Here is a 115,343-nt window from a genome sequence, read left to right as displayed (position 1 = left end):
TAAAGAAGGCAAACGCGTTGCGGCGGATTGTCCTGATGCGACAGAGAAAGTGCTGGATGTCTGGCCGCTGCCGCTGGAGCCCTGGCTGCCTGCTGCCGAAAAACGGGCTGCTCGTCTCCCCGCCCGTTCAGCGGTTTGCCCTCCGCTGGATAACCATAATGCGGCGCCGCTGATGTTGTCAGGCGTCAGAGAAGGGGCGGTAATTAAACGTCTTCCAGGTGAGAAAAATATTACCCTCAACGTTTCAACCAGCGGCGGAGAGGGGCAACGATGGTGGTTTTTGAATGGCGAACCGCTGGACGGGCATCAGAAGAATTATTCACTACAATTATATTTACCGGGTAAATATCAATTAATTGTATTGGATGAAACAGGACAAACGGCGACGGTGAATTTTGAATTAGATCGCTAAGTGTTACTCCTCAAGAGTTAGCTTGATAATTATCAATATTCGTTCCTGAAAAAAAACGAGAATGCGTTTTTATTTGAAGGAACGAGCAATGAAAAAAAATAAACATCAGGGAGAAGGGCTTATTCCCGCCATATCCCGGCGTCAGTTTATTCAGGCAGGGTCGGCGCTCGCCGCCCTGCCGTTTGTCGTCAAAACCGGCAAAGTACAGGCACAGGGCGCGGCGGTTTCAGACGCTACGCCTGAAGAAAAAGTGGTGCAAACCTGTAGTACGTTTGACTGCGGCGGCAAGTGTGATATTCGTGCTCACGTCAGTGATGGCGTTGTGACCCGAATTTCAACGCGTCCGGATAACGCGCTGGATCCGCAGATGCCAGTGATGCGCGCCTGCGTTCGTGGTCGGGCTTATCGGAAATTTGTTTATCACCCCGATCGACTGAAATATCCAATGAAACGTGTAGGTAAACGTGGTGAAGGAAAATTCGAGCGTATTACCTGGGATGAAGCCACCACCCTTATTGCGAATCAATTAAAAACTATTACGCAAAAATACGGTGCTGCGTCACGATATGTTCATGTGGGCACCGCGGTGTCCGGCGGGACCTTTTCCGGCGATAAAATGGTTCGTCGTCTGCTCAACTTAACCGGCGGCTATCTCGAAAGCTATCACTCGGTCAGTATGGGTAACACGGCGGCGGCAACGCCGTATACCTATGGCACCGCCGCCAGCGGCAGCTCTCTGGACACGCTGCTGGACACCAAACTGGTCATTCTCTGGGGGCATAACCCGACGGAAACCATCTTCGGGCACAGCAACCACTTCTACCAGAAGATGAAGCAAAACGGCACGCGCTTCATTGTTGTCGACCCACGTTATTCCGATACGGTTTCCTCCCTTGCCGATCAGTGGATCCCATTGCTTCCCACAACAGACAACGCCCTGATGGACGCGATGATGTATGTGATCGTCACGGAGAATCTGCACGATCGCGACTTTATTCAGCGCTACACCCTGGGCTTTGACGAAGACGCCATGCCAGAGGGCGTTCCGGCCAATGAATCCCTGATGGCTTACCTGAGCGGTGCAAAGGATGGCGTGGCGAAAACGCCCGAGTGGGCAGAGAAAATCACCCACGTGCCTGCACAAACTATTCGTCAGCTGGCGCGCGACTACGCAACCACCAAACCCGCCGCGCTGATCCAGGGCTGGGGTCCGCAGCGTCACAACTGCGGCGAGCGCACCGCGCGCGGCTCGACGATACTGGCCACGCTAACGGGTAACGTCGGGGTGAAAGGCGGCTGGGCAGCAGGCTATGGCGGCTGCGCAAACCGCAAATTTGCGGCCGGGCCAGAGATGCCGGACAACCCGGTCAAAGCCAAAATTTCGGTCATGAACTGGGTGCAGGCCGCGGATGATGCTTCTAAGGTAACCGCGGAAGATGGCCTGAAGGATGCTGAGAAGCTGGACAGCAATATCCGCATCCTGTTCTCGCTGGCGGGCAATTATCTGGCTAACCAGAACCCGGATCTTCATCAGGCAACCCGTGTCCTGGAAGACGAGTCGAAAATCGAGTTTATCGTCGCAAGCGATCTGTTTATGACGCCGAGCGCCAGATACGCCGACCTGCTTTTGCCGGAAACCAGCTTTATGGAACGCTGGAATATCGGCGAAACCTGGGGCACGGCAAGCTATCTGATCCTGTCCGAAAAGCTGATTGAACCTGAATTTGAACGCCGTTCAGACTACGACTGGCTGCGGGAAGTCGCTGCTAAGCTTGGCGTCGAGCCAGCGTTCAGCGAGGGTCGTGACGAAAAAGCGTGGATTGAGCACATCTGGGAGCAGACGCGGCTGTCCATGCCGGATGAAAACCTGCCGGACTTCGCGACGCTACAGAAGACGCGTCAGCATCTTTTCAAAAGCGCGCCGTACGTTGCCTTTGAAGACAACATTCGCGATCCGCAGAATCATCCGTTCCCGACGCCGTCCGGTAAAATTGAGATCTTCTCAAAGCGTCTGTACGACATGCATCACCCGGAAATTCCGGCGCTGTCGCACTACGTGCCTGCCCATGAAGGGCCGGAAGACGAGCTGGCGAAAACCTTCCCGCTCCAGCTGATCACCTGGAAAGGGAAGAACCGCGCTAACTCCACCCAGTACGCCAACCCGTGGTTAATTGAGGCGCAGCAGCAAAAGCTGTGGATCAACCCGCAGGATGCGCAAAAGCGCGGCATTGCGCAGGGGGATAACGTGCGTATTCATAACGCGCGCGGCATTTGCGAGATCCCGGCGGAGGTCACGCCGCGCATCATTCCAGGCGTGGTGGCCATGCAGGCAGGCGCCTGGTGGCAGCCGGACGCGCAGGGTATCGATAAAGGCGGCTGCGCTAATGTGCTCAGTTCCGCCCGTATTACCGCGCTTGCGAAAGGGAATTCCCATCAAACCATGCTGGTGGAGGTAGCTAAAGCATGAGTCAGTTTAAACATTACGCACCGGTGAGCGACAAACAGCTGGGTTTTTATATCGACTCTTCTCGCTGCTCGGGCTGCAAGGCATGCCAGGTGGCGTGCAAAGATAAAAACAACCTTGAGGTCGGACGTCGTTTCCGTCGCGTTTATGAAGTTAATGGCGGGGGTTTTATCCCGACCGGGCAGGGCGGCGTCAGCAACAACGTTTTTGCCTACACGCTCTCCATTTCCTGTAACCACTGCGCAGACCCTGTCTGCACCAAGAACTGTCCGACCACCGCGATGCATAAGCGTCCGGGGGACGGCATTGTGCGCGTTGATACTGATAAGTGCGTCGGCTGCGGCTACTGCGCATGGTCTTGCCCTTACGGCGCGCCACAGCTCAACGAGCAGACCGGGCAGATGTCCAAATGTGATTTCTGCGTGGATCTCCAGGCGAAGGGAGAACAGCCCGTCTGTGTGGCAACCTGTCCACTCGAAGCGATTAAATTCGGGCCGATTGATGAACTGCGGGCGAAGTATGGTGCGGTCTGTGATGTGAAAGGTTTGCCTGATTCCTCCATCACCAAACCAAACCTGGTGATCAAAGCGCATCAGGGCGCAGAGAAAGAGGGGAAACGTCATGCATGAGTTACCGCTGCTGATTTTTACGCTGTTCCTGCAAGGATCGGTTGGCGTTACGCTGTGGCTGGCGTTCGGAAGCACGCAACGCAGCGCGCTGCTGCCGGCTGCCGGAGCGTTTGTGCTGGCGAGCCTGGGGCTGCTCGCCTCCGCGCTGCACATGGGCTATCCGCTTAATGCTCTTAACGCGCTGCGCCACGTATCCAGCTCCTGGCTGAGCCGTGAGATTATCTTTGCCAGTCTTTATCTTGCGGCACTTGGTCTCGCAACCTTGCTGATGTTTGTCAAAAAGCCAGGCTGGAAGCCACTGTTGGTTGTGGCAGGTCTGGTTGGTTTAGTCGATGTGTTCTGCATGGCGCAGATCTACATGCACGCATCCGTGGTGACATGGCAGCATGTTAACACTCTGGTGCTGTTTATCGGTTCGGTGGGGATTATCGGTTCAGCCTGCATGGCCGTTGGGACGCGTTCCCAGACTACCGTGCGTGCGGCGGTTGTCATTATCACGCTGCTGGTGCTTGTGCGTCTGGTGATGCAGCCCGTCTGGCTGGCAGATATTACGGCTATGGACAACACCGTGGTGACGTTCCCTCACGCACCGCTACAGATGCTGGAGCAACTGCGAACCGTGCATCTGCTGAGCTGGTGCGTATCCGTTGCGGGTATGCTGTGCTTTGCTGCGGGCGGTCTGAAAGCGGCGCGATCTCCCATGCTGCTGGGAAGCGCATTGCTGATTGTCGGTGAGCTGATGCTGCGCTTCGTTTTCTTCAGTATTGGCTGATGGGCGGATTGACCTTTGCCCCGGCGATGGACGTGACGCATGCGTGCGTCCGTCGCCGTTTTCGCCATGCTTCCTGCCTCGCCTGCGCGGACGTCTGTCCTGTGCAGGCTTTTTCTTTTACCGACTCAGGCGTCTCGGTTGATGACAGCCGCTGTATTGAATGCGGTGACTGCCTGTTCGTCTGCCCCGCTGAGGCCATCACCGGCATCACGCCGCGAAAACGCTTTCTGTGTGGCGATACGCTTGTTGGGCCTTTTACTGACCGTGCGCCAGAGGTGAATGAGCTTCTGCTGTGGCACGCGCAGCACAACGTTCGTTTTATCAGTATCGACGCGGAGCAGAATCCTGACTGGTTGCTGGCGATTGCCCGGCTGAATCTGGCGCTTCGTCGACGCGGTGAAGCGGCGTGGGCGTTTAAACATATACCCGTCAACGAGGTTAATACCGCCCGGCGTGCGCTGATGCACGTTCCCCGTGAGGATGTCCGGGTCTGTAGCGTCGTGCCCGGCCAGCGTGAACTGCGCAGGGCGTTTTCTGCGTTTAGCGAGGCAGAGATAACGCTCGATGCCGAATCCTGCGTACTGTGCGGCGCGTGCTGGCGGAGTTGTACGGAAAACGCGATTCGGTTTGAGAACGCTGAACTGGTCGTGGAAACCGGACACTGTACGGGGTGCGGCGGCTGCGAAGCGGTATGCCAGCATGCGGCGATAAACGTGACGCAAACTGAAGGAACAGCGAAAAGCGTGACCATACCGGCATATGAAGCCGTTTGCCTGACGTGCCACCGTCATTTCTGGTCATTTACGTCTGATGAAAAGCAGTGTCCGCTCTGTTTTCATCATCAACACGGTATGCGAAATACGAGCTGTTGCTAATCTTCGTCTCATTTTAAAAAAATGTTATGCATAACCATAGGCAATGGCGCTATTGCTCTTTATAATCCGCGCCACACCATACTCAGGTATGCAAAAACAACAGAACATTTTACAGAGGTTATCAATGGCTATTGAACGTACTTTTTCCATCATCAAGCCAAACGCGGTGGCAAAAAACGTTATTGGCAGCATCTTCGCTCGCTTTGAATCAGCAGGGTTTAAGATCGTTGGCACCAAAATGCTGCACCTGACCGTTGAGCAGGCTCGCGGTTTCTACGCTGAGCACGAAGGTCGCCCATTCTTTGACGGTCTGGTCGAGTTCATGACTTCTGGCCCAATCGTGGTATCCGTACTGGAAGGCGAAAACGCGGTACAGCGTCACCGCGATCTGCTGGGTGCAACCAACCCGGACAACGCACTGGCAGGTACTCTGCGCGCCGATTACGCAGACAGCTTCACCGAGAACGGCACCCACGGTTCCGACTCTGTTGAATCTGCTGCGCGCGAAATCGCGTTCTTCTTCGCTGAAGGCGAAGTGTGTCCGCGCACTCGCTAATAATTTCGTAAATGCCGCGTGCAAACGTGGCATCCCTGCGCCAGACTTTGTACAATGCAACGCCCCGGACGAGCAGACTGCTTACCGGGGCGTTTCTTTTCAACCCACCAAGGGCCACAACGTGTAACAACGAGGCCGGAAAAAATTATGTCTGAATTAGTGAATACCTCCGAAGTCGCCATTCCTGCGGTTCCCAATAAAAATGGAAAAATTAACCTGCTGGATCTGAACCGTCAGCAGATGCGCGAGTTCTTTAAAGAGATGGGCGAGAAGCCGTTTCGTGCCGATCAGGTCATGAAATGGATGTACCACTATTGCAGCGACAACTTTGATGACATGACGGACATCAACAAAGTGCTGCGCAATAAGCTTAAAGAAGTGGCGGAAATCCGCGCACCGGAAGTGGTGGAAGAGCAGCGCTCTTCAGATGGCACCATCAAGTGGGCCATTGCCGTTGGCGATCAGCGCGTTGAAACCGTGTATATCCCGGAAGACGATCGCGCCACGCTGTGCGTCTCTTCTCAGGTGGGCTGTGCGCTGGAGTGCAAATTCTGCTCTACGGCGCAGCAGGGCTTTAACCGTAACCTGCGCGTGTCGGAAATTATCGGCCAGGTCTGGCGTGCGGCGAAAATCGTGGGCGCGGCGAAAGTCACCGGTACACGTCCAATCACCAACGTGGTGATGATGGGGATGGGTGAACCGCTGCTCAACCTGACCAACGTCGTTCCGGCGATGGAAATCATGCTCGACGATTTCGGTTTTGGTCTGTCCAAGCGCCGCGTTACGCTCTCTACTTCCGGCGTTGTGCCTGCGCTGGACAAACTGGGCGACATGATTGACGTTGCGCTGGCCATCTCCCTTCACGCGCCGAACGACGCAATCCGTGACGAAATTGTGCCGATCAACAAAAAGTACAATATCGAAACCTTCCTGGCTGGCGTGCGCCGTTACCTGGAGAAATCCAACGCTAACCAGGGCCGCGTGACCATTGAATACGTGATGCTGGATCATGTTAACGACGGTACCGAGCATGCACACGAGCTGGCTGAACTGCTGAAAGATACGCCATGTAAGATCAACCTGATCCCATGGAACCCGTTCCCGGGCGCGCCGTATGGCCGTAGCTCGAACAGCCGTATCGATCGCTTCTCAAAAGTGCTGATGGAGTATGGTTTCACTACCATTGTCCGTAAAACGCGTGGCGATGATATCGACGCAGCCTGCGGTCAGCTGGCGGGTGACGTTATTGACCGTACCAAACGTACGCTGCGTAAGCGTATGCAGGGTGAGTCAATCGCGGTTAAAACCGTTTGATTATTATGCAGACACGGCGCATTTTTTGCGCCGTGAAGCATTAATTTACTGAATATTCAGTCACAATCATCACGACTGATTAATAATTACGGTGCGTTTCATACGACTTTCGGGCAGTATGTAACGACGTAACAACAGTTTAGCGTGAAGGCCTGCCAGCGCTGTCATCTGCGGCCCGACAGTCTTATACTGTTTGTTCCAGGTTAACTGACCTAAAGTTTCGCGGTGCGGGTGGCATTGTGACTCACCGGCACCTGAACCCTTATTTTCACGTACCAGTAGTTGTAGCGAATGAATACTGAAGCCACTCACGATCAAAATGCAGCACTCTCCACTGGCGTTCGTCTTCGCAACGCCCGTGAACAACTCGGACTTAGCCAGCAAGCCGTTGCAGAACGCCTGTGCCTGAAGGTTTCCACCGTTCGCGATATTGAAGAAGATAAGGCACCCGCCGATCTGGCTTCAACGTTTCTGCGCGGTTATATCCGTTCTTACGCCAAACTGGTTCATATCCCTGAAGACGAATTACTGCCGATGATGGAGAAGCAGGCGCCTGTGCGTGCGGCAAAAGTTGCGCCGATGCAAAGCTTCTCTCTGGGTAAACGTCGTAAAAAACGCGATGGCTGGCTGATGAGCTTTACCTGGCTGGTCCTGTTTGTGGTTGTCGGCCTGACGGGCGCATGGTGGTGGCAAAACCACAAAGCGCAGCAGGAAGAGATCACCACCATGGCCGATCAGTCCTCCGCTGAGCTTAATCAGTCTGGTAATAACGGCGCGCAAAGCGTGCCGTTGAGCACCGAAGGGGCTGCGACCTCCAGCGAACCTCAGGCGGCAGCAAGTAATACGCCTGCAACCGAGCCAGCGGCGACGCCAGAAGCGACGGCGAATACCGCGCCAGCCACCCAGACACAGGATCAGAACGCGGTCGTATCACCTTCTCAGGCCAATGTTGATACCGCCCCTGCGGCAACGGCACCGGCAGAGAACACCGCGGCGTCACTGCCAACTGACCCGGCTGGCACGGCGGCACCTGCCGTTGACCCGAATGCGCTGGTGATGAATTTTACGGCTGATTGCTGGCTGGAAGTGACTGACGCGACAGGTAAAAAGCTGTTCAGCGGCCTGCAACGTAAAGATGGCACGTTAAATCTAACGGGCCAGGCACCTTACAAGCTTAAAATCGGCGCACCGGCAGCGGTACAGATCCAGTATCAAGGAAAACCTGTCGATCTGAGCCGCTTTATCAGAACTAACCAGGTTGCGCGTCTTACCGTTAATGCCGAACAATCAGCAGCACAGTAACAGACGGGCAATGCGGGAGATTTTACATGCATAACCAGGCTCCTATTCAACGTAGAAAATCGAAACGGATTTACGTTGGGAACGTGCCAATCGGCGATGGGGCACCTATCGCCGTCCAGTCGATGACCAATACGCGTACTACGGATGTAGAAGCGACGGTCAATCAAATCAAAGCATTAGAACGCGTCGGCGCGGATATTGTTCGCGTCTCTGTGCCGACCATGGACGCCGCCGAGGCGTTCAAACTGATCAAGCAGCAGGTGAGCGTTCCGCTGGTTGCCGATATTCACTTCGATTACCGTATCGCGCTGAAAGTCGCTGAATACGGTGTCGATTGCCTGCGTATTAACCCAGGCAACATCGGCAACGAAGAGCGCATTCGCATGGTGGTTGACTGCGCCCGCGACAAAAACATTCCAATCCGTATCGGCGTGAACGCTGGCTCTCTGGAAAAGGATCTCCAGGAAAAGTACGGTGAGCCGACGCCGCAGGCGCTGCTCGAATCCGCGATGCGTCACGTCGATCATCTGGATCGCCTTAACTTCGATCAGTTCAAAGTGAGCGTGAAAGCGTCTGACGTCTTCCTGGCCGTTGAATCATATCGTCTGCTGGCAAAACAGATCGATCAGCCGCTGCATCTTGGGATCACCGAGGCGGGTGGTCTGCGCAGCGGTTCGGTAAAATCGGCGATTGGTCTCGGCCTGCTGCTCTCTGAAGGCATCGGCGACACGTTACGCGTCTCCCTGGCCGCCGATCCGGTGGAAGAGATCAAAGTCGGTTTCGACATCCTGAAATCACTGCGTATCCGCGCGCGTGGGATCAACTTCATCGCCTGCCCAACCTGTTCACGTCAGGAGTTTGACGTGATCGGCACCGTCAATGCTCTGGAGCAGCGCCTGGAAGACATCATCACCCCGATGGACGTTTCCATCATCGGCTGCGTGGTGAACGGTCCGGGTGAAGCGCTGGTGTCCACGCTGGGCGTGACCGGCGGTAACAAGAAAAGTGGTCTCTATGAAGATGGCGTTCGTAAAGATCGTCTGGATAATAGTGACATGATCGACCAGCTCGAAGCCCGCATTCGTGCAAAAGCGACGATGATGGACGAAGCGCAGCGCATCAGCGTTCAGCAGGTTGAAAAATAACGTGATGGGAAGCAGGCTGCTTCCCATGTATGATTGAACCCATTCTTTGGGTTCTTTTTTGTATATAGAAAGAGAATAAACGTGGCAAAAAACATTCAAGCCATCCGCGGCATGAACGATTATCTGCCTGGCGAAACCGCCATCTGGCAGCGCATTGAAGGCACACTGAAGCAGGTGCTCGGCAGCTACGGTTACAGCGAAATTCGTTTGCCGATTGTAGAGCAGACCCCGTTATTCAAACGCGCGATCGGCGAAGTGACCGACGTGGTTGAAAAAGAGATGTATACCTTTGAGGACCGCAACGGCGACAGCCTGACCCTGCGTCCTGAGGGGACGGCGGGTTGCGTACGCGCCGGCATCGAACATGGTCTCCTGTACAATCAGGAGCAGCGCCTGTGGTATATCGGCCCGATGTTCCGCCACGAACGTCCGCAAAAAGGCCGCTACCGTCAGTTCAACCAGCTTGGCGTGGAAGTGTTTGGTCTGCAAGGACCCGATATCGATGCCGAACTGATTATGCTGACTGCCCGCTGGTGGCGTGCGCTCGGTATTTCTGAGCACGTTTCTCTGGAGCTGAACTCTATCGGTTCTCTGGAAGCGCGTGCGAATTATCGCGATGCGCTGGTGGCGTTCCTGGAACAGCACAAAGAGAAGCTCGACGAAGACTGTAAGCGTCGTATGTACAGCAACCCGCTGCGCGTACTCGATTCCAAAAATCCTGACGTACAGGCGCTGCTGAACGATGCGCCAGCGCTGGGTGACTACCTGGATGAGGATTCCCGCGAACACTTTGCCGGCCTGTGCAAGCTGCTTGAAGCGGCGGGCATTGCTTATACCGTTAACCAGCGTCTGGTGCGCGGTCTGGACTACTACAACCGCACCGTATTTGAGTGGGTCACCACCAGCCTCGGTTCGCAGGGTACCGTCTGTGCCGGCGGTCGTTATGACGGACTGGTCGAGCAACTGGGTGGTCGTGCAGCACCGGCTGTAGGCTTCGCGATGGGCCTTGAGCGACTTGTTTTGCTGGTTCAGGCAGTTAATCCGGAATTTAAAGCCGATCCTGTTGTCGATATATACCTGGTGGCCTCAGGTGCGGATACGCAGTCTGCGGCGATGCAGCTTGCCGAACGCGTGCGCGATGCGCTGCCGGACGTTAAGCTGATGACCAACCACGGCGGCGGCAACTTTAAAAAACAGTTTGCTCGTGCCGATAAGTGGGGCGCAAGTATCGCACTGGTGCTGGGTGAGTCCGAAGTGGCCAACGGCGAAGTGGTGGTTAAAGACCTGCGCTCTGGTGAGCAAACTACGGTAACGCAGGATGGCGTTGCGGCGCACTTGCGCACTCTATTGGGCTAAGGAGAAGGACTGCGTGGAAATTTACGAGAACGAACACGACCAGGTTGATGCGGTTAAACGCTTCTTTGCTGAAAACGGCAAGGCACTGGTTGTAGGGGTTATTTTAGGTGTTGGTGCGCTGGTAGGCTGGCGTTACTGGAACAATCATCAGGCTGACTCTGCTCGCGGTTCGTCCCTGAACTACGAAAATACCGTTAGCGCAATCCGTGCCGATCAGCCGCAAACGCTGACGACTGCGGAGAAATTTGCCGCTGACAACAAAAACACCTACGGCGCGCTGGCTGCGCTGGAAGTGGCTCAGCAGTATGTTGATAAAAACGAACTGGACAAAGCCGCTGCGCAACTGTCTCAGGGGCTCGCTGCTGCCAGTGACGATAATCTGAAAGCGGTGATCAATCTGCGTCTGGCGCGTATCCAGGTTCAGCAGAAAAAAGCCGACGACGCGCTGAAAACGCTTGATACCATTAAAGGCGAAGGCTTTGCCGCTATTGTCGCCGATCTTCGCGGTGAAGCACTGCTGAGTAAGGGTGATAAAGCGGGCGCGCGTAAAGCGTGGCAAGCTGGCGTGGATAGTAAAGCTTCACCTGCGCTGAGCGAAATGATGCAGATGAAAATAAATAATTTGTCCGTCTGAGAGGGACCCAATGCAATTGCGTAAATTACTTCTGCCAGGACTGCTTTCTGTTACGTTATTGAGTGGTTGTTCACTGTTCAGTGGCGAAGAAGACGTTGTTAAAATGTCCCCGCTGCCGACGGTTGAAAACCAGTTCACCCCATCCACCGCCTGGGACACCTCCGTAGGCGATGGTATTGGCGATTTTTATTCCAACCTGCACCCGGCATTTGCTGACGGCGTTGTCTATGCGGCCGATCGCAAAGGCACCGTTAAAGCGCTGAACGCTGATGACGGAAAAGAAGTGTGGTCCATTAACCTGGCGGAAAAAGACGGCTGGTTCTCCCGTAAACCTGCACTGCTTTCTGGCGGCCTGACCGTTGCCGGCGGTCACGTTTATGTGGGCAGCGAAAAAGCGCAGGTTTACGCGCTGAATGCCAGCGACGGTTCGGTTGCATGGCAGACCACCGTTGCCGGTGAATCCTTGTCGCGTCCGGTTGTCAGCGACGGCCTGGTGCTGATCCATACCAGCAACGGCCAGTTGCAGGCGCTGAACGAAGCCGATGGTCTGGTAAAATGGACGGTTAACCTGGATATGCCAGCGCTGTCTCTGCGTGGTGAATCTGCTCCGGCGACCGCATTTGGCGCCGCCATTGTGGGCGGTGACAACGGCCGCGTCAGCGCGGTACTGATGCAGCAGGGTCAGATGATCTGGCAGCAGCGTATTTCCCAGGCGACCGGTTCAACTGAAATCGACCGTCTGAGTGACGTGGACACCACGCCAGTTATCGTTGACGGTGTGGTTTACGCGCTGGCGTATAACGGCAACCTGACGGCGCTGGACCTGCGTAGCGGCCAGATCATGTGGAAACGTGAGCTGGGTTCCGTGAACGATTTCATCGTCGACGGCAACCGTATTTATATGGTGGATCAGAACGACCGTCTGCTGGCGCTGAGCACCGAAGGTGGCGTGACGCTGTGGACGCAGAGCGATCTGCTGCACCGTCTGCTGACCGCACCGGCACTGTATAACGGCAGCCTGGTGGTGGGCGACAGCGAAGGCTATATGCACTGGATCGATCCAGAGAATGGCCGCTTCGTGGCACAGCAGAAAGTGGATAGTTCAGGCTTCCTGACGGAGCCCGTTGTGGCTGACGGCAAACTGCTGATTCAGGCAAAAGACGGCACGCTGTACGCGATCACGCGTTAATTACACGGCGGTTGTAGTATACTAAACGGCTCCTGATCACTCAGGAGCCGTTTTGACATTTTTAAAAACGCTGCGAAAGCGACGTTATTTTGAATTTTATGAGGCTTCAAACATGGTACCTGTGGTCGCGCTTGTCGGGCGCCCTAACGTTGGAAAATCCACTCTTTTTAACCGTTTAACACGCACCCGTGATGCGCTGGTTGCGGATTTCCCGGGGCTGACGCGTGACCGTAAGTACGGTCGTGCAGAGGTGGAAGGACGCGAGTTCATCTGTATCGATACCGGGGGTATTGACGGTACGGAAGACGGCGTAGAAACCCGCATGGCAGAGCAATCTCTGCTGGCTATCGAAGAAGCGGATGTAGTTCTGTTTATGGTGGATGCTCGCGCTGGCCTGATGCCCGCGGATTCTGCTATTGCTAAACATCTGCGTTCACGCGAAAAGCCAACCTTCCTGGTGGCGAACAAAACTGACGGCATCGATGCCGATCAGGCCATTGCGGATTTCTGGTCTTTAGGCCTGGGCGATATTTATCCTATCGCGGCCTCGCATGGTCGTGGCGTCACCAGCCTGCTGGAAACCGTTCTGCTGCCGTGGGTTGATGAAGTAAACCCACCGGAAGAGGTGGACGAGGACGCTGAATACTGGGCGCAGTTTGAAGCCGGAGAGGAAGGCGAGGAAGAGCCGGAAGACGACTTCAACCCGCAGGATCTGCCTATCAAGCTGGCTATCGTGGGCCGCCCAAACGTAGGTAAGTCTACGCTTACTAACCGTATTCTCGGTGAAGAGCGCGTGGTGGTTTACGACATGCCAGGCACAACGCGTGACAGCATTTACATTCCAATGCAGCGCGATGAACGTGAGTACGTACTTATCGACACCGCAGGGGTGCGTAAGCGCGGGAAAATCACCGATGTGGTAGAGAAATTCTCGGTGATCAAAACCCTTCAGGCGATTGAAGACGCCAACGTGGTGCTGCTGGTTATTGACGCACGTGAAGGTATCTCCGATCAGGATCTCTCTCTGCTCGGCTTTATCCTCAATAGTGGGCGCTCACTGGTTATCGTCGTCAACAAATGGGACGGCCTGAGCAATGAAGTGCGCGAGCAGGTGAAAGAGACGCTGGACTTCCGTCTGGGCTTTATCGACTTTGCCCGCGTTCACTTCATCTCTGCCCTGCACGGCAGCGGCGTTGGTAACCTGTTTGAATCCGTTCGTGAAGCCTATGACAGCTCTACCCGCCGTCAGAGCACGGCGATGCTGACCCGTATCATGAACATGGCTGCTGAAGACCACCAGCCGCCGCTGGTGCGCGGTCGACGCGTGAAGCTGAAATATGCTCACGCCGGGGGGTATAACCCGCCTATCGTGGTGATCCACGGTAACCAGGTGAAGGATCTGCCGGACTCCTACAAACGCTACCTGATGAACTACTTCCGCAAGTCACTGGACGTGATGGGTACGCCTATCCGTATTCAGTTCAAGGAAGGGGAAAACCCGTTTGCGAATAAACGCAACACCCTGACGCCGAACCAGATGCGTAAGCGTAAGCGTTTGATTAAGCACATTAAGAAAAGCAAATAATCCTTACCGATCTCACCAAAACCCGCGCCTGTCGCGGGTTTTTTTCGCTCATTCAAAAGGCCTGCCTTCCCTGTGTGATGTCAATCACTATTCGCTTTTAACCATGTTTATATCTAAGAAAGTAGACAATCGTCGAATTTTCGTCTTAAAGTCCGGGGTTCGGTACTAGACAAAACTAGCGCCTGGTTATCAAATGGTTAACCAACATTTCGCCGCATGTAAAAAATCGATCGGATACGTAACCGTTCGGCGTACATGCTGGTGTTTACAAGCACGACACATACCTTTTCGGGAGAATTATGCAATCCTCTGTTAATCAAAAAGAGAGCCGAACCTTCTTCGGCCATCCTTATCCGCTCGGTTCGCTGTTCTTCACCGAGATGTGGGAGCGTTTCTCGTTTTACGGTATTCGCCCGCTACTGATCCTGTTTATGGCCGCCACCGTGTATGACGGCGGAATGGGCCTGGCGCGTGAAAACGCCTCGGCGATTGTCGGCATCTTCGCGGGCACCATGTACCTCGCCGCGCTGCCGGGCGGCTGGCTGGCGGATAACTGGCTCGGCCAGCAGCGGGCCGTCTGGTACGGTTCGATTTTGATTGCGCTCGGGCACCTGTCGATCGCCCTGTCGGCCATCATGGGCGACAACCTGTTCTTCATTGGCCTGATGTTTATCGTGCTCGGCTCCGGCCTGTTCAAGACCTGTATCTCGGTCATGGTGGGGACACTGTACAAAAAGGGCGATGCGCGTCGTGACGGCGGTTTCTCGCTGTTCTATATGGGCATCAACATGGGCTCGTTCATTGCCCCTCTGATTTCCGGCTGGCTGATTAAAACCCACGGCTGGCACTGGGGCTTTGGTATCGGCGGTATCGGGATGCTGGTCGCGCTGATTATCTTCCGCGTGTTCGCCGTTCCGGCCATGAAGCGCTACGACAGCGAAGTCGGTCTGGACTCCACCTGGAACAGCCCGGTAGTGAAACGTAACGGCGTGGGTGCCTGGCTGCTGGCGCTGGCTGTGGGTGTTACAATCATCGTTACGTTGATTGCCCAGGGCGTGATTGTGATTAATCCGGTCGCGGTCGCCAGCGTGCTGGTGTATGTGATTGCCGCCTCCGTCGCGCTCTACTTCATCTACCTGTTCATCTTCGCCGGACTGAATCGCAAAGAGCGTGCAAGGCTGCTGGTGTGCTTTATTCTGCTGGTCTCCGCCGCGTTCTTCTGGTCCGCGTTCGAGCAGAAGCCAACCTCCTTCAACCTGTTCGCCAACGACTACACTAACCGCATGATCGGTGATTTTGAGATCCCGGCGGTGTGGTTCCAGTCGATTAATGCCCTGTTCATCATTCTGCTGGCCCCGGTATTTAGCTGGGCATGGCCGAAGCTGGCGAGCAAAAACATTCGTCCGAGCAGCATCACCAAGTTCGTGATCGGTATTCTGTGTGCAGCGGCGGGCTTTGGCCTGATGATGCTGGCGGCGCAGAACGTGCTGAACAACGGTGGGGCAGGGGTTTCTCCGTTCTGGCTGGTGGGAAGTATCCTGATGCTGACGCTCGGGGAACTGTGCCTGAGTCCGATTGGTCTGGCGACCATGACCCTGCTGGCGCCGGAAAGAATGCGCGGTCAGATGATGGGCCTGTGGTTCTGCGCCAGTGCGCTGGGTAACCTGGCTGCGGGGCTGATTGGTGGCCATGTGAAGGCCGACCAGCTGGATATGCTGCCAGACCTCTTTGCCCGTTGCTCCATTGCGCTGCTGATTTGTGCTGCGGTGCTGATCGTCCTCATTGTTCCGGTGCGCCGCATGCTGGAAAATGCGCAGACTAAACCGGCTACCGAAGCCTGATACTATTCAGCCTGCCGGGGCAGTTATCCTGCCCCGGCTCAACTCAACAGGAGAGAGCATGTCGATTACCTGTCCGGATTGCCACGCAGCGCTCGAGCCGCAAAACGGTATCGCGCACTGCGACAGCTGCAATAAAGATATTCCCCTCGAAGCGCGCTGCCCTGACTGTCATCAGCCGCTTCAGGTACTCAAGGCCTGCGGCGCGGTGGATTACTTCTGTCAGAACGGCCACGGGCTGATCTCAAAAAAACGCGTCGAGTTCGTCAGGGCTGGGGCTTAATCGCACACGCAGCCTTCCCCTTTTTGCCATAGTTCGATCAGCGATTCCGGCGCTTCCTGCTCCGGAACCAGCACAATAATATCGGTATACTGCGCCTGATTGTGCCGGGTCCAGATTATCTGAATGCGAAAATAGCGCTGATCGCCGCTGCCCGGAGACGACGCCTGGCCCGGTGGCTGTCCGCGCGGGATAGCCTGCTCCAGAATATTCACCACGCGCTGACGCTGCGCCTCGTTGAGCGTGGAGAGGGCGATCGTGCGCTGACCGCTCAGCTTAGGAATAAAGGCGACGCCGCCTTCCCGGGCCAGCTCAACCACGGCGTCATCCGTCAGTTCCGGTACCTGCATTACAGTACTCCCACCTGTTCCCAGGCTTGTTTAATGGCCGCCCCAACGTCGCTACCGGAGCGTTTCTCGCCGTGGGCGATCGTCAGTTTTGCGAAAGCGTCAAAATCCGCATCCTGCGCCAGGTTGCGATCGCAAACCGTGTCGTACCAGGCATAACCCGCTTTTTCCCAGGCGTAGCCACCGATTGCCGTTGCGGCCAGGTAAAACGCGCGGTTGGGGATGCCGGAGTTCAGGTGTACGCCGCCGTTATCCTCGCGCGTTTTGATGAAATCTTTCATGTGCGCGGGCTGCGGGTCTTTACCGAGGAGGGGATCGTCGTAGGCGGTACCGGGTTCAGACATGGAACGTAGCCCTTTCCCGTTGATGCCCTCCGCCAGCAGACCCTCGCCAATCAGCCAGTCTGCCCGATCGGCGGTTTGCTTAAGATGGTATTGCTTCACCAGCGAACCGAACACGTCGGATAACGACTCGTTCAGCGCGCCCGATTGTTCAAAGTAGATGAGCCCGGCTTCGGTCTCGGTCACGCCGTGGCTCAGCTCATGCGCCACCACGTCGATGGCAATGGTGAAGCGGTTGAAGATTTCTCCGTCACCGTCGCCAAAGACCATTTGCTGGCCGTTCCAGAAGGCGTTTTGATACTCACGGCCGTAATGCACGGTGCCGGTGAGGATCAGCCCCTTATTATCGAGCGAATCGCGCTGATACTCCTTCCAGAAGAAATCATGGGTGATACCCAGATAATCGTACGCTTCATCCACCGCCACATCGCCGTTGGAGGGCTGGCCTTCATAGCGCACCTGGGTACCCGGCAGCTCCTGGGTCTGTTTCGCATCGTAGATGTCACGCTCAAGCTGACCGGCTTTATTCACATGCGGCGCGGCGGGTTTGCCCGGCATATGGGCCATCAGCGTCTGGACGTGGGTTAAGGTCTGACGGGCGCAGCGCTGCTGGGGCTCTGAACCGCTTTCGATAATACGACGAAGAATATACGGAGGGATGACGCTATGAAGATGGGGCATGCTGCTCTCCTTATTAAAAAAGGCAATAGCAGCAGTATAGTTTGTAACCGGCGAAGATTTATCCGCTTTTACGCTGGCGCGTTTTTTTCACCGGTTTGATCTCTTTCACCTCACTCTCGACCCAGCCGTCAGAAAGCCGGGTGGTGAGCACATCCCCGGCTTTAACCTGTTTCGTCTGCTTCAGCACTTTGCCGTCCGTCGCGGTGGTCACACTATAGCCGCGAGCCAGCGTGGAGAGCGGGCTGACGGCTTCCAGATGGGTGACCGCATTGCCAAAACGCTCGCGGGTGGCGCTCAGGCGTGAGCGGATATTTTCCGCGAGGCGGAACTCAAGCTGCTGGATCCGCGTTTGTGCGCGATAAATCTTCGGCTGCGGATTCTGCTGGTTCAGACGCTGCGTCGTGCGCTGCTGGCGCGATACCGCCCGCTTAAGCTGGTTATCCAGCGCGAAGTTCATCCGCTGACGCAGACGTTCCAGCACGGTTTGCTGACGCGCGAGACGCAATTGTGGATGCTGCTGTTGCAGACGATGGTGAAGCTGGGTAAAGCGGCGGGTACGGTTGGCGAGGAAGTAGTCCATCGCCATCTCCAGGCGCTGCTGCCCGTTCTGGATCTGACGCAGCAGCTCCTGCTGGTTACGGCTGACCACCTCTGCCGCCGCGGACGGCGTGGGCGCGCGTAAATCCGCGACAAAATCCGCTATCGTCACATCCGTTTCATGGCCGACGGCGCTTACCACCGGGATAAGGCTGGCAAAGATTGCCCGCGCCACGCGCTCGTCGTTAAAGCTCCACAGGTCTTCCAGCGAGCCGCCGCCGCGCCCGACGATCAGGACATCACACTCCTGACGCGCATTCGCCAGCTCAATGGCGCGCACGATCTGCCCCGGCGCATCGTCACCCTGAACGGCAGTCGGGTAGATAATGACGGGCAGGGAAGGGTCACGGCGCTTCAGGACATGCAAAATATCGTGCAGGGCCGCACCGGTTTTCGAGGTGATAACCCCAACGCAGTGGGCAGGTGAGGGCAGGGGCTTTTTAAACTGCTGGTCGAACAATCCCTCAGCCGAAAGCATGGCTTTTAGCTGCTCGTACTTTTGCTGCAATAAGCCTTCACCGGCGGGCTGCATGCTCTCGACGATAATCTGATAATCGCCGCGCGGCTCATACAGGGTAATATTGGCGCGAACCAGAACCTGCTGGCCATGCTGAGGACGGAACGTCACGCGACGGTTGCTGTTGCGGAACATCGCGCAGCGCACCTGAGTGGTGTCGTCTTTCAGCGTAAAGTACCAGTGACCGGAAGCGGGCTGTGTGAAGTTAGAGATTTCACCGCTGATCCAGACCTGTCCCATTTCCTGCTCAAGCAGCAAACGCACCGTCTGATTAAGGCGGCTGACAGTATAAATTGAGGGGGATTGAGAGGATAACATGTGAGCGGGATCAAATTCTAAATCAGCAAGTTATTCAGTCGATAGTAACCTGCTGAGAGGTGAGCGCAAGCATTTTTTTCAAAAAAGTGTGGATGCAATCGGTTACGCTCTGTATAATGCCACGGCAATATTTAACCACCCAGGTCAGAGATATTGCCCATGCTACGTATCGCTAAAGAAGCACTGACGTTTGACGACGTCCTCCTCGTTCCCGCTCACTCCACCGTTCTGCCGAATACTGCCGACCTCAGCACGCAGTTGACGAAAACCATTCGTCTGAACATTCCTATGCTCTCCGCAGCAATGGACACCGTGACTGAAGCGCGTCTGGCTATCGCCCTGGCACAGGAAGGCGGCATTGGCTTTATCCACAAAAACATGTCTATTGAGCGTCAGGCGGAAGAAGTTCGCCGCGTGAAGAAGCATGAATCCGGTATCGTGTCCGATCCTCAGACCGTTCTGCCAACCACCACGCTGCACGAAGTGAAAGCCCTGACCGAGCGTAACGGCTTTGCAGGCTATCCGGTAGTCACTGAAGACAACGAACTGGTGGGTATCATTACCGGTCGTGACGTGCGTTTCGTGACTGACCTGAACCAGCCTGTCAGCGTCTACATGACGCCAAAAGAGCGTCTGGTGACCGTGCGTGAAGGCGAAACCCGCGACGTGGTGCTGGCGAAAATGCACGAAAAACGCGTTGAGAAAGCGCTGGTTGTGGACGCGAACTTCCACCTGCGCGGCATGATCACCGTGAAAGATTTCCAGAAAGCAGAACGTAAACCGAACGCCTGTAAAGATGAGCATGGCCGTCTGCGCGTCGGCGCTGCGGTGGGCGCAGGTGCGGGTAACGAAGAGCGCGTTGACGCGCTGGTTGCTGCGGGCGTTGACGTGCTGCTGATTGACTCCTCCCACGGCCACTCCGAAGGCGTTCTGCAACGTATTCGTGAAACCCGTGCTAAATACCCGGATCTCCAGATCATCGGCGGTAACGTGGCAACCGGCGCAGGCGCTCGCGCGCTGGCGGAAGCGGGTTGCAGCGCGGTGAAAGTGGGTATCGGTCCTGGTTCTATCTGTACCACCCGTATCGTCACCGGCGTAGGCGTGCCGCAGATCACGGCGGTTTCTGACGCGGTTGAAGCGCTGGAAGGTACCGGTATTCCGGTAATCGCGGACGGCGGTATCCGTTTCTCTGGCGACATCGCCAAAGCGATCGCCGCAGGTGCCGCAGCCGTGATGGTGGGCTCCATGCTGGCCGGTACCGAAGAATCCCCGGGTGAAATCGAACTCTACCAGGGCCGTTCTTATAAATCCTACCGCGGTATGGGCTCCCTGGGCGCGATGTCCAAAGGTTCCTCCGACCGTTACTTCCAGACCGATAACGCCGCAGACAAACTGGTGCCGGAAGGTATCGAAGGCCGCGTGGCGTATAAAGGCCGCCTGAAAGAGATCATTCACCAGCAGATGGGCGGCCTGCGCTCCTGTATGGGTCTGACCGGCTGTGGTACCATTGACCTGCTGCGTACCAAAGCGGAATTCGTACGCATCAGCGGTGCGGGTATCCAGGAGAGCCACGTTCACGACGTGACGATCACCAAAGAGTCCCCGAACTACCGTCTGGGCTCCTGATAAATTTCCGCGCCCGGCTCAATGCCGGGCGCTTTGTTTTGTTTCACTTGCCTCGGAATTAGCGTCAATGACGGAAAACATTCATAAACATCGCATTCTCATCCTGGACTTTGGTTCTCAGTACACTCAACTGGTGGCGCGCCGCGTGCGTGAGCTGGGCGTTTACTGTGAGCTGTGGGCGTGGGATGTCACGGAAGCACAGATTCGCGAGTTCAATCCAAGCGGCATCATCCTGTCCGGCGGCCCGGAGAGCACCACCGAAGAGAACAGCCCGCGCGCGCCGCAGTACGTATTCGAAGCAGGCGTACCGGTGTTCGGCGTTTGCTACGGTATGCAGACCATGGCGATGCAGCTGGGCGGCCACGTAGAAGGCTCTAACGAGCGTGAGTTCGGCTACGCACAGGTTGAAGTCGTCACCGACAGCGCGCTGGTGCGCGGTATCGAAGACTCCCTGACCGCAGACGGCAAACCGCTGCTGGACGTGTGGATGAGCCACGGCGACAAAGTCACCGCTATCCCGTCCGACTTCGTGACCGTTGCCAGCACTGAAAGCTGCCCGTTCGCGATCATGGCGAACGAAGAAAAACGCTTCTACGGCGTGCAGTTCCACCCGGAAGTGACCCACACCCGTCAGGGTATGCGCATGCTGGAGCGCTTCGTGCGTGACATCTGCCAGTGTGAAGCCCTGTGGACCCCGGCAAAAATCATCGACGATGCCGTGGAGCGTATCCGCCAGCAGGTTGGTGATGACAAAGTGATCCTCGGCCTCTCCGGCGGCGTGGACTCCTCTGTAACCGCGATGCTGCTGCACCGCGCCATCGGTAAAAACCTGACCTGCGTCTTCGTGGACAACGGTCTGCTGCGCCTGAACGAAGCCCGGCAGGTAATGGACATGTTCGGTGACCACTTCGGTCTGAACATCGTTCACGTGGAAGGCGAGCAGCGCTTCCTGGATGCGCTGAAAGGCGAGAACGATCCGGAAGCGAAACGTAAAATTATCGGTCGCGTGTTCGTGGAAGTGTTCGACGAAGAAGCGCTGAAGCTGGAAGACGTGAAGTGGCTGGCGCAGGGCACCATCTACCCTGACGTGATCGAGTCTGCGGCCTCCGCCACCGGTAAAGCGCACGTTATCAAATCTCACCACAACGTGGGCGGCCTGCCGAAAGAGATGAAGATGGGCCTGGTTGAACCGCTGCGTGAGCTGTTCAAAGACGAAGTGCGTAAGATCGGCCTGGAGCTGGGTCTGCCGTACGACATGCTCTACCGTCACCCATTCCCGGGCCCGGGTCTCGGCGTGCGCGTGCTGGGCGAAGTGAAGAAAGAGTACTGCGACCTGCTGCGTCGCGCGGACGCGATCTTCATCGAAGAGCTGCACAAAGCTGACCTGTACAACAAAGTGAGCCAGGCGTTCACCGTGTTCCTGCCGGTGCGCTCCGTCGGCGTGATGGGCGATGGCCGTAAGTACGACTGGGTTGTCTCCCTGCGTGCGGTGGAAACCATCGACTTCATGACCGCGCACTGGGCGCACCTGCCGTATGACTTCTTAGGCCGCGTGTCTAACAGAATAATCAATGAAGTCAATGGCATATCGCGTGTCGTGTATGACATCAGCGGTAAGCCACCGGCGACGATCGAGTGGGAGTAAGCCCATAATCTTTCCTGCGAAGTTATAAGCAGGTAAGACGGATAAAACCCTCTGTTTACAGGGGGTTTTTCTTTTATGACCGATATCCAGCTCAGTGGTGAATTACTGCCTCATCTGCCGCGATTCACGGCAGCCGATACTGCGTCGCCATGCCCCTGGCGCCTGACCATACTGACGCTTAAAGCTGCGGTTGAAGGACTGCTGAGAGTCAAAGCCCAGCGCGATCGCCACGTTCAGAATCGGTTCATCGCTGTGGGCCAGGCGCTCAACCGATTTTTGCAGCTTTTGCGCGCGAATATATTCGGCGAGAGGGGAGCCGGTATGTTCCTTGAAAAGCCGCTGGAGGTGCCATTTCGAATAGCCGGCTCGCCTGGAGACGGTTTCAATATCCAGACGGCTATCGAGGTTGTTGTCGATCCAGTCGAGTAAATCGTGAATGAATGCACCCGTGTTCATCTTGCTTCCCCCTACGCCACGCATTAAAAGCATCTTTGTTTGTTGCATTTAAAGGTGACCCGTTTTTACATTAATTGCAAGTTTTATTGTTGCATTTAAATCCCTGCTCAAAACGCGTGATTTATCTTCGCCGCAAATAGCACATAAAGTGCAACAATTATTCTTGCACTTAATTAAGCGCCTTCCTACAATCGCCGCGATAGTGTATTCGAAACTGTTACAGTTTTGTGGCGATGAACGACACAAATGGCCTTCAGCCAGCTACCGGACAAAGGAAGTGGCGCGGCGCCTCCCGCTGCGTCTTGCCCGGCAGCTACAATAACCGGAATAAAAATAATGAGCCTGCAAAAAACCTGGGGTAACTTTCATCTGAGCGCGATGGGGGTGGTTTTACTCTCCGCGCTTCTCGTCGGGTGCGATGACAGCGTCGCGCAAAATGCCGCACCGCAAGCGCCCGTTGTCAGCGCTGCTGACGTGGTGGTGAAATCCATTAGCCAGTGGGACAGCTTTAACGGTCGCATTGAAGCGGTGGAAAGCGTTCAGCTGCGTCCGCGCGTCTCCGGCTACATTGAGAAAGTGAATTACACAGACGGCCAGGAGGTGAAAAAGGGCGAGGTGCTGTTCACGATTGATGATCGAACCTATCGCGCCGCGCTGGAACAGGCGCAGGCGAACCTGGCGAGAGCCAAAACGCAGGCCAGCCTGGCGCGAAGCGAGGCTAACCGTACCGATAAATTAGTCAATACCAACGTGGTATCCCGCGAAGAGTGGGAGCAGCGCCGTTCCGCCGCTACCCAGGCGCAGGCCGATATTCGCGCCGCGCAGGCGGCGGTTGACGCTGCGCAACTTAACCTCGACTTCACCAAAGTGACCGCGCCTATCGACGGTCGCGCCAGCCGGGCGCTGATCACCAGCGGTAACCTGGTGACGGCGGGCGACAGCGCCAGCGTGCTCACCACCCTGGTCTCGCAGAAGACGGTTTATGTCTACTTCGACGTGGACGAGTCAACCTACCTTCACTATCAGAACCTGGCCCGCAGCGGGCAGCGGGCGTCCGGCGATCATGCGGCGCTACCGGTGGAGATTGGCCTGACGGGCGAGGAGGGCTATCCCCATCAGGGCAAAGTGGATTTCCTGGATAACCAGCTCACGCCGGGTACCGGAACGATCCGCATGCGCGCGCTGCTGGATAACTCACAGCGTCAGTTCACGCCTGGACTCTTTGCCCGCGTGCGCCTGCCGGGCAGTGCGGAATTTAAAGCCACGCTTGTTGACGATAAGGCGGTGCTGACCGATCAGGATCGGAAATACGTCTATATCGTGGATAAAGACGGGAAAGCGCAGCGCCGCGACATCACGCCGGGGCGTCTGGCCGACGGTTTACGTATCGTACAGCAGGGGCTGAATCCCGGGGATAAAGTCATCGTCGATGGTTTACAAAAAGTGTTTATGCCGGGTATGCCGGTTAACGCAAAAACCGTTGCCATGACCGCCAGCGCCGCCCTCAACTGATCCCTTACCTGAGAATCCAATCCATGGACTTTTCCCGTTTTTTCATCGACAGGCCGATTTTTGCCGCCGTACTGTCGATTCTGATTTTTATCACAGGGTTAATCGCCATCCCGCTGCTGCCGGTGAGCGAATACCCTGACGTCGTGCCGCCAAGCGTGCAGGTGCGCGCCGAGTACCCGGGCGCCAACCCGAAAGTGATTGCCGAGACCGTGGCAACCCCGCTGGAAGAGGCGATCAACGGCGTTGAGAACATGATGTACATGAAATCCGTCGCGGGCTCCGACGGCGTGTTGGTGACTACCGTCACCTTCCGTCCGGGCACCGACCCGGATCAGGCGCAGGTTCAGGTGCAAAACCGTGTCGCGCAGGCCGAAGCACGTCTGCCGGAAGACGTGCGACGTCTGGGCATCACGACTCAGAAACAGTCGCCAACGCTGACGCTGGTGGTGCATCTGTTTTCGCCTGGTGGTAAGTACGATTCACTGTATATGCGTAACTACGCCACGCTGAAGGTGAAGGACGAGCTGGCGCGTCTGCCCGGCGTGGGGCAGATTCAGATTTTCGGCTCGGGCGAATACGCGATGCGCGTCTGGCTGGACCCGAACAAGGTCGCGGCCCGCGGGCTGACCGCTTCGGACGTGGTCACGGCGATGCAGGAGCAGAACGTGCAGGTGTCCGCCGGGCAGCTTGGCGCCGAGCCGCTGCCGAAAGAGAGCGATTTCCTGATCTCCATTAACGCCCAGGGCCGCCTGCATACCGAAGACGAGTTCGGCAACATTGTCCTGAAAACCACGCAGGATGGTACGGTCGTTCGTCTGCGCGACGTGGCGCGTGTCGAGATGGGGTCCGGCAGCTACGCGCTGCGCTCCCAGCTGAACAATAAAGACGCGGTCGGGATTGGTATCTTCCAGTCGCCGGGGGCAAACGCCATCGATCTGTCTAACGCGGTGCGCGCCAAAATGGACGAACTGTCCACGCGATTCCCGGACGATATGAAATGGGCGGCGCCTTACGACCCGACGGTGTTTGTACGCGACTCGATCCGCGCGGTGGTGCAAACGCTGCTGGAAGCGGTGGTGCTCGTCGTGCTGGTGGTGATCCTGTTCCTGCAAACCTGGCGCGCGTCGATTATCCCGCTGATTGCGGTGCCGGTATCGGTAGTGGGCACGTTCAGTATTCTCTACCTGCTGGGCTTTTCGCTGAATACCCTGAGCCTGTTCGGGCTGGTGCTGGCGATTGGTATCGTGGTGGACGATGCCATCGTGGTGGTGGAAAACGTCGAACGAAATATCGAAGAGGGGCTCGCCCCACTTGCGGCAGCACATCAGGCGATGCGTGAGGTGTCCGGGCCGATTATCGCCATTGCGCTGGTGCTGTGTGCGGTATTCGTTCCGATGGCGTTCCTCTCCGGCGTGACCGGTCAGTTCTACAAGCAGTTTGCGGTAACGATAGCCATTTCCACGGTGATCTCCGCCATCAACTCGCTGACGCTCTCGCCAGCGCTGGCCGCGCTGCTGTTGAAGCCGCATGGCGCCCCGAAAGATTTCCCCACCCGGCTTATCGATCGTCTGTTCGGCTGGATTTTCCGTCCGTTTAACCGCTTTTTCCACCGCAGCTCGACTGGCTATCAGGGGCTGGTGGGCAAAACGCTCGGCCGACGCGGGGCGGTGTTTGTGGTTTATTTGCTGCTGCTTTGCGCTGCGGGCGTGATGTTTAAAGCCGTTCCCGGCGGGTTTATTCCGACGCAGGATAAGCTGTACCTGATTGGCGGCGTGAAAATGCCGGAAGGCTCGTCGCTGGCGCGCACCGATGCGGTGATCCGCAAAATGAGCGAAATCGGGATGAATACCGAAGGCGTGGATTATGCGGTCGCGTTTCCTGGCCTGAATGCGCTCCAGTTCACCAATACGCCGAACACCGGGACGGTCTTCTTTGGCCTGAAGCCGTTCGACCAGCGTAAACATACTGCGGCGGAAATAAACGCGGAGATCAACGCGAAAATCGCGCAAATCCAGCAGGGCTTTGGCTTCTCGATTCTGCCGCCGCCGATTTTAGGGCTGGGTCAGGGGTCGGGCTATTCGCTGTACATTCAGGATCGCGCTGGTCTGGGCTATGGCGCGCTGCAAAACGCGGTGAACACCATGTCCGGGGCGATTATGCAGACGCCGGGGATGCATTTCCCTATCTCAACCTACCAGGCAAACGTTCCGCAGCTGGATGTACAGGTTGACCGTGATAAGGCGAAAGCGCAGGGCGTGTCGCTCACCGATCTCTTCGGGACGCTGCAAACCTATCTGGGCTCGTCTTATGTGAATGACTTCAACCAGTTCGGGCGCACCTGGCGCGTAATGGCGCAGGCCGACGGGCAGTTCCGCGACAGCGTGGAAGATATCGCGAATTTACGCACCCGTAATAGCCAGGGTGAAATGGTGCCGATTGGCAGTATGGTGAAAATCACGACCACCTACGGTCCGGACCCGGTGATCCGCTACAACGGCTACCCGGCGGCGGATCTGATTGGCGATGCTGACCCGCGCGTGCTCTCTTCCGCGCAGGCGATGACGCAGCTGGACGCTATGTCTAAGCAGATCCTGCCGAACGGGATGAATATTGAATGGACGGACCTGAGCTTCCAGCAGGCCACCCAGGGCAACACGGCGCTGATCGTCTTCCCGGTCGCGGTGCTGCTGGCGTTCCTGGTGCTGGCGGCGCTGTATGAAAGCTGGACGCTGCCGCTGGCGGTGATCCTCATCGTGCCGATGACGATGCTCTCCGCGCTGTTCGGCGTCTGGCTGACCGGGGGCGATAACAACGTCTTCGTGCAGGTAGGGCTGGTGGTACTGATGGGGCTGGCCTGTAAAAACGCGATTCTTATCGTGGAGTTTGCCCGCGAGCTGGAAATTCAGGGCAAAGGCATTATGGAGGCCGCGCTGGAAGCGTGCCGCCTGCGTTTACGCCCGATTGTCATGACCTCTATCGCCTTTATTGCCGGGACCATTCCACTGATCCTTGGTCACGGGGCAGGGGCAGAAGTGCGCGGCGTCACCGGGATCACCGTGTTCGCCGGGATGCTGGGTGTGACGCTGTTTGGTCTGTTCCTGACGCCGGTCTTTTACGTGACGCTGCGTAAGTTCGTGACGCGCGGTAAAGCGGAAAGAGAGGTGTTGCCTGCGTAGGACGTAGCAGATAGCAAAAAGCCGCCTTCACAATGAAGGCGGCTTTTTTTTCGCAGTCTGTCAGGATTAGGGCGCTTTTTTATGCTGTGTGCAGAGTTCCGGCACCGGATCGCACCCGCTGGTATCGGCTTTTTTCACCTCTTCCAGCGCGCTGGCGACGGTATGGCGCGCTAAAACCGCTAACGAAGCCTGCTCCGCTTCATCAGCGATTGATTTGAAGTACCAGCAGGCGTTGGCGCTGACCACGCAGCGGGCCGGGACGTCAGGACGGGACGCCCACAGCTTTTTATCTTCAGTGACGGAAAGGTAGATATCACGCAGGGTGATCTCTTCCGCCGGGCGGCCAAGGTGAATAGAGCCGTTGCGGCCAAGCGTGGAGACGATAATGCCGTCGCGGGCGAGAGGAACCATTAATTTGCGGATAAAGCTCGGATTCGCTTCCAGGCCGTAAGCCAGGATTGCACTCGTCGAACGTTCACCCGATTGCTCCGCCATCGCTACGCTGAGAACCATCTGCAAAGCTGTCGGGAAGCGGTAATCTAACATTTTTCTGTCCTGGGTTGCGGTGAATCTTGTTCTTTTTGGCACCGCAGAGGTGAATAATCAGTAAGTAACAATATAACAAATACGGTAATTTTATTGAAGCAATCTGCGGCATATGTGAAGTAACGCTGCGCTGACACATGTCAGGACGTGTAGCGCCGCGTTTACGTTCATGCGAACGCCGGATTCGGGAAATCAACGGTCACCATAAGACCGCCTTCGGCTGACGTACTCAGATTGACCCTGCCGTTGTGTTGCTGCGTAACGGCTTTAACGATGGCAAGCCCCAGTCCACTCCCGCTTTGGGTCTGATTAGGATCGCGGAAAAATCTGTCGAACACACGCTCCCGCAATTCAACCGGAATGCCGGGACCCGCGTCTGAGACGCGCAGCTGAGCGGACTTGTCACGCGATTGCAGTTGTACCTCAATGCGTCCACCCTCTGGGCTGTACTTCACGGCATTCTCAATTAAATTGTCGATCAGCGATACCAGACGTTCCCGAATGCCTGCGACATGGAGTTCATCATCGGCGATGAATTCAAACTCAATTCTGCGCCCGGACGCCAGCGGTTCCAGGGCAGCCATTCGCTCCTGAATAAGCGTCGTCAGCGGCACAGGGGACATCACCGTGCTGATGTGCGCTTCGCTGTGCATCATCAGCAGAAGCTGATTGACGAGACGCGCAGCACGGCTATTACTGCGAACAATGCCCGCAAGCAGTTCCTGCTGGCTTTCGCTGATGACCCAGGACTGCAACGCCTCGACGTTGATCCGCATCGCGGCCAGAGGCGTACGCAGTTCGTGTGCGGCATCGGCAATAAACATTCTTTCCCTTTCGGCGCTTTCCCGTACCCTGGCCAGAAAGTCATTAATCGCGTCGACCGTCTGGCGAAGCTCCCTGTGTCTGGGGACGGCTTTTAAAGGCGAGAGATCGTCCGGCGTGCGCAATGAAATTTCATTTACCACCTTGTTCCAGGGGCGCATCGCGATGCGGATGGACAGCCACGCGGGGAACAGAAGAAAAGGGATGCATATCATCAGCGGCATGACGTAGTAGCCGCGCGAGTTCAGATAGATAAAGAAATTCCAGCTACCGGCAGGGGTAAAAAGGGTGACTTCCACGTCGGAGTGCGCGGATTTGAGGGTACGGCTCGTCCATGTATGGTCTTCACTCTGGACATGCTGCATGACCCCCAGACGGCTATTTTTTACCCCCGTTGGCGCACCATCCGAAGAAAAAATCACCTCATTATGCTTACGAACAATGAGGTTGATGGACAGCTCCGGATCTTCACCGCCGCCATACCCCTCCCGCAGCGCCTTGCTGAACGCTGCCAGCACGGCATCACGCGCCTGCGGGCGATCGTCCATGCTCTCCACCAGGGAAAAAACGGTTTCGTAAGTCTCACTGCCCGTCAGTATGGGAGGGCTACGCAGGTCTTCCAGCAAAATGAAGGTTAAAAAGAGACACCAGAGCAACGTAAGCAGCAGCATCTGGGCGACCAGCATTCGCCTGACCAGCGTGGGAAGCCTGAGGTGGTGCCAAAAATTACGCATCAACCTGCCGCCTTCTGAACGGGTACGGTATCAATGACATACCCAACGCCTCTCACCGTTCGCACAAAGCCATCGCCAATTTTTCGCCGCAGGTTACCCATATGCACATCAAGCGCGTTGCTGAGGTTTTCTTTCGTGCCAAATATCCTTTCTTCCAGATACCGTCGCGTAAGCACGCGATCGGCGCGCAGCATTAACGTTTCAAGCAGCGCATATTCGCTTGCCGTCAGCTCAACGTGGCGTGCGCTCACCGTTACGCGACGCGTCGGAATATGAAGCGACAAACCGCGAATTTCTATTGCCTCATTTTCAAAACCGTAACTGCGCCGCGCAAGGGCTCTCACGCGCGCCAGCAGTTCGGCGAGAATAAAAGGTTTGACCAGATAATCGTCTGCGCCTGCATCCAGCCCGCACAGGCGGTCCTGTAGCGTGCCTCGCGCCGTCAGGATGATGACGGGGACGCCCTTAAGCTGTTGACGCAGGCGCGTCATCAGGCTCATGCCATCGCCATCGGGCAGCCCCAGGTCGAGCAAAATAAGTTCCGGCACGCAGAGCTCAAGCTGATGCAGCGCATCCTCTTTGCGGCGTACCCATATGACATCAAATCCTTGATCTGCTAGGGCGATACGCACGCCATTGCCGAGATCCAGGTCGTCTTCAATTAGTAGAATTTTCACATTGGTAACTGTATCAACAGTGCATGAAGAACAACTGAAGAACAAACGGTAACAGGTATTCTTCAGGGTTTACAGAACCTTCACGTGCTTCAGCATTTCTTCATTTACGGCTCATAAGAACCTTAGGGTGAGTATTCAGAATGGGCGCTCTGGCGTTTAACACCGCTTGTATCGCAATCATCTGAATCCAAAGGGCTTCTTTAATGAGAAACATCACACTGCGTCATAGTTTCCCCCGTTCACGCATCGGTCGCAGCATGAAAAGCATCTTGCCGGGGGCCGTCCTGGCGTTACTGGCCACCCCGGCGCTGGCGACAGAGCAGCCTCAGGGCAACGTGTTAACCCTGGGAGGCGGCGTGGATGTTTCGCCACGCTATTCCGGTTCGGACAAGAGCCGGGTCTCTGCGGCTCAGGTGGTTGATTACGCGATGGCAAATGGTTTTTTTGTCAGCACCACGCGGGGGATCGGCTACGGCAACAGCTTTGGTAACCTGGACTACAACGCAGCGCTGAGCTATCGCGCTGGACGTAAGGATCGCGACGTAAGCAGCGATTCGATCGCCTCCGGCAGCGACGACCTGCGAGGAATGGGTGACATTAAAGGCTCAGCTATCGTTGTGCCAGGGCTGGGGTACAGGGTGACTGACTGGCTGACCGTGCAGTTGCAGGCAGAGGTCCCGGTTTCTGAGAGAGACAATGGTGAAGCTGTGCATTTCGGTATTGCCAGCCCGCTCTATACATCTCCGAAAAATGCGTTAACGCTGGCGCTGACCGGTAGCTGGGGATCAAGTAAGTACGTGCAAACCTACTACGGGGTGAATGCCGCCCAGTCGGCCGCATCGGGTTTTGCCCGACACGATGCCGGATCGGGAATATATGCGTATTCGCTGAATCTGGACTGGACCCATAAGCTTACCTCCCGCTGGAGCCTGCTTGCCGCAGCTGGCGTTACGCAGCTGACGGGGGAGGCCGGCGATAGCCCCATTGTTCAGCGAAAAACATCTCCTGTGGGAAGTTTGAAGGTAACGTACAGCTTCTGATGGTTAAGAGAGGGGGGAAGGCGCGTTTGTGACAAAACCGCACATAACCTCGTTGCAGGAGCCGGAAGTGCATAAAGCCCGCAGGATGGCGTGGCCCGAAGTCGGACCGATCATCATGCGGGCTTTTTTGCTGATCACATACCAGCTTCAGCTGCTGCCGTCGGCAAACGTCCCGTGCGCCAGCAAATGACGTCAGCGCAAATACAGGAAGCAGGAAATATCGACGAATCATCTGTGTCTCTCCTCATCAGTTTATTATGGCGAGGAATACAGAAGACCATTTTTATGTATCGGGGATGTTTGCTTTTGCGGGCGTTTTGTACCGATTTGCCAGCGTAGCGCTCGGGATACAGTGCGATACAGTTTGTCTGCCGGGAGCGAACACGCTTTAGCGCTCGGGCGAATCCACCACAAGACCTGATTGCTGCGACTGAATTTTGTCCTGATGGTGATACCAGGCGCCAATGGAGGAGTAAACAAAGCGGCCAAAGAAAAACAGGAAACTGATGAGCAGTATGATGCGGGTCATCCGGGTGTTAAATCGATGTCGTTTTCGCATACGCGTAGCCTGACTCACTTTCTTTTCCTGAGTATACCCTTTTGGGCGATACGGCTATTAAGGCACAGCCGCAAGTCAGGGTCAATTCGGCGAAATGTAAAATACCGTCAATGCTTACATTAATTTATGTTATTAAAAACAACGCTTTTATTTATCGCATTGATAATTACAGGAAAAATATTCAAAAAAAACGTAAGAAAGGTTTATTCAGATAAATTAATTTGATTTAGGTCAACCGCATCCCGTCGTTGCTATTTAAAATCCCTCCTCCACTGTGCTTGCCAGGAATTTTCCGGGCAACGTGTACGTCAGGTTGGATGCCTGTCTTCCTTTACCCTCTGGAGCGCAAGGGTTGTAAACGAGCATCTATGAATATTCACCACTTCCTGAAGCAAAATAAAGACCGCTGGTGGGCACTTCCTCTTATTTTACCCGTTGTGTTACTTCCGGTGCTTAGCGTAGCAAATACCTTAACGCAGCTGGGCGACGGTATCGTTGCGCTCTATTATCTCCCGCTCTCTTTTCTGCTGGCGCTGCTGTTGTTCTTTGGCCTGGAAGCCCTCCCTGGAGTGGTGGTGTCGCTATTTTTACGTTATTACCCCTCCGTTGGGTTATTTGAAACCGTGGCTGGCATTCTGCATTTTATCGTTCCTCTGGTGCTCAGCTGGGGCGGTTATCGCGTGTTTGCGCCCCGGCGCAATATGACCGCCTACGGTGATATACGCCTGATGGGGCAGCGTATTTTCTGGCAGGTGTTTTGCCCGGCAACGCTTTTTCTGGTGCTGTTTCAGTTTGCGGTCTATCTGGGCGTATATGAAAGCCGCCAGAGCCTCGCAGGACTGAATCCCCTCAATATTCGGACCCTGATTAACTATCAGGGGCTGCTGGTAAGCGGACTGACGGGCGTGCCGCTAAGCTACCTGCTGATCCGCCTGATACGTCATCCGCGCTATATCAAGGGACTGATGTCCCAGCTCCGCGCGCAAATAGACAAGAAGGTGACGGCCTTTGAGTTTGTGGTGTGGTTTTTAGCCCTGGGCGGGTTGCTGGTCATGCTGCTGTTGCCCATGAATGCAAACAGTTCCATTTTCAGTACCAACTACACCTTGTCCCTGCTGATGCCCGTGATGCTCTGGGGGGCGATGCGCTTTGGCTACAAGCTGATGTCACTCATCTGGACGCCGGTCCTGCTGGTGTCGATTCACTTTTTTTATCACTACATTCCGGTGCAAGAGGGTTATGGCATTCAGCTTGCGATCACCTCATCCAGCTATCTGGTCTTTTCCTTCGTTGTGACGTACATGTCGATGCTGGCGACACGCCAGCGGGCCATCAATATTCGCTCCCGCAGCCAGGCATTTCTCGATCCGGTGGTGCATATGCCCAACCTGCGGGCGCTGTCGCGCGAGCTGGCCAGTCACCCGTGGTCAGCGCTCTGTTTACTGCGCGTGCCCGAGCTGGAGGTACTGGGACGCAATTACGGCGTGATGCTGCGGATCCAGTATAAACAGCAGCTGGCGCAATGGATAAACGGCACCCTTCAGCCCAATGAACGAGTCTATCACCTTACCGGGTATGACATGGCGGTGCGTCTGGATGCGGAGTCGCATCAACAGCGCATTGAGACGCTGGACGAGCATATCAAGCAGTTCGTTTTTGTCTGGGATGGTATGCCGGTACAGCCTCAGGTCGGCATAAGCTATTGCTATGTGCGCTCACCCGTCAATCACCTCTATCTGGTGCTGGGGGAGCTGGGCATCGTGGCCGATCTCTCCCTTTCTACCAACCACCCGGAAAATCTTCAGCAGCGCGGGGCTGTTCACTTGCAGCGTAGCCTGAAAGATAAGGTCGCGATGATGAGCCGTTTACAGGCCGCGCTGGAGCAGGACGCTTTTACCCTGCTGGTTCAGCCCGTTCGCGGGCTGCGCGGTGATTGTTATCACGAGGTGCTGCTGCGAATGCGTGATGATAACGGGGCGCTGATCTTTCCCGAACAGTTCCTGCCCATCGCACAGGAGTTTGGTTTATCGTCGCGTGTCGATTTATGGGTACTGGAGCGTACGCTGAGTTTTCTGGCACAGCACCGCCAGCGTTTGCCGGGCCAGCGCTTTGCGATCAACCTCGCACCTTCTACCGTCTACCGGGCGCAGTTCCCGCTTGAAGTGAGCCGCCTGTTAGCCAAATACGCCGTTGAAGCGTGGCAGCTGATCTTTGAAGTGACCGAAAGCAGCGCCTTTGGTCATGCGGATTTGGCGGCGTCTACCCTCAGGAAATTACAAAAAATGGGCATCCGGATCGCCATTGATGATTTTGGCACCGGCTACGCCAGCTATGCGCGGTTAAAAAGCGTGGACGCCGACATCCTCAAAATCGACGGCGGCTTTATTCGCAATATTGTCAGCAACAGCCTGGATTACCAGATTGTGGCTTCCATTTGCCATCTGGCCCGGATGAAGAAAATGCTGGTGGTGGCGGAATATGTGGAAACAGAAGAGATACGTAGCGCGGTGCACGCGCTAGGTATCGATTATGTGCAGGGCTATTTGATTGGGTTACCGGCTGAGCTTGATACGTTGCTTGACACGCAGCCTTCTCAGGAGAGCGCCTGAGCCGCTACGCTGCCGCCTCAGAACTCTCTTCTTCAATCTTCAACAGCCAGCCGGTGACCGCTTCCCAGTACTGTTGCTCTTTTTCCAGATCCAGCAGCACCAGCGCGTTCTGGCTAAACCAGTCGTGCGGGAAGCTCAGCGTCCAGTGATAGTCATCCGTTTTTAGCTTCAGCGTCGGCGGCGTGGTGGTTGCCTGTCGCTGATTATTGAGCAACACGCCCAGGCGCAACAGCTGAATGAGCGGCAGGAACTGCTTTTTCTTAAATAACGTAAAGCGCGGCAGATCGTCGAGCTTGATGGCTTTGCGGTGATAGCGCACCAGCGTCGCCATCATGGATTGCTGCTCCTGGTTGAAGCCAGGCAGATCGCTGTTTTGCAGAATATAGGCCGAATGGCGATGCATTCCGCTGTGGTTAATGTTCAGCCCCACCTCGTGCAACATGGCGGCCCATTTCAACAGCGCGGCCAGCTGCGGATGCGCCAGCTTCGGATTCTGCTCCTCCCACTGCTCGTACATCTGCACCGTGGTTTCGAGAACGCGCTTTGCCTGTTCGCGGTCGATGTTGTACTGGTTGGCCAGGCTCTGCGCGGTGCGGCTGCGAATATCCTGATGACGGAAACGGCCTTCCATCTCATACAGCACGCCTTCACGCAGGGCGCCGTCAGAGAGGCGCAGCTCTTTGATCGCCAGCGCGTCAAACACGCCGCAGAGGATCGCCAGCCCCGGTACGAACACGGCTTTACGTTCGTCGGACAGACCCGGCAGACTCAGGGCGTCGAAGCTCTTATGCTTAAGCACCTCTTCGGTGAGTTTCACCAGGCGCTCAGGCGTAATAAACCCGTCTTTTTCACCCATTGCCAGCAGCACTTCATGGGCCGCTTTAATCGAACCCGATGCGCCCAGCGCCACGTTCCAGCCCTGAATACGGTATTGCCAGGCCAGATTTTCCAGTTTTTGTACGGCGGCCATGCGCGCGCGCTGGAAGTTTTCGCGGGTGATGACGCCGCCCGGGAAATACATCTGCGCGAAGCTGACGCAGCCCATACGGCGGCTTTCCACCAGACGCGGCTCGAAGTCTTCACCAATCACCAGTTCCGTGGAGCCACCGCCGATATCAATCACCAGCTTGCGGCCTTTTTCCGGCTGCGTATGCTCCACGCCCATAAAAATCAGGCGCGCTTCTTCGTTACCGGAGATGATCTCGATCGGGTAGGGGATAACCTTTTCCGCGCGCTTAAGAAACTCCGGCGCGTTTAGCGCCTGGCGTAGCGTATGCGTCCCGACGATGCAGACGCTGGACGGCGAAAAGCCTTGCAGACGTTCTGCGAACAGCGACAGGCAGTTCAGCCCGCGCTCCATGGCCTCTTCGCTCAGCATGTTACGCGCGTCGAGACCATCGGCCAGATGCACACGCTGCTTCAGACGACCGATGATCTGCATTGCGCCATCCACCTCGCGGGCGATGACCATATGGAAACTGTTTGAGCCAAGATCGACCGCAGCGAACTCCTGCGGGCGTGGGGTATTATCGTTTATTGGCATAGGTTAATCGGGTTGCTCAAGTGATTTGATGTAATCGTAAATCGCCAGCTGCGACCGCACTTTACGGCGATTGCCGCGCGGTACATAGCGATTACTGAGTTCTTTGTCGATATAACGTGCTTTCACCGTATCGCTGAACAGGATCTCGATAATGTCCAGGATACGCTGCTTCAGGCGAGGATCCAGCAGCGGTGCCGCCACTTCAATACGGTAATCTATATTACGCGTCATCCAGTCGGCGGAAGAGAGATATACGCGCTTATCACCGGCGTTATCGAAAATATAGACGCGATCGTGTTCAAGATAGCGATCCACAATGCTGATCACGCGGATATTGTCGCTGATGCCTTCCAGTTCCGGAATGAGCGAGCACATGCCGCGAATGAGCAGATTTACCGGAACGCCGGAGCTGGAGGCCGCGTACAGGCGATCCACCAGCCCTTTGTCCACCAGATTGTTGAGCTTCAGCGTAATGCCGGACGACAAGCCGTTCTGCGCATTGGCAATCTCTTTGTCGATCATATCGTACAGCAGGCGTCGCGAGTTCTGCGGTGACACCAGCAGATAATCGAAGCTCACCGGGCGGTACGGGTTCTCAATGAAGTTGAACACCCGACGCACTTCGTTAGTGATGCGCGCATCGGCAGTCAGCAGCGAATAGTCGGTGTAAATTCGCGCGGTTTTCTCGTTAAAGTTCCCGGTACCGATATGGGCATAGCGCACCACGTCCTCGCCCTCTTTACGGGAGATCAGGAACAGCTTGGCGTGAATTTTCAGCCCCGGCGCGGAGAAGATGACGTGCACGCCCGCTTCCGTCAGTCGGCGCGCCCAGTGGATGTTGGCCTCTTCGTCGAAGCGAGCCTGGAGCTCAACCACCACGGTCACTTTCTTGCCGTTGTGCGCCGCGTGGATCATCGCATCGATGATGCGGGAATCTTTCGCCACGCGATAAATGTTGATTTTGATCGCCAGCACGTTCGGATCGAACGAGGCCTGACGCAGCAATTCCAGCACGTGTTCAAAGGTGTGATACGGATAGTAGAGCAACACATCCCGCTCGCGGATGGCGTCGAACCCGTTGCGGAACTTATCGAACCAGATATGGCGCAGGCGCGGCAGCGGTTTGTTCACCAGATTGGCTTTGCCGACGTTCGGGAAGCCAATGAAATCTTTAAAGTTGTGGTAACGCCCGCCGGGAATAATGGAGTCGTAGCGGGAGATGGTCAGCTTATCGCGCAGCATCTCCACCATCGCGTCCGGCATATCGCGCTGATAGACAAACCGCACCGGTTCCGCCGTCAGGCGCTGCTTGAGGCTGGAAGACATCAGCTCCATCAGGCTGGCCTCCATCTCATGCACCAGATCGTACTCGGCGTCACGGGTCATCTTCATCGAGTAGGCGTTGAGCGCGTCGTAATCGAAGAAGCCTTTGAAGATATCGTCCAGGCAGTAGCGCAGGATGTTATCCAGCAGGATCATCGGCTTACGTCGGCGCGGGGTTTCCGGCGGCAGGTTTACAAAGCGTGGGACTTTATCAGACGGTATTTCCAGCAACGCGTAGTTAATGGTCTCACCCCGAATGATTTCTACCGCCAGATAGGTGTAATCATCTTTCAGGAACTGCACCAGATCGGTTTCACGATTGATCAGAATCGGGGTGATATGCTGGCGCAGATAATGTTTGAAATAGTGGCGCAGCCAGTTTTGCTGATTCGCGGAGAGCTGGCGTTCGTTGATCAGGAAGATTTGGTTGCGTGCCATTTCCAGCAGCAGCTCGTTATAGAGGCCATCAAATTCCTGATCGGCTTTCATTACGCGAGACTGGATTTTTCCAAGCAGATGCCGCGAGTGGGAGTTTAAGCCCTGTTCTTCGCTGATGATGATTCGCCGTTTCAGTTCGGCGAAGCGAACCTTGTAGAACTCATCCAGATTGTTGGAATAGATGCCTAAAAAACGCATACGTTCAATCAGCGGGTTGCTTTTATCGGCCGCTTCCTGAAGTACACGTTCGTTGAATGCTAACCAGCTTAGCTCTTTCTCGATGTATAACTTTTCCTGACCCATTACAGCTCACACTCCAGTTCAATCACAGGACGTGGTAAATCCGTCTCGTCCTTATTATGGCGAGCATTTCCACGATATGTCCAACAGTGCCAGAAAAGTATGACAGTTATTTTTTTATTGGGGAATTTAGAGGGTTGGGGGAGGGGGTGTCGGGTGGCGCTGCGCTTACCACGACCTACGGGACCGTAGGCCCGTGCAAGCGAAGCGCCGCCGGGCAATTCAAACAGACTACTCTTCAGCCGCATAACCCTGCGGGGGCAACTTCACGCCGTCCAGCCAGGCTGCGCCGTTGCGCATCTCCAGACGTCCATCGACAAACCAGCTTACCACCAGCGGATAAATGGCGTGTTCCTGCGTCTGCACACGTTCGGTCACGTCGTCTTCGTTGTCGCCGTCAAAGACCGGTACTTTTGCCTGCAAAATCACCGGACCACCGTCCAGCTCGTCGGTAACGAAATGCACGGAGGTACCATGCTCCTCATCGCCGTTCTCCAGCACCTGACGATGGGTATGCAGGCCGGGGTATTTTGGCAGCAGGGAAGGGTGGATATTGAGCAGTCGTCCGGCGTAGTGTGCAACAAAAGCCGGGCTCAGGATGCGCATGTAGCCTGCCAGCACCACCACGTCAGGCGCGTAGGCGTCAATCTCCTGCACCAGCTCACGGTCAAAGGCTTCACGCCCGGCGAACTGGCTGGCTTCCAGCGCGTGCGCAGGAATGTTCGCTTCCCGCGCGCGCTCAAGGCCGAATGCATCGGCCTTGTTGCTGAATACTGCCCGAATGGTGCCATTGATTTTCTTCTGTTTGCAGGCGTCTATGATTGCCTGCAAATTGCTTCCGTTGCCGGAAATGAGCACCACGATGTTTTTCATTCAATGACCACACGCTGTTCGGAATCGGATGCTTTAATCGTACCGATTTTCCACGCGTTTTCACCTTTTTCTGTCAGCAGCTTAACCGCTTTATCCGCTTCGCTGGCGGGCAGGGCGATAACCATGCCCACGCCGCAGTTAAAGGTGCGATACATTTCGTGAGAGCTCACGTTGCCTGCGGTTTGCAGCCAGTTGAAGACGGACGGCCACTGCCATGAGGATGCGTCGATCACCGCCTGGGTATTGTCCGGCAGTACGCGCGGAATGTTTTCCCAGAAGCCGCCGCCGGTGAGGTGAGCGATGGCGTGCACGTCGACGTTCTCAATCAGCTCCAGCACGTTTTTCACGTAGATGCGGGTCGGGGCCAGCAGGTGATCGGCCAGCGGTTTGCCGTCCAGCTCGGTGGTCAGCGGGTCGCAACCGCTCACTTCGAGGATTTTACGCACCAGAGAGTAGCCGTTGGAGTGCGGACCGCTGGAGGCCAGCGCAACCAGCACATCGCCGTCTGCCACTTTGCTGCCGTCGATAATTTCTGATTTTTCTACCACGCCGACGCAGAAGCCTGCGACGTCATAATCTTCACCGTGATACATGCCCGGCATTTCAGCGGTTTCACCGCCGACCAGCGCACAGCCGGATTGCAGGCAGCCTTCGGCGATACCGTTAATGACGCTGGCTGCGGTATCCACGTCCAGCTTGCCGGTCGCGTAGTAATCGAGGAAGAACAGCGGCTCAGCGCCTTGTACCACCAGGTCGTTGACGCACATCGCCACCAGATCGATACCAATCGTATCGTGACGCTTAAGATCCATCGCCAGGCGCAGTTTTGTACCGACACCATCCGTACCCGAGACCAGCACAGGTTCACGATATTTTTGCGGCAGCGCGCACAGTGCGCCGAATCCACCCAGGCCACCCATCACTTCCGGGCGGCGGGTTTTTTTCACCACACCTTTGATTCGGTCAACCAGCGCATTACCTGCGTCAATATCAACACCGGCATCTTTGTAGCTGAGAGAAGTTTTGTTGGTCACGGCTTAAATCCCCACGCGATTGCATAGCTAGTAAGAAAAATCGGCGCAATTCTAACAGTCCAGGCAAACGTTTGCGAGCCTATTCTCGGCGCGGGGATCTTTTTTTCTGTGCGGGCTTTCCATGGCAACAAACTTGACTCTGTTCACGAAAATGAAACCGGTTTCGGCGATCTGCTTGCAACGGCTATCCCCTTTGCACATCATCAGACTGAAACCGGTTTCTGTAACTGTTTTTGCAGAAAATAACGCAGAATGAGGGAAAGCGAATGTCAGGATTTAAAGCAGGTTTTCTGTGGGGTGGGGCCGTTGCGGCGCACCAGCTCGAAGGCGGCTGGAAAGAGGGCGGCAAGGGCGTGAGCGTCGCCGATGTCATGACGGCAGGCGCCCACGGAGTACCGCGTGAAATCACCAACGGCGTGCTGGAGGGGAAAAATTACCCAAACCACGAAGCCATCGACTTCTATCACCGCTATAAAGAAGACATCAAACTCTTTGCCGAAATGGGGTTCAAATGCTTCCGCACCTCCATCGCCTGGACGCGTATCTTCCCGAAAGGCGACGAGCTGGAGCCGAACGAAGCGGGACTCCAATTCTATGACGATCTTTTTGACGAGTGCCTGAAGCACGGCATCGAGCCGGTGATCACGCTTTCCCACTTCGAGATGCCTTTCCACCTGGTGACGGAATACGGCGGCTGGCGCAACCGTAAGCTGATCGACTTCTTCGTGCGCTTCGCGAAGGTCGTTTTTGAGCGCTACCAGCATAAAGTGAAGTACTGGATGACCTTTAACGAGATCAACAACCAGGCCAACTTCCACGAAGATTTTGCGCCGTTTACCAACTCCGGGCTGAAATATGCGCCGGGAGAAGATCGCGAGCCGGTGATGTTCCAGGCGGCGCACTATGAGCTGGTGGCCAGTGCCCTGGCGGTGAAAGCGGGGCGCGAGATCAACCCGTCGCTGCAAATCGGCTGCATGATTGCCATGTGCCCCATCTATCCGCTGACCTGTGCCCCGGACGATATGATGATGGCGATGAACGCCATGCATCGCCGCTACTGGTTCACCGACGTTCACGTGCGCGGCAAGTATCCGCAGCATCTGCTCAACTACTTTGAACGTCGCGGCTTCGCGCTGGATATCACCGAAGAAGATAAAGTGGCGCTGACGCAGGGCTGCGTGGATTACATCGGGTTCAGCTACTACATGTCTTTCGCCACCAAAGCGACGGCGGACAACCCGCAGCTGGACTACGACGAGAGCAAGAGCCTGGTCTCTAACCCGTACGTGCAGAAATCGGACTGGGGCTGGCAGATTGACCCGGTGGGGCTTCGCTACTCCCTCAACTGGTTCTGGGATCACTACCAGCTGCCGCTGTTTATTGTGGAAAACGGCTTTGGCGCGATCGACGTGCAGGAGAGCGACGGCACGGTGAACGATCAGTACCGCATCGACTACCTTTCCGCACACATTCGCGAGATGAAAAAAGCGGTGGTGGAGGATGGCGTAGACCTGATGGGCTATACCCCGTGGGGCTGTATCGACCTGGTCTCTGCCGGCACTGGCGAGATGAAGAAACGCTACGGCTTTATCTTTGTCGATAAAGATAACGAAGGTAACGGCACGCTGAACCGCAGCAAGAAGAAATCGTTCGACTGGTATAAGCAGGTGATTGCGAGCAACGGAGAGCAGCTATAATTGCCCGGTGGCGCTGCGCTTACCGGGCCTACGGGATGTGTAGGCCGGGTAAGCGTTAGCGCCACCCGGCAGAATCCCGCACCCAAGCCGGAGCCCAGCCTCCGGCTTTTTTGTTTTTGATTGATGTACGTCAAGCAAGATGGGTATGGCGCAATCCGAAAAAAGCGGTATAATCCCGCGATTTTTTTGCGGATGCCACCTCAGAGGAGAAAGAGAATGAAGATTGTGGAAGTGAAACACCCACTCGTTAAACACAAGTTGGGCCTGATGCGTGAGCATGACATCAGCACGAAGCGTTTTCGCGAACTGGCTTCTGAAGTGGGTAGCCTGCTGACCTACGAAGCGACCTCTGATCTGGAAACGGAAAAAGTGACCATCGAAGGCTGGAACGGCCCGGTGCAGGTTGAGCAGATCAAAGGTAAAAAAATTACCGTGGTGCCAATCCTGCGTGCGGGTCTGGGCATGATGGAAGGCGTGCTGGAGCACGTCCCAAGCGCGCGTATCAGTGTGGTGGGTATCTACCGTAACGAAGAGACGCTTGAGCCGGTCCCGTACTTCCAGAAGCTGGTCTCTAACATCGACGAGCGTATGGCGCTGGTGGTTGACCCGATGCTGGCGACCGGTGGTTCGATGATCGCCACCATCGACCTGCTGAAAAAAGCGGGATGCAGCAGCATTAAAGTGCTGGTGCTGGTTGCGGCGCCGGAAGGTATCGCGGCGCTGGAAAAAGCGCACCCGGACGTTGAACTCTATACCGCGTCTGTCGACCAGGGACTGAACGAGCACGGGTACATCATCCCGGGGCTCGGCGATGCCGGCGATAAGATTTTTGGTACTAAATAATCGAATAACGATAAAGAAGCCGACTTTGATAGTCGGCTTTTTTTTGAATAAAAACCAACAATGACACTCAGAGGAAAACACTATGACGCGCCGTGCTATCGGGGTGAGTGAAAGACCGCCGCTTTTACAGACAATCCCGCTTAGTTTGCAGCACCTGTTCGCCATGTTTGGCGCAACCGTGCTGGTGCCAATCCTGTTTCACATTAACCCGGCTACCGTGCTGCTGTTTAACGGCATCGGTACGCTGCTTTACCTCTTCATCTGTAAAGGCAAAATCCCGGCCTATCTCGGGTCGAGCTTCGCGTTTATCTCCCCGGTACTACTGTTGCTGCCGCTGGGTTATGAGGTCGCGCTGGGCGGCTTTATTATGTGCGGCGTGCTGTTCTGCCTGGTCTCCTTCATCGTGAAGAAAGCCGGTACCGGCTGGCTGGACGTGATGTTCCCGCCTGCGGCCATGGGGGCCATCGTTGCCGTCATCGGCCTGGAGCTGGCGGGTGTCGCGGCGAACATGGCTGGGCTGCTGCCTGCGGACGGTCAGTCACCGGATTCCAAAACCATCATTATTTCGCTGGTGACGCTGGGCGTGACGGTTTTCGGTTCCGTCCTGTTCCGCGGCTTTATGGCGATTATCCCGATCCTGATCGGCGTGCTGGCGGGTTACGCGCTCTCCTTCGTGATGGGCGTTGTGGATACCACCCCGATTGCCGAGGCGCACTGGTTCGCGCTGCCAACCTTCTACACCCCGCGCTTTGAATGGTTCGCCATTTTCACTATTCTGCCTGCCGCGCTGGTGGTGATTGCTGAGCACGTCGGCCACCTGGTGGTCACGGCGAACATCGTGAAGCGCGACCTGATCCGCGACCCGGGCCTGCATCGCTCCATGTTTGCCAACGGTTTCTCCACCATCATCTCTGGTTTCTTCGGCTCCACGCCAAACACGACTTACGGTGAGAATATCGGCGTAATGGCGATCACCCGCGTCTACAGCACCTGGGTTATCGGCGGTGCGGCGATCATCGCCATTCTGCTCTCATGCGTTGGCAAACTGGCGGCGGCGATCCAGATTATCCCGGTTCCGGTGATGGGCGGCGTTTCCCTGCTGCTGTACGGGGTGATCGGTGCCTCCGGTATTCGCGTGCTGATTGAATCCAAAGTGGATTACAGCAAGGCGCAGAACCTGATCCTGACCTCCGTTATCCTGATTATCGGCGTGAGCGGCGCGAAGGTGCACATCGGCGCGGCAGAGCTGAAGGGGATGGCGCTGGCGACCATCGTCGGCGTCGGCCTGAGCCTGATTTTCAAGCTGATCTCGGTGATCCGCCCGGAAGAGGTGGTGCTGGACGCGGACGACAGCGAAAAAGCGCCACATTGATCGTCATGCCGGGCGAAGGATCGCCCGGTTCTCTCCTTGCAGGTTCCGTGTTAAACTCCATTCCGATTTTATGTAAGATCTCTGGTTGAGGTATTTCTGAACGGACCGGCACAGCTCTCTCTGCCACTTTATCTCCCTGACGACGAAACTTTCGCGAGTTTCTGGCCGGGTGATAACCCCTCTTTACTGGCTGCACTGCAAAACGTGCTGCGCCAGGAACACAGCGGATACATCTATATCTGGTCACGCGAAGGCGCGGGACGCAGCCACCTGCTGCATGCCGCCTGTGCGGAGCTTTCGGCGCGCGGTGACGCGGTAGGCTATGTGCCGCTGGATAAACGCACCTGGTTTGTGCCTGAGGTGCTGGAGGGCATGGAACATCTCTCCCTGGTCTGCATCGATAATATAGAATGCGTGGCGGGGGACGAACCGTGGGAAATGGCGATCTTTAACCTCTACAACCGCATTCTGGAGTCGGGCAAAACCCGGCTGCTGATCACCGGCGATCGTCCGCCGCGCCAGCTCAATCTGGGGCTGCCGGATCTGGCGTCTCGTCTGGACTGGGGGCAAATCTACAAGCTGCAACCGCTGTCGGATGAAGACAAACTCCAGGCACTTCAGTTGCGCGCCAGACTGCGCGGATTTGAACTGCCTGAAGACGTAGGGCGCTTCCTGCTCAAGCGTCTGGATCGGGAGATGCGCACGCTCTTTGATACGCTCGATCAGCTCGACCGCGCCTCCATTACCGCCCAGCGCAAGCTGACCATTCCGTTTGTAAAAGATATTCTTAAGCTTTGAGTTTTTTGCCCGGTGGCGCTGCGCTTACCGGGCCTACGAAAACCCGTCATACCTTGTAGGCCGGGTAAGGCGCAGCCGCCACCCGGCTAAAGATCCCCCAACAAGTGCTCCACCAGCAGTGGAATCGGTCTTCCCGATGCCACGCTTCTGCCGTTCTCACGCCACAGCGCCGTCCCGCTGATATCCAGATGCGCCCACGGAATGGTCGGCGGGCAGAAGTGGTGCAGCAGCCACGCCGCCGAGGCGCTGATCGCCGCGTTATTGGTCGGCGTGTTGCACAGATCGGCAATCGCGCTGTCGGTTTGCTTTTTCAGCCGGGCGTCCAGCGGCAGGGACCACACCTCGTCGCCGCTCCGTTTGCCCGCGTGCGTCAGTGCCTGACGCAGCGGTTCATCCTTGGTCATCAGCCCGCTCAGCTCATACCCCAGCGCTTTCACCACCGCTCCGGTTAAGGTCGCCATATCAATGATATAGTGCGCCTGCGGATGGCGCTGACTCGCCCAGGCGATAGCGTCTGCCAGCACCAGCCGGCCTTCGGCATCGGTATTGTTGATTTCCACCGTAATGCCGTTGCAGGCCGTTGCCACCGTGCCGGGCTGCATGGCGTCGGGGCCGATGGCGTTTTCCGCCAGCGCCAGCACGCCCATGATGCGCACGGGTAATTTCAGCTCTGCAACGGTCAGCATCAGCCCGAGTACGTTAGCCGCGCCGCACATGTCATATTTCATGGTGTACATGCCCGCGCCTTCCTTCAGCCACAGGCCGCCGGTGTCAAAGGTAATGCCTTTTCCCACGTAGCAGCGCACCGGGCCATCAGACACGCCGTTATAGTGAATAGCCAGCAGGCGCGGCGGGCAGGTCGCCCCTTTGCCAACGGCATGCAGCAGTCCAAGTCCCTGCTCAACAATTTGCGTTTCATCCAACACTTCGCAGCGCAGGGCAGGGCTGGCGGCACACAGTTTTTGCGCCTCTTCCACCACAAACTGCGGCGTGCAGCGGTCGGACGGCATATCCGCCAGACGTCGCGCTGCGACCATGCCGTGGGCGATGGCCTGCTGCTGGCGGAAGGCCGTCTCCAGCTTCGCCTGCTGTTCCGGCAGGCAGAGGGCAGTGATGCAGGTAAGACGCAGCGCTTCGTCCGTCTTCTTCAGCTTCAGGTCACTGAGCCTGTGCGCCTGATTAAAGAGAAAACGCAGTACCTGCGCCAGCACCACATCGTCAATATCCGTCACGTCCAGCACGAGTTCGGTGCTGGCGGGGGCGGCAAGCAGCGGTCGCAGAGCGGTAAGCAACCCTTCGGTCAGGGCGTCATGCCAGAGCGCGTCCGGCAACAGGGTGATGCGGGCAAACGGCGCGCAGCCAAAGCGCGCGTCGGCGACGGTGCTCTGCTGGCGCATTTCAGCGATAAGAGCGTTTTCCGGTAACAGGGAACTGTCAGCGCGCGCAATCAAATGGCTGTTCGGCTTCGCGTCTGAAAGCGCGTTGATAAACTGGTACGTGATCATCATGACTCCTCAATCGGCGCGCGGATCCGCGCGGCATAGGCCTGCATCCACTCCTCATCTACCGCGTGATAGTGCGTTTTCTCCCGCAGGCGTTCAGTACGGAAAACGGTGAGGGGCTGGCGAGCCGTCGCCACCACGAACGAGAAGGTTTTGATGTTGGTCGCGGCGCCAAATTCTCCTTTGCTGTTCATGCACACCACGGAAAGATCGCCCGCGCGACCGAAGCGCGACATCAGCTTGTCTTCCAGTTCGAACACCACGGAGTCTGCCGCCTGCTGCGGCGTCATGCCTTGCGCCATCCGGCGAACGATTTCGTAGCTGGTACAGCCCTTCATCAGATCTTCACCGACGCCCGTGGCGGTGGCCGCGCCGGTTTCGCTGTCGCAGTAAAAGCCGGAGCCGATGATGGGTGAGTCACCGAGGCGACCGCGTTTTTTCATAAACAGGCCGCTGGTGGAAGTGGCGACGCTCATCGAGCCCTGTTTATCGAGGCCGATGATGCCGACGGTGTCATGTCCGTCGTAGGGGCTTAACCCCTTGTCCAGCGTTTCGCGGCAGCGCTTACGGTAGTGTTGCATGGCGCGATCCGTGAGCATGGTTTTGTCGGCAAAACCCTGGCTCAGCGCCCATTCGCGCGCGCCCTGGCCGACCAGCAGGCTGTTATAGCGCTGGCGGCTGAGCGCGTGCGCCACGCGCACCGGGTTGGCGATATCCACCAGATTGCCCACGGCGCCGAACGCCAGCGTGTCGCCGTCCATATAGGCCGCGTCCAGCTCCACCTCGCCGTTTTCGGTGGGCAGCCCGCCGTAGCCGACGGATTTATAAAACGGAAAGTCCTCGACGGCGGCGACGGCATCCACCACCGCCGCAGCGACCGGTTTGCCCGCAGCCAGCGCAGACGCGGACTCCGTTACCCCTTCAAGCGCCATTCGCCAGGTTGCGATAATTCCCCACATGCTTTACTCCTGTTTTGCAAGGGTTGTGTCGGGTTGCGTAGCGGTAGTCAGCTCCGCGGCGCGGTACTGTTTATCCACGATACGCATGAAAGGCAGGTACAGCATGGCGCCAATCAGCAGGTTGATCAGCTGCATCACGCTGCCGCTCAGGTGCCCGGTGACGATAAAGCCGCTAATAACCGGCGGCAGCGTCCAGGGGATAAACACCCCGGTGGTGACGGCGACCGCACCAATTTTCATCGCCGCATACTGCACGGTGACCAGCACCAGCGGTACCAGATTGAACGGGATGAGCATGATTGGGTTCATGATCACCGGCAGGCCAAAGAGAATCGGTTCGTTGATGTTAAACACCGACGCGCCCGCGCCGAGGCGCGCCACTTCGCGCATGTTTTTGCTGCGGGCGAAAATCAGCATCGCAATCACCAGCGACAGCGTGGCGCCCGCGCCGCCCATCCAGATCATGTCAAAAAACTGTTCGGTGATGATGTGTGGCGGCGTCGTTCCCGCCTGGATCGCGGCGATGTTGTCGGTCTGGTTTTCCATCCACAACGGACGAATAATGCCGTTGATCATCGAACCGGAGTTAATGCCCACTGACCACAGAATGGTGATGCTGAATACGGTCATCAGCGCGCCAAAGTAAGAGGTGCCGTAATGACGCACCGGGGTGGCAACCACTTCATAAATAAACTGGTGGATGGTGTGGTAGTGGGTGTTTTCAAAGATGATGCGGATAAGCAACACCAGAATCATCACCAGCAGGGCCGGGATCAGGGCCGCGAACGACTCCTGCACCGCCGGAGGCACGCCGTCCGGCATTTTGATGACCAGCTTTTTGCGCTTCAGCCAGCAGAACAGTTCCGTCCACAGCAGGGAACCGATCATCGCCACGAACAGCCCTTTGCTGCCAATCCACTCTACCGGCATCACGGTAATGCCGCCGTTTTCCGCCACCTTAATAAACGGGGTCAGGATCAGAAACGCGACCAGCGCCAGGATGCCGCAGGAGATGCGGTCCTCGCCGTAGTGTTCCGCCAGGCGGTAGGCCACCAGGAAGCTGATAAACAGCGACATGGTCGAGAACACCGCGTTGAAGGGGATCTCAATAATCGCGCTCCAGCTGTCACCAAAGGCCTGAGACATAAACTGCTGATAGGCCTGATTCGGGAAGGAGGAGATCACCAGCAGAATGGAGCCGACGATGATAAACGGCATGAATGAAACGTAGGCCCCACGAATGGCCCCAAGATGACGCTGCTGGGCCGTTTTCGCCGCCAGAGGCATCAGTTTTGCTTCAAGAAATCCCAGAACATTGTTCATTGTGAACTCCGTACAAGATTGAGGGGTGTTGTTTATGTTATGTCTGTGGATTATCAGTGAAGCGCGGCGAGCGAAAGGTGAAATCGGTCACAAAGCATTCGCTGCTCTGATATAAATCTCATAAGATTAGTTGCGGAGAGAGACGCGATGGAAATCAAACTACATGCCAACGCCACCACCACACCGCGTATCCGTCGCTATCTTCAGCAGTCAGATAAAAGCGACAGAGAGCTTGCCGTTGAGCTGGGGATCTCGGTCACCACCGTCAGGCGCTGGCGCAACCGCGACCAGGTTTCGGATAATCACACCACGCCAAAAGTGATACACAAAGCGCTGAGACAAGAGCAGGCGGCACTGATAAATGCCCTGCGGGATATCACCGGGGCACCGCTGGATGAATTGCTGCTGCTGGTGAATGACGGACTCGGGATCGCCGTTTCCCGCGCGACCCTGAACCGCTACCTCAAACCAGCCTCGCTAAAACAAAAGGGGGCGTCGTTGCAGGGCAAAAAGGCGCTGAAGGCCGGAATCATGCCGCAGAAGCTACTCCTGCATCATCAGCCGCTGTCGCTGCATATGGACGACGGTGGCGAGCAACACCTGCTCTGGGCGCGTGAACCCGTCAGCGGCTGGTGCTACGCCCGGCTTTATGCCGGTGTCTCGCCGCAGTTGCTGACCCGCTGGTCGAACGAGGTGCTGGCTGCCTGTCCGGCTGATATTCAATCTGTTGAGACTTTTGGGCTGGAAGTGAACTTGCCGGAGCATAACGTCACCGTAAAAGTGCATTCACAGTATTATCTCGCCCTTCAGGTCACCGTGCCGTTACGCGAAATCATTCCGCGGGTGAACAGTGAACCGATGGGAGAGCTGTTGATCCAACTGTGTGAGTTTTACAACCGGGTAAAAGCGCAGAAAAAGCTGGGAGAGCGTACGCCGCAGGCGTTTCTGGAAGCGCTGCGGCGTAACGATTAGACGATCCCGAGCACGTCTTCCGGCGGACGGCCGATACGCGCCTTGCCGTTCGCCACGACAATCGGGCGCTCAATCAGCTTAGGATTGTCGACCATCGCCTGAATCAGCCGATCTTCAGTGAGACTGGTATCGTTCAGATTAAGCGACTTATACAGATCTTCTTTCTGACGCATCAGGTCGCGTGCGCTGCCCATGTTAAGCATCTTCAGCAGCTGGCGGATCGTCTGCGCGTCCGGCGGCGTCTCCAGATACAACACCACTTCCGGTTCGATGCCGTTAGACTTCAGCAGATTCAGCGTCTCGCGGCTCTTGGAGCAGCGAGGGTTATGGTAAATTTTTACCGCGTCTGTCATGACTTCTCCTTTATTACATCTTCTCGTACGGCTTAAAGCGTTGTTGCAGGCCGCGCAGCTGGTCGATTCGCGCATCGTAGCGGGCCTGTTGCAGGCTGCCAAGCTTCACCTGCGAGCTGGCGCTGCTCAGCAGGGAAATGGCCTGATCGAGACGACCCGCCAGCGCCAGACCTTCCGCACGCGCGGCCAGCTCCTGATCGCGGTTACCCAGTTGCCCCTGGGCCTGTGCGAGCAGCTCCCAGCCGTTCTGGTCGTCTTTATTGTTAAAGGTGTAGCGGTTCAGAATAGTCACCGCCTCGCCGGGCTGGCCGCCCTGTAGGTAGGCGTTCGCCAGGTTAAGCTGCAATACCGGATTGTTGCGAATGTCTTTCGCCCCTTTCAGACGGTTGATCGCATCGGTCGCTTTTTTCTGCCCCAGATCGATATCGGTGGCGAGGTCGAGATACCACGGATTGTCAGGCGCCGCCGCCAGCAGCGGCTGTAGCGCTTTACGCGCTTCATCGTACTTGCTGGCCTCCATCGCCTGGAGCGCCTGACCATACTGCGCCGCGTTCTTCTCGCGCACGTTGCCTTTCGCCAGCGCGTCCAGCAGATCGCTGGTGAGCTGATTACGTCCGGAGTTGTACATGCCAAGCGTTCTCACTTTGGCCATGTAGAAATCCTGCGAAGACTGCACCACGACCGGACGCATCTGGTTGGCACGGTTACGCGCATCCGAGAGACGGCTTTCCGGCAGCGGGTGGGTCAACAGAATTTCAGGCGGGCGCGACGAGTAGCGTGCCTGATCGAGCAGTTTTTCCAGGAAGCTCGGCATGGCCTGCGGGTCAAAGCCGGAACGCTGTAAAACCTGAATGCCGATGCGGTCTGCTTCCTGCTCGTTCTGCTGGGTGAAGCTGATCATCCCCTGACGCGTCCCCGCCAGCGTCCCGGTAAGCGCCGCCATCCCGGCCTGCGGGCTGGCCATCGCCAACAGAATAGAACCCAGCGCGCCCACCCAGGTAAGCGGGGCGTTACGCTTCTGATCTTCCATTGCACGCGCCAGATGGCGCTGGGTGACGTGCGAAATTTCGTGCGCCATGACGGACGCCAGCTGGCTTTCGTTATCGGAATAACGGAACAACGCCGAATGCAGCACCACGTTCCCGCCAAAGAAGGCGAAGGCGTTGATTTCGTCGTTATTGATTAAATAGAAGTGGAAGGGCGTTTTTACCGAGTCGGCGTGCGCCACCAGACGCATCCCCAGACCGTTGATGTACTGCACCAGCAAAGGGTCGTTAATCAGCGGAGCACTGCCGCGCAGCTGGCGTACGTAATAATCACCCATCTGCATCTCCTGCCCGATGGAGAGCGTGCTTCCTGCCGTGGTGCCCATGTCCGGCAATGAATCGGACGAGTCAGCGAAAGCGGGCAACACCTGACCCACCGTCACGGCGGCAATCAGTGTCGCAACCAGTGTTTTTCTCAACTGCCTGAACATAACCACTGTCCTGTATTTTGGATGTGCTAATTTGACCGATGAACCCGCATAACGTTCATCTCCGCTGCTCTGCGAGTGTAGCCGTGTTAAGAGATGAAGAAAATCCCATTCATCAGGGTTTTGCGAAACCTGACAGTGAAACAAAAAGGAAAGTCTTTTTTGTGACAGTTAGATACAATTCACCGTCTCACTCCCGCCATTCGATTCAGGGAAGGGTTGTATGCTCGAAATGTTAATGCAGTGGTATCGGCGTCGGTTTAGCGACCCGGAAGCCATTGCTTTGCTGGTCATTCTGGTTGCCGGATTCGGTATCCTGTTCTTCTTTAGTGGCCTGCTGGCACCGCTACTGGTGGCGATTGTGCTGGCGTATCTGCTGGAGTGGCCCACCGCGCGTCTGGAACATATCGGCTGTTCCAGACGCTGGGCGACCAGCATTGTTCTGGTGCTGTTTGTCGGCATTCTGCTGCTGATGTCCTTCGTGGTGATGCCCATCGCCTGGCAACAGGGGATCTACCTGATCCGCGATATGCCCGGCATGCTGAACAAACTGTCTGATTTTGCCGCCACGCTGCCGCGCCGCTATCCTGCGCTGATGGACGCCGGGATCATCGATGCGATGGCCGAAAACATGCGCGCCCGCATCATGACCATGGGTGATTCGGTGGTGAAATACTCTCTGGCCTCGCTGGTCGGCCTGCTGACGCTTGCGGTTTACCTTGTTCTCGTGCCGCTAATGGTGTTTTTCCTGGTCAAAGATAAAGAGCAGATGCTGAATGCGGTACGCCGCGTGCTGCCGCGCAATCGCGGTCTCGCCGGTCAGGTCTGGCAGGAGATGAACCAGCAAATCACCAACTACATTCGCGGCAAAGTGCTGGAGATGATTGTGGTGGGCGTGGCGACATGGATTGGTTTCGTGATCTTCGGGCTGAACTACTCGCTGCTGCTGGCGGTGCTGGTCGGATTCTCGGTTCTGATCCCGTATATCGGCGCGTTTGTGGTGACCATTCCGGTAGTCGGTGTGGCGCTGTTCCAGTTTGGTCTGGGTACGGAGTTCTGGAGCTGTTTCGCCGTATACCTGATTATTCAGGGACTGGACGGGAACCTGCTGGTACCGGTGCTGTTCTCAGAAGCCGTTAACCTGCATCCGCTGGTGATTATCCTGTCAGTGGTGATTTTCGGTGGGCTGTGGGGATTCTGGGGCGTGTTCTTCGCCATTCCGCTGGCGACGCTGATTAAAGCCGTGGTCCACGCGTGGCCGGATGTGCCGGCGGTGGAGGAGAAGTAGATTTAGTGCGGGCTGATGCCCTCACCCCAACCCTCTCCCACGGGGAGAGGGGGCAAACACTAAAAACGGTAGCGCATGCTACCGTTTTGCATTTACCTTGTAGGCCGGGTAAGCGCAGCGCCACCCGGCACTAAAATGATCACGCGTTCTCTTTCAGCCACTTCAACACTACGTCGTGGTGGTTGCTGGTTTTGAAATCATCAAACACGTGCTCAACTTTACCATCAGCGTCAATCAGGAAGCTGATGCGGTGAATACCGTCGTACGTTTTGCCCATAAAGGACTTCTCACCCCAGACGCCAAACTGCTCGCAAACCTGGTGGTCTTCATCGGAAAGCAGCGTGAAGTTCAGCAGCTCTTTTTCCGCAAAGCGTGACAGCTTCTCTGGCTTATCGGTGCTGATGCCCAGCACTTCCACACCGACCTTTTTCAACTCATCCATGTTGTCGCGTAGACCGCAGGCCTGTACGGTACAGCCCGGGGTCATGGCTTTCGGGTAGAAATAGACCAGAACACGCTGTCCCTGGAAGTCGGTCAAATTTACTTGCTCGCCGTCTTGATCCGGTAAGCTAAATTTCGGTGCGATATCACCGGCTTTCAGTGGGTTCATTACTCAACTCCATCCTGTTCGTGCTGCGAATAATCGACGACGCTTATACTGCCTTGCGCGTGTAATTCTGTACAGAGGGCTTTGAACGCTTGCTCGATATTTGACGCATCCTGCGAGGCAGGGCTGTGTGCGGTAATTTGAATAAACAGCGTCGGGATTGCGTTTTCATCGCCCGGCTGCGTGCGGGAAACCAGTTCGGCAATGTTCATCTGATGGCTGTCAAACAGCGCCGTAAAACGTTCAATCAGATGAGGTGAATCAGGCACTTCAACCTGTACCCAGACCGTGGCAGGCAGAGCCGGACGCGGGCGCGCGGTGGTGCGCTTCATCACAATCAGTAAATCCAGCTCTGCGCCTTTCAGCGGCAGGGTAGATTCGATGAGGGTAATGGCATTCCATGTTCCGGAAAGCAGCATAATGAACGTGAACTCTTCGCCAAGCATAGCCAGCCGGCTGTCTTCGATGTTGCAGCCGCAGCTGCTCACGTGGCGAGTGATGGTATTCACGATACCCGGCCTGTCAGCACCCAGCGCAGTGATAACCAGGTAATGTTGTGATGAGGTTGTCAAACCTGTTCTTCCTTTGCGTGGTTAAGTCTTCCTAAGGAAAGCATAAAAAAAACATGCATACAACCGCCTGAGAGCCTCAGGTCGCTTGCTTTTATTACAGTTCCAAACGTAACATTGAGGCTCTTGTTCGCACAGAGGATGGCTCATGTTCACGGGAAGTATTGTCGCGCTTGTTACACCGATGGATGAAAAAGGTAATGTCTGCCGGTCAAGCATGAAGAAGCTCATTGATTACCATGTCGCCAATGGAACCTCGGCGATCGTTTCGGTAGGGACTACCGGTGAATCCGCTACGCTGAGCCACGAAGAGCACGGCGACGTTGTGATGCTGACCCTGGAACTGGCGGACGGGCGTATTCCGGTCATCGCGGGGACGGGCGCAAACGCAACCGCAGAAGCTATCAGTCTGACCCAACGTTTTAACGACAGCGGCATTGTCGGCTGTCTGACGGTGACCCCTTATTACAACCGTCCTACTCAGGAAGGTTTGTTCCAGCATTTCAAAGCCATCGCTGAACATACTGACTTGCCACAAATTCTGTATAATGTGCCGTCCCGTACCGGTTGCGATATGCTGCCGGAAACCGTTGGCCGTCTCTCGAAAGTAAAAAATATTATCGGGATTAAAGAGGCGACAGGGAACTTAAGCCGCGTTCATCAGATCAAAGAGCTGGTTTCAGACGACTTTATCCTGTTGAGCGGTGATGATGCGACCGCGCTGGACTTTATGCAGCTCGGTGGTAACGGCGTGATTTCCGTGACGGCGAACGTGGCGGCGCGCGATATGGCTGACATGTGCAAACTGGCCGCAGCCGGTCACTTTGATGAAGCACGCGTGATTAATCAGCGTCTGATGCCGTTGCACAATAAATTATTTGTCGAACCCAATCCGATCCCAGTGAAATGGGCATGTAAGGAGTTGGGGCTTGTAGCAACCGACACGCTGCGTCTGCCAATGACACCGATTACCGACCACGGTCGTGAAATTGTCGCTGGCGCGCTGAAGCATGCCGGTTTGCTGTAAAGTTTAGGGAGATTTGATGGCTTATTCAGTACAGAAGTCGCGCCTGGCGAAGGTTGCGGGTGTTTCGCTTGTTATGCTCCTCGCTGCCTGTAGTTCAGACTCGCGCTACAAGCGCCAGGTGAGCGGTGATGAATCCTATCTGGATGCGCCGCCGCTTGCTGAACTTCACGCGCCTGCCGGCATGATCCTGCCGATCCAGAACGGTGATTATAATATTCCGGTTACTAACGGCAGCGGCCTGGTGGGTAAAGCGCTTGATATTCGTCCGCCAGCTCAGCCTCTGGCGCTGGTGAGCGGCGCGCGCACGCAGTTTACCGGTGATACAGCTTCTCTGCTGGTGGAAAGCGCACGCGGTACCACGCTGTGGCCGCAGGTTGTGAGCGTCATTCAGTCGAAAAACTATACGATTGATAAACGCGACGACGCCAGCCAGACTTTAACCACCGACTGGATTGAGTGGAACCGTCTCGATGAAGACCAGCAGTACCGTGGTCGTTATCAAGTCTCCGTTAAGCCGCAGGGTTATCAGCAGGCGGTTACCGTTAAGCTGTTGAATCTTGAGCAGGCAGGAAAACCGGTTGCCGATCCGTCCGCCATGCAGCGCTACAGCACCGAAATGCTGAACGTGATTGCAGCGGGTCTGGATAAGAACGCTACCGATGCCGCAAACGCCGCGCAGAACCGTAACGGCTCAACCTTTGACGTGCAGAGCGGTGCAGACGATACCGGCCTGCCAATGCTGGTGGTGCGTGCGCCGTTTAACCAGACCTGGCAGCGCCTGCCAGCAACGCTTGAAAAAGTGGGCATGAAGGTGACCGACAGCACCCGCTCAACGGGCAGCATCACAGCGACCTATAAGCCGCTGTCTGATAGCGCCTGGCAGGAGCTGGGGGCAAGCGATCCACAGCTGCCTTCCGGTGACTACAAAATCCAGGTTGGCGACCTCGATAACCGCAGCAGCCTGCAATTTATCGATCCGAAAGGACACACGCTGACCCAGTCGCAGAACGATGCGCTGGTCGCTGCCTTCCAGGCCGCATTCAGCAAATAATAGTGAGGGCTGGTTAATCCAGCCCTTTTTATTTTCGTGCCACGCAAACGTGTGCGTGGCATAATATGGCCAGTTTTGAATACAAATCATCACACCAGGAGTAATGAAGATGCAGAAGCAAGCTGAGTTGTATCGTGGCAAAGCGAAAACCGTATACAGCACGGAAAACCCGGATCTGTTGGTGCTCGAATTCCGCAATGATACGTCAGCAGGAGACGGCGCACGCATTGAGCAGTTCGATCGTAAGGGCATGGTGAACAACAAGTTCAACCACTTCATTATGACCAAACTGGCTGAAGCCGGTATCCCGACTCAGATGGAAGCGTTGCTGTCCGATACGGAATGTCTGGTAAAAAAACTGGATATGGTGCCGGTTGAGTGCGTGATCCGTAACCGTGCCGCAGGCTCCCTGGTGAAGCGTCTGGGCATTGAAGAGGGTATCGAACTGAATCCACCGCTGTTCGATCTGTTCCTGAAAAACGACGCCATGCACGACCCGATGGTCAACGAATCCTACTGCGAAACCTTCGGCTGGGTAAGCAAAGAGAACCTGGCGCGCATGCAGGAACTGACCTACAAAGCCAACGACGTGCTGAAAAAGCTGTTTGATGACGCGGGCCTGATCCTGGTCGACTTCAAGCTGGAGTTCGGTCTGTATAAAGGCGAAGTGGTGCTGGGCGACGAATTCTCTCCGGACGGCAGCCGCCTGTGGGACAAAGAGACGCTGGATAAAATGGACAAAGACCGTTTCCGCCAGAGTCTGGGTGGAGTGGTCGAAGCGTACGAAGCGGTTGCTCACCGTTTAGGCGTTAAGCTCGACTAAACTGCGCATTTGCCAAAGGATGTTGGCATCCTTTGGCGTCTTATCCTTGTTTACTATGGTAATCCTTTCATTAACCGCCTACGATCATAGCTATTATAAATGGAATAGTTCGAGGTGTTTATGCGCTGGCAAGGGCGTCGTGAAAGTGACAACGTAGAAGACAGACGCAGCAGTGGTGGCGGTGGTCCGTCTATGGGCGGGCCAGGTTTCCGGTTACCCAGCGGCAAGGGCGGCATTATTCTGCTGGTCGTTGTGCTGGTGGCGGGCTACTACGGCGTCGACCTGACCGGTTTGATGACCGGTGAAACCGGGCAACAGCAGCAGTATTCTCAGCGCTCCATCAGCCCAAATGAAGATGAAGCGGCGAAATTTACTTCCGTTATTCTCGCGACGACCGAAGATACCTGGGGTCAGCAGTTCGAGAAAATGGGGCGGACTTATCAGCCGCCAAAACTGGTGATGTACCGGGGCGCAACCCGCACCGGCTGCGGCACCGGGCAGTCCGTTATGGGGCCGTTCTACTGCCCGGCGGACAGCACCGTCTATATCGATCTCTCCTTCTATGACGACATGAAAAGCAAGCTGGGCGCCGACGGCGATTTTGCCCAGGGCTACGTGATTGCGCATGAAGTCGGCCACCACGTGCAGAAGCTTCTCGGCATTGAGCCTAAAGTGCGTCAGATGCAGCAGAATGCTTCTCAGGCGGAGGTGAATCGTCTGTCCGTACGTATGGAGCTTCAGGCCGACTGCTTCGCTGGCGTCTGGGGACACAGCATGCAGCAGCAGGGCGTGCTGGAAACAGGCGATCTGGAAGAGGCCCTGAATGCCGCACAGGCGATTGGTGATGATCGCTTGCAACAGCAGAGCCAGGGGCGCGTTGTGCCGGACAGCTTTACCCATGGTACCTCAGAGCAGCGCTACAGCTGGTTTAAGCGTGGCTTCGACAGCGGCAACCCGTCGCAGTGTAATACCTTCGGCAAAGCTATGTGATGTTGGGGTTTGAACAGCTGGTTAACCAGCTTCAGCGTATCGGGCACCGCCGGCTGGTGGTGCTCAGCGGCGATGAAGCGTGGACGTTGAGCCAGGCGACCATCCTGCGCGATACGTTACCAGGAGACTGGCTGTGGCTGGAGGAAAACCCCTCTAAGGCCATCAGCGGCCTGCTGGGACGTGAATACCTGCACGCCGTTTTTGACGCGCGTCGCGGGTTTGACGTCTCGGCCTTCGCCGCCCTCAGCGGGACCCTGCGCGCCGGAAGCCTTCTGGTGCTGCTGGTGCCGCCGTTCTCCGTCTGGGCTGACAGGCCCGACGCGGATTCTCTGCGCTGGAGCGACAGCGCCGAGCCGATCGCCACCCCGCACTTTGTTCACCACTTTTGCCGGGCGCTTGCCGCCGATTCAGATGCCATCGTCTGGCATCAACATCGTCCTCTGTGCCTTCCCGTTGCGCCAGATTTACCCGCCTGGCAGCCCGCCAACGGTGAACCGCAGCGCGAGCAGGCTGAGATCCTCGACGCTCTTCTGACCATGCCTGCGGGCGTGGCCGCCGTGACGGCGCCGCGCGGACGCGGGAAGTCCGCCCTGGCGGGCATGTTGCTGAGCGGCATTCAGGGGAGTGCAGTCGTGACGGCACCGGCAAAAGGGGCGACGGATGTCATCGCGCGTTTCGCCGGGGAACATTTTCACTTTATGGCCCCGGATGCGCTGCTGGCCTCCACCACAGAAGCTGACTGGCTGATTGTCGATGAGGCGGCCGCCATCCCCGGCCCGCTGCTGGAGAAGCTGGCGTCGCGCTTTCCCCGCGTGTTGCTGACCACCACGGTGCAGGGTTATGAAGGCACGGGCAGGGGATTCCTGCTGAAGTTCTGCGCCCGGTTCAGCGGGCTGCGGCGGTATACCTTATCCACGCCTGTTCGCTGGGCTGCCGGATGCCCCCTTGAGCGGACAGTGGCGAACGCGCTGCTGTTCGACGATGCGCTTATCGATCGCAAACCGGCAGGGGAGGTACGTTTAACGTCGCTGAAGTCCGGGATATGGGAGAGCGATCCGGCGCGCGGGGCAGGCGTGTATGAGCTGCTGTGTGCCGCGCACTACCGGACGTCACCCCTCGATTTACGCCGGATGATGGACGCCCACGGCCAGCACTTTGCTGTTGCTCAGGCGGGCGCGGAGATCGCGGGCGCGCTCTGGCTGGTGGAGGAGGGGGGATTACCCCCTGAACTTAGCCGCGCAGTCTGGGCGGGCTTTCGTCGGCCGCGTGGAAATCTGGTGGCGCAGTCGCTGGCAGCGCACGGCGGCTCGCCGCTCGCGGCGACGCTGAAAGGCCGACGCGTCAGCCGCATTGCGGTTCATCCCCATCGCCAGCGGGAAGGCATCGGCCAGCGGCTGATCCGCAGTGCCAGCGGAGAAGATTATCTCTCGGTCAGCTTTGGCTATACCGACGAGCTGTGGCGTTTCTGGCGGCAGTGCGGGTTTGTGCTGGTGCGAATGGGCAGTCACCGGGAAGCCAGCAGCGGGTGCTATACGGCGATGGCGTTGCTGCCGCTGAGCGAGGCGGGGCATCAGCTCTGCGAACAGGCGCATCAGCGGTTATGTCGTGATATGCGCGTCCTGTCGGCCTGGAATGGCGAAAAGATCCCGGTGACGGATTCATGGGAAGCTACCCTTAATAGTGACGACTGGCTGGAGCTGGCGGGGTTTGCCTTTGCTCACCGGGCGTTTTCAACTTCGGTTGCGGCGCTGACCCGGTTGCTGTTAGCCGTGGACATGTCGCTCCCGGCGCTGCGGGGGAAAATGGAAGGGAATATGCATGATTTCGGGCGCAAAGCGTTGCTGGCGAAGCTACGCGAGGAAACCGCTTACGCGCTTGAAAGCCTTGATTACCCCCGCAGCCAGCAGCTGAAAGCCGATATTTTGCAATGGCAATTTTTTCAATGACTTCTTCAGTAAAGTGGCATGGTCATTACCCCGCAGAGGCGTAAAATCCTGCTTATCAATTAAGGAGATCGCCATGAAACATGACCATTTTGTAGTGCAAAGCCCGGATACGCCTGCTAAACAGCTCCTGCTTCTGTTTCATGGCGTGGGCGACAATGCCGTCAATATGGGACAGATTGGCAGCTGGTTTGCACCCGTTTTCCCACACGCGCTGATCGTCAGCATCGGCGGCGTAGAGCCGTGCGGTCCGGACGGGCGGCAGTGGTTTTCCGTCGAGGGCGTGACGGAGGAGAATCGTCAGGCGCGTATTGATGCCGTTATGCCAGCCTTTATCGATACTGTGCGTTACTGGCAGCAGCAGAGCGGCGTAGGCGCCGACGCAACGGCGCTGATTGGCTTCTCTCAGGGGTCAATCATGTCGCTGGAAAGCGTAAAAGCGCAGCCCGGACTGGTGTCCCGCGTGATTGCCTTCAACGGGCGTTTTGCGACGTTACCGCAAAGCGCGACCACGCAGACCACGATCCATCTCATTCATGGGGGGGAAGACCGGGTAATTGAGCTTTCGCATGCGGTAGCTGCCCAGGAGACGCTGATGCGCGAGGGCGGAGATGTGACGCTGGATATCGTAGACGATCTGGGGCATGCCATTGACGATCGCAGCATGCAGTTCGCGCTCGATCATCTGCGTTATACCGTACCGAAGCACTACTTTGATGAAGCGCTCAGCGGCGGTAAGCCGAATGACGATGATATTGTAGAGTTTATTTAAACATTTCCCCTCACCCTAACCCTCTCCCCAAAGGGAGAGGGAACAAAACACCCCTCGCCCCTCCGGGGAGAGGGGCCGGGGGTGAGGGGTGTGTACAATTACTTCTTCTGGTCCTTCTTCGGCCAGTCGTCTTCATCGTCCCACTTGTCGTTAAAATCACGGTGCGGCGGAAGATCCGGTTTGTTGGCAAGGAACTTTTTGTGGTCAACGCGCTTGAGATCTTTAATCACGTTAAGCAGCACGCCTACCAGAAACACCAACACCAGAATCCACCAGTACTTTGAAAGCCAGTCCATTCGCTAATCCTCTGTAAGCACCCGTCAGGCGACGAGCTGCTCCATAATACGTTGATACATGCGGGCCAGCAGTTGTAAATCGGCAGCGTTCACGCATTCATTGATTTTGTGAATCGTCGCGTTAACCGGACCCAGTTCGACAACCTGTGCGCCCATGCGGGCAATAAAGCGTCCGTCAGACGTGCCGCCCGTTGTCAGCAGCTGTGGCTTAATTTCATTATAGTGCGCAATGGCGTTCACCACCGCATCCACTAGTTTACCGCGCTGCGTCAGGAACGGCTGGCCAGACAGCCACCAGTCGAGGGTATAGCGCAGCTGATATTTCTCGAGCAGCGCAATCACACGCGCTTTGATCATCTCGTCGGTCAGTTCGGTACTGAAGCGGAAGTTAAACTGGACGAAGAGATCGCCGGGAATGACGTTGTTGCTGCCGGTGCCGGCCTTGATGTTGGCTATCTGCATGCTGGTTGGCGGGAAAAATTCATTGCCTTTATCCCATTCAATGCCCACCAGTTCGTTCAGCATCGGCGCGGCGCGGTGTACCGGGTTATCTGCCAGGTGCGGATAGGCAACGTGGCCCTGCACGCCATGTATGGTCAAATTGCAGGTCAGGGAGCCACGGCGGCCATTCTTCACTACGTCGCCCACCACTTCGGTGCTGGACGGTTCGCCCACCAGACAGTAGTCCAGACGTTCATTGCGCGCCATCAGCGCCTCAACGACCTTCACGGTGCCGTTGTGGGCGCTGGCTTCTTCGTCGGAGGTAATCAAAAACGCAAGACGGTTTTTATGGTTCGGATGCTGGGCGACGAAACGTTCTGCCGCCACGACCATCGCAGCCAGGGAACCTTTCATGTCCGCAGCGCCGCGTCCGAAAAGCATGCCGTCGCGAATGGTCGGTTCAAAAGGCGGGTTGATCCAGCGGTCTGCGTCGCCTGCGGGAACTACGTCGGTATGTCCGGCAAACGCCAGCGTCTCTCCCTGACCGCGCCATGCCCAGAAGTTCTGCGTATCGCCAAAATCCATGTGCTCCACGGTAAAACCGATGGCACGCAGGCGCTCAATCATTAATGCCTGACAACCTGCGTCGTCCGGGCTAAGGGAAGGACGGCGAATAAGCTGCTGAGTCAGCTCAATGACCGGGCATGACATAGACTACACCTCAACGAAAAAATCTGAATAAAGGGTTTCACTGAAACCCAGCAGCATAGGCTGACCTGGCTTGCAGAGCAATGGGCGTTTGATGATTGCCGGCATTTCAAGCATCAGTTTGGCTGCGCTGTCGGCGTCGTTGATCGTGGCCCGGAGAGATTCATCCAGTTTTCGCCAGGTGGTGCCGCGGGTATTCAGCAGCGCTTCCCAGCCCAGTTCGTTGATGGCGGAATGGAGAAACGCGGGGTCAAGCCCGTCGGCACGGTAATCGTGGAAGCGATAGTCGATGTTGTGTGCTTCCAGCCAGCGGCGGGCTTTTTTAATCGTGTCGCAATTATTAATGCCGTACATCACAACCATAGTGAATCCTTTTGTTCTTTTGTGGATTAAATGTTCAATATTTTCGACGATATATCCTTAAGTGGAATATAACACATTCGGAATTTTTCAGGATTTACAATTCTCCATAATTCAACGAACAGCTGTAAGCTGAATAGTCTTTCATCTTTTAAGCATAGTTGTCCACCCTGTTTAAATTGCCAATAAACTCAGGGGGAAATTAAAAATGCTGTCATTTTTCCGACTATTTCAAAATATTGCTGTAGGTCACATAAAATTTACCCGGCAACGCTCATAGTGATCCTAAACCTACCAGCACAGCGGGGCTCAATCACAGCAATCGGTTAAAGTGGCTTCACAATGATGATACGTTTTCGTAGAATGCGCATAATAATAAGAGAGGTTGTTATGATTGAACGTGAACTGGGGAACTGGAAAGATTTTATCGAAGGCATGCTTCGTAAATGAATTTCCAGTAAGAAATGCAAGAGCACTTAATTAACTAAAATAACCATAGTGTGAACGAATCACATAATAAAAAGGCGGCCTGTAAAGCCGCCTTTTTTATTTCAACGGGTTATTCCGGCTTATCCTTCAGCGGAAAACGACGGCGTATCAGCACAAAGAACAGCGGTACGAAATAGATAGCCAGAATCGTCGCGGAAATCATTCCCCCCATAACGCCCGTTCCCACCGCGTGCTGGCTGCTGGAGCCTGCGCCGGAGCTGGTGGCCATCGGCAGGACGCCAAACACAAACGCCAGAGAGGTCATCAGGATCGGACGCAGGCGCTGACGACAGGCGTGCAGCGTGGCGGCCATTAGTTCGTGACCTTTGGCATTCATCTCATTGGCAAATTCGACGATCAGAATGGCGTTTTTCGCCGACAATCCGATTACGGTGAGAAGTCCGACCTGGAAATAGACATCATTTTCCAGGCCGCGCATCCAGGTTGCCAGCAGCGCGCCGATGACCCCAAGAGGCACCACCAGCATCACCGAGAACGGCACTGACCAGCTTTCATACAGCGCCGCCAGGCAGAGGAACACCACCAGCAGCGAAAGGGCATACAGGGCAGGCGCCTGCGCGCCGGAAAGCCGTTCCTGGTAGGACATCGCCGTCCACTCCAGACCAAAGCCGGTCGGTAACTGCTGAACCAGTTTTTCCATTATGTCCATTGCGGTACCGGTACTCACGCCCGGCGCGGCTTCACCGACAATCTCCAGCGCCGAATAGCCGTTGTAACGCTCCAGACGCGGTGAACCGGTCTCCCAGCGTGACGTCGCAAATGCCGAGAACGGCACCATGCCGCCGGTGTTATTGCGCACATACCAGCGGTTGATATCGTCCGGCAGCATGCGGTATTTGGCGGCAGACTGAACGTAGACCTTCTTCACGCGGCCGCGATCCATAAAGTCATTCACGTAGCTTGAGCCCCATGCCGTTTGCAGGGTGTCGTTAATGTCGTCGATGGAGACGCCCAGCGCCTGCGCTTTACGCTGGTCAATATCCACCTGTAGCTGAGGGCTGTCATCCAGACCGTTATGACGAACGCGGGTAAGCTGCGGATCTTTCCCGGCCAGCTCCAGCAGTTTATCGCGAGCAGCCATCAACGCGTCATGCCCGGCACCCGCGTGATCCTGAAGCTCCATATCAAACCCGGCTGAGCTGCCCAGGCCGCTGATGGCGGGCGGGCTGCTGGCGAAAACGCGCGCTTCCTTGATTTTGTTGAACGCTTTGGTTGCACGCTCAATGATGGCAAAGGAGGAGCCGGTATCGCTGTCGCGCTGGTCCCAGTCTTTCAGGCGCACAAACATACGCGCCACGTTCTGCCCGTTACCGCCAGGGCCAGAGCCGACGGTGGAGAAGACGGAAACCACGTTATCTTTCTCCTGAGTATGGAAGTAGTTCTCAACCTTCTGCACCACTTTCAGGGTCTGCTGCTGGGTCGAGCCGCTCGGTAACTGTATGGAGGTGATAAACATGCCGCGATCTTCCAGCGGCAGGAACGAGGTTGGCAGCCGCAGGAACAGGAAGACCATGCCGCCGAGCAGCAGGACATAAACCACCATCCAGCGCACGCTGCGGTGCAGAACTTTACCCACGCCTGCTTCATAGCGCGCCGCATTGCGGTTAAACATGCGGTTAAACCAGCCGAAGAAGCCTTTTTGACCGTGGTGTTCGCCCTTATGCAGCGGTTTCAGCAGCGTCGCGCACAGGGCAGGGGTAAGGATCATTGCCACCAGTACGGAGAGCACCATCGCGGAAACGATGGTAATCGAGAACTGGCGATAAATCGCGCCCGTGGTGCCGCCAAAAAATGCCATCGGGATAAATACCGCCGACAGCACCATGGCGATACCGACCAGCGCGCCCTGAATTTGACCCATCGATTTGCGCGTGGCCTCGCGGGGCGAAAGGCCTTCCTCGCTCATGATGCGCTCCACGTTTTCCACCACCACGATGGCATCATCCACCAGCAGGCCGATGGCCAACACCATGGCGAACATGGTCAGGGTGTTGATGCTGTAACCGAAGGCATACAGCACCGCAAAGGTACCCAGCAGCACCACCGGCACCGCAATAGTGGGGATCAGCGTGGCGCGGAAGTTTTGCAGGAACAGATACATCACGAGGAACACCAGCGCGATAGCTTCGAGCAGGGTTTTCACCACATCTTCGATGGAGGCTTTTACGAACGAGGTGGTTTCGTAGGCGACTTTGTACTCCAGTCCGTGCGGGAAGTAATGCGACAGTTCATCCAGACGCTCTAACACCCGCTGCGCGGTCGCCATTTCGTTGGCGCCGGAGGCCAGTTTCACCCCCAGCCCGGACGCGGCATTGCCGTTAAAGCGGCTCAGGTAGTCATATTTTTCCGCCCCCATTTCCACGGTGGCGACATCCCCCAGACGCACTTCCGAACCGTCCTGATTCACGCGCAGAGTAATATCGCGGAACTGTTCAGGCGTCTGGAGCAGCGACTGGGAGTTGATGGTGGCATTAAGCGCCTGGTTATCCACGGACGGCGTACCGCCGAGCTGCCCCACGGCAATCTGGGCGTTCTGCGATTCGATAGCGTCGGTGACATCTTTGGCGGTCATCTGCACGCTGTTCAGCTTGTTGGGATCCAGCCAGATACGCATGGAGTACTGCGAGCCGTAGGCGTCGATATCACCCACGCCGTTGATACGGCTGAGCGGGTCCTGAATATTACTGGCGACGTAGTCCGCGATGTCCTGCTTATCCATCGAGCCATCGGTTGAAACAAACGCGATGGTCAAAATATTGGTGTCACCGGTTTTACGCACGGTCACCCCCTGGTTCTGCACCGCCTGAGGCAGTTTACGCAGTGCCGATTGCAGCTGGTTTTGCACCTGCTGCACCGCTTCATCCGGATCCGTGCCCGCCGTAAAGCTCAGGGTTACCGTCGCCTGGCCCGTGGCGCTGCTCTGCGAGGACATGTACATCAGGTTATCGAGACCCGTCATGTTCTGCTCGATAACCTGGGTGACAGTATTTTCCAGCGTCTGTGCCGAGGCGCCAGGGTAGTTCGCCGTGATACGCACGTTGGGGGGCGCGAGGTCAGGGTATTGCTCAACAGGAAGGGAAGTAATCGCCAGGACACCCGTCAGACACAACAGGATTGCAAGCACCCAGGCAAAAATGGGGCGATCGATGAAAAAATTCGCCATTAAAGTGTGACCTCGTTTTGCTGCACGTCATTATTGTTTATTGCCCGCCTAACTTTAGCGGTAAGGCCCAGGTCAAACGTGGAGAAATAAAGGAGATAATGTAAATTATCATGCGCTTTTTTCAGCGCGCCTTCTTTCCCGCTATTTTTCAGCCTGCACCGCAGGCGTCCGGAACGTCACGCTGACCTGTGTCCCGCCCTGTGGCGGCTGAGAAAAGTGTAATGTCCCGCCGAGCCGTCCCGCACGTTCGCGCATGATATTCAGCCCGTAATGCCCCGGCGGTTCACTGGCGTCGCCGATACCAATGCCGTTGTCGCGGATCGTGACCGTGTGAGTGCCGTCCGCGGTGGTGACGCAGCTGACCACAATCTCGCTGGCGTCGGCATGTTTAATCGCATTCAGCACTGCCTCACGCACAATCTGTAAGAGGTGCACCTGTTTTTGCGCGTCCAGCGCCAGCGATGAGAGACGGCAGTCGAGCACCAGCTTCGCGCGGGTCTGGCTTTGCAACCCGTCGAGAGACTCCTGTAGCGCGGCAGGAAGATTGGCGTGATTGAGCGTCAGGCGGAAGGTGGTGAGCAGTTCGCGTAGCTGATGCCAGGCGTTATTCAGCTCGCGGGAGAAGTCCGTGATGATAGCCTGCGCCGGGGCATTGTCGCCCGGCACGGCATGCTTCAGCAGCGTAAGCTGAATACGCAAATAGGAGAGCACCTGCGCCAGCGAATCATGCAGCTCGCGCGCGATGGTGGCGCGCTCCTCCATCAGCAGCAGCTGCTGATAATGTTTCTGCGCCTGATTAAAATAGAGCCCCCGGCCCAGCATCGTCGCCACGCTTTCCATGAGCGGCAGCGGAACATCCCCGGTCGCGCTTTGCCAGCGCAGTTCGCCGTACAGGGTGTCCTGCATTAACACCGGTAAATTGTGCATTTTCTCGCCCGGGGACTCCTGTCCTTCGTAAAGCTGCCAGTCGTCACTGGTGCGCAATTGCAGGTAATTCATCTGCGTATAGTCATGCACAATCTGCAAAATATGCCGGAAGCAGTGGCTGTCTATCTGCCCGGTATTCAACGCCTGTGAGCATTTGAACAGCATTTCGAGCTGCTGATGGGCTTCATTCAGGTGGCGGGTTTTTTCGGCAACGGAGTGCTCAAGGGAACGGTACAAAGTGTGTAATTCCGCCGACATATGGTTGAAGGCGCGGGAAAGCTGGCCCAGCTCGTTGGGCAGCATAGTATCCGGCGCGGGAGTGTCGAACTGGCCCTGTTCGATACGTTCGCTCGCCGCCACCAGATTATTCAGCGGCAGCACAACCTGACGGCGGATGCGCCGCAGGGTCACCACCGCCAGCAGCAGGATGCCCAGGCCGCCCGTCAGCGACATGCAAATCACCAGCTGAATTTTATGTTCGGTGTAGTGCTGAAGCGCCAGCACAAAGGCATCTATCCGGCCCACGAAATCCTCTATGTGGTTCTGATACCACCCGGTATCGCCGCTGGCGATGCGCGTGTCCATCTTCTGCCAGCCAAGGTGCAACTGCTGGTAACGCTGTTTGACGTCCTCAGGCACATACCAGCGGTTTAGCTTCTGCAACGCAGGCGCGCTCAGCGTTTTCTGCCAGACCGCGCGGTGCTCCGCCAGCGACGGGCTGGCGCGCTGCATTTCGTAGCCCAGGCGGTAGCTCTGCATGCGCAGCGATCCGGCGATGTTAATCGCCTCGGCGTCGCGCTGGCTGCTGGCGAGTGTAACCAGCGCAATGGCGCTGATCAGAACGGACAAGACAATCATCGAAAAGAAAGCCCGAGCCAGGCTTCCCGATACGGGGCGTTTAACGGTCACTCATCAGCTTCCTGAATTAAATTGATCTGCCACAGGTTCACTGGAAATAGTTCGCCTTCCTGGGCATTTGAACATTGCGTCGCCATGCTGCTGTGGGTAAATACGATAACAATAGAAAGAATAAGGTTATTGAACCAAAAACAGGTGTTGTTATGAATCGTTTTATTATGGCCAACGCTCAACAGTGTATCGGTTGTCGCGCCTGCGAAGTTGCCTGTGTGATGGCGCACAACGGGGAGCAGCACGCGCTGAGCGAGCGCCATTTTCATCCCCGCATTACGGTCCTTACCTCAGGCTTGCGAAAAAGCCCCGTGACCTGCCACCACTGTGAAAACGCGCCCTGCGCGCAAAGCTGCCCGAACGGAGCCATCACGCAACACAGCGACAGCGTACAGGTCAATCAACAAAAATGCATTGGCTGTAAAGCCTGCGTGGTGGCCTGTCCGTTTGGCACGATGGACATGTTGATCGCCCCGCTGGAAAACGACAGCGTAAAGGCCTCGGCGCACAAATGCGACCTCTGTCTGGAAAGGCCGCAAGGCCCGGCCTGCGTTGAAAACTGCCCGGCGGAGGTGCTTACGCTCGCCACCCCAGCCGTACTGGATAAGCTGGTTAAGCAGCGCCGACAGCGCAGTGCAAGGCTGGACACGCTGCCGTGGCACAGCGAGGCGGTTCAGTCAGTCTCTCCGCAAACCAAACGGCAACAGATGCAAAACACCCCGGCGCGCGGTGAGCCGGATAAGCTCAGCCCCGAAGCACGTGCAGGTCATTTTAACGAGATCTACCTGCCGTTTCGCCCGGAACAGGCGCAGCGCGAGGCATCCCGCTGCCTGAAATGTGGCGAGCACAGCATATGCGAGTGGACCTGCCCGCTGCATAACCACATTCCACAGTGGATTGAGCGGATCAGGGCGGGGGATATCGTCGGTGCGGCTGAGCTTTCTCACCAGACTAACTGTTTACCGGAAATTACCGGCCGCGTCTGTCCACAGGATCGATTATGTGAAGGCGCCTGCACCCTGCGGGAAGCGTCAGGGGCAGTAACCATCGGGAATATCGAACGGTATATCTCGGATCGGGCGCTGGCGATGGGCTGGACGCCGGACGTCAGCCACGTTAAGCCGGTCGGTAAGCGCGTCGCCATCATCGGTGCCGGTCCGGCAGGGCTGGCCTGCGCCGACGTACTGGTGCGCAGCGGCGTCGGCGTGACGGTCTACGACCGCCATCCGGAAATCGGCGGATTACTGACCTTTGGTATTCCGGCCTTCAAGCTGGATAAATCCCTGTTAGCGCGGCGCAGAGAGATATTCAGCGCGATGGGCATCCGCTTCGAGCTGAACTGCGAGGTGGGAAAAGACGTGTCGATGGCCCAACTGCAAAACGACTACGATGCCCTGTTCATCGGCGTAGGGACTTATCGTTCCATGAAAGCGGGTATCCCTCACGAAGACGCGCCGGGCGTGTACGACGCGCTGCCGTTTTTAGTGGCAAACACGCGGAACGTGATGGGCCTTGACCCTGCCGCAGACGAGCCGTTTATCGACACGCAAGGGTTAAACGTGGTGGTGCTCGGCGGGGGCGATACGGCGATGGACTGCGTGCGCACCGCGCTGCGACATGGCGCGGCGAAAGTCACCTGCGCCTATCGCCGGGACGAGGCCAACATGCCGGGCTCAAAGAAAGAGGTTAAAAACGCGAAAGAAGAGGGCGCGGCGTTTGAATTTAATGTCCAGCCGGTTGAGCTCACGCTGGATACTGACGGGAAGGTCAACGGTATCCGGATGCTGCGCACCCGTCTGGGCGAGCCGGATGCGCAGGGGCGGCGGCGTCCTGTCCCGGTGGCGGGCAGTGAGTTTGTCATGCCAGCGGATGCGGTGATCATGGCGTTTGGGTTTAATCCGCACGCCATGCCGTGGCTTCAGGCGCAGGGCGTCGACACCGACGACTGGGGGCGCATCAGGGCCTCCGTGGAGAGCCGTTATCGCTACCAGACCTCGAATCCGCAGATTTTTGCTGGCGGTGATGCGGTACGCGGTGCGGATCTGGTGGTCACCGCGATGGCGGAAGGGCGCCATGCCGCGCAGGGGATCATGGACTGGCTTGGCGTGCCGCCGCGCAACATGCATTAACGCAGACGGGCGACAAAGCGGGCTTCACGGCGTAGTATAAACAGACTCATTTTGCCGTGGAGCCCGTATGTCCCTGAACATTAGCGTTATTAAAGACAAAATCCTTTCTGAAAATTACTTTGTCCTGCGTAACATCACTTACGATCTCACCCGTAAGAACGGGGACGTCATTCGCCATAAACGCGAAGTCTACGACCGGGGCAATGGTGCAACCATCCTGCTGTATAACCGTGAAAAGCAAAGCGTGGTGCTGATCCGCCAGTTTCGCATCGCGACATGGGTCAATGGCAACGCGGACGGACGTCTGATTGAAACCTGTGCAGGTCTGCTGGATGACGATGAGCCGGAAGTGTGTATCCGCAAAGAAGCCATTGAGGAGACGGGTTTTGAAGTGGGAGCGGTGCAGAAAGTCTTTGAGCTGTTTATGTCCCCTGGCGGGGTCACCGAACTGATCCACTTCTTCATTGCGGAATACACCGATGCCCAGCGCACGCACCGGGGGGGCGGCGTGGACGATGAAGACATTGAAGTGCTGGAAATGCCTTTCGCTCAGGCTGTCGACATGGTGAAACGCGGCGAGATCCGCGACGGTAAAGCGGTGATCCTGTTGCAGTATCTGCAAACCAGCGGGCTGATGAATGCGGCGGCGGAAGCGCGATAAGTTGTATTTCAGATAAATCTATCCGATAAATCCGATTGAGCCAGCCCGCCCAGGGCACGAAGATACGCCCCAGATTGACCTATTCGTTTCCGGGGCTGTGCCGTTCATGCGCTACTGCGTTTATCTTCTCTTCTTCATTTGCGTGCTTCCCGCGCCTTTGGTGTGGGCTGCGCCTGCGCAGCAGTCTTTTTCAGACTGGCAGGTGACCTGCAATAACCAGAACTTCTGCGTAGCGCGCAATACCGGCGAGCATCGCGGTCTGGTCATGACGCTGAGCCGCAGTGCGGGGGCAAAAACGGACGCCAGCCTGCGCATCGATCTCGGCGGGCTTTCGGCGCCTCCGGTGAAAGAGCCTGACATCGCCCCGCGCCTGCTGCTCGACAATGTGCCGCTTAAACTCACGTCGCAACACTGGCAGTTAGCCCCCTGGCATCTTAAAACAGACGATACGGCCACCATCACCACGTTTCTGAAAACCATTCAGGAAGGGCAGGCGCTGACCCTGCGCGGGGGGAAGCAGACAATTTCTCTGGCCGGTCTGAAAGCGGCGCTGCTGTTTATCGATGCCCAGCAAAAACGCGTCGGAAGTGAAACGGCGTGGATTAAAAAAGGGGATAGTCCACCGCTGAGCGTGCCGCCTGCGCCGGCATTAAAAAAGGTGGCGGTGGTGAACCCCACGCCAACGCCGCTGACGCATAACGAACTCAACGATCTGCTGGATTACGGTACCTGGCGCATGAACCACAGCCAGTGCTCTCTCGATCCGAACCGGCGTGAAGTGCGCGTGACCGCGCTGACCGATGACAAAGCGCTGATGATCATCAGCTGTGAGGCGGGGGCGTACAACACCGTCGACCTGGCGTGGCTGGTGTCGCGTAAAAAACCATTTTCGGCCAGGAGCGTGAGATTGCGTCTGCCGTTTACCCCTTCCAGCCAGAGTAGTGACATGGAGCTGATGAATGCCAGCTTCGACGAAAAAACGCGCGAGCTGACCACGCTGGCGCTGGGACGCGGGATTGGCGACTGTGGGATCCAGACCCGCTGGCGTTTTAACGGCCAGCGCTTCCGCCTGGTACGCTACGCGGAAGAGCCAAGCTGTGATAACTGGAATGGACCAGATGCCTGGCCCACGCTGTGGATCACAAGGTAGGGTTTTGCCGGGTGGCGCTGTCGCTTACCCGGCCTACTTTTTAGAACCGTAGGTCCGGTAAGGCGTAGCCGCCACCGGGCAACGCAGATCGCACTACAGCACGCTTAGCGCCTTCTCCACCACGTTCTCAACGGTAAAGCCGAAATAAGGGAACAGCTTATCGGCCGGAGCGGATTCACCGTAACCATGCATCCCGACAATTGCCCCTTTCAGACCCACGTATTTGTACCAGTAGTCAGCAATGCCAGCTTCAACCGCCACGCGCGCCGCGACGTTTGAAGGCAGCACCGATTCGCGGTACGCCTCATCCTGAGCATCAAAGATATCCGTTGAAGGGAGGGAAACCACGCGCACCGCGTGACCCTCGGCGGTCAGTTTCTCCGCCGCTTTTACAGTGATTTCCACCTCGGAACCGGTGGCGATCAGGATCACGTCTGGCTTGCCGCCGCTGTCTTTCAGGATGTACCCGCCGCGGGCGATATTTTTCACCTGCTCCGGCGTGCGCTCGATCTGCGCCAGGTTCTGGCGCGACAGGATCAGCGCCGTGGGTCCGTTATGACGCTCTACGGCCAGCTTCCAGCCCACTGCCGCTTCCACCTGATCGCAAGGACGCCAGGTGCTGAAGTTTGGCGTTAAGCGCAGGCTTGCCAGCTGCTCTACCGCCTGGTGCGTCGGCCCATCTTCACCCAGCCCGATAGAGTCGTGGGTATACACCATGATTTGCCGCGCCTTCATCAGGGCCGCCATACGCGCCGCGTTACGGGCATATTCGACAAACATCAGGAAGGTGGCAGTGTACGGCACGAAGCCGCCGTGGTGGGCGATGCCGTTGGCAATGGCGGTCATCCCGAACTCGCGCACGCCGTAGTGGATGTAGTTCCCGGCAATGTCCTCCTTCAGGGATTTAGAGCCGGACCAGATGGTAAGGTTACTTGGCGCCAGATCCGCCGAGCCGCCCAGCAGTTCGGGCAGGATCGGGCCAATCGCGTTCAGGGTGTTTTGTGACGCCTTACGGGTGGCAATTTTTGCCGGGTTGGATTGCAGGTTTTCAATCAGCGCCTGGGTTTTCTCTTCCCAGTCTTCCGGCAGGCCGCCGCTCATGCGGCGGGTAAACTCAGCCGCCAGCTCCGGGTACGCTTTTTTGTAGGCGGCAAACTTCTCGTTCCAGGCCTGCTGCACTTTTTCACCTGTTTCGCGAGCATCCCAGGCCTTGTAGATCTCTTTTGGGATCTCGAAGGCCGGGTGTTTCCAGCCCAGTTTCTGGCGGGTCAGCGCCACTTCCTCTTCACCCAGCGCCGCGCCGTGCGCCTCCTCTTTGCCCGCTTTGTTCGGCGAGCCGAAGCCGATGGTGGTGCGGCAGATGATCAGGGACGGTTTGTCCTTCACGCTCTGCGCTTCCTGAATTGCTTTTTTCACCGCCTCAGGATCGTGACCGTCGATCTCGTGCACCACGTGCCAGTGATAGGCTTCAAAGCGTTTCGCCGTGTCGTCGGTAAACCAGCCCTCGGTTTCCCCGTCAATGGAGATGCCGTTGTGATCGTAGAAGCCAATCAGCTTGCCCAGCCCCAGAGTGCCCGCCAGCGAGCAGACCTCGTGGGAGATCCCCTCCATCAGGCAGCCATCACCCATAAAGACATAGGTGTAGTGATCGACAATCTCGTGGTCAGGCTGGTTGAACTGCGCAGCCAGCGTACGTTCGGCAATCGCCAGGCCAACCGCATTCGCCAGCCCCTGGCCCAGCGGGCCGGTAGTGGTTTCAACGCCCGGCGTATAGCCGATCTCCGGGTGGCCCGGCGTTTTGGAGTGCAGCTGGCGGAAGTTTTTTAATTCCTCAAGCGGCAGATCGTAGCCGGAAAGGTGCAGCAGGCTGTAGAGCAGCATCGAGGCATGACCGTTGGAGAGAATAAAACGGTCGCGGTCGTACCAGGTCGGATCGGTCGGGTTGTGCTTCAGGAAGTCGTTCCACAGCACTTCGGCGATATCAGCCATACCCATGGGGGCGCCAGGGTGGCCGGAATTGGCTTTTTGTACGGCATCCATGCTGAGGGCGCGAATGGCGTTGGCGAGCTCTTTACGGGACATAGTTCACTCCGTGGCAAGGTTAAAGTTTGGCGGCGAGAAGATCTTCGAGTTTGCGCTGGTCGACGGCGAACTGACGGATGCCGTCCGCCAGTTTTTCCACGGCCATTGGGTCCTGATTGTGCTCCCAGCGGAATTCCGCTTCGGTCATGGGTTTTGGTTTTGGCAGAACGGTGGAGGTTGGCACCAGCTTGCGGATCACCGTCTCTTCACTCTCCTGAAGCTTTTTCAGCAGGTCAGGGGAGATGGTCAGCCGGTCGCAGCCCGCGAGCGCGAGGATCTGCTCGGTGCGGCGGAAGCTGGCCCCCATCACGATGGTCTCGTAGCGGTGCTGCTTGTAATAATCGTAGATATTACGCACCGATTTCACGCCGGGATCTTCGTCCACCACATACGGATCCATCGGCTGTTTTGCCTGATACCAGTCGTAGATACGCCCGACAAACGGTGAAATCAGGAACACGCCCGCTTCGGCGCAGGCACGCGCCTGGGCGAAGGAGAACAGTAGCGTCAGGTTACAGTTGATCCCCTCTTTCTCCAGCACTTCCGCCGCGCGGATGCCTTCCCAGGTGGAGGCAAGCTTGATCAGGATGCGTGATTTATCGATCCCCTGCTCCTGGTAGAGTTCCACCAGGCGGCGAGCCTTGCTAATGCTCTTTTCCTGGTCGAATGAGAGGCGGGCATCCACTTCGGTGGAGACGTGTCCCGGTATGCTTTTAAGAATTTCCGCACCGATATTGACCGCCAGCTTGTCACTGGCTTCGGCGACCTGCTGCTCCTGCGTTTTACCGCGCTGTTTGCCGTAGGCAAGGGCGTCATCAATCAGATGACTAAAGTGCGCAAGACCGGCCGCCTTGAGCAGCAGCGAGGGGTTGGTGGTCGCGTCTTCCGGCTGGTAGTGACGAATCGATTCGATGTCGCCGCTGTCTGCAACCACGGTGGTAAATTGTTTGATGCCGTCTAGCTGGTTCATAATTACTCCTTGGAAATAAAAGAGTTAGTCGAGTGCGTCAGGTCACACTTCTGAGAAAATCATGATGGACTTAACAAAAAAGCATAGCAGACGGGGGAGGCATTGCTGTCTGAGACGGGTAACATGGCTGTTATAAATTGATAACAATTTTTATTCTGCAATGGTGAGAGTTTGGCAGCCTTCAAAGTTTAGGAGCCTGCCTGCGGCGATACTATGCGGCACACCAGGGTGTGCATAGGAACGTCAACATCACCCTTTTTGACCGAAACGTGAAAGGAATAACAAGATGGATGATCAGTTAAAACAAAGCGCTCTCGATTTTCACGAGTTTCCTGTTCCGGGTAAAATCCAGGTATCCCCGACCAAACCGCTGGCGACCCAGCGCGATCTGGCGCTGGCCTACTCGCCAGGCGTAGCTGCCCCGTGCCTTGAAATCGAAAAAGATCCGCTGGCAGCGTACAAATACACCGCCCGTGGCAACCTGGTGGCCGTTATCTCTAACGGTACGGCGGTACTGGGGTTAGGGAACATTGGCGCGCTGGCCGGTAAGCCGGTGATGGAAGGGAAGGGCGTTCTGTTTAAGAAATTTGCCGGTATCGACGTCTTCGATATCGAAGTGGACGAACTGGACCCGGATAAATTCATCAACGTGGTGGCGGCGCTGGAGCCGACCTTCGGCGGCATCAACCTGGAAGACATCAAAGCGCCGGAATGTTTCTATATCGAGCAGAAGCTGCGCGAGCGTATGAACATTCCCGTGTTCCATGACGACCAGCACGGCACGGCGATTATCAGTACCGCCGCCATTCTGAACGGTCTGCGTGTGGTGGAGAAAAACCTCTCCGACGTGCGCATGGTGGTCTCCGGCGCTGGCGCCGCGGCCATCGCCTGTATGAACCTGCTGGTGGCGCTGGGCATGCAGAAACACAACATCGTGGTCTGCGACTCCAAAGGCGTGATTTACAAAGACCGCGAGCCAAACATGGCGGAAACCAAGGCGGCCTATGCGGTGGAAGACGACGGCAAGCGCACGCTAGAAGACGTCATTGAAGGTGCCGACATTTTCCTCGGCTGTTCAGGCCCGAAAGTACTGACCCAGGAGATGGTGCAGAAGATGGCGCGCGCGCCAATGATCCTGGCCCTGGCGAACCCGGAGCCGGAAATTCTGCCGCCGCTGGCGAAAGCAGTGCGTGAAGACGCAATCATCTGTACGGGTCGGTCCGACTACCCGAACCAGGTGAACAACGTGCTCTGCTTCCCGTTCATCTTCCGCGGTGCGCTGGACGTTGGCGCTACGGCAATCAACGAAGAGATGAAGCTCGCCGCCGTCCATGCTATCGCCGAGCTGGCGCACGCCGAGCAGAGCGAAGTGGTGGCCTCCGCCTATGGCGATCAGGATCTGAGCTTCGGCCCGGACTACATCATCCCTAAACCGTTTGACCCGCGTCTGATCGTGAAGATCGCGCCAGCGGTGGCCAAAGCGGCGATGGACTCTGGCGTGGCGACGCGGCCGATTGAAGATTTCGATGCCTACGTCGATAAACTCACCGAGTTCGTCTACAAAACCAACCTGTTTATGAAGCCGATCTTCTCCCAGGCGCGCGCTGACGCGAAGCGCGTGGTGCTGGCGGAAGGGGAAGAGGCGCGCGTGCTGCATGCCACGCAGGAGCTGATCACCTTAGGGCTGGCGAAACCGATCCTGATTGGTCGTCCGAGCGTGATCGAGATGCGTATCCAGAAGCTGGGCCTGCAAATTAAGCCGGGCGTCGACTTTGAGATCGTCAATAACGAATCCGATCCACGCTTCAAAGAGTACTGGAACGAATACTATTCGATCATGAAGCGCCGGGGGATCACCCAGGAGCAGGCGCAGCGGGCGGTGATCAGCAACACCACGGTGATCGGCGCGATCATGGTTCATCGCGGTGAGGCGGATGCGCTGATCTGCGGCACCATCGGCGAGTATCATGAGCATTTCAGCGTGGTGCAGGAGATCTTCGGCTATCGCGAGGGGGTCCATACTGCCGGCGCAATGAACGCGCTGCTGCTGCCAAGCGGTAACACCTTTATCGCCGATACCTACGTTAACGACGATCCAACCCCGGACGAACTGGCGGAAATCACCGTGATGGCGGCGGAAACCGTGCGCCGCTTTGGTATCGAGCCGAAAGTGGCGCTGCTGTCGCACTCTAACTTCGGGTCATCCAAATCCGCGGCGGCGTGCAAAATGCGCCAGACGCTTGGCCTGGTGCGCGAGCGTGCGCCGGAGCTGATGATCGACGGCGAGATGCACGGCGACGCCGCGCTGGTGGAGAGCATTCGTAATGAACGTATGCCGGACAGCCCGCTGAAAGGCTCGGCGAACGTGCTGATTATGCCGAACGTAGAAGCGGCGCGTATCAGCTACAACCTGCTACGCGTGTCGAGTTCTGAAGGGGTGACCGTAGGGCCAGTGCTGATGGGGGTGTCAAAACCAGTACATGTATTAACGCCGATTGCCTCCGTGCGTCGTATCGTCAACATGGTGGCGCTGGCGGTGGTTGAGGCGCAGACGCAGCCGCTGTAATTTTTACCCTCACCCTAACCCTCTCCCAAAGGGAGAGGGAATTTATACTCCCTCTCCCTTTGGGAGAGGGCAGGGGTGAGGGGGTTACACCCAGTCCCGAACCCGAATAAAATCACGCAAGGCAGCCTCCGGGCTGCCTTCTTTGGGTTCATAGCTGTACTCCCAGCGCACCAGCGGCGGCATCGACATCAGAATGGACTCCGTGCGCCCACCGGTTTGCAGGCCAAACAGCGTCCCGCGATCCCATACCAGGTTAAACTCCACGTAACGCCCGCGGCGGTACAGCTGGAACTCACGCTCGCGAACGCCGTAGTCGGTGTTTTTGCGGCGTTCGACAATCGGCAGATAGGCATCGGTAAAGCCTTCACCCACTGCGCGCATAAAGCTGAACGCGGTATCAAAATCCGGCGTGTTGAGATCGTCAAAGAACAGCCCGCCGATGCCGCGTTGCTCGTCGCGATGCTTCAGATAGAAATAATCATCGCACCACTTTTTGTATTTCGGGTAAACGTCTTCGCCAAACGGCAGGCAGAGGTCGCGCGCGGTGGTGTGCCAGTGCACGGCGTCCTCTTCGAAGCCATAGTAAGGCGTTAAGTCGAAACCGCCGCCAAACCACCAGACCGGATCGGCCCCCGGTTTTTCCGCGATGAAAAAGCGCACGTTGGCGTGGCTGGTTGGCACAAACGGGTTATGCGGATGCACCACCAGCGAGACGCCCATCGCCTCGAAGCTGCGGCCCGCCAGTTCAGGCCGATGCGCCGTGGCGGACGCCGGCATTGCATCACCGTGGACGTGGGAGAAGTTGACCCCGGCCTGTTCAAAAATGCCACCGTTACGCAGCACGCGGCTGCGCCCGCCGCCGCCCGCTTCGCGCTGCCAGGCATCTTCCTGGAATTCACCGCCGTCTGCGGCGGCCAGTTTCTGGCAAATCGCGTCCTGTAACTGCATCAGGAAAGTTTTGACCAGCTGTGCATTCGGTTTCATCAACGTTTCCTGGAGTGCGCTTTTTGATTATCGAACCAGTTGAAATAACTGATGACCCCGGAGGCGATAGCGTTCGCGATCTTCTGACGAAACGCCGTGGTGCCGAGTAAACGCTCCTCTTCCGGGTTGGTAATGAACGAGGTTTCAACCAGCACGGACGGAATGGACGGGGACTTCAGCACCACAAACGCGGCCTGCTCGGTGCTTTTACTGTGCAGACGGTGCACGGGCTTAATCCGTTTAAGGATATGCGAGCCGAGCGTCAGGCTGTTTTTGATGGTATCGGTCTGCACGAGATCAAACAGAACCTGCTGCAACAGATGGTCTTTGTCGGTGGCTTTTTTCCCGGCCACTTCATCCGCCCGGTTTTCGCGATCGGAGAGGTATTTCGCCATGGCGCTACTGGCGCCACGGTTGGAGAGGGCGAACACCGATGCGCCTGCGGCGGAAGGGTTTGTGAAGCCATCCGCGTGAATGGACATAAACAGGTCGGCGCCGTGCTTATGGGCAATTTCCACGCGATCGTACAGCGGGATAAACGTGTCGCCCGTGCGCGTCAGGCGGGCGTCAATGCCGTTGCTGCGTAAAATTGCGCGCACATTTTTTGCAATTGCCAGCACGACGTGTTTTTCTTTCGACCCGTTTCGGCCAATGGCGCCGGTGTCGATCCCGCCGTGGCCCGGATCGAGCATGACCAGACGCTTTGCCCCGGCTTTTTTGGTTTTCGGCTTGCTGTGTCCGTTACTGGTTTTAAGCGAGCTCTCTTCTTTTGCCTGAGCCTGCTTTGCGATGCCTGTTAACGTTAAGGCCGCCAGCCCCGCTTTGAGAACCTGACGACGCGATGTGAGTGCTTTTAATGGTTTGAATGTGCTCATGCGGCCTGAATTGTAAAAATTGGGGTCCTGGTGTTATATCGTATCGCGTTTTGCGTGACGACATTCCTTATTGAGAATTGTTTTACTTTTCATTTCAATACGTGACAAAGTGACATTATGCCAAATTTTGGCGAGTTTTTCCCCGGTTATTGGCTAAATGCCCTGTTCACGCCATAATCACTGTTTTTAAACCCGAAAAGGCGGTTAATACCATGGAGATACGCGTTTTTCGCCAGGAAGATTTCGAAGAGGTGATCACCCTTTGGGAGCGCTGCGATCTGCTGCGTCCGTGGAACGATCCGGAAATGGACATCGAACGGAAGGTGAATCACGACGTCAGTCTGTTTCTGGTCGCTGAGGTCAACGGCGAGGTGGTCGGGACGGTAATGGGCGGGTACGACGGCCACCGCGGGTCGGCCTACTATCTGGGCGTGCACCCGGAATATCGCGCGCGCGGCATCGCCAACGCGCTGCTTAACCGTCTGGAAAAGAAACTGATCGCCCGTGGCTGCCCGAAAATCCAGATTATGGTGCGGGAAGATAACGACGTGGTGCTGGGCATGTATGAACGTCTGGGCTACGAGCACGCGGATGTACTGACGCTGGGTAAGCGCCTGATCGAAGATGAAGAGTACTGAGTTCCACCCTGGCGACTATGATGTTCACGGTCGTCTGCGTCTGCCTTTTTTATTCTGGTGCGTTCTGCTGTTGCAGGCCCGCACCTGGGTGCTGTTCGTGATGGCTGGCGCGTCACGCGGGCAGGGCGATACGCTACTGAATCTCTTTTATCCCGATCACGATGCGTTCTGGCTGGGGTTACTGCCCGGTGTACCGGCGGTGCTGGCGTTCCTGTGCAGCGGTCGGCGGCAGTTCCTCCCGCGCTTCTGGCGCGCGCTTCGCTGGCTGTTGATTCTGGCGCAGGTTGTGCTCCTGATCTGGCAGCCCGTGCTCTGGCTGTACGGCGAGCCGCTTTCCGGTATCGGGATTGCGCTGGTGGTGGCGGATATTGTCGCGCTGCTGTGGCTGGTCACGAACCCCCGTTTACGCGCCTGTTTTACGCAAGAGTCAGATTAAAACGGCACTTTTTGCCGATACTGCACTCCAACAAGCGTTGATTTATTACGTAAGGACGTCTCAATGAAATCGCTGCGATTACTTTTATGCGCTCTCCCGCTGGCGTTAACCGGCTGTTCCACGCTCTCATCCATCAACTGGTCTGCGGCCTATCCGTGGAACTGGTTTGGCTCCTCAACGGAAGTGACCGAGCAGGGCGTGGGCAAAATCACCGCCTCGACGGCGCTGGATCAGGATGCCATTCAGGAGGCCATCGGCAGTGATTATCGCCTGCGCAGCGGCATGAAAACCGAGAACGGCAACATCGTGCGCTATTTCGAAGCGTTGAAAGACGACAAGGTGGCGATGGTCATCAACGGCGATAAAGGTACGGTCAACCGCATTGCGGTGATGGATGAAGAGATCCCGACCTCAGGTGGCGTGAAGGTAGGTACGCCGTTTGGCGAGCTCTACCAGAAAGCGTTTGGCCACTGCGCCAGCGTGCCGTCGGATGATAGCGTGGCGGTCGAGTGTAAGGCCGACGGCAGCCAGCACATTAGCTATGTATTCAGCGGCACCTGGAACGGTCCGGAAGGGTTAATGCCCTCTGACGACACCCTGAAAAAGTGGAAAGTGAGCAAAATTATCTGGAAGCAGTAATTTGCGCCTGAGCAAGCCGCCTCGCTGAAATCCAGGTATAATAGCCGCCATCAATGCCACGCTGTCGTGGCATCTTTTTTTCAGGAGGAGCGATGTCTCAGGTTCAGAGTGGCATTTTGCCAGAACATTGCCGCGCGGCGATTTGGATTGAAGCCAACGTCAAAGGGGACGTGGATGCCCTGCGCGCGGCCAGCAAAATTTTCGTTGATAAACTGGCCACCTTTCAGGCCAAATTCCCCGAAGCCCATCTGGGCGCGGTGGTTGCCTTTGGCAACACCGTCTGGCGTCAGCTGAGCGGCGGCGAAGGCGCAGAAGAGCTGAAAGACTTTATTCCTTATGGCAAAGGTCTTGCGCCCGCCACCCAGTATGACGTCCTGATCCATATCCTCTCCCTGCGCCATGACGTGAATTTCTCCGTCGCTCAGGCAGCGATTGAGGCCTTTGGTGACAGCATCGACGTGCAGGAAGAGATCCACGGTTTCCGCTGGGTGGAAGAGCGCGATTTGAGCGGCTTCGTCGACGGCACCGAAAACCCGGCCGGGGAAGAGACGCGTCGCGAGGTGGCTGTAATCAAGGATGGCGTGGACGCAGGCGGCAGCTACGTGTTCGTCCAGCGCTGGGAGCATAACCTCAGGCAGCTTAACCGCATGAGCGTGCATGACCAGGAGATGATGATTGGCCGCACCAAAGACGCCAATGAAGAGATTGACGGCGATGCGCGTCCGGTCACGTCCCACCTGACCCGCGTTGACCTTAAAGAAGACGGTAAGGGGCTGAAGATTGTTCGTCAGAGCCTGCCGTACGGCACCGCGAGCGGTACGCACGGCCTGTACTTCTGCGCTTACTGTGCGCGCCTTTACAACATCGAACAGCAGCTGCTGAGCATGTTTGGCGATACCGACGGCAAGCGTGACGCCATGCTGCGCTTCACCCGTCCGGTGACCGGCGGCTACTACTTCGCGCCGTCCGTTGAGCGCCTGCTGGCGCTGTAACCCCCTCACCCTAGCCCTCTCCCCACGGGGGAGAGGGGATTAATGCCTTATTCCCTTTTCTGCTTCTAAATCACCAAACGGTATATAAAACCGTTACTCCTTTAGACTCCGTTATAAATATTATGACTATAAGATAGTCATCACATTTATAAGGGTGCGCAATGGCCGCTACTGTACTGAAAAAAGGATCGCTGGCACTGGCAGGTTTACTGCTGGTGGCGCAGGCGCAGGCAACCGAGTTGCTGAACAGTTCTTATGATGTTTCGCGCGAGCTGTTTGCCGCCCTTAACCCCGCATTTGAACAGCAGTGGGCGAAAGAGAACAACGGCGACAAGCTGACCATCAAACAGTCGCACGCCGGTTCATCCAAGCAGGCGCTGGCCATTTTGCAGGGGCTGAAAGCGGATGTGGTGACCTACAACCAGGTCACGGACGTGCAGATCCTGCACGACAAAGGCAAGCTGATCCCGGCGGACTGGCAGAGCCGCCTGCCGAACAACAGCTCACCGTTCTACTCCACCATGGGCTTCCTGGTGCGCAAGGGCAACCCGAAAAACATTCACGACTGGAACGACTTGGTGCGTTCTGACGTCAAGCTGATTTTCCCGAATCCGAAAACCTCCGGCAACGCACGTTATACCTATCTGGCGGCGTGGGGCGCGGCGGACAAAGCTGACGGTAACGATAAAGCGAAAACCGAACAGTTTATGACCCAGTTCCTGAAAAACGTCGAAGTGTTTGATACCGGCGGCCGGGGCGCAACCACCACCTTCGCCGAGCGCGGGCTGGGCGACGTTCTGATCAGCTTTGAATCCGAAGTGAACAATATTCGTAAACAGTACGAAGCGCAGGGCTTCGAAGTGGTTATCCCGAAAACCAACATTCTGGCCGAGTTCCCGGTGGCCTGGGTGGATAAAAACGTCAAAGCCAACGGCACTGAGAAAGCGGCAAAAGCCTATCTCAACTATCTGTACAGCCCGCAGGCGCAGACGGTGATTACTGACTATTACTACCGCGTTAATAATCCGGACGTGATGGACAAGCTGAAAGACAAATTCCCGCAGACCGAGCTGTTCCGCGTGGAAAATCATTTCGGCGCCTGGCCTGAGGTGATGAAAACGCATTTTGCCAGCGGCGGTGAGTTAGACAAATTGCTGGCGGCGGGGCGTAAGTAATGTTTGCAGGATCAACAAGACGTGTGCTGCCGGGTTTTACCTTAAGCCTCGGGACCAGCCTGCTGTTCGTCTGTCTGATTTTATTGTTACCGCTCAGCGCTCTGGTGATGCAGCTCGCTGAGATGAGCTGGTCCCAGTACTGGGAAGTGGTCACCAACCCGCAGGTGGTGGCGGCCTACAAGGTCACGCTGCTGTCTGCGTTCGTGGCCTCGATTTTTAACGGCGTGTTTGGCCTGCTGATGGCGTGGATCTTAACCCGCTATCGCTTCCCGGGCCGCACGCTGCTCGACGCCCTGATGGATCTGCCGTTTGCCCTGCCGACGGCGGTGGCCGGTTTGACGCTGGCGTCGCTGTTCTCCGTGAACGGCTTTTACGGCGAATGGCTGGCGAAGTTTGATATCAAAGTAACCTATACCTGGATCGGTATCGCGGTGGCGATGGCCTTCACCAGCATCCCGTTTGTGGTGCGTACCGTACAGCCGGTGCTGGAAGAGTTAGGCCCCGAATACGAAGAGGCCGCGGAAACCCTGGGCGCCACGCGCTGGCAGAGTTTCCGTAAGGTTGTGCTGCCGGAACTTTCTCCGGCCTTGCTGGCGGGGGTGGCGCTCTCCTTTACCCGCAGCCTCGGTGAATTTGGCGCGGTTATTTTTATCGCCGGGAACATCGCGTGGAAAACCGAAGTGACCTCGCTGATGATTTTTGTCCGTTTGCAGGAGTTTGATTATCCGGCCGCGAGCGCGATTGCCTCGGTGATCCTTGCCGCGTCGCTGCTGCTGCTGTTCTCGATTAACACTCTGCAAAGTCGCTTTGGTCGACGTGTGGTAGGTCACTGATGGCGGAAGTTACGCAATTGAAGCGCTATGACGCGCCCCGCATCAACTGGGGCAAATGGTTTCTGATTGGTACCGGCGTGCTGGTCTCCGCATTCATTCTCGTCGTGCCGATGGTGTACATCTTCGTGCAGGCCTTCAGCAAAGGGATTATGCCCGCGCTGCAAAACCTGGCCGATCCGGACATGCTCCACGCCATCTGGCTGACGGTGATGATTGCCCTGATCACCGTCCCGGTGAATCTGGTGTTTGGCGTATTGCTGGCCTGGCTGGTAACGCGCTTTAACTTCCCGGGGCGTCAGCTGCTGCTGACCCTGCTGGATATCCCGTTTGCGGTGTCTCCGGTGGTGGCGGGTCTGGTTTATCTGCTCTTCTACGGCTCCAATGGCCCGCTGGGCGGCTGGCTGGATGAGCACGACCTGCAAATCATGTTCGCCTGGCCGGGGATGGTGCTGGTGACCGTCTTTGTCACCTGTCCGTTCGTGGTGCGCGAGCTGGTGCCGGTGATGCTCAGCCAGGGCAGCCATGAAGATGAAGCCGCGGTACTGCTCGGCGCTTCCGGCTGGCAGATGTTCCGCCGCGTCACGCTGCCGAATATTCGCTGGGCGCTGCTTTACGGCGTGGTGCTGACCAACGCCCGTGCGATCGGTGAATTTGGCGCGGTGTCGGTGGTATCCGGCTCGATTCGCGGCGAAACCCTGTCGCTGCCGTTACAGATTGAATTATTACAGCAGGACTACAACACCATCGGCTCGTTTACTGCCGCAGCGTTGCTGACGCTGATGGCCATTTTGACCCTGTTTTTGAAGAGTGTGGTGCAGTGGCGTTTAGAGAATCAGGAAAAACGTCAGCATCAGGAGGGAAATCATGAGCATTGAGATTGCCAATATTAAGAAGTCTTTTGGTCGCACCCAGGTGCTGAATGATATCTCGCTGGATATCCCTTCCGGACAAATGGTGGCGCTGCTGGGGCCGTCTGGCTCCGGAAAAACCACGCTGCTGCGCATTATCGCCGGGCTTGAACACCAGACCAGTGGACATATCCGCTTCCACGGTACGGACGTTAGCCGTCTGCACGCCCGCGACCGTAAAGTGGGCTTTGTATTTCAGCATTATGCGCTGTTCCGCCACATGACGGTATTCGACAACATTGCGTTTGGCCTGACCGTGCTGCCGCGTCGTGAACGTCCGGATGCCGCCGCCATCAAAGCGAAAGTGACCAAACTGCTGGAGATGGTGCAGCTTGCGCATCTGGCGGACCGCTTTCCGGCTCAACTTTCCGGCGGGCAGAAGCAGCGCGTGGCGCTGGCGCGTGCGTTAGCCGTTGAACCGCAAATTCTGCTGCTGGACGAACCGTTTGGCGCGCTGGATGCGCAGGTGCGAAAAGAGCTGCGCCGCTGGCTGCGTCAGCTGCATGAGGAACTCCAGTTCACCAGCGTTTTCGTGACCCACGATCAGGAAGAGGCGATGGAAGTGGCCGACCGCGTGGTGGTGATGAGTCAGGGCAATATTGAGCAGGTTGACGAGCCAGAGCAGCTCTGGCGTGAACCGGCGACCCGCTTTGTGCTGGAGTTTATGGGGGAAGTCAACCGCCTTCAGGGCACCATTCGCGGCGGTCAGTTCCACGTTGGCGCGCACCGCTGGCCGCTGGGGTATACCTCCGCGCATCAGGGGCCGGTGGATCTGTTCCTGCGTCCGTGGGAAGTGGACGTCAGCCGCCGTACCAGCCTGGATTCACCGCTTCCGGTGCAGGTGCTGGAAGCTAGCCCTAAAGGCCACTACACCCAATTGGTGGTACAGCCCCTGGGCTGGTACACCGAGCCGCTGACCGTGGTTATGCGTGACGACGTGCCGCCGCACCGGGGAGAGCGTCTTTTTGTGGGGCTGCAACACGCGCGCATTTATCACGGTAACGAGCGCATTGAGACGCGCGAGGATATTGCTCTGGCGGAGTCAGCCTGATAGGTTATTAGTATGTTTATCGCCCGGTGGCGCTTCGCTGACCGGGCCTACAGTTATCACTGCGTCTTGTAGGCCGGGTAAGCTAAGCGCCACCCGGCTTTTTTATTGAGTAAAAATCGTGAATACACTCGAACACACCATCGGCAACACCCCTCTGGTCAAACTTCAGCGCATGGGGCCTGATAACGGCAGCGAAATCTGGGTCAAACTCGAAGGCAATAACCCGGCGGGGTCGGTAAAAGACCGGGCGGCGCTGTCGATGATTGTCCAGGCCGAAAAGCGCGGTGAAATTAAGCCCGGCGACGTGCTGATCGAAGCCACCAGCGGTAACACCGGTATCGCGCTGGCAATGATTGCCGCCCTGAAAGGCTACCGCATGAAGTTGTTGATGCCGGATAACATGAGCCAGGAGCGCCGGGCCGCCATGCGCGCCTATGGAGCCGAGCTGATTCTGGTGAGCAAAGAGCAGGGGATGGAAGGGGCGCGAGATTTAGCGTTAGCGATGGCGGAGCGCGGGGAAGGCAAGCTGCTCGACCAGTTCAACAACCCGGACAACCCCTACACGCACTACACCACCACCGGCCCGGAAATCTGGCAGCAAACCGACGGGCGCCTCACCCACTTTGTCTCCAGCATGGGGACCACGGGCACGATCACCGGTGTGTCACGCTTTCTGCGCGAACAGGAGAAGCCGGTGACGATTGTCGGCCTGCAACCGGAAGAGGGAAGCAGTATTCCGGGCATCCGCCGCTGGCCAGCGGAGTATATGCCGGGCATCTTTAATGCGCAGCTTGTGGACCAGGTGCTGGATATTCATCAGCGCGAGGCGGAAAATACCATGCGTGAGCTGGCCGTGCGTGAAGGTATTTTCTGCGGCGTCAGCTCTGGCGGTGCCGTAGCGGGCGCGATCCGGGTGGCTGAGTCCACGCCGGGAGCGGTGGTCGTGGCGATTATTTGCGATCGCGGCGACCGTTACCTGTCTACCGGCGTCTTTGGTGAAGAGAGTTATTCGCAGGGGGCGGGGATTTAAGCGTCATGGAGATGATTTTATTCCGGGATAACACCCGGGCGCAGCAAACCGATATTGTCGCCGTTCAGTCGCAGGTGGTGTACGGCAGCGTGGGAAACAGCATCGCGGTGCCGAATATTCGCACCCACCGGCTGAACGTTACCGCTGTGCCGACGGTGCTGTTCAGCAATACGCCGCACTACGACACCTTCTACGGCGGGGTGATCCCGGACGAGTGGTTCAGCGGCTACCTGAAGGCGCTGGAAGAGCGCGAGATCCTGCGCGAGCTTAAAGCGGTCACCACCGGCTATATGGGCAGTGCCAGCCAGATCGTGCTGCTGGCGCAGTGGCTGAAGGCAATCAAAGTGCAACATCCCGATCTGCTGGTGCTGGTTGATCCGGTAATCGGGGATATCGACAGCGGGATGTACGTGAAGCCGGATATTCCTGAAGCCTACCGTGAGCATCTGCTCCCGCTGGCCCAGGGCATTACGCCCAACGTGTATGAACTGGAAGTGCTGAGCGGCAAACCGTGCCGTACGCCGGAGAGCGCCATTGCCGCCGCGCAGGGGCTGCTGTCCGACTCGCTGAAATGGGTGGCGATCACCAGTGCGCCAGTGGCTGACGATCCGCAGAATATCCACGTCGTGCTGGTGAGCGAAGAAGGTGTTACCGTAAGCGCGCACCCGCGCGTAGAGACGGACCTGAAAGGAACGGGCGATCTGTTCTGTTCGGAGCTGGTCAGCGGCATTGTGGGAGGGAAAACCGTTGCCGATGCCATTCGCATGGCGGGCGATCGGGTGACTGACGTTATGATCTACACGCAGTCGAAAGGCTATGACGAGCTTATTCTGCCTGCATAAACAAAAATGGCGCCCGAAGGCGCCATTTTTCTGTGCGGCAAGAATTACTTCTTGATGCGGATAACCGGGGTTTCACCCACGGTGACGCTGCCAGACAGTTTGATCAGTTCTTTGATTTCGTCCATGTTGGAGATAACAACCGGCGTCAGGGTAGACTTGGCTTTTTCTTCCAGCAGCGGCAGATCGAATTCAATTACCGGGTCGCCAACTTTAACACGCTGGCCTTCTTCCGCGATACGTTTGAAGCCTTCGCCTTTCAGTTCAACGGTGTCGATACCGAAGTGAACGAACAGTTCGATACCGCTATCGGATTCGATAGAGAACGCATGGTTGGTTTCAAAAATTTTACCGATGGTGCCGTCAACTGGAGCAACCATTTTGTTGCCAGTTGGTTTGATAGCAATGCCATCACCAACGATTTTCTCAGCAAACACTACATCCGGCACGTCTTCGATGTTGACGATCTCGCCGGAGAGCGGAGCAACAATCTCAATAGTTCCGGAGTCTTTCTTGTCATCAGAAACCAGAGATTTCAGTTTATCGAACAAACCCATGATCTTCTCCTAAGCAGTAAATTGGGCCGCATCTCGTGGATTAGCAGATTGTTTTTTCTTCAATGAACTTGTTAACCAGCGTCATTAACTCGTCCGTTGTCGGTTGAGCAAGAGCCTGCTCTGCTAACACCTTCGCATCTTCGAAGTTCGTGTTACGGATAATCTTCTTAATGCGCGGGATGGAAATGGCGCTCATAGAGAATTCGTCCAGACCCATACCCAGCAACAGAAGTGTAGCACGTTCGTCGCCTGCAAGCTCACCACACATGCCAGTCCATTTACCTTCTGCATGAGAAGCATCAATAACTTGCTTGATCAAATTCAGTACGGACGGTGACATTGGCTGGTAGAGATGTGAAATCATATCATTACCACGGTCAACTGCCAGGGTGTACTGCGTTAAATCATTGGTACCGATACTAAAGAAATCAACTTCTTTGGCTAAATGACGCGCAATGGTCGCGGCTGCCGGTGTTTCCACCATCACGCCGATCTCAATGGATTCGTCAAATGCTTTACCTTCGTCGCGCAGTTCCTGTTTGTAGATTTCGATCTCTTTCTTCAGTGCACGCACTTCTTCAACAGAGATGATCATCGGGAACATGATGCGCAGTTTACCGAAAGCGGAGGCACGCAGAATAGCGCGAACCTGGTCACGCAGGATCTCTTTGCGATCCATGGCGATACGCACGGCACGCCAGCCCAGGAACGGGTTCTCTTCTTTCGGGAAGTTCATGTACGGCAGCTCTTTGTCGCCACCGATGTCCATGGTACGGACGATTACAGCCTGCGAGCCGCACGCTTCCGCAACCGCTTTGTACGCTGCAAACTGCTCTTCTTCCGTTGGCAGAGCGTCGCGATCCATGAACAGGAATTCAGTACGATACAGACCTACACCTTCCGCGCCGTTGCGCTCAGCGCCGTCAACGTCACGTACGGTACCGATGTTAGCGCACACTTCAACCTGATGGCCGTCCAGCGTGATGGCTGGCAGATCTTTCAGTTTAGCGAGTTCCGCTTTCTCGGTAGCAACCTGCTCCTGAACGGAACGCAGCTGCTCGATCACATCGTTAGTTGGGTTGACGTAAACCACATTGTTTACGGCATCCAGAATCAGATAGTCGTCGTTTTTCACCTGGGAGGTCACGCTACCGGTACCCACAATGGCTGGCAGCTCCAGAGAACGCGCCATGATTGAGGTGTGGGAGGTACGTCCACCTGCATCTGTAATGAAACCCAGCACCTTGTTCAGGTTCAGCTGTGCGGTTTCAGACGGGGTCAGGTCAGCGGCAACCAGGATGACTTCGTCCTGAATCGCGCTCAGATCGATGATGGCCAGACCCAGGATGTTGCGCAGCAGGCGCTTACCGATGTCACGTACGTCAGCCGCACGTTCTTTCAGGTATTCATCGTCCAGCTCTTCCAGGGCAGATGCCTGACCTTCGATAACTTCATGCGCAGCCGCGTCGGCCGTCATGCCTTTATCTTTAATCAGGGCTATGATTTCCTGCTCCAGCTCCTCATCTTCGAGCAGCATAATGTGCCCTTCGAAGATGGCTTCTTTTTCTTCACCGAAAGTTTCGCCAGCTTTAGTTTTAATCGCTTCCAGTTGCGCAGATGCCTTGGCACGACCGCTCAGAAAACGTTCAACTTCCTGATCAACCTTGTCGGCAGAAATTTTTTTCCGGTCAATGACGATTTCGTCTTCTTTCAGCAGCAATGCTTTGCCGAAAGCGATACCCGGGGATGCTAAAATGCCTGAAATCATAACCCTACCTTACTTGTGACTGATATTGAAAAGAACCCGGTAAACTTACTCGAGTTCAGCCATCAGCTTAACCAGATGCTCAACTGCTTTCTGCTCGTCTTCACCTTCAGCGGAGATGGTAACAACGGTACCCTGAGTCAGGCCCAGAGTTTGCAGCTTGAACAGGCTTTTTGCGCTAGCGCTTTTGCCGTTGGAAGTCACAGTGATTTCAGAAGTGAAGCCTTTCGCTTCTTTAACAAACTGAGCAGCAGGGCGGGTGTGCAGACCGTTCGGAGCGGTAATGGTAACTTCTTGCTGGAACATTGTATTTCCCCAACTTATAGGTTTAGTGTTGTGGAACTAAAGTCTAGCCTGGCGACTTAACTTTAGCCTGTATAGTTAGCGCTGACGTTTCAATCGTCATTAAACATTATGCAGTGAAAGCAAGACTTGAACCAAATCATAAAATCGATTCAGCAGCGCTATTTCGTTCACCGATTAATTTCGCGCATCAAAATAATTGCTGGTTTAAATACCAGACCCAACGGGGTGAAGCAATGCCAGGAGGGGTAAAACTTTGAAGCAGGCCACAAAAAAGCACCTGAAAAGGTGCTTTTTTACGCGTTTTTAACATGCTGGCATCACTGTTGCAGTTCTTTCTCTGTGAAGAGATCGGCAAACAGTGCTGTGCTTAAGTAACGCTCACCCGAAGACGGTAGGATAACCACAATGTTCTTATTGGTAAAGGTTTCATCTTCCAGCAGTTTGAGCGCTGCCGCAACCGCCGCACCGGAAGAGATACCCGCCAGAATGCCTTCCTCATCCATCAGGCGACGCGCCGTGGAGATGGCTTCTTCATTGGTAATGGCGACGACTTTATCGATCAGCTTCAGATCCAGGTTGCCTGGAATAAAGCCAGCGCCGATACCCTGGATTTTGTGAGGGCCAGGTTTGATCTCTTCGCCTGCCAGCGCCTGAGCGATAACCGGTGAGTCGGTTGGCTCAACGGCAACGGTAATCAGATCTTTTTTACCTTTCGTGCCTTTAATATAGCGAGACACCCCGGTCAGCGTACCGCCGGTGCCTACCCCGGAGATAAACACATCAACCTGACCGTCGGTATCTTCCCAGATTTCCGGGCCGGTGGTTTTCTCATGAATTTCCGGGTTGGCCGGGTTGCTGAACTGCTGGAGCAGCAGATATTTTGCCGGATCGCTGGCAACAATTTCTTCGGCCTTCTGAATCGCGCCCTTCATGCCTTTTGCGCCTTCGGTCAGGACCAGGTTCGCACCCAGCGCTTTCAGCAGCTTACGACGCTCAATGCTCATGGTCTCAGGCATAGTCAGCGTCAGCTTATAGCCACGCGCCGCCGCAACATAGGCCAGAGCAATACCGGTGTTACCGCTGGTGGGTTCAACCAGCTCAACCCCAGGTTTCAGCACGCCACGCTTTTCAGCATCCCAAATCATATTCGCACCGATACGGCATTTAACACTGAAGCTTGGGTTACGAGATTCGACCTTCGCCAGAATGCGTCCATTACCGATACGGTTCAGTCGAACCAGGGGCGTATGACCGATAGTCAGCGAGTTGTCTTCATAAATCTTACTCATGGCCTGTCCTTAACTGTATGAAATTGGGATACCGACCCAGCATACCTGTTGAACAGGTATGGGGAAGTAAGGAAATCGCATATCTATATGCTGCAAGGAAATAATGGGGATCAGTATGGAATAAGGGGCGGCATAAGCCACCCCTCTTTTACACATTTTTGCATTACTTCCATAACGCGTGCTTAGCACGGTAGCAGTCCACCCACATTGCCGTCGCGCCGCAAACGGCGACGGGCATGATGAACAAATTCAGGAAAGGGATCATGGTGAACAGGCTGGTCAGCGCGCCAAACTGCATGTTGGCAACCTTCTGAGTGCGCAGGGCAGTGCGCATCTCTTTAAACGGTACTTTGTGGTTATCGAACGGATAATCACAGTACTGGATAGCAAGCATCCAGGCGCTGAACAGGAACCACAGCACGGGCGCAACCGTCTGGCCAATCCCGGGTACAAAGTAAAGGATAAGCAGCACAATTGCCCGCGGGAGATACCAGGCGAACTTCTGCCATTCACGCTTCATGATGCGGGGGAGATCTTTCACGATCCCCAGTACGCCCGTGTCAGGCGGCGTCGCACCGGTCAGGCGCGCTTCCAGCTGTTCGGCCAGCAGACCGTTGAACGGCGCGGCTATCCAGTTTGCTATCGTCGAAAAGAAATAGCCGAAAACCAGCAGCACGGAGATAACCGCAATCGGCCAGAGCAGGTAGTCCAACCACTGTAACCAGTCCGGCACATAGCTCATCAGGGAAGGGATCCAGCTTTCCAGTCTGGTGAACAGCCACCAGAACGCGCCCCCCATCAGAATAATGTTGATAAGCAACGGCAAAATAACGAAGCGTCGAATGCCCGGCAGGGAGACCAGTTTCCAGCCCTGAGAAAAGTACCAGACCCCGCTGCGTGGGGCAGAAGAAGATGTTGTAACCATACCAGGCTGTACTCCTTTTTACACAACCAGTGGAATTGCCCGCCTATATTATCCAGTTACGGACTAATGACCAGTTCGGAAATGTTCGAAAAACCAGCAAAAAGCACGATTTAGCTCATCTTTATGCTGTGAATGCTCTGCATACACTTGCACTTGACGTAAACGGCAAATACTCTTAGTGAGTAAATGTTTGCCGTGGTGGCAAGGTGTTAGAACAACAGAGAATATAATGATGCAGGATTTGCGTCTGATATTAATCATTGTTGGCGCGATCGCCATAATCGCTTTACTGGTACATGGTTTCTGGACCAGCCGTAAAGAGCGTTCCTCTATGTTTCGCGATCGTCCACTGAAGCGCATGAAGTCCAGTCGTGACGACGATGACGTTGAAGACGACATCGACGGTCCTGACGACGACGGCGTGGGTGAAGTTCGTGTTCATCGGGTCAATACTGCGCCCGGCGCAGCGCATGGAGAGCATGAAGCCCCCCGCGCTCCGCAGCACCAGTATCAACCACCGTATGCCTCTGCCCAGCCGCGCCAGCCAGCGCCGCCGCCAGTGGAAGAACCTGTTCGTCATACGCCGCAGCAGCCTGTGCAACAGCAGCCCGTTGCGCCACAGCCTGTACAGCCGCAACCTGTGCAACAGCCTGCACAGCCAGTGCATCAGCCACAGCCTGTTCAGCAGCCACAGCCTGTTCAGCAGCCGCAGCCGGTACAACAACCGCAGCCGCAGCCTGAACCGCCTGCGCCACAGCCCGCTCCGCGCGTTGAGCCAGAGCCGGTTGCAGAGCCAGAACCGGTTGTTGAAAAGCCGCAGCGTAAAGAAGCGGTGATCATCATGAACGTGGCTGCTCATCATGGCACCCATCTGAACGGTGACGTGCTGCTTAACAGCATCCAACAGGCAGGCTTCAAGTTCGGCGACATGAATATTTTCCATCGCCACCTGAGTCCTGACGGCAGCGGTCCGGCGCTGTTTAGCCTGGCCAATATGGTCAATCCAGGCACGTTTGACCCGGAAATGACCGGTGATTTCGTCACGCCGGGGGTTACGATCTTTATGCAGGTGCCGTCCTACGGTGACGAGCTGCAAAACTTTAAGCTGATGCTACAGTCCGCTCAGCACATCGCCGACGAAGTGGGCGGTGTGGTGCTCGACGATCAGCGTCGAATGATGACGCCGCAGAAACTGCGCGAGTATCAGGACCGCATCCGCGAAGTTAAGGAAGCGAACGCGTAATCGTCGCGTTAACTTCACCTCCTCCTCAACCCCCGCCTGTCGGGGGTTTTTCTCATTGATGGTGCGATATGGACTCAATCGAACAACAACTTACTGAACTGCGAACCACGCTTCGCCATCATGAATATCTCTATCATGTTATGGACGCACCGGAAGTGCCGGATGCGGAATATGACCGCCTGATGCGTGAACTGCGCGAGCTGGAAGCGCAGCACCCCGAACTGATTACGCCCGATTCCCCAACGCAGCGCGTCGGCGCGGAACCGCTGGGCGCTTTCAGCCAGGTGCGCCATGAAGTGCCGATGCTCTCGCTGGATAACGTGTTTGATGAAGAGAGTTTTCTGGCTTTCAACAAGCGTGTGCAGGATCGCCTGAAGAGCGTCGACAATCTGAGCTGGTGCTGCGAGCTGAAGCTGGATGGTCTGGCAGTCAGTATTCTTTATGAGAACGGCGTGATGGTGCGTGCCGCAACGCGCGGCGACGGCACTACCGGGGAAGACATAACCACCAATGTGCGCACCATTCGTGCGATCCCGCTGAAACTGCGTGGCGATAACATTCCCGCCCGGCTGGAAGTGCGCGGGGAAGTATTCCTTCCGCAGGCGGGCTTCGAGAAGATCAACGAAGAAGCGCGTCGTACCGGCGGGAAAGTGTTTGCTAACCCGCGTAACGCGGCGGCAGGTTCGCTGCGTCAGCTCGATCCGCGTATCACCGCGAAGCGACCGCTTACTTTCTTCTGCTACGGCGTCGGGATCCTGGAAGGCGGTGACCTGCCAGATACCCACCTGGGACGCTTAATGCAGTTCAAAGAGTGGGGATTACCGGTAAGCAACCGCGTGCAGCTCTGCGACTCTCCCGAGGCGGTGCTGGCGTTCTATCACAAGGTTGAAGAAGATCGTCCCACGCTCGGGTTTGATATTGACGGCGTGGTGATCAAGGTTAACTCGCTGGCGTTGCAGGAACAGTTGGGATTTGTGGCCCGTGCGCCGCGCTGGGCGGTGGCGTTTAAATTCCCGGCGCAGGAGCAGATGACCTTCGTTCGCGACGTGGAGTTTCAGGTAGGGCGTACGGGGGCGATTACGCCTGTGGCGCGTCTGGAGCCTGTGCAGGTGGCTGGCGTGCTGGTAAGTAACGCCACCCTGCATAACGCCGATGAAATTGCCCGCCTGGGGCTACGCATTGGTGACAAAGTGGTGATTCGCCGCGCGGGTGATGTGATCCCACAGGTGGTTAACGTTGTGGAGTCTGACCGTCCTGCCGATACCCGTGCCATCGAGTTTCCAGCCCACTGTCCGGTATGTGGTTCGGACGTTGAGCGCGTGGAAGGTGAAGCGGTAACGCGCTGTACGGGCGGGTTAATCTGCGGCGCGCAGCGTAAAGAGTCCCTGAAGCACTTCGTCTCCCGCCGGGCGATGGACGTGGACGGAATGGGTGACAAGATTATCGACCAGTTAGTTGAGAAAGAGTATGTCCATACGCCAGCGGACCTCTTTACCCTGACGGCAGGTAAGCTGACCGGTCTTGAACGTATGGGTCCGAAATCTGCCCAGAACATCGTCAACGCGCTCGAGGCGGCCAAAAACACCACCTTTGCCCGTTTCCTTTACGCGCTCGGCATTCGTGAAGTCGGCGAGGCGACGGCGGCCGGGCTGGCGGCGTATTTCGGCACGCTGGACGCGCTGGAGAAAGCCACCATCGACGAGCTACAGAAAGTCCCTGATGTCGGCATTGTGGTCGCCACCCACGTCTTCAACTTCTTTGCCGAAGAGAGCAACCGTGAAGTGATCGGTAAATTACTGGAACAGGGCATTCACTGGCCCGCACCGGTAGTGGTTAATGCCGAAGAGATCGACAGCCCGTTTGCCGGTAAAACGGTGGTGCTGACCGGCAGCCTGAGCCAGCTCTCGCGCGATGACGCGAAAGCGCGCCTGGTGGCGCTGGGGGCAAAAGTGGCGGGCAGCGTATCGAAGAAAACCGACCTGGTGATTGCCGGGGAAGCGGCCGGTTCGAAGCTGGCAAAAGCGCAGGAGCTTGGCATCGAGGTGATCGATGAAGCGGAAATGATGCACCTGTTAGGAGAGTGACGTGGAAAAAGAGCAGCTCGTTGAGATCGCCAATACGGAGATGCCGTTCGGTAAATATAAGGGCCGCAGGCTGATTGATTTACCGGAAGAGTATCTGCTGTGGTTTGCCCGTAAGGATGAGTTCCCCGCCGGGCGTCTGGGCGAGCTGATGGCTATCACGTTACTGATCAAAACAGAGGGGCTGACCCAGCTGGTTCAGCCCCTGAAACGTCCTTAAACTTTCGCGGCGCGGGTCTCTTCCTGCGCCAGCTTTTCCGTCTGCGCCTTGTAACGCCGCGCCAGTACTGCACATACCATCAGCTGGATCTGATGGAAAATCATCAGCGGCAACACCATCATCCCAATGACGGACGTCGGGAACAGGATATTAGCCATTGGGATCCCGTTGGCGAGGCTCTTTTTCGATCCGCAAAATACAATGGTGATTTCATCGGCTTTATTGAAGCCGCATTTGCGGGCCACAAAGACGTTAACCGCGATGACAATGGCCAGAAGAACGATGCTTACCACCACAATAAACAGCAGCGATCCAGCGCCCACCCTGTGCCAGATACCGTTCACCACGGCTTCGCTGAAGGCCGTGTAAACCACCAGCAGAATTGAGCTTTGGTCCGTTTTCCCGATCCATTTTTTATGTTTCGCCACAAATGCCCCAATCCAGGGACGGGATAAGTGTCCGAGCACAAACGGCAGCAGCAGTTGCAGACAAATTTTACCCACCTGCTCCAGATTGCCTTCCGCACCGTGCATGTTCATCAGCAGACCGACCAGCAGCGGTGAAACAAAGATCCCCAGCAGGCTGGAAGCGGAAGCAGAACAGACCGCCGCCGCGACGTTACCGCCCGCCAGCGAGGTAAAGGCAATAGCGGACTGCACGGTGGCCGGTAAAATGCACATATAAAGGAAACCGGTATACAGCGCCGGATCGACATTCACTGGCGCCCACCAGGCGAACAGCACGCCCAGAACCGGGAAAAGGATAAAGGTGCTGCACATTACCCACAGGTGCAGTCGCCAGTGGCTACCGCCTGCAATAATGGCTTCCCGGGAGAGTTTGGCGCCATGCATAAAGAACAGCAGGGCAATGGCTGCCGCGGTCAGTCCTTCAATAACCGGAACGAAACTGCCCCGCGCCGGGAAGAACGAGGCCAGCAAGACGACACCAATCAGGGTCAGCGTAAACGGATCAAGGATACGAAAAAGTTTCATAATCACTCCTGAAAACAGATGCCGCTATTGTGCTTACTTCCCTTTGAGAAATAAAATTGATTTATTGCATCCATTCATGAATTAAACAGATGAATTATTCGTTACGTCAGCTTCGCGTTTTTGTCACCGTCGCGCAGGCCCGCAGCTTTAGCCGGGCAGGGGAGATGATTGGCCTCAGCCAGTCGGCGGTGAGCCATAGCGTTAAGGAGCTTGAAACGCAAACGGGTGTGAAGCTGCTCGACCGCACGACGCGAGAAGTGGTGCTCACCGAAGCGGGACAGCAGCTGGCAATGCGTCTGGAAAGGCTGCTGGATGAACTGAACAGTACGCTCAGGGATGTTGGCCGGCTCGGACAACAGCTTTCCGGCACCGTGAGAGTGGCGGCGAGCCAGACGATTTCAGCGCATCTTATTCCTCAGTGCATCGCTGAAAGTAATCACCGCTATCCGGATATCGATTTTGTTTTGCATGACAGGCCGCAGCAGTGGGTACTGGAGAGTATCCGTCAGGGGGATGTGGATTTTGGCATCGTTATTGATCCCGGGGCGGTAAGCGACCTGGAATGTGAAGTGGTGCTCTCGGAACCCTTTTTACTGCTCTGCCGCGATGATGATCCGCTGGCATCGCTGCCGCAGGTGGCCTGGCAGGCCTTGCAAGGGGCAAACCTGGTGCTACAGGATTATGCATCAGGCAGCCGCCCGCTGATAGATGCCGCACTGACCGCGCAGGGCGTTAAGGCAACCATTGTGCAGGAGATCGGGCATCCTGCCACGCTATTCCCCATGGTCGAAGCGGGGATTGGCATCAGCGTTCTGCCGGCGCTGGCGCTGCCACTGCCGCAGGGGAGTCGTTTAACGGTGAAGCGTTTCGTACCCTGTGTCGAACGCCAGCTGATGCTGGTACGCCGTAAAAACAGGTCTCTTTCCGGCGCGGCGCATGCCTGCTGGGATGTGGTGCGTATGCAGGCCGAACGTTTGATGGAGGCCCGCACACGCGATCCACTCTTCAACGAAACCAATAATCAGATGTAGATATTAATCTGATGCTCCGCGGAGGGCTTATTGATGCCTTCCGCCACGGCCTGACCGTTTTCCTGCTTTGGCATCGCCTCTTCGGCCTGCTGACGCTGCAATTGCGCCAGCTGTGCCTGCAACATAGCCAGCTGAGATTCGAGTAACTCTTGCTGCTTTTGCTTTTCTTCTGCTGTGGCATCACCCATGGCCACTTCTTTGAGTTGCTGAGTGACTTTCGTAATCTGTTTGGTCAGACGGGTGATTTGAGAAGCAATGTCGTTTCCGCCGGAGCTGTTATCTACGCTGCCGATTTCCATCGCTGACAGAGAAACGGGCTTAAGAGTTGTCATATTGAGATCCTTTTCGCCATAAAATAGAGGTATCGGCAAAGAAGGCGTGAGCTTGAGTAAAACAAGCGGTCTGGCTGCAATGGGGATGTGCTATATCGCAGATAGCAAAAAAGCGCCTTTAGGGCGCTTTTTTACATTGGTGGGTCGTGCAGGATTCGAACCTGCGACCAATTGATTAAAAGTCAACTGCTCTACCAACTGAGCTAACGACCCGAAATGGTGGGCGATGACGGGCTCGAACCGCCGACCCCCTCCGTGTAAAGGAGATGCTCTACCAACTGAGCTAATCGCCCATTTCGGAACTGCTGCGATAAGGTGAGAATGGTGGGCGATGACGGGCTCGAACCGCCGACCCCCTCCGTGTAAAGGAGATGCTCTACCAACTGAGCTAATCGCCCAATCTCAATGCTTATCTACACTGCGAGTCTACCGAAGTAGATGGTGGGTGATGACGGGCTCGAACCGCCGACCCCCTCCGTGTAAAGGAGATGCTCTACCAACTGAGCTAATCACCCCCGCTGTGTGGAGTCGCATTATAGGGAGAGTTGAAAATGAGTCAACGCATTTTCTAAAGTTTTTATTCGTTCGTCGTAAAATTAGTCAAAACGATCGCAAAACGGACTGTGGCGCATGATTTATAAACAAAAACAGCAATCTCGAACCGGATAAAGTGATCGACATTGAGGAATCGGCCCACAGTGATAGAATATTGCCCATTGTTTTCTTCCCGGAATTTGCCGATTACCGGCATCTTTATAACGTAAGGCCATTTCATGAAAATCAAAACTCGCTTCGCGCCGAGCCCGACAGGCTATCTGCATGTCGGTGGTGCACGTACCGCTCTCTACTCCTGGCTTTTCGCACGTCACAACAACGGTGAGTTTGTGCTGCGTATTGAAGACACCGATCTGGAGCGCTCAACGCCGGAAGCAATTGAAGCCATTATGGATGGGATGAACTGGCTGAATCTGGCGTGGGACGAAGGCCCATACTTCCAGACCAAACGTTTTGACCGCTATAACGCCGTAATTGACGAGATGCTGGTGGCAGGCACGGCCTATAAGTGCTACTGCTCCAGGGAGCGTCTGGATGCGCTGCGCGAAGAGCAAATGGCAAAAGGCGAAAAACCGCGTTATGACGGTCGTTGCCGCCATGACCACAGCGAGCATGCTGCTGATGAGCCTTGCGTAGTGCGTTTTGCTAACCCGCAGGAAGGCTCTGTTATCTTTGATGACCAGATCCGTGGCCCGATCGAATTCAGCAACCAGGAGCTGGACGACCTCATCATTCGTCGTACGGACGGATCGCCAACCTATAACTTCTGCGTGGTTGTGGACGACTGGGATATGGAAATCACTCACGTGATCCGTGGTGAAGATCATATCAATAACACCCCGCGTCAGATCAACATTCTGAAAGCGCTGAACGCGCCTGTACCGGTGTATGCGCACGTATCAATGATCAACGGTGACGACGGTAAAAAGCTGTCCAAACGTCATGGCGCGGTGAGCGTGATGCAGTACCGTGATGACGGCTATCTGCCGGAAGCGCTGCTGAACTACCTGGTGCGTCTGGGCTGGGCTCATGGCGACCAGGAGATTTTCAGCCGCGAAGAGATGATCGAGCTATTCTCTCTGAACTCGGTCAGCAAATCAGCCAGCGCGTTCAACACTGACAAACTGCTGTGGCTGAACCATCACTACATCAATACCATGCAGCCAGAATATGTGGCGACTTATCTGCAATGGCACATTGAGCAGGCAAACATCGATACCCGTACGGGCCCTGAACTGGCGGATCTGGTGAAGCTGCTTGGCGAACGTTGCAAAACGCTGAAAGAAATTGCTGAAAGCTGCCGTTACTTCTATGAAGAGTTTGACGCGTTCGACGCCGACGCGGCCAAGAAACACCTGCGTCCGGTTGCGCGTCAGCCGCTGGAAGTGGTGCGTGACAAACTCGAAGCCATTACCGAATGGACTGCGGAAAATGTTCACCACGCGATTCAGGCTACCGCTGATGAGCTGGAAATTGGCATGGGTAAAGTCGGTATGCCGCTGCGCGTAGCGGTGACGGGGGCAGGCCAGTCTCCGGCGCTGGACGTGACCGTTCATGCCATCGGCAAATCACGTAGCGTTGCGCGTATCAACAAGGCGCTGGGCTTTATTGCTGAGCGTGAAAGCCAGCAGTAATGCTCGTGTAATACAAACAACGGCAGGGTAACCTGCCGTTTTTTTATGCCTGTTATTCAGCAATACCAAGACGCGTGAGAAAACCCTGCAACCCTTCACGAGCGAGCAACTTGTGCAAACGTTCCTGTTCGACAGTCGTCATGTTTTCCAGCGAGTCGATAATTTGTGGAAGCAGGCTGGATGAGGTTGCCACGCCGTAGGGGGAAGGGCTTTCCGCCACATGGTAAACAGCCCGACGGTTACGAATGGCGGGAAGACTAATGATGTGCTCCTTAACGTGCGCATCAATACATATCACCCTCGCTCTTCCGCCTTTTACACCGTTGATAGCCTCCGTTTTCCATCCTTTCTGTCGTATCCAGCGATTAACGGTTTGTCGGGCTACGCCCAGACTGTCCGCCAGCTCTTCCGTGGTCATTTTGCTGCGTAATCTTTTCATATCAGCGTTGGTCGCGAATCCCTAAACGTTGTAACAAGCCGGTAATCCCTTCCCGCAGTAACAGCGATGTCATCTGCTTTTGCTCTTCCGGCGTCATTTCATTCGCCAGCGTCAGGAGCAGGGCATGAAGCGAGCCCTCGTGGTACGCCTTATCTGGCAGTTCCGGCGTCTCTGTTGCCCTGCGCGCGCTGCGAATAAAGTCGCGCACTTTTTCATTGACGTGTACCAGACGCGCTTTGCCACCCTGAACGCCTGGCTTTGGCGATGTAATCCAACCCTCTTTGCGTACCCATTTATTGATGGTCTGTCGGCTATAGCCAGTCAGCAGGGCTAACTCTTCTGGCGTCATTCGTTCCTTGATCATACAATTTCCTGAATATCTGTAGGGTTAATTAGTGGTTCATTTTATAGCACCGTTTTACGTGAAAACGTGACAAGCTTAACTCCTGGCTGCGAGCAGGCTCGCAAAGTGATTCATTTGCATGATTTTTCGGCGATTGAAAGGCGGAGGCTGAATTTGCCGTTGACACTCTGCGGCGGAATTCATATTATGCCGCCCGTCAACATGACAGCTTTACGATGGGGCTATAGCTCAGCTGGGAGAGCGCCTGCATGGCATGCAGGAGGTCAGCGGTTCGATCCCGCTTAGCTCCACCAAACTCTGAACCCAACAGAGTGCGGTAGGTAAAGTAACATGTGGGGCTATAGCTCAGCTGGGAGAGCGCTTGCATGGCATGCAAGAGGTCAGCGGTTCGATCCCGCTTAGCTCCACCAAAATTTAAACCCTCGTCGCAAGACGGGGGTTTTTTTATATCTTGTAAAATATTTAGACTGTTTTTGTTGCAATTAACGTCGTTTTCTACACCTCACCTCAATCCAAATCAATAAACAAGTCTATAAATAGACCTGAACTTGATTCGTGTAATTAATAAACCTATTATCCATCCGGTCAATGAGACGATGGTAAAATAGATTATCCGGATTAATGAATAGAAAAATTTACAATAATGTAAAAATATTTATGATTGCCCTGGCGCTAAGCCTGATTGCGATTCCTTTTTCTCGTTATATCTCACCACGTGCCATCGTCAGCGAAAATGATGTTTATTTAGCGTGGCTGCCCTTAAGTGCTATGCTCGCCATCGTGTTGTTATTTGGACGACGGGCAATCATTCCTTTGCTGTTTGGTTTTAGCGTTACTAACATTTATAACCTTGATTTAACGCTGCTACAATCAGCCGTATTATTATGTTGTCAGACGTTTTCCGTCTTCGCCGCCTGTGGCGTCATCCGGCTGGTGCTGGGCAAGCGCTGGCGGCACAGCATGCCGAATAAGTACATTGGCATACGTATTTTCTGGCTCGGATTTATGGTGCCTGTGGGCATCAAATTATCGATGTATCTGGCGGGATATTTATTTGATTTCCCGGTGACAATCTCCTCCTATTTCGGCGAAGGCTCTGCAATTTATAACGTTATCGATATTCAGAGTCTGATTGGTGCCGCCCTGATTTTCACCATGATGTTCTATTACCCGTTAAGAATGATTATTAATCCTCGCTATGCCCGAACATTCTGGCGGCGAAGCGTGAAGCCCCTCTTTTGTCACAAAAAAGCGTTATTCATCGTTGTGTGGCTGATGCTGTTGATCTCGATGATCGCTATTTTATGCGCGCCTTTTGAATCGCAGTTTATTGCGGGTTATTTGATGCCAATCGTTTTCATTCTTTTTACCCTGGGGATTGGTCGTCTGAGCTATGCGCTCATCTCTTTACTCTGGGCGGCCTCGGCGCTCATGCTGTTGACCTATAATTATAATTTTCTTAATGGCGTTGAATCGGGCCATTCGCTCTCCTTTATCCTGTCGGTGCTGATCTCTTTCGCCATCTGCCTGCTTTACATGTCGCGGATCTATCAGAAAAGTGAATGGCTGAAACAGGGTTGGCAGGAGAGGGCGCTTACCGATCCGCTCACCGGTCTGCCTAACATTCGTGCACTGGAAGTGTTTTTACAGCACCATCCCGAAGCCAAAATCTGCTGCCTGCGCCTGGATAATCTGGAATTCCTGAGCCGTCACTACGGCATCCTCATGCGTGTACACTGTAAAAAGATGATCACCGCGTCGCTGCAACCGTTATTGCAAAAAGATGAGAAGCTCTTCCAGTTGCCAGGCAGTGAGCTGGTGGTGGTCTTGCTGGGTCCGGGCACGGCTGAACGTCTGCAATATATGGTTGATCATCTGAACAGCCGTAAGATTGTCTGGAACAAGACTGAACTCGACATCGAGTTTGGCGCCTCCTGGGGCGAAGTGCCCGATGGAGAAAGCCTGCATCACACACTGGGTCAGCTGAGCTGGCTCTCCGAGCAGTCCTGTGCCGGGCATAACGTCCTGGCGTTAACCAACAGTCTGGATGATGTCTCCGGTCAGACGACGGACAGAGTGCTGATGCTGGCCCGCATAAAACGCGCCCTTGACGTCGGAGGGCTTCACCTTTACGCCCAGCCAATCCATAACGCGCGTGGGGAAGGGTACTTTGAAATCCTCTCAAGGCTTGAAAGCGAGGGTGAGATCATCACCCCTGATCGCTTTATTCCGCTGATTGCTCAGTTTAACCTGAGCCACCGATTTGACCTGAACGTGGTGGAAAAATTGCTGAAGTGGATGCGCAGCCATCCGTCCGAACGGGCCGGAACGCGGTTCTCCGTCAATCTGATGCCGCTGACGCTGATGCAAAATGAGATTGCGGCTGAGATCATCGCGCTTTTTGAACGCTACGCCATTGCGCCGCAAGATATCGTCATTGAGATCACCGAGGAACAGGCTTTCTCTGACTCGGGAAGCAGCATCAACAATATCCAGCAGCTGCGGGATTACGGCTTCCGCATTGCTATCGATGACTTTGGTACCGGCTATGCTAACTTTGAGCGCCTGAAGCGGCTGGAGGCCGATATCATTAAGATCGATGGCTGCTTCGTGAAAGATATCTGCACCGACAGCATGGATGCGATGATCGTGCAGTCCATTTGCAACATGGCCAAAACGAAATCGCTTTGTGTGGTGGCTGAATATGTGGAATCGGCTGAACAACGCGAGATGTTGCTGCGATTCGGCGTGGACTATTTGCAGGGCTATTTGATTGGCAAACCACTGCCCCTGACGGCGCTGGAGGCATAAAAAAACCGGGAGCGAGGACTCCCGGTTTTTATTGCGCGGTATGAATTACAGAACCAGTGCTGCTATAGAGGCAGACAGGACGCTCACCAGCGTTGAACCGTAAACCAGTTTCAGGCCAAAGCGAGAAACAACGTTACCTTGCTCTTCATTCAGGCCTTTAATCGCGCCAGCGATAATACCGATGGAAGAGAAGTTCGCGAAGGAGACCAGGAAGACGGACAGGATCCCTTCCGCACGTGGGGAGAGCGTGCTGGCAATCTTCTGGAGATCCATCATCGCCACGAACTCATTGGAAACCAGTTTCGTTGCCATAATACTGCCCACCTGCAACGCTTCATGAGCGGGCACGCCCATCACCCAGGCAACCGGGTAGAAGATGTAGCCCAGAATACCCTGGAAGGAGATACCGAGTACGGCCGCAAACAGGGCGTTCAGCGCAGCGATCAGCGCGATAAAGCCAATCAGCATCGCGGCAACGATAATTGCAACCTTGAAACCCGCCAGAATGTATTCACCCAGCATTTCGAAGAAGCTCTGTCCCTCGTGCAGGTTAGACATCTGAATGTTCTCTTCGCTGGCATCCACGCGGTACGGGTTAATCAGCGAAAGCACGATAAAGGTGCTGAACATGTTCAGAACCAGCGCCGCAACCACATATTTTGGTTCCAGCATGGTCATATACGCGCCCACGATAGACATGGAAACGGTAGACATTGCGGTTGCCGCCATGGTGTACATGCGGTTACGGGACATCTTGCCGAGGATATCTTTATACGCAATGAAGTTCTCAGACTGACCGAGGATCAGTGAGCTGACTGCGTTAAAGGATTCCAGTTTACCCATGCCGTTAACTTTCGATAACAGGAAGCCGATCGCACGGATAACCACCGGCAGAACGCGGATGTGCTGGAGAATACCGATCAGGGCAGAGATGAAGACGATAGGGCAGAGTACCTTCAGGAAGAAGAAGGCCAGACCCTGATCGTTCATGCTGCCAAAGACGAAGTTTGTCCCTTCGTTGGCGAATCCGAGCAGTTTTTCGAACATTTCGGAGAAGCCTTTCACGAAGCCGAGGCCTACGTTGGAGTTCAGGAAGAACCACGCAAGTAAAACTTCAATGACCAGCAGTTGGACAACATAGCGAATACGAATTTTTTTGCGGTCTGTGCTGACCAGCAATGCAAGTGCAGTAACGACAACGAGTGCCAGGACAAAATGAAGGACGCGGTCCATATTTGCTCCAAATATGAGGCAGGTTTAATTTCCGTGCACATTCTATGTAACAAGCACAAAGAAAACGAGATCAAGCCCACACTATAGTTACATCCTGTGACGAGTCTCAAAAATAGTGATCAACAATACATTTTTGTTATGTTAGGTAAATGAGTGAAAAGTTAAGTTTGTGTGCTACGCTTCACAAATGTCTGCGCATTTTCACATTCTGTGACCTTGCTCCACCTGCCTGTCTATCGTTCCTGGCTATCAGAGAAATCATGTTAACCGTTACAAATGAACTTGATAATCATTCTCATTTTGATAGCATGAAACATAGCAAAGGCTATATTTCCAGAGGCAGAAATGACGAATAGTCGCGTAGAGAGTAGCAGCGGCAGAGCGGCACGCAAGCTGCGGTTCGCATTAATGGGACCGGCATTCATTGCCGCGATTGGCTACATCGATCCGGGTAATTTTGCGACCAACATTCAGGCCGGGGCCAGTTTCGGCTATAAACTGCTGTGGGTTGTGGTCTGGGCCAATCTGATGGCGATGCTGATTCAGATGCTCTCCGCGAAGCTGGGTATTGCTACCGGAAAAAACCTGGCGGAGCAAATCCGCGATCATTATCCACGTCCGGCAGTTTGGTTTTACTGGGTTCAGGCAGAAATTATCGCCATGGCCACCGATCTCGCCGAGTTTATCGGGGCGGCGATCGGCTTCAAGCTTATCCTGGGTGTCTCCCTGCTTCAGGGGGCCGTGCTGACCGGTATCGCCACTTTCCTGATTCTGATGCTCCAGCGGCGGGGACAAAAACCGCTGGAGAAAGTCATCGGCGGCCTGCTGCTGTTTGTCGCTGCCGCCTATATTGTTGAGCTGATTTTCTCCCAGCCGAATCTCGCGCAGCTGACGAAAGGGATGGTGATCCCGTCGTTACCCACTTCTGAAGCCGTTTTTCTGGCTGCCGGGGTGCTGGGGGCGACCATTATGCCGCACGTCATTTATCTGCATTCTTCATTAACCCAGAATCTGCATGGCGGGACGAGTAAAGAGCGCTACTCCGCCACGAAATGGGATGTGGCTATCGCGATGACCATTGCCGGATTTGTGAATCTGGCGATGATGGCGACCGCCGCCGCCGCGTTCCACTTTAACGGGCATACCGGGGTTGCCGATCTTGACCAGGCTTACCTGACGCTGGAGCCGCTACTGAGTCATGCCGCTGCCACTATTTTTGGTTTAAGCCTGGTTGCTGCGGGTCTTTCATCTACGGTTGTGGGGACACTGGCCGGGCAGGTGGTGATGCAGGGGTTCGTACGCTTCCATATTCCGCTGTGGGTTCGCCGCTCGGTCACGATGCTGCCTTCCTTTGTTGTGATCCTGATGGGGCTGGATCCGACCCGCATACTGGTGATGAGTCAGGTATTGTTGAGTTTCGGAATTGCGCTGGCGCTGGTGCCGCTGCTGATCTTCACCAGTAATAAATCGCTGATGGGCGATCTGGTGAATTCGACGTGGGTGAAGCGCGCCGGGTGGGCCATTGTGGTCGTGGTGGTGGCGTTAAACTTGTGGTTGCTGATAGGCACAGCCGCAGGCCTGTAAAAGAAAAAGGAGCCGGAAAGCTCCTTTTAGTTGTTAATGGTGATGGCCGTGACCGTGGCCTCTGCCTTTTCCGTGACCCCAGCCGCCACGGCGGTCGTCACGATCGTTCCAGCCCTCGCGGTAGCCGCGTTCGTAAGCCTTACGCTTATCCCAGCCACGGTGATAGCCGTTATCGTGTTTCCACCAGCGGTTTTGACGCCATTCATAATGGCGGTGCCAGTAGTCACGGTCGCGCCAGTAGCCACCGTCCCAGTATCTGCCGTAGTCATCACGATCGCCAATTTGTAATTTAATCGATGGCAACAGGGTGATTTCGCCCGCATTGGCGACCAGCGGGGCCGAAGCCAGTAATACCGCTGCAAGAATCAGTGACCTGAACATACTCTTCTCCTTCACGATCGGGGCCGCTGTGCGACCTGTTAACGCAATTTTACGAGTTGGTAAACATTCGTTTCATCGCCTCAACTCCTAAATCATGAACGAGAGCACTTTTTGCTAAAAGTGTTTTTATTCTGCACTGGACAGGATCGTATCTATCGTCTTCAGCTCTTCTGCCGTGAACCGACAATTTTCAAGCACGCCTGCTGCGTCATCAAGTTGACCGGTTTTGCTTGCACCGATGAGCACGGAACTCACCGTATCGTGGCGCAGGATCCAGGCCAGTGCCATTTGCGAAAGCTTTTGCCCCCTTTTTTCCGCCAGCGCATTCAGCTTGCGTACCTTTTCCAGCTTTTTGTCGGTGATCTGCTCCGGGTTAAGGAACTTACTGCCGCTTGCTGCGCGAGAATCCGCCGGGATGCCGTTCAGATAGCGATCGGTCAACTGTCCGCCCGCCAGGGGGGAGAAGGGGATACATCCCACCCCTTTTTGCTGCAACACGTCCAGCAACCCCTCTTCAGGCGCACGTTCAAACATGGAGTACTTCGGCTGGTGGATCAGACATGGCGTGCCCAGATCCTCCAGTATTTCAATCGCCTGTCTTGCCACTTCTGCCGGGTAGTTGGACAGACCGATGTACAGCGCCTTGCCCTGACGCACCACATGGTCAAGCGCTTTCATGGTTTCACGTAGCGGCGTATGTGGATCCGGGCGGTGGTGATAGAAAATATCGACGTATTCCAGCCCCATACGCCTGAGGCTCTGGTCCAGGCTTGCGATCAGATATTTACGCGAGCCCCAGTCGCCGTAAGGCCCGTCCCACATGGTGTAGCCCGCTTTGGTGGAGATGATCAGCTCATCGCGCCAGGGCAGGAAATCCTCCTGCAAAATGCGACCAAAATTACGTTCGGCCGAACCAGGAGGCGGGCCGTAATTATTGGCAAGGTCAAAATGCGTAATACCCAAATCGAAAGCACGCTGTAAAAGTTGACGGCTGTTTTCGAGTAACGTCGCGTCGCCAAAATTATGCCAAAGCCCCAGCGAGATGGCGGGAAGCTTAAGACCGCTTTGTCCACAGCGGCGATATTGCATTGTCTGATAACGATTTTTGTCAGGCTGATAACCCATTGGCGAGACCTCTGGCGCTGGAAAGAAACGTCAGTGTATACGTTTACACTAACCTGAAGAAAATGAGCATAGCTCAGCTTTTTTCGTAAAGCATTCTTTCCAGACCCTGATTGTCGCCAATTCTGGACACGCTTCACGCTTATTTAATACTCAGAGTGAGGTCAACGTCAGAAGGACACTTATAATATGCGTACCCCCTATTGCGTCGCCGATTACCTGCTGGACCGACTAACAGATTGTGGTGCCGATCATCTGTTTGGCGTGCCAGGCGACTATAACCTGCAATTTCTCGATCACGTGATAGACAGCCCGGACATCTGCTGGGTGGGCTGTGCCAATGAACTGAACGCGTCTTACGCCGCAGACGGCTATGCCCGCTGTAAGGGCTTTGCCGCACTCCTGACCACATTCGGCGTTGGGGAGTTAAGCGCCATGAACGGTGTGGCGGGCAGCTTTGCCGAACATGTTCCCGTCCTCCATATTGTGGGGGCCCCGGGTATGGCGGCGCAGCAGCGAGGAGAGTTACTGCACCACACGTTGGGTGACGGCGAGTTCCGCCACTTCTATCATATGAGCGAACCCATCACCGTTGCACAGGCGGTGCTTACGGAACAAAACGCCTGCTATGAAATTGACAGAGTTCTTACCACCATGCTGCGGGAGCGCCGTCCGGGCTACCTGATGCTGCCCGCTGATGTGGCGAAAAAAGCCGCTACGCCCCCTGTAAGCGCTCTCACTCTGCACCCCGCACCGGCCGATTCAGCCTGCTTGCAGGCGTTCCGTGAGGCTGCCGAAAAGCGCTTGTCCACGAGCAAACGCACCGCGCTGTTAGCGGACTTCCTGGTACTCCGCCACGGTCTGCGCGCGGCCCTTCAGACGTGGGTGAAAGAGGTGCCGATGGCACACGCCACCATGCTGATGGGCAAGGGCATTTTTGACGAACGACAGAGCGGTTTTTACGGCACCTACAGCGGATCGGCGAGCGCCGCGCCGGTCAAAGAGGCCATCGAGGGGGCTGATACGGTGCTGTGTATTGGCACGCGCTTTACCGATACGCTCACTGCCGGGTTTACCCACCAGCTGACGCCAGACCAGACGATAGAGGTTCAGCCCCACGCGTCCCGCGTCGGCGACGTCTGGTTTACGGGTATCCCGATGAGGGAGGCCATTGAAACGCTGACAGCGCTGTGTAAAACCTATGTTCGTGATACGCGAGCGTCATTGGATCACAGCGGCTTTTCGTTCCCGACTATTGAAGGGGCGCTGACTCAGGAGAGCTTCTGGCGTACCCTGCAAACGTTTATTCGCCCCGGAGACATTATTCTGGCTGACCAGGGGACGTCTGCTTTCGGCGCTATCGATCTGCGTTTACCGGAGGACGTGAACTTTATCGTCCAGCCGCTGTGGGGATCGATTGGCTACACGCTGGCGGCGGCGTTTGGCGCGCAAACGGCGTGTCCGAACCGACGCGTGATTGTCCTGACGGGTGACGGCGCCGCGCAGTTGACCATTCAGGAGCTGGGATCGATGCTGCGCGACAAGCAGCGGCCGATTATTCTGGTGCTTAACAACGAAGGATACACGGTGGAAAGGGCCATCCACGGGCCGGAGCAGCGCTATAACGATATTGCACTCTGGAACTGGACGCAGATCCCGCAGGCGCTGAGCCTGGCGCCTCAGGCAGAATGCTGGCGCGTCAGCGAAGCGGAAGCGCTGGCGGAGGTGCTGGATAAAGTGGCACACCATGAGCGGCTTTCGCTGATTGAAGTGATGCTGCCGAAAGCCGATATTCCGCCGCTGCTGAGCGCGCTGACCAAAGCGCTGGAGGCGCGCAATAACGCCTGATTACCTGTCGTTTCGCCATGCCATCAGCATCGGTTTGCCCGCCAGCAGGAGCCAGGCGGGCAACATCACGATACAGAGCAGCGGCAGAAGCGTGGTATCCGGCACGACAACGGCCGCCATAAACAGGCTCAGCCACGCATCGCGCGTGACCACCAGTACCAGCCCCAGAATGGAGCAGGAGACGGTAATCGCCGCAGGGACAGCGTCGACATGCTCATGCAGCATTAGCCCCAGCGCGACGCCAACAAATACCGCCGGGAAGATACGACCTCCCCGGAAACCACAGGCCGCAGCGACCACCAGCGCCGCCAGTTTTACCAGCGCGAACAGCAGATAATCGGAGACGCTAAAGACCTGGCTGAAGGCCAGCTGCTGCATCTCGTCCAGCCCCTTAAACAGCGTAACCGTCCCGCCGATGGCGCCTAAAACGCCCAGAATAAAACCCCCCATGCCCAGAATCAGTACCGGATGCTTCAGCCTGTGCATCAGGCGATGCAGGCGAGGGAGACACCACACCGCGACCATCCCCAGCGCAATGGCGATCGCGACGACGACGGCACCGCTGAAAATATCGGTGAGTTGCATCTGGCCGTAGTGGGGGATGGAGAGTGAAAAATGGGGATGGAAAAACAGGCTGGTGGTGAGGGCTCCCGCAGCGGCGGCCATTAGCGGCGCGAAGAGTTTATCCCACAGCGGCACCTCATGATCACTGCTGAGGGTTTGCGAAAAAATGAGCGCAGCCGCGACCGGAGTGCCAAACAGCGCCCCGATGGTGCCAGCGGAGGCCAGGATCGTCCAGTCCAGCGCGCCAACGCGCGGGAAAAGACGCGCCCCCAGAAAGACCGCCAGCGCGATATTAACCGCCATAATGGGATGTTCAGGCCCGAGGCTTACGCCGCCCGCAAGACCAATAATCAGCGCGATAATAAGCCCCGGCAGAGCAGAGGGAGAGACAGGCGCGCCAATCAAGGGTTCCAGTGCCGGGTCCGGCCCGGCATGGCCCGGGCTAAAGCGGATCACCAGCCCTACGGCAATCCCGGTCAGGGTCAGCATCATCATGATCCAGCCCGGGGAGTCAATGCTGATGCCGAGTTTTACCGGAAGCGCGGTCCATAAAATCGTTTGCAGCACCGCCGCCACTTTCATGACGACGATGAGCACCAGGCTCGACGCCACGCCAATAATCAGCGCCGGGACAGCCAATAACAGCATGGTTCTGGCTCGCGGATGGAGCATGATGATTTCCTTGTACAAAACGGCTTAACGTTACTTTGCACAATCAGCATTGTGGCAATAGTGCAAAAGGTGCTGAAACGGTAAAGTTATTATGTGACGAAGATCGATAATCCATGGGCAGTCACCTTCTGGTCGTTGTTGTTATCACGCCTTGAATTTACAGTGTCCCAAAGATTTATTCTGACTTTAGCGGAGCAGTAGAAGAATGACAAAGTATGCTTTGGTAGGTGATGTAGGCGGCACCAACGCGCGCCTTGCCCTGTGCGATGTGAACAGCGGTGAAATTTCTCAGGCGAAAACCTATTCAGGGCTGGATTACCCAAGCCTGGAAGCGGTGGTTCGCGTCTATCTGGAAGAGCATAAAGTGAGCGTTGAAGACGGTTGTATCGCCATCGCCTGTCCGATCACCGGCGACTGGGTGGCGATGACCAACCACACGTGGGCCTTCTCAATTGCCGAAATGCGGAAAAACCTCGGCTTCTCGCACCTTGAAATAATCAACGACTTCACTGCGGTTTCCATGGCTATCCCAATGCTTAAACCAGAGCATCTGATTCAGTTCGGCGGTACGGCTCCGGTTGAAGGCAAACCGATTGCCGTTTACGGCGCGGGAACTGGTCTGGGGGTGGCGCACCTGGTCCACGTCGACAAACGCTGGGTCAGCCTGCCGGGCGAGGGCGGTCATGTGGATTTTGCGCCGAACAGCGAAGAAGAGGGCATTATTCTTGAGGAGCTACGCGCTGAGATTGGGCACGTGTCGGCCGAGCGGGTGCTTTCTGGTCCGGGCCTGGTGAACCTGTATCGGGCGATTGTAAAATCAGACGGTCGTCTGCCGGAAAATCTGCAACCTAAAGATGTGACCGAACGCGCGCTGGCCGACAGCTGTATTGACTGCCGCCGTGCTTTGTCGCTGTTCTGCGTCATCATGGGGCGTTTCGGCGGCAACCTGGCGCTGAACCTTGGCACCTTTGGCGGGGTCTATATTGCGGGCGGGATCGTGCCGCGCTTCCTCGATTTCTTTACCGCCTCCGGCTTCCGTGGCGGCTTCGAAGACAAAGGCCGCTTCAGAAGCTATGTCCAGGACATTCCTGTTTACCTGATTGTCCACGACAACCCAGGCTTACTGGGCTCCGGGGCGCATCTGCGTCAGGTACTGGGTCAGATCCTCTGATGCTCATTCCCCTCTCCTGCGGGAGAGGGAACGTGCTACAGGTGCATAAGCTGGCGGAACTCTTTCACCCTGCTGCGGCTTACCGGCACCTGGAAATCCAGATCCTTCAGACGCAAAATATAGGTGTTATTAAACCAGGGTTCGATTTCGCGGATCTTGTTCAGGTTGACGCAGAACGAGCGGTGGCAGCGGAAGAAGTGAGCGGCCGGGAGTTTATTGCAGAATTCGGTGATGTTCATCGCCATGACGTAGGATTCACGCCGCGTATAGACAAACGTCATTTTTTCATGCGCTTCGGCATAGTAAATATCGTCGACAGGCGTGACGATGATCCGTTCGTCCTTCACCAGATTAATCGTGTCGTTTTCCCGCGCTACCGGGCTGGCACTGGCGGGTAATGCTTGCTGCTGCCACGCGGCTTCCAGCTTATGCAGCATGCTGATAATACGCGACTCCTGGTACGGCTTGAGAATATAGTCAAACGCCTCAAGCTCGAAGGCCTCCACGGCATGCTCTTTCCACGCGGTGACAAACACAATAAACGGCTTGTGGGCGAACTGATTGATATTCTGCGCCAGCAGGACGCCGTCCAGCGACGGAATATTAATATCGAGGAATATCGCGTCGACCCGGTTATGCTGTAAAAATTTCAGCACGTCCAGACCATCCTCAAAACAGCCAACAATCTCCATCTGGCTGTGGGTTTTGATAAGCCAGCTCAACTCCTGTTGAGCCAGAATTTCATCTTCTACGATGATGACTTTCATCTGTTACTCCGGCCTACGGCAACAAGGATATGGGGGCATTCACGGGCGTTCGCTCATTCGGAACATAAAAGGCAATTTCGGTGCCCGGCTCAAGGCGGTGGATATGCAGCCCGTCACCGTACAGCAGTTTGACCCGGTGATGCACATTCAGCAGTCCGATCTTGTTGCCCGGCATTTCGTTTGATTTGACGCGCTCGATGACTTTCGGATCGATGCCGTGCCCGGTATCGCGCACGGCGATACGCACGCGGTTACCGCTTTCCGTCACGCTAATCGTTACCACGCCTTTGCCTTTACACGGCTGAATACCGTGAACAATGGCGTTTTCCACCAGCGGCTGGATCAGCAGACTTGGGATCACGCAGTTGACCTCTTCATCAATATCGTAAATGACCGTCAGCTTATCGCCAAAGCGAGCCTGCTCGATGGCGATGTAATCCTTGATTTGATACAGCTCTTTTTTGATGTCGATCTGCTCGTCGTCTTTTAGCTCAATGTTGTAGCGCAGATAGCGCGACAGATTAAAGATCAGCTGCCGCGCGGTGTCCGGATTAAGTCGAATGGAAGAGGAGATAGCGTTCAGCGCGTTAAACAGGAAATGGGGATTGATCTTGCTTTGCAGGGCGCGCAGCTCTGCCTTATTTGCCATCTCGCGCAGCTGCTCCGCACGCGAAACCTCAAGTTGGGTGGAGATGATCTGCGACAGGCCAATCGCCATCTCCTGGAGCGAGGAGGTGATTTGGTGCGCATGGCAGTAGTAAATTTTCAGCGTCCCCGTGACCACGCCTTTTTCCCACAGCGGGATCACCAGCATCGAGTGGATCTCTGGCGTCCGGTGGGCTTCATCATTGTTTTTAATAATGATTTTTCCGTAGTTAATCGCCTGTCTGGTGGTCGGGCTGATGGTGTCGTCGCTGTCGCGATAATTGTGCTCACCGACGCCAACGTAAGCCAGCACGTGGTCAATATTGGTGATGGCGACCGCATCGGCGTGAATATCACGGCGGATGATGTCGCAAACCTGACGTAAAGATTCGGCGTTAACGTGCCGGAAAAGGGGCAGCGTCTTGTTGGCGATGTCCAGCGCCAGTTTGGCCTGACGCGCGGCGCTGGCCTCTTTTTCGCCCTCCACGCTTTGCACCAGCAGCACGATAAAACCGATACAGACGCTCCCGAGGATCATCGGAATACCGATCTTCGAGACGATATCCAGCCCCAGCGCAACGGTTGGCGCCCAGACGATGACCAGGATCATGGTCAGCGTTTCGCAGACCATCCCCGCGATAATCCCCGCACGCCAGTGCTGCTTTTTCGGGATTTTTCGGTTAATCCAGCCCGAGAGCAGCCCGGCAATAATACTGGTGATAAAGCAGGGGACGGCCGTCACGCCGCCAATATCAATCAGGTATCGATGGGTGCCGGCGATAATGCCTGTGATAATCCCGACCCAGGGTCCAAAGAGGATCCCGCCCGACATGACGGCGATAATGCGCACGTTCACCAGCGAGCCTTCTACCGGCACGCCGGACCAGGTGCTGAACAGGGCAAACATCGAAAAGATAAACGTGACGGCCAGCAGCTCTTTTGGCGAATGGGCAGATTTATGCAACAGTTCGCGGAACAAGCGGATGCGGATAAGGAAAAAAAGACAGATCAGCATTAATGCCGCGCGGTCGAACACCGCCAGGAGCATATTGAAGATTTCGTGCACGGTCAGGCCTGGGAAAACGGGAAAAATCTATGATAGAAAACATAGG

Annotated in this window: 101 protein-coding genes and 6 tRNA genes (1 of these 107 running past the window's edge); 60 read left to right on the top strand and 47 right to left on the bottom strand. The window is 56.0% G+C overall.

All coding sequences use genetic code 11. From position 1 onward, the window contains the following. The 15 genes from pbpC to ACOTW6_RS12605 all read left to right on the top strand — a co-directional run. Positions 1-412 carry the final stretch of a peptidoglycan glycosyltransferase PbpC gene (gene pbpC, locus ACOTW6_RS12675; RefSeq protein ID WP_062933299.1) on the top strand. The gene continues 1,916 nt to the left of window position 1, outside the view, so only the last 412 of its 2,328 coding nucleotides appear in the window; its start codon lies off the left edge, out of view; the stop codon is at positions 410-412. 88 nt (positions 413-500) lie between these two features. Beyond that, a complete protein-coding gene (locus ACOTW6_RS12670) occupies positions 501-2,879 on the top strand; it encodes a DMSO/selenate family reductase complex A subunit (RefSeq protein WP_062933298.1) in 2,379 nt (792 codons plus the stop codon). Further along, the gene (locus tag ACOTW6_RS12665) at positions 2,876-3,505 is read left to right on the top strand and encodes a DMSO/selenate family reductase complex B subunit (RefSeq protein ID WP_047057333.1); all 630 of its coding nucleotides are present in this window, start codon (positions 2,876-2,878) and stop codon (positions 3,503-3,505) included. The genes ACOTW6_RS12670 and ACOTW6_RS12665 overlap by 4 nt, the downstream gene beginning before the upstream one ends. Continuing rightward, positions 3,498-4,277, top strand: a complete 780-nt coding sequence (locus ACOTW6_RS12660) for a dimethyl sulfoxide reductase anchor subunit family protein (protein ID WP_062933296.1) — start codon at positions 3,498-3,500, stop codon at positions 4,275-4,277. The genes ACOTW6_RS12665 and ACOTW6_RS12660 overlap by 8 nt, the downstream gene beginning before the upstream one ends. Continuing rightward, a complete protein-coding gene (locus ACOTW6_RS12655) occupies positions 4,277-5,152 on the top strand; it encodes a 4Fe-4S binding protein (protein ID WP_062933295.1) in 876 nt (291 codons plus the stop codon). Before ACOTW6_RS12660 ends, ACOTW6_RS12655 begins: the two co-directional genes overlap by 1 nt. Positions 5,153-5,276: 124 nt before the next feature. Beyond that, the gene (gene ndk, locus ACOTW6_RS12650; RefSeq protein ID WP_003860625.1) at positions 5,277-5,708 is read left to right on the top strand and encodes a nucleoside-diphosphate kinase; all 432 of its coding nucleotides are present in this window, start codon (positions 5,277-5,279) and stop codon (positions 5,706-5,708) included. 147 nt (positions 5,709-5,855) lie between these two features. Continuing rightward, complete coding sequence (locus tag ACOTW6_RS12645; RefSeq protein ID WP_003860623.1) at positions 5,856-7,022, top strand: bifunctional tRNA (adenosine(37)-C2)-methyltransferase TrmG/ribosomal RNA large subunit methyltransferase RlmN; 1,167 nt, start codon at positions 5,856-5,858, stop codon at positions 7,020-7,022. A gap of 291 nt (positions 7,023-7,313) precedes the next feature. Next, the gene (gene rodZ / locus ACOTW6_RS12640) at positions 7,314-8,324 is read left to right on the top strand and encodes a cytoskeleton protein RodZ (RefSeq protein WP_047050301.1); all 1,011 of its coding nucleotides are present in this window, start codon (positions 7,314-7,316) and stop codon (positions 8,322-8,324) included. Between the two features lie 26 nt (positions 8,325-8,350). Then, on the top strand, positions 8,351-9,469 hold the full coding sequence (gene ispG / locus ACOTW6_RS12635; protein WP_003860619.1) for a flavodoxin-dependent (E)-4-hydroxy-3-methylbut-2-enyl-diphosphate synthase: 1,119 nt from the start codon (positions 8,351-8,353) through the stop codon (positions 9,467-9,469). An 81-nt stretch (positions 9,470-9,550) separates the two neighbouring features. Next, on the top strand, positions 9,551-10,825 hold the full coding sequence (hisS, locus tag ACOTW6_RS12630; protein WP_022649001.1) for a histidine--tRNA ligase: 1,275 nt from the start codon (positions 9,551-9,553) through the stop codon (positions 10,823-10,825). A gap of 13 nt (positions 10,826-10,838) precedes the next feature. Continuing rightward, positions 10,839-11,459: a YfgM family protein gene (locus ACOTW6_RS12625; protein WP_062933294.1), complete on the top strand. Its 621-nt coding sequence runs from the start codon at positions 10,839-10,841 to the stop codon at positions 11,457-11,459. Between the two features lie 10 nt (positions 11,460-11,469). Beyond that, positions 11,470-12,648, top strand: coding sequence for an outer membrane protein assembly factor BamB (gene bamB / locus ACOTW6_RS12620; protein WP_017383525.1), 1,179 nt, complete (start codon positions 11,470-11,472; stop codon positions 12,646-12,648). Positions 12,649-12,760: 112 nt separating this feature from the next. Then, a complete protein-coding gene (gene der / locus ACOTW6_RS12615) occupies positions 12,761-14,233 on the top strand; it encodes a ribosome biogenesis GTPase Der (protein WP_003860611.1) in 1,473 nt (490 codons plus the stop codon). A gap of 299 nt (positions 14,234-14,532) precedes the next feature. Continuing rightward, on the top strand, positions 14,533-16,074 hold the full coding sequence (locus tag ACOTW6_RS12610) for a peptide MFS transporter (protein ID WP_063132447.1): 1,542 nt from the start codon (positions 14,533-14,535) through the stop codon (positions 16,072-16,074). Between the two features lie 58 nt (positions 16,075-16,132). Continuing rightward, on the top strand, positions 16,133-16,354 hold the full coding sequence (locus tag ACOTW6_RS12605) for a zinc ribbon domain-containing protein (RefSeq protein WP_003860607.1): 222 nt from the start codon (positions 16,133-16,135) through the stop codon (positions 16,352-16,354). Here the strand turns inward: ACOTW6_RS12605 and ACOTW6_RS12600 are convergent. The 3 genes from ACOTW6_RS12600 to xseA are packed head-to-tail and all read right to left on the bottom strand — an operon-like array spanning position 16,351 to position 19,152. Next, positions 16,351-16,701, bottom strand: a complete 351-nt coding sequence (locus ACOTW6_RS12600; RefSeq protein WP_003860606.1) for a protealysin inhibitor emfourin — start codon at positions 16,699-16,701, stop codon at positions 16,351-16,353. The two genes, ACOTW6_RS12605 and ACOTW6_RS12600, sit on opposite strands and share 4 nt — an antisense overlap. Then, positions 16,701-17,720, bottom strand: a complete 1,020-nt coding sequence (locus ACOTW6_RS12595; protein WP_032609828.1) for a M4 family metallopeptidase — start codon at positions 17,718-17,720, stop codon at positions 16,701-16,703. The genes ACOTW6_RS12600 and ACOTW6_RS12595 overlap by 1 nt, the downstream gene beginning before the upstream one ends. A 58-nt stretch (positions 17,721-17,778) precedes the next feature. Further along, positions 17,779-19,152, bottom strand: a complete 1,374-nt coding sequence (gene xseA, locus ACOTW6_RS12590) for an exodeoxyribonuclease VII large subunit (protein ID WP_062933292.1) — start codon at positions 19,150-19,152, stop codon at positions 17,779-17,781. 159 nt (positions 19,153-19,311) lie between these two features. Here xseA and guaB point away from each other — a divergent pair, with 159 nt between their 5' ends. Together guaB and guaA are read left to right on the top strand one after the other, a co-directional pair. After that, positions 19,312-20,778, top strand: coding sequence for an IMP dehydrogenase (guaB, locus tag ACOTW6_RS12585; RefSeq protein WP_003860601.1), 1,467 nt, complete (start codon positions 19,312-19,314; stop codon positions 20,776-20,778). A gap of 67 nt (positions 20,779-20,845) precedes the next feature. Beyond that, positions 20,846-22,423, top strand: coding sequence for a glutamine-hydrolyzing GMP synthase (guaA, locus tag ACOTW6_RS12580; protein ID WP_062933291.1), 1,578 nt, complete (start codon positions 20,846-20,848; stop codon positions 22,421-22,423). A 102-nt stretch (positions 22,424-22,525) separates the two neighbouring features. On the opposite strand, the gene ACOTW6_RS12575 is transcribed toward guaA, so the two are convergent. Next, positions 22,526-22,879 (bottom strand): helix-turn-helix domain-containing protein, encoded by a 354-nt coding sequence (locus tag ACOTW6_RS12575; RefSeq protein WP_047365237.1) that lies wholly within the window; start codon positions 22,877-22,879, stop codon positions 22,526-22,528. A gap of 336 nt (positions 22,880-23,215) precedes the next feature. On the opposite strand from ACOTW6_RS12575, the gene ACOTW6_RS12570 reads away from it, so the two are divergent. Beyond that, positions 23,216-24,391, top strand: a complete 1,176-nt coding sequence (locus tag ACOTW6_RS12570) for an efflux RND transporter periplasmic adaptor subunit (protein WP_213789167.1) — start codon at positions 23,216-23,218, stop codon at positions 24,389-24,391. Between the two features lie 23 nt (positions 24,392-24,414). Further along, positions 24,415-27,567 carry a multidrug efflux RND transporter permease subunit OqxB gene (gene oqxB, locus ACOTW6_RS12565; RefSeq protein ID WP_126542856.1) on the top strand — a complete coding sequence of 1,051 codons (3,153 nt, stop codon included), beginning with the start codon at positions 24,415-24,417 and terminating at the stop codon, positions 27,565-27,567. 66 nt (positions 27,568-27,633) lie between these two features. Here the strand turns inward: oqxB and ACOTW6_RS12560 are convergent, their stop codons facing one another. The 3 genes from ACOTW6_RS12560 to ACOTW6_RS12550 form a co-directional block, all read right to left on the bottom strand. After that, a complete protein-coding gene (locus ACOTW6_RS12560) occupies positions 27,634-28,113 on the bottom strand; it encodes an RrF2 family transcriptional regulator (RefSeq protein ID WP_003860591.1) in 480 nt (159 codons plus the stop codon). A 167-nt stretch (positions 28,114-28,280) separates the two neighbouring features. Then, the gene (locus ACOTW6_RS12555) at positions 28,281-29,669 is read right to left on the bottom strand and encodes a sensor histidine kinase (protein ID WP_213789169.1); all 1,389 of its coding nucleotides are present in this window, start codon (positions 29,667-29,669) and stop codon (positions 28,281-28,283) included. Beyond that, positions 29,669-30,346, bottom strand: a complete 678-nt coding sequence (locus ACOTW6_RS12550; protein ID WP_062933287.1) for a response regulator — start codon at positions 30,344-30,346, stop codon at positions 29,669-29,671. Before ACOTW6_RS12550 ends, ACOTW6_RS12555 begins: the two co-directional genes overlap by 1 nt. 203 nt (positions 30,347-30,549) lie before the next feature. Between ACOTW6_RS12550 and ACOTW6_RS12545 the strand changes: the two genes are divergently transcribed. Together ACOTW6_RS12545 and ACOTW6_RS12540 are read left to right on the top strand one after the other, a co-directional pair. Continuing rightward, positions 30,550-31,386 carry a MipA/OmpV family protein gene (locus ACOTW6_RS12545; protein ID WP_062933286.1) on the top strand — a complete coding sequence of 279 codons (837 nt, stop codon included), beginning with the start codon at positions 30,550-30,552 and terminating at the stop codon, positions 31,384-31,386. Positions 31,387-31,414: 28 nt separating this feature from the next. Then, positions 31,415-31,576, top strand: coding sequence for a hypothetical protein (locus ACOTW6_RS12540; RefSeq protein ID WP_154815990.1), 162 nt, complete (start codon positions 31,415-31,417; stop codon positions 31,574-31,576). A 198-nt stretch (positions 31,577-31,774) separates the two neighbouring features. On the opposite strand, the gene ACOTW6_RS12535 is transcribed toward ACOTW6_RS12540, so the two are convergent. Beyond that, positions 31,775-31,945 carry a YfgG family protein gene (locus tag ACOTW6_RS12535; protein ID WP_017383512.1) on the bottom strand — a complete coding sequence of 57 codons (171 nt, stop codon included), beginning with the start codon at positions 31,943-31,945 and terminating at the stop codon, positions 31,775-31,777. Positions 31,946-32,313: 368 nt separating this feature from the next. Here ACOTW6_RS12535 and ACOTW6_RS12530 point away from each other — a divergent pair, with 368 nt between their 5' ends. Beyond that, positions 32,314-34,554: an EAL domain-containing protein gene (locus ACOTW6_RS12530; protein WP_121478719.1), complete on the top strand. Its 2,241-nt coding sequence runs from the start codon at positions 32,314-32,316 to the stop codon at positions 34,552-34,554. Positions 34,555-34,558: 4 nt separating this feature from the next. On the opposite strand, the gene ppx is transcribed toward ACOTW6_RS12530, so the two are convergent. The 4 genes from ppx to purM all read right to left on the bottom strand — a co-directional run bounded on the left by ppx (position 34,559) and on the right by purM (position 40,065). Beyond that, on the bottom strand, positions 34,559-36,097 hold the full coding sequence (gene ppx, locus ACOTW6_RS12525) for an exopolyphosphatase (RefSeq protein WP_017383510.1): 1,539 nt from the start codon (positions 36,095-36,097) through the stop codon (positions 34,559-34,561). A 3-nt stretch (positions 36,098-36,100) separates the two neighbouring features. Next, a complete protein-coding gene (gene ppk1 / locus ACOTW6_RS12520) occupies positions 36,101-38,161 on the bottom strand; it encodes a polyphosphate kinase 1 (protein ID WP_062933284.1) in 2,061 nt (686 codons plus the stop codon). Between the two features lie 228 nt (positions 38,162-38,389). After that, complete coding sequence (purN, locus tag ACOTW6_RS12515) at positions 38,390-39,031, bottom strand: phosphoribosylglycinamide formyltransferase (protein WP_006811493.1); 642 nt, start codon at positions 39,029-39,031, stop codon at positions 38,390-38,392. After that, positions 39,028-40,065 (bottom strand): phosphoribosylformylglycinamidine cyclo-ligase, encoded by a 1,038-nt coding sequence (gene purM / locus ACOTW6_RS12510; protein WP_017383509.1) that lies wholly within the window; start codon positions 40,063-40,065, stop codon positions 39,028-39,030. The genes purN and purM overlap by 4 nt, the downstream gene beginning before the upstream one ends. 266 nt (positions 40,066-40,331) lie before the next feature. Here purM and ACOTW6_RS12505 point away from each other — a divergent pair, with 266 nt between their 5' ends. The 4 genes from ACOTW6_RS12505 to ACOTW6_RS12490 all read left to right on the top strand — a co-directional run bounded on the left by ACOTW6_RS12505 (position 40,332) and on the right by ACOTW6_RS12490 (position 44,775). Beyond that, positions 40,332-41,762 carry a 6-phospho-beta-glucosidase gene (locus ACOTW6_RS12505; protein WP_121478720.1) on the top strand — a complete coding sequence of 477 codons (1,431 nt, stop codon included), beginning with the start codon at positions 40,332-40,334 and terminating at the stop codon, positions 41,760-41,762. A 216-nt stretch (positions 41,763-41,978) separates the two neighbouring features. Further along, positions 41,979-42,605, top strand: a complete 627-nt coding sequence (upp, locus tag ACOTW6_RS12500) for a uracil phosphoribosyltransferase (RefSeq protein WP_003860560.1) — start codon at positions 41,979-41,981, stop codon at positions 42,603-42,605. An 82-nt stretch (positions 42,606-42,687) separates the two neighbouring features. Beyond that, the gene (gene uraA, locus ACOTW6_RS12495) at positions 42,688-43,977 is read left to right on the top strand and encodes a uracil permease (protein ID WP_003860558.1); all 1,290 of its coding nucleotides are present in this window, start codon (positions 42,688-42,690) and stop codon (positions 43,975-43,977) included. Between the two features lie 96 nt (positions 43,978-44,073). Next, a complete protein-coding gene (locus ACOTW6_RS12490; RefSeq protein ID WP_211482948.1) occupies positions 44,074-44,775 on the top strand; it encodes a DnaA inactivator Hda in 702 nt (233 codons plus the stop codon). An 86-nt stretch (positions 44,776-44,861) separates the two neighbouring features. Here ACOTW6_RS12490 and ACOTW6_RS12485 read toward each other — a convergent pair whose 3' ends face one another. From ACOTW6_RS12485 to celB, 3 genes are read right to left on the bottom strand one after another with little or no spacing between them, the layout of a single operon-like run. Next, positions 44,862-46,280, bottom strand: coding sequence for a leucyl aminopeptidase family protein (locus ACOTW6_RS12485; protein WP_213789185.1), 1,419 nt, complete (start codon positions 46,278-46,280; stop codon positions 44,862-44,864). Continuing rightward, the gene (locus ACOTW6_RS12480; protein ID WP_015572193.1) at positions 46,280-47,236 is read right to left on the bottom strand and encodes a N(4)-(beta-N-acetylglucosaminyl)-L-asparaginase; all 957 of its coding nucleotides are present in this window, start codon (positions 47,234-47,236) and stop codon (positions 46,280-46,282) included. Before ACOTW6_RS12480 ends, ACOTW6_RS12485 begins: the two co-directional genes overlap by 1 nt. A gap of 3 nt (positions 47,237-47,239) precedes the next feature. Continuing rightward, on the bottom strand, positions 47,240-48,559 hold the full coding sequence (gene celB / locus ACOTW6_RS12475) for a PTS cellobiose transporter subunit IIC (RefSeq protein WP_062933280.1): 1,320 nt from the start codon (positions 48,557-48,559) through the stop codon (positions 47,240-47,242). A 147-nt stretch (positions 48,560-48,706) separates the two neighbouring features. Between celB and ACOTW6_RS12470 the strand changes: the two genes are divergently transcribed. After that, complete coding sequence (locus ACOTW6_RS12470) at positions 48,707-49,531, top strand: hypothetical protein (protein WP_062933279.1); 825 nt, start codon at positions 48,707-48,709, stop codon at positions 49,529-49,531. Here ACOTW6_RS12470 and arsC read toward each other — a convergent pair. Further along, a complete protein-coding gene (gene arsC / locus ACOTW6_RS12465; RefSeq protein WP_062933278.1) occupies positions 49,528-49,884 on the bottom strand; it encodes an arsenate reductase (glutaredoxin) in 357 nt (118 codons plus the stop codon). The two genes, ACOTW6_RS12470 and arsC, sit on opposite strands and share 4 nt — an antisense overlap. Positions 49,885-49,897: 13 nt before the next feature. Beyond that, complete coding sequence (bepA, locus tag ACOTW6_RS12460) at positions 49,898-51,361, bottom strand: beta-barrel assembly-enhancing protease (RefSeq protein ID WP_062933277.1); 1,464 nt, start codon at positions 51,359-51,361, stop codon at positions 49,898-49,900. A gap of 220 nt (positions 51,362-51,581) precedes the next feature. Here bepA and ACOTW6_RS12455 point away from each other — a divergent pair, with 220 nt between their 5' ends. Beyond that, positions 51,582-52,646 carry an AI-2E family transporter gene (locus ACOTW6_RS12455; protein WP_003860546.1) on the top strand — a complete coding sequence of 355 codons (1,065 nt, stop codon included), beginning with the start codon at positions 51,582-51,584 and terminating at the stop codon, positions 52,644-52,646. A gap of 139 nt (positions 52,647-52,785) precedes the next feature. On the opposite strand, the gene bcp is transcribed toward ACOTW6_RS12455, so the two are convergent. Both bcp and ACOTW6_RS12445 read right to left on the bottom strand, forming a co-directional pair. Beyond that, entirely contained in the window at positions 52,786-53,256 is a 471-nt protein-coding gene (gene bcp, locus ACOTW6_RS12450) for a thioredoxin-dependent thiol peroxidase (protein WP_015572198.1), read from the bottom strand. Continuing rightward, positions 53,256-53,825, bottom strand: coding sequence for a glycine cleavage system transcriptional repressor (locus ACOTW6_RS12445; protein ID WP_000213743.1), 570 nt, complete (start codon positions 53,823-53,825; stop codon positions 53,256-53,258). Before ACOTW6_RS12445 ends, bcp begins: the two co-directional genes overlap by 1 nt. Before the next feature lie 145 nt (positions 53,826-53,970). On the opposite strand from ACOTW6_RS12445, the gene dapA reads away from it, so the two are divergent. The 6 genes from dapA (at position 53,971) to ypfH (ending at position 60,428) form a co-directional block, all read left to right on the top strand. Beyond that, entirely contained in the window at positions 53,971-54,849 is an 879-nt protein-coding gene (dapA, locus tag ACOTW6_RS12440) for a 4-hydroxy-tetrahydrodipicolinate synthase (protein ID WP_003860542.1), read from the top strand. Positions 54,850-54,865: 16 nt separating this feature from the next. Beyond that, positions 54,866-55,900, top strand: coding sequence for an outer membrane protein assembly factor BamC (bamC, locus tag ACOTW6_RS12435; protein ID WP_032669408.1), 1,035 nt, complete (start codon positions 54,866-54,868; stop codon positions 55,898-55,900). Between the two features lie 109 nt (positions 55,901-56,009). Further along, entirely contained in the window at positions 56,010-56,723 is a 714-nt protein-coding gene (purC, locus tag ACOTW6_RS12430) for a phosphoribosylaminoimidazolesuccinocarboxamide synthase (RefSeq protein WP_001171626.1), read from the top strand. A 120-nt stretch (positions 56,724-56,843) separates the two neighbouring features. Beyond that, a complete protein-coding gene (locus ACOTW6_RS12425; RefSeq protein WP_001303362.1) occupies positions 56,844-57,713 on the top strand; it encodes a neutral zinc metallopeptidase in 870 nt (289 codons plus the stop codon). Beyond that, positions 57,713-59,659: a tRNA(Met) cytidine acetyltransferase TmcA gene (locus tag ACOTW6_RS12420; RefSeq protein WP_213789170.1), complete on the top strand. Its 1,947-nt coding sequence runs from the start codon at positions 57,713-57,715 to the stop codon at positions 59,657-59,659. Before ACOTW6_RS12425 ends, ACOTW6_RS12420 begins: the two co-directional genes overlap by 1 nt. Before the next feature lie 73 nt (positions 59,660-59,732). Continuing rightward, positions 59,733-60,428, top strand: coding sequence for an esterase (ypfH, locus tag ACOTW6_RS12415; RefSeq protein ID WP_062933275.1), 696 nt, complete (start codon positions 59,733-59,735; stop codon positions 60,426-60,428). A gap of 98 nt (positions 60,429-60,526) precedes the next feature. Here ypfH and ACOTW6_RS12410 read toward each other — a convergent pair whose 3' ends face one another. From ACOTW6_RS12410 to ACOTW6_RS12400, 3 genes are read right to left on the bottom strand one after another with little or no spacing between them, the layout of a single operon-like run. Then, positions 60,527-60,724, bottom strand: coding sequence for a YpfN family protein (locus ACOTW6_RS12410; RefSeq protein WP_000383991.1), 198 nt, complete (start codon positions 60,722-60,724; stop codon positions 60,527-60,529). A 24-nt stretch (positions 60,725-60,748) separates the two neighbouring features. Continuing rightward, complete coding sequence (gene dapE / locus ACOTW6_RS12405) at positions 60,749-61,876, bottom strand: succinyl-diaminopimelate desuccinylase (protein ID WP_017383496.1); 1,128 nt, start codon at positions 61,874-61,876, stop codon at positions 60,749-60,751. 3 nt (positions 61,877-61,879) lie between these two features. Further along, positions 61,880-62,236, bottom strand: coding sequence for an ArsC family reductase (locus tag ACOTW6_RS12400; protein ID WP_062933274.1), 357 nt, complete (start codon positions 62,234-62,236; stop codon positions 61,880-61,882). Positions 62,237-62,623: 387 nt separating this feature from the next. On the opposite strand from ACOTW6_RS12400, the gene ypfM reads away from it, so the two are divergent. Beyond that, a complete protein-coding gene (gene ypfM, locus ACOTW6_RS12395; protein ID WP_015572204.1) occupies positions 62,624-62,683 on the top strand; it encodes a protein YpfM in 60 nt (19 codons plus the stop codon). A gap of 109 nt (positions 62,684-62,792) precedes the next feature. On the opposite strand, the gene acrD is transcribed toward ypfM, so the two are convergent. Together acrD and narQ are read right to left on the bottom strand one after the other, a co-directional pair. Beyond that, the gene (acrD, locus tag ACOTW6_RS12390; RefSeq protein ID WP_121478723.1) at positions 62,793-65,906 is read right to left on the bottom strand and encodes a multidrug efflux RND transporter permease AcrD; all 3,114 of its coding nucleotides are present in this window, start codon (positions 65,904-65,906) and stop codon (positions 62,793-62,795) included. 141 nt (positions 65,907-66,047) lie between these two features. Further along, positions 66,048-67,742, bottom strand: coding sequence for a nitrate/nitrite two-component system sensor histidine kinase NarQ (gene narQ, locus ACOTW6_RS12385; RefSeq protein ID WP_121478724.1), 1,695 nt, complete (start codon positions 67,740-67,742; stop codon positions 66,048-66,050). Between the two features lie 152 nt (positions 67,743-67,894). Between narQ and aegA the strand changes: the two genes are divergently transcribed. The 3 genes from aegA to ACOTW6_RS12370 all read left to right on the top strand — a co-directional run bounded on the left by aegA (position 67,895) and on the right by ACOTW6_RS12370 (position 71,682). Further along, positions 67,895-69,871, top strand: a complete 1,977-nt coding sequence (aegA, locus tag ACOTW6_RS12380; protein ID WP_090278990.1) for a formate-dependent uric acid utilization protein AegA — start codon at positions 67,895-67,897, stop codon at positions 69,869-69,871. 67 nt (positions 69,872-69,938) lie between these two features. Further along, a complete protein-coding gene (gene nudK, locus ACOTW6_RS12375) occupies positions 69,939-70,532 on the top strand; it encodes a GDP-mannose pyrophosphatase NudK (RefSeq protein WP_045911342.1) in 594 nt (197 codons plus the stop codon). A 106-nt stretch (positions 70,533-70,638) separates the two neighbouring features. Beyond that, positions 70,639-71,682: a DUF1176 domain-containing protein gene (locus tag ACOTW6_RS12370; protein ID WP_023295117.1), complete on the top strand. Its 1,044-nt coding sequence runs from the start codon at positions 70,639-70,641 to the stop codon at positions 71,680-71,682. A gap of 93 nt (positions 71,683-71,775) precedes the next feature. On the opposite strand, the gene tkt is transcribed toward ACOTW6_RS12370, so the two are convergent. Together tkt and tal are read right to left on the bottom strand one after the other, a co-directional pair. Next, complete coding sequence (gene tkt, locus ACOTW6_RS12365; RefSeq protein ID WP_213789172.1) at positions 71,776-73,764, bottom strand: transketolase; 1,989 nt, start codon at positions 73,762-73,764, stop codon at positions 71,776-71,778. A gap of 19 nt (positions 73,765-73,783) precedes the next feature. Continuing rightward, entirely contained in the window at positions 73,784-74,734 is a 951-nt protein-coding gene (gene tal / locus ACOTW6_RS12360; protein ID WP_213789173.1) for a transaldolase, read from the bottom strand. Positions 74,735-75,020: 286 nt separating this feature from the next. Between tal and maeB the strand changes: the two genes are divergently transcribed. Next, the gene (gene maeB / locus ACOTW6_RS12355; RefSeq protein WP_015572218.1) at positions 75,021-77,300 is read left to right on the top strand and encodes an NADP-dependent oxaloacetate-decarboxylating malate dehydrogenase; all 2,280 of its coding nucleotides are present in this window, start codon (positions 75,021-75,023) and stop codon (positions 77,298-77,300) included. Positions 77,301-77,384: 84 nt separating this feature from the next. On the opposite strand, the gene hemF is transcribed toward maeB, so the two are convergent. Together hemF and amiA are read right to left on the bottom strand one after the other, a co-directional pair. Continuing rightward, a complete protein-coding gene (hemF, locus tag ACOTW6_RS12350; RefSeq protein WP_213789174.1) occupies positions 77,385-78,284 on the bottom strand; it encodes an oxygen-dependent coproporphyrinogen oxidase in 900 nt (299 codons plus the stop codon). Continuing rightward, a complete protein-coding gene (gene amiA, locus ACOTW6_RS12345) occupies positions 78,284-79,159 on the bottom strand; it encodes an N-acetylmuramoyl-L-alanine amidase AmiA (protein WP_015572219.1) in 876 nt (291 codons plus the stop codon). Before amiA ends, hemF begins: the two co-directional genes overlap by 1 nt. A gap of 212 nt (positions 79,160-79,371) precedes the next feature. Here amiA and ACOTW6_RS12340 point away from each other — a divergent pair, with 212 nt between their 5' ends. From ACOTW6_RS12340 to pdxK, 10 genes are all read left to right on the top strand, one after another. Beyond that, positions 79,372-79,797: a GNAT family acetyltransferase gene (locus tag ACOTW6_RS12340; RefSeq protein WP_003861292.1), complete on the top strand. Its 426-nt coding sequence runs from the start codon at positions 79,372-79,374 to the stop codon at positions 79,795-79,797. After that, positions 79,784-80,233, top strand: a complete 450-nt coding sequence (locus ACOTW6_RS12335) for a DUF2919 domain-containing protein (RefSeq protein WP_023304181.1) — start codon at positions 79,784-79,786, stop codon at positions 80,231-80,233. Before ACOTW6_RS12340 ends, ACOTW6_RS12335 begins: the two co-directional genes overlap by 14 nt. A gap of 63 nt (positions 80,234-80,296) precedes the next feature. After that, positions 80,297-80,872 (top strand): RpoE-regulated lipoprotein, encoded by a 576-nt coding sequence (locus ACOTW6_RS12330; RefSeq protein ID WP_015572220.1) that lies wholly within the window; start codon positions 80,297-80,299, stop codon positions 80,870-80,872. A 92-nt stretch (positions 80,873-80,964) separates the two neighbouring features. Then, entirely contained in the window at positions 80,965-81,864 is a 900-nt protein-coding gene (locus tag ACOTW6_RS12325; protein WP_017383480.1) for a Dyp-type peroxidase, read from the top strand. A gap of 161 nt (positions 81,865-82,025) precedes the next feature. Then, positions 82,026-83,039, top strand: a complete 1,014-nt coding sequence (locus ACOTW6_RS12320; protein WP_213789175.1) for a sulfate ABC transporter substrate-binding protein — start codon at positions 82,026-82,028, stop codon at positions 83,037-83,039. Continuing rightward, a complete protein-coding gene (gene cysT, locus ACOTW6_RS12315; protein WP_017383478.1) occupies positions 83,039-83,872 on the top strand; it encodes a sulfate/thiosulfate ABC transporter permease CysT in 834 nt (277 codons plus the stop codon). Before ACOTW6_RS12320 ends, cysT begins: the two co-directional genes overlap by 1 nt. Then, the gene (gene cysW / locus ACOTW6_RS12310; protein WP_047053220.1) at positions 83,872-84,747 is read left to right on the top strand and encodes a sulfate/thiosulfate ABC transporter permease CysW; all 876 of its coding nucleotides are present in this window, start codon (positions 83,872-83,874) and stop codon (positions 84,745-84,747) included. Before cysT ends, cysW begins: the two co-directional genes overlap by 1 nt. Continuing rightward, the gene (gene cysA, locus ACOTW6_RS12305; RefSeq protein WP_017383477.1) at positions 84,737-85,831 is read left to right on the top strand and encodes a sulfate/thiosulfate ABC transporter ATP-binding protein CysA; all 1,095 of its coding nucleotides are present in this window, start codon (positions 84,737-84,739) and stop codon (positions 85,829-85,831) included. Before cysW ends, cysA begins: the two co-directional genes overlap by 11 nt. Positions 85,832-85,949: 118 nt before the next feature. Next, entirely contained in the window at positions 85,950-86,861 is a 912-nt protein-coding gene (gene cysM, locus ACOTW6_RS12300) for a cysteine synthase CysM (protein ID WP_213789176.1), read from the top strand. A 5-nt stretch (positions 86,862-86,866) separates the two neighbouring features. Beyond that, positions 86,867-87,703: a pyridoxine/pyridoxal/pyridoxamine kinase gene (pdxK, locus tag ACOTW6_RS12295; RefSeq protein ID WP_090278981.1), complete on the top strand. Its 837-nt coding sequence runs from the start codon at positions 86,867-86,869 to the stop codon at positions 87,701-87,703. Positions 87,704-87,747: 44 nt separating this feature from the next. On the opposite strand, the gene crr is transcribed toward pdxK, so the two are convergent. The 5 genes from crr to cysZ form a co-directional block, all read right to left on the bottom strand. Next, positions 87,748-88,257, bottom strand: coding sequence for a PTS glucose transporter subunit IIA (gene crr, locus ACOTW6_RS12290; RefSeq protein WP_003861316.1), 510 nt, complete (start codon positions 88,255-88,257; stop codon positions 87,748-87,750). A gap of 40 nt (positions 88,258-88,297) precedes the next feature. Continuing rightward, a complete protein-coding gene (gene ptsI / locus ACOTW6_RS12285; RefSeq protein WP_006811455.1) occupies positions 88,298-90,025 on the bottom strand; it encodes a phosphoenolpyruvate-protein phosphotransferase PtsI in 1,728 nt (575 codons plus the stop codon). Between the two features lie 45 nt (positions 90,026-90,070). Continuing rightward, positions 90,071-90,328 carry a phosphocarrier protein Hpr gene (ptsH, locus tag ACOTW6_RS12280; RefSeq protein ID WP_000487600.1) on the bottom strand — a complete coding sequence of 86 codons (258 nt, stop codon included), beginning with the start codon at positions 90,326-90,328 and terminating at the stop codon, positions 90,071-90,073. A gap of 317 nt (positions 90,329-90,645) precedes the next feature. Further along, positions 90,646-91,617, bottom strand: coding sequence for a cysteine synthase A (gene cysK / locus ACOTW6_RS12275; protein ID WP_006811453.1), 972 nt, complete (start codon positions 91,615-91,617; stop codon positions 90,646-90,648). A gap of 163 nt (positions 91,618-91,780) precedes the next feature. Next, positions 91,781-92,542, bottom strand: coding sequence for a sulfate transporter CysZ (gene cysZ, locus ACOTW6_RS12270; protein WP_213789177.1), 762 nt, complete (start codon positions 92,540-92,542; stop codon positions 91,781-91,783). Positions 92,543-92,771: 229 nt separating this feature from the next. Between cysZ and zipA the strand changes: the two genes are divergently transcribed. The 3 genes from zipA (at position 92,772) to ACOTW6_RS12255 (ending at position 96,086) form a co-directional block, all read left to right on the top strand. After that, positions 92,772-93,785 (top strand): cell division protein ZipA, encoded by a 1,014-nt coding sequence (zipA, locus tag ACOTW6_RS12265; RefSeq protein ID WP_213789178.1) that lies wholly within the window; start codon positions 92,772-92,774, stop codon positions 93,783-93,785. 68 nt (positions 93,786-93,853) lie between these two features. After that, positions 93,854-95,869, top strand: a complete 2,016-nt coding sequence (gene ligA / locus ACOTW6_RS12260) for an NAD-dependent DNA ligase LigA (RefSeq protein WP_213789179.1) — start codon at positions 93,854-93,856, stop codon at positions 95,867-95,869. A gap of 1 nt (position 95,870) precedes the next feature. Then, positions 95,871-96,086: a DUF3820 family protein gene (locus tag ACOTW6_RS12255; protein ID WP_003861328.1), complete on the top strand. Its 216-nt coding sequence runs from the start codon at positions 95,871-95,873 to the stop codon at positions 96,084-96,086. On the opposite strand, the gene ACOTW6_RS12250 is transcribed toward ACOTW6_RS12255, so the two are convergent. Beyond that, complete coding sequence (locus ACOTW6_RS12250; RefSeq protein WP_213789180.1) at positions 96,083-97,078, bottom strand: bile acid:sodium symporter family protein; 996 nt, start codon at positions 97,076-97,078, stop codon at positions 96,083-96,085. The genes ACOTW6_RS12255 and ACOTW6_RS12250 overlap by 4 nt on opposite strands. Positions 97,079-97,167: 89 nt before the next feature. On the opposite strand from ACOTW6_RS12250, the gene ACOTW6_RS12245 reads away from it, so the two are divergent. Continuing rightward, positions 97,168-98,109 carry a LysR family transcriptional regulator gene (locus ACOTW6_RS12245; protein ID WP_213789181.1) on the top strand — a complete coding sequence of 314 codons (942 nt, stop codon included), beginning with the start codon at positions 97,168-97,170 and terminating at the stop codon, positions 98,107-98,109. Here the strand turns inward: ACOTW6_RS12245 and ACOTW6_RS12240 are convergent. The 5 genes from ACOTW6_RS12240 to ACOTW6_RS12220 form a co-directional block, all read right to left on the bottom strand. Continuing rightward, positions 98,100-98,441 carry a FlxA-like family protein gene (locus ACOTW6_RS12240; protein ID WP_023304174.1) on the bottom strand — a complete coding sequence of 114 codons (342 nt, stop codon included), beginning with the start codon at positions 98,439-98,441 and terminating at the stop codon, positions 98,100-98,102. The two genes, ACOTW6_RS12245 and ACOTW6_RS12240, sit on opposite strands and share 10 nt — an antisense overlap. A 137-nt stretch (positions 98,442-98,578) precedes the next feature. Continuing rightward, positions 98,579-98,654 (bottom strand) — tRNA-Lys (locus tag ACOTW6_RS12235). A gap of 4 nt (positions 98,655-98,658) precedes the next feature. Beyond that, a tRNA-Val gene (locus ACOTW6_RS12230) sits at positions 98,659-98,734 on the bottom strand. A gap of 29 nt (positions 98,735-98,763) precedes the next feature. Next, positions 98,764-98,839 (bottom strand) — tRNA-Val (locus ACOTW6_RS12225). A 41-nt stretch (positions 98,840-98,880) separates the two neighbouring features. Then, positions 98,881-98,956: transfer RNA gene (locus tag ACOTW6_RS12220), tRNA-Val, on the bottom strand. A gap of 258 nt (positions 98,957-99,214) precedes the next feature. Between ACOTW6_RS12220 and gltX the strand changes: the two genes are divergently transcribed. Continuing rightward, positions 99,215-100,630, top strand: coding sequence for a glutamate--tRNA ligase (gene gltX / locus ACOTW6_RS12215; RefSeq protein ID WP_063132505.1), 1,416 nt, complete (start codon positions 99,215-99,217; stop codon positions 100,628-100,630). 52 nt (positions 100,631-100,682) lie between these two features. On the opposite strand, the gene ACOTW6_RS12210 is transcribed toward gltX, so the two are convergent. Both ACOTW6_RS12210 and ACOTW6_RS12205 read right to left on the bottom strand, forming a co-directional pair. Beyond that, positions 100,683-101,069, bottom strand: coding sequence for a YfeC-like transcriptional regulator (locus ACOTW6_RS12210; RefSeq protein ID WP_204270480.1), 387 nt, complete (start codon positions 101,067-101,069; stop codon positions 100,683-100,685). A 1-nt stretch (position 101,070) separates the two neighbouring features. Beyond that, positions 101,071-101,433, bottom strand: a complete 363-nt coding sequence (locus tag ACOTW6_RS12205; RefSeq protein WP_015572232.1) for a YfeC-like transcriptional regulator — start codon at positions 101,431-101,433, stop codon at positions 101,071-101,073. A 217-nt stretch (positions 101,434-101,650) separates the two neighbouring features. Between ACOTW6_RS12205 and ACOTW6_RS12200 the strand changes: the two genes are divergently transcribed. From ACOTW6_RS12200 to ACOTW6_RS12190, 3 genes are all read left to right on the top strand, one after another. After that, positions 101,651-101,726: transfer RNA gene (locus ACOTW6_RS12200), tRNA-Ala, on the top strand. Positions 101,727-101,767: 41 nt separating this feature from the next. Then, positions 101,768-101,843 (top strand) — tRNA-Ala (locus ACOTW6_RS12195). 211 nt (positions 101,844-102,054) lie between these two features. After that, complete coding sequence (locus ACOTW6_RS12190; RefSeq protein WP_062933260.1) at positions 102,055-104,244, top strand: EAL domain-containing protein; 2,190 nt, start codon at positions 102,055-102,057, stop codon at positions 104,242-104,244. A gap of 45 nt (positions 104,245-104,289) precedes the next feature. Here the strand turns inward: ACOTW6_RS12190 and nupC are convergent, their stop codons facing one another. Beyond that, on the bottom strand, positions 104,290-105,477 hold the full coding sequence (gene nupC / locus ACOTW6_RS12185) for a nucleoside permease NupC (protein WP_003861341.1): 1,188 nt from the start codon (positions 105,475-105,477) through the stop codon (positions 104,290-104,292). Positions 105,478-105,822: 345 nt separating this feature from the next. On the opposite strand from nupC, the gene ACOTW6_RS12180 reads away from it, so the two are divergent. Next, positions 105,823-107,061: an Nramp family divalent metal transporter gene (locus ACOTW6_RS12180; protein WP_063132507.1), complete on the top strand. Its 1,239-nt coding sequence runs from the start codon at positions 105,823-105,825 to the stop codon at positions 107,059-107,061. Positions 107,062-107,094: 33 nt separating this feature from the next. On the opposite strand, the gene ypeC is transcribed toward ACOTW6_RS12180, so the two are convergent. Both ypeC and mgrA read right to left on the bottom strand, forming a co-directional pair. Next, positions 107,095-107,442: a DUF2502 domain-containing protein YpeC gene (ypeC, locus tag ACOTW6_RS12175; RefSeq protein WP_047053241.1), complete on the bottom strand. Its 348-nt coding sequence runs from the start codon at positions 107,440-107,442 to the stop codon at positions 107,095-107,097. Positions 107,443-107,568: 126 nt separating this feature from the next. Then, positions 107,569-108,567 carry an L-glyceraldehyde 3-phosphate reductase gene (gene mgrA / locus ACOTW6_RS12170; RefSeq protein WP_213789182.1) on the bottom strand — a complete coding sequence of 333 codons (999 nt, stop codon included), beginning with the start codon at positions 108,565-108,567 and terminating at the stop codon, positions 107,569-107,571. Positions 108,568-108,753: 186 nt separating this feature from the next. On the opposite strand from mgrA, the gene ipdC reads away from it, so the two are divergent. After that, entirely contained in the window at positions 108,754-110,412 is a 1,659-nt protein-coding gene (gene ipdC, locus ACOTW6_RS12165; protein ID WP_213789183.1) for an indolepyruvate decarboxylase, read from the top strand. Here ipdC and ACOTW6_RS12160 read toward each other — a convergent pair whose 3' ends face one another. Further along, positions 110,413-111,648 carry an ion channel protein gene (locus ACOTW6_RS12160; RefSeq protein ID WP_193135557.1) on the bottom strand — a complete coding sequence of 412 codons (1,236 nt, stop codon included), beginning with the start codon at positions 111,646-111,648 and terminating at the stop codon, positions 110,413-110,415. Positions 111,649-111,853: 205 nt separating this feature from the next. On the opposite strand from ACOTW6_RS12160, the gene glk reads away from it, so the two are divergent. After that, the gene (gene glk, locus ACOTW6_RS12155) at positions 111,854-112,819 is read left to right on the top strand and encodes a glucokinase (RefSeq protein ID WP_003861352.1); all 966 of its coding nucleotides are present in this window, start codon (positions 111,854-111,856) and stop codon (positions 112,817-112,819) included. 35 nt (positions 112,820-112,854) lie between these two features. Here the strand turns inward: glk and ACOTW6_RS12150 are convergent, their stop codons facing one another. Both ACOTW6_RS12150 and ACOTW6_RS12145 read right to left on the bottom strand, forming a co-directional pair. Beyond that, positions 112,855-113,586: a LytR/AlgR family response regulator transcription factor gene (locus ACOTW6_RS12150; protein ID WP_017383462.1), complete on the bottom strand. Its 732-nt coding sequence runs from the start codon at positions 113,584-113,586 to the stop codon at positions 112,855-112,857. A gap of 13 nt (positions 113,587-113,599) precedes the next feature. Further along, entirely contained in the window at positions 113,600-115,297 is a 1,698-nt protein-coding gene (locus tag ACOTW6_RS12145) for a sensor histidine kinase (protein WP_003861356.1), read from the bottom strand. Positions 115,298-115,343 lie beyond the last annotated feature (46 nt).

Source organism: Enterobacter cloacae complex sp. IR5403 (assembly GCF_049238705.1).
Lineage (GTDB): Bacteria > Pseudomonadota > Gammaproteobacteria > Enterobacterales > Enterobacteriaceae > Enterobacter > Enterobacter hormaechei_C.
This window is presented reverse-complemented; position numbering and strand designations above follow the sequence as displayed.

Excerpts from the sequence above, each read along its gene's own strand:
- ACOTW6_RS12670 (WP_062933298.1), top strand. The coding sequence starts at position 501 with ATGAAAAAAAATAAACATCAGGGAGAAGGGCTTATTCCCGCCATATCC.
- ACOTW6_RS12665 (WP_047057333.1), top strand. The coding sequence starts at position 2,876 with ATGAGTCAGTTTAAACATTACGCACCGGTGAGCGACAAACAGCTGGGT.
- ACOTW6_RS12660 (WP_062933296.1), top strand. The coding sequence starts at position 3,498 with ATGCATGAGTTACCGCTGCTGATTTTTACGCTGTTCCTGCAAGGATCG.
- ACOTW6_RS12655 (WP_062933295.1), top strand. The coding sequence starts at position 4,277 with ATGGGCGGATTGACCTTTGCCCCGGCGATGGACGTGACGCATGCGTGC.
- ndk (WP_003860625.1), top strand. The coding sequence starts at position 5,277 with ATGGCTATTGAACGTACTTTTTCCATCATCAAGCCAAACGCGGTGGCA.
- ACOTW6_RS12645 (WP_003860623.1), top strand. The coding sequence starts at position 5,856 with ATGTCTGAATTAGTGAATACCTCCGAAGTCGCCATTCCTGCGGTTCCC.
- rodZ (WP_047050301.1), top strand. The coding sequence starts at position 7,314 with ATGAATACTGAAGCCACTCACGATCAAAATGCAGCACTCTCCACTGGC.
- ispG (WP_003860619.1), top strand. The coding sequence starts at position 8,351 with ATGCATAACCAGGCTCCTATTCAACGTAGAAAATCGAAACGGATTTAC.
- bamB (WP_017383525.1), top strand. The coding sequence starts at position 11,470 with ATGCAATTGCGTAAATTACTTCTGCCAGGACTGCTTTCTGTTACGTTA.
- der (WP_003860611.1), top strand. The coding sequence starts at position 12,761 with ATGGTACCTGTGGTCGCGCTTGTCGGGCGCCCTAACGTTGGAAAATCC.
- ACOTW6_RS12610 (WP_063132447.1), top strand. The coding sequence starts at position 14,533 with ATGCAATCCTCTGTTAATCAAAAAGAGAGCCGAACCTTCTTCGGCCAT.
- ACOTW6_RS12605 (WP_003860607.1), top strand. The coding sequence starts at position 16,133 with ATGTCGATTACCTGTCCGGATTGCCACGCAGCGCTCGAGCCGCAAAAC.
- ACOTW6_RS12600 (WP_003860606.1), bottom strand. The coding sequence starts at position 16,701 with ATGCAGGTACCGGAACTGACGGATGACGCCGTGGTTGAGCTGGCCCGG.
- ACOTW6_RS12595 (WP_032609828.1), bottom strand. The coding sequence starts at position 17,720 with ATGCCCCATCTTCATAGCGTCATCCCTCCGTATATTCTTCGTCGTATT.
- xseA (WP_062933292.1), bottom strand. The coding sequence starts at position 19,152 with ATGTTATCCTCTCAATCCCCCTCAATTTATACTGTCAGCCGCCTTAAT.
- guaB (WP_003860601.1), top strand. The coding sequence starts at position 19,312 with ATGCTACGTATCGCTAAAGAAGCACTGACGTTTGACGACGTCCTCCTC.
- guaA (WP_062933291.1), top strand. The coding sequence starts at position 20,846 with ATGACGGAAAACATTCATAAACATCGCATTCTCATCCTGGACTTTGGT.
- ACOTW6_RS12575 (WP_047365237.1), bottom strand. The coding sequence starts at position 22,879 with ATGAACACGGGTGCATTCATTCACGATTTACTCGACTGGATCGACAAC.
- ACOTW6_RS12570 (WP_213789167.1), top strand. The coding sequence starts at position 23,216 with ATGAGCCTGCAAAAAACCTGGGGTAACTTTCATCTGAGCGCGATGGGG.
- oqxB (WP_126542856.1), top strand. The coding sequence starts at position 24,415 with ATGGACTTTTCCCGTTTTTTCATCGACAGGCCGATTTTTGCCGCCGTA.
- ACOTW6_RS12560 (WP_003860591.1), bottom strand. The coding sequence starts at position 28,113 with ATGTTAGATTACCGCTTCCCGACAGCTTTGCAGATGGTTCTCAGCGTA.
- ACOTW6_RS12555 (WP_213789169.1), bottom strand. The coding sequence starts at position 29,669 with ATGCGTAATTTTTGGCACCACCTCAGGCTTCCCACGCTGGTCAGGCGA.
- ACOTW6_RS12545 (WP_062933286.1), top strand. The coding sequence starts at position 30,550 with ATGAGAAACATCACACTGCGTCATAGTTTCCCCCGTTCACGCATCGGT.
- ACOTW6_RS12535 (WP_017383512.1), bottom strand. The coding sequence starts at position 31,945 with ATGCGAAAACGACATCGATTTAACACCCGGATGACCCGCATCATACTG.
- ACOTW6_RS12530 (WP_121478719.1), top strand. The coding sequence starts at position 32,314 with ATGAATATTCACCACTTCCTGAAGCAAAATAAAGACCGCTGGTGGGCA.
- ppx (WP_017383510.1), bottom strand. The coding sequence starts at position 36,097 with ATGCCAATAAACGATAATACCCCACGCCCGCAGGAGTTCGCTGCGGTC.
- ppk1 (WP_062933284.1), bottom strand. The coding sequence starts at position 38,161 with ATGGGTCAGGAAAAGTTATACATCGAGAAAGAGCTAAGCTGGTTAGCA.
- purN (WP_006811493.1), bottom strand. The coding sequence starts at position 39,031 with ATGAAAAACATCGTGGTGCTCATTTCCGGCAACGGAAGCAATTTGCAG.
- ACOTW6_RS12505 (WP_121478720.1), top strand. The coding sequence starts at position 40,332 with ATGTCAGGATTTAAAGCAGGTTTTCTGTGGGGTGGGGCCGTTGCGGCG.
- upp (WP_003860560.1), top strand. The coding sequence starts at position 41,979 with ATGAAGATTGTGGAAGTGAAACACCCACTCGTTAAACACAAGTTGGGC.
- uraA (WP_003860558.1), top strand. The coding sequence starts at position 42,688 with ATGACGCGCCGTGCTATCGGGGTGAGTGAAAGACCGCCGCTTTTACAG.
- ACOTW6_RS12485 (WP_213789185.1), bottom strand. The coding sequence starts at position 46,280 with ATGATCACGTACCAGTTTATCAACGCGCTTTCAGACGCGAAGCCGAAC.
- ACOTW6_RS12480 (WP_015572193.1), bottom strand. The coding sequence starts at position 47,236 with ATGTGGGGAATTATCGCAACCTGGCGAATGGCGCTTGAAGGGGTAACG.
- celB (WP_062933280.1), bottom strand. The coding sequence starts at position 48,559 with ATGAACAATGTTCTGGGATTTCTTGAAGCAAAACTGATGCCTCTGGCG.
- ACOTW6_RS12470 (WP_062933279.1), top strand. The coding sequence starts at position 48,707 with ATGGAAATCAAACTACATGCCAACGCCACCACCACACCGCGTATCCGT.
- arsC (WP_062933278.1), bottom strand. The coding sequence starts at position 49,884 with ATGACAGACGCGGTAAAAATTTACCATAACCCTCGCTGCTCCAAGAGC.
- bepA (WP_062933277.1), bottom strand. The coding sequence starts at position 51,361 with ATGTTCAGGCAGTTGAGAAAAACACTGGTTGCGACACTGATTGCCGCC.
- ACOTW6_RS12455 (WP_003860546.1), top strand. The coding sequence starts at position 51,582 with ATGCTCGAAATGTTAATGCAGTGGTATCGGCGTCGGTTTAGCGACCCG.
- bcp (WP_015572198.1), bottom strand. The coding sequence starts at position 53,256 with ATGAACCCACTGAAAGCCGGTGATATCGCACCGAAATTTAGCTTACCG.
- dapA (WP_003860542.1), top strand. The coding sequence starts at position 53,971 with ATGTTCACGGGAAGTATTGTCGCGCTTGTTACACCGATGGATGAAAAA.
- bamC (WP_032669408.1), top strand. The coding sequence starts at position 54,866 with ATGGCTTATTCAGTACAGAAGTCGCGCCTGGCGAAGGTTGCGGGTGTT.
- purC (WP_001171626.1), top strand. The coding sequence starts at position 56,010 with ATGCAGAAGCAAGCTGAGTTGTATCGTGGCAAAGCGAAAACCGTATAC.
- ACOTW6_RS12425 (WP_001303362.1), top strand. The coding sequence starts at position 56,844 with ATGCGCTGGCAAGGGCGTCGTGAAAGTGACAACGTAGAAGACAGACGC.
- ACOTW6_RS12420 (WP_213789170.1), top strand. The coding sequence starts at position 57,713 with ATGTTGGGGTTTGAACAGCTGGTTAACCAGCTTCAGCGTATCGGGCAC.
- ypfH (WP_062933275.1), top strand. The coding sequence starts at position 59,733 with ATGAAACATGACCATTTTGTAGTGCAAAGCCCGGATACGCCTGCTAAA.
- ACOTW6_RS12410 (WP_000383991.1), bottom strand. The coding sequence starts at position 60,724 with ATGGACTGGCTTTCAAAGTACTGGTGGATTCTGGTGTTGGTGTTTCTG.
- dapE (WP_017383496.1), bottom strand. The coding sequence starts at position 61,876 with ATGTCATGCCCGGTCATTGAGCTGACTCAGCAGCTTATTCGCCGTCCT.
- ACOTW6_RS12400 (WP_062933274.1), bottom strand. The coding sequence starts at position 62,236 with ATGGTTGTGATGTACGGCATTAATAATTGCGACACGATTAAAAAAGCC.
- acrD (WP_121478723.1), bottom strand. The coding sequence starts at position 65,906 with ATGGCGAATTTTTTCATCGATCGCCCCATTTTTGCCTGGGTGCTTGCA.
- aegA (WP_090278990.1), top strand. The coding sequence starts at position 67,895 with ATGAATCGTTTTATTATGGCCAACGCTCAACAGTGTATCGGTTGTCGC.
- nudK (WP_045911342.1), top strand. The coding sequence starts at position 69,939 with ATGTCCCTGAACATTAGCGTTATTAAAGACAAAATCCTTTCTGAAAAT.
- ACOTW6_RS12370 (WP_023295117.1), top strand. The coding sequence starts at position 70,639 with ATGCGCTACTGCGTTTATCTTCTCTTCTTCATTTGCGTGCTTCCCGCG.
- tkt (WP_213789172.1), bottom strand. The coding sequence starts at position 73,764 with ATGTCCCGTAAAGAGCTCGCCAACGCCATTCGCGCCCTCAGCATGGAT.
- tal (WP_213789173.1), bottom strand. The coding sequence starts at position 74,734 with ATGAACCAGCTAGACGGCATCAAACAATTTACCACCGTGGTTGCAGAC.
- maeB (WP_015572218.1), top strand. The coding sequence starts at position 75,021 with ATGGATGATCAGTTAAAACAAAGCGCTCTCGATTTTCACGAGTTTCCT.
- hemF (WP_213789174.1), bottom strand. The coding sequence starts at position 78,284 with ATGAAACCGAATGCACAGCTGGTCAAAACTTTCCTGATGCAGTTACAG.
- amiA (WP_015572219.1), bottom strand. The coding sequence starts at position 79,159 with ATGAGCACATTCAAACCATTAAAAGCACTCACATCGCGTCGTCAGGTT.
- ACOTW6_RS12340 (WP_003861292.1), top strand. The coding sequence starts at position 79,372 with ATGGAGATACGCGTTTTTCGCCAGGAAGATTTCGAAGAGGTGATCACC.
- ACOTW6_RS12335 (WP_023304181.1), top strand. The coding sequence starts at position 79,784 with ATGAAGAGTACTGAGTTCCACCCTGGCGACTATGATGTTCACGGTCGT.
- ACOTW6_RS12330 (WP_015572220.1), top strand. The coding sequence starts at position 80,297 with ATGAAATCGCTGCGATTACTTTTATGCGCTCTCCCGCTGGCGTTAACC.
- ACOTW6_RS12325 (WP_017383480.1), top strand. The coding sequence starts at position 80,965 with ATGTCTCAGGTTCAGAGTGGCATTTTGCCAGAACATTGCCGCGCGGCG.
- ACOTW6_RS12320 (WP_213789175.1), top strand. The coding sequence starts at position 82,026 with ATGGCCGCTACTGTACTGAAAAAAGGATCGCTGGCACTGGCAGGTTTA.
- cysT (WP_017383478.1), top strand. The coding sequence starts at position 83,039 with ATGTTTGCAGGATCAACAAGACGTGTGCTGCCGGGTTTTACCTTAAGC.
- cysW (WP_047053220.1), top strand. The coding sequence starts at position 83,872 with ATGGCGGAAGTTACGCAATTGAAGCGCTATGACGCGCCCCGCATCAAC.
- cysA (WP_017383477.1), top strand. The coding sequence starts at position 84,737 with ATGAGCATTGAGATTGCCAATATTAAGAAGTCTTTTGGTCGCACCCAG.
- pdxK (WP_090278981.1), top strand. The coding sequence starts at position 86,867 with ATGGAGATGATTTTATTCCGGGATAACACCCGGGCGCAGCAAACCGAT.
- crr (WP_003861316.1), bottom strand. The coding sequence starts at position 88,257 with ATGGGTTTGTTCGATAAACTGAAATCTCTGGTTTCTGATGACAAGAAA.
- ptsI (WP_006811455.1), bottom strand. The coding sequence starts at position 90,025 with ATGATTTCAGGCATTTTAGCATCCCCGGGTATCGCTTTCGGCAAAGCA.
- ptsH (WP_000487600.1), bottom strand. The coding sequence starts at position 90,328 with ATGTTCCAGCAAGAAGTTACCATTACCGCTCCGAACGGTCTGCACACC.
- cysK (WP_006811453.1), bottom strand. The coding sequence starts at position 91,617 with ATGAGTAAGATTTATGAAGACAACTCGCTGACTATCGGTCATACGCCC.
- cysZ (WP_213789177.1), bottom strand. The coding sequence starts at position 92,542 with ATGGTTACAACATCTTCTTCTGCCCCACGCAGCGGGGTCTGGTACTTT.
- zipA (WP_213789178.1), top strand. The coding sequence starts at position 92,772 with ATGATGCAGGATTTGCGTCTGATATTAATCATTGTTGGCGCGATCGCC.
- ligA (WP_213789179.1), top strand. The coding sequence starts at position 93,854 with ATGGACTCAATCGAACAACAACTTACTGAACTGCGAACCACGCTTCGC.
- ACOTW6_RS12250 (WP_213789180.1), bottom strand. The coding sequence starts at position 97,078 with ATGAAACTTTTTCGTATCCTTGATCCGTTTACGCTGACCCTGATTGGT.
- ACOTW6_RS12245 (WP_213789181.1), top strand. The coding sequence starts at position 97,168 with ATGAATTATTCGTTACGTCAGCTTCGCGTTTTTGTCACCGTCGCGCAG.
- ACOTW6_RS12240 (WP_023304174.1), bottom strand. The coding sequence starts at position 98,441 with ATGACAACTCTTAAGCCCGTTTCTCTGTCAGCGATGGAAATCGGCAGC.
- gltX (WP_063132505.1), top strand. The coding sequence starts at position 99,215 with ATGAAAATCAAAACTCGCTTCGCGCCGAGCCCGACAGGCTATCTGCAT.
- ACOTW6_RS12210 (WP_204270480.1), bottom strand. The coding sequence starts at position 101,069 with ATGAAAAGATTACGCAGCAAAATGACCACGGAAGAGCTGGCGGACAGT.
- ACOTW6_RS12205 (WP_015572232.1), bottom strand. The coding sequence starts at position 101,433 with ATGATCAAGGAACGAATGACGCCAGAAGAGTTAGCCCTGCTGACTGGC.
- ACOTW6_RS12190 (WP_062933260.1), top strand. The coding sequence starts at position 102,055 with ATGAATAGAAAAATTTACAATAATGTAAAAATATTTATGATTGCCCTG.
- nupC (WP_003861341.1), bottom strand. The coding sequence starts at position 105,477 with ATGGACCGCGTCCTTCATTTTGTCCTGGCACTCGTTGTCGTTACTGCA.
- ACOTW6_RS12180 (WP_063132507.1), top strand. The coding sequence starts at position 105,823 with ATGACGAATAGTCGCGTAGAGAGTAGCAGCGGCAGAGCGGCACGCAAG.
- ypeC (WP_047053241.1), bottom strand. The coding sequence starts at position 107,442 with ATGTTCAGGTCACTGATTCTTGCAGCGGTATTACTGGCTTCGGCCCCG.
- mgrA (WP_213789182.1), bottom strand. The coding sequence starts at position 108,567 with ATGGGTTATCAGCCTGACAAAAATCGTTATCAGACAATGCAATATCGC.
- ipdC (WP_213789183.1), top strand. The coding sequence starts at position 108,754 with ATGCGTACCCCCTATTGCGTCGCCGATTACCTGCTGGACCGACTAACA.
- ACOTW6_RS12160 (WP_193135557.1), bottom strand. The coding sequence starts at position 111,648 with ATGCTCCATCCGCGAGCCAGAACCATGCTGTTATTGGCTGTCCCGGCG.
- glk (WP_003861352.1), top strand. The coding sequence starts at position 111,854 with ATGACAAAGTATGCTTTGGTAGGTGATGTAGGCGGCACCAACGCGCGC.
- ACOTW6_RS12150 (WP_017383462.1), bottom strand. The coding sequence starts at position 113,586 with ATGAAAGTCATCATCGTAGAAGATGAAATTCTGGCTCAACAGGAGTTG.